The 115,343-nt window shown below is 49.4% G+C and carries 112 protein-coding genes, 1 other RNA gene and 1 pseudogene (2 of these 114 running past the window's edge); 62 read left to right on the plus strand and 52 right to left on the minus strand.

From position 1 onward, the window contains the following. Positions 1-9, plus strand: partial view of a SmdB family multidrug efflux ABC transporter permease/ATP-binding protein gene (locus L4174_RS04750; RefSeq protein ID WP_248143713.1) — the final stretch only. The gene continues 1,776 nt to the left of window position 1, outside the view; the window shows 9 of its 1,785 coding nt (coding positions 1,777-1,785); its start codon lies off the left edge, out of view; the stop codon is at positions 7-9. A 103-nt stretch (positions 10-112) separates the two neighbouring features. Here the strand turns inward: L4174_RS04750 and tesB are convergent, their stop codons facing one another. Then, on the minus strand, positions 113-982 hold the full coding sequence (gene tesB / locus L4174_RS04755; protein ID WP_248143715.1) for an acyl-CoA thioesterase II: 870 nt from the start codon (positions 980-982) through the stop codon (positions 113-115). 122 nt (positions 983-1,104) lie between these two features. On the opposite strand from tesB, the gene L4174_RS04760 reads away from it, so the two are divergent. Further along, positions 1,105-1,527 (plus strand): YbaY family lipoprotein, encoded by a 423-nt coding sequence (locus tag L4174_RS04760; RefSeq protein WP_248143717.1) that lies wholly within the window; start codon positions 1,105-1,107, stop codon positions 1,525-1,527. 80 nt (positions 1,528-1,607) lie between these two features. Here the strand turns inward: L4174_RS04760 and L4174_RS04765 are convergent, their stop codons facing one another. Continuing rightward, positions 1,608-1,922 (minus strand): MGMT family protein, encoded by a 315-nt coding sequence (locus tag L4174_RS04765; protein WP_248143719.1) that lies wholly within the window; start codon positions 1,920-1,922, stop codon positions 1,608-1,610. A 97-nt stretch (positions 1,923-2,019) separates the two neighbouring features. On the opposite strand from L4174_RS04765, the gene L4174_RS04770 reads away from it, so the two are divergent. The 3 genes from L4174_RS04770 to L4174_RS04780 all read left to right on the plus strand — a co-directional run bounded on the left by L4174_RS04770 (position 2,020) and on the right by L4174_RS04780 (position 3,450). Next, on the plus strand, positions 2,020-2,751 hold the full coding sequence (locus L4174_RS04770; RefSeq protein WP_248143721.1) for a hypothetical protein: 732 nt from the start codon (positions 2,020-2,022) through the stop codon (positions 2,749-2,751). Positions 2,752-2,901: 150 nt separating this feature from the next. Beyond that, an RNA gene (ffs, locus tag L4174_RS04775) (signal recognition particle sRNA small type) lies at positions 2,902-2,998 on the plus strand. A 134-nt stretch (positions 2,999-3,132) separates the two neighbouring features. Further along, the gene (locus L4174_RS04780) at positions 3,133-3,450 is read left to right on the plus strand and encodes a hypothetical protein (protein WP_248143722.1); all 318 of its coding nucleotides are present in this window, start codon (positions 3,133-3,135) and stop codon (positions 3,448-3,450) included. Between the two features lie 53 nt (positions 3,451-3,503). Here L4174_RS04780 and L4174_RS04785 read toward each other — a convergent pair whose 3' ends face one another. The 5 genes from L4174_RS04785 to L4174_RS04800 form a co-directional block, all read right to left on the minus strand. Further along, complete coding sequence (locus tag L4174_RS04785; RefSeq protein WP_248143723.1) at positions 3,504-4,379, minus strand: HlyD family secretion protein; 876 nt, start codon at positions 4,377-4,379, stop codon at positions 3,504-3,506. Continuing rightward, positions 4,376-4,606: a DUF1656 domain-containing protein gene (locus tag L4174_RS24110; protein ID WP_371929374.1), complete on the minus strand. Its 231-nt coding sequence runs from the start codon at positions 4,604-4,606 to the stop codon at positions 4,376-4,378. The genes L4174_RS04785 and L4174_RS24110 overlap by 4 nt, the downstream gene beginning before the upstream one ends. Next, the gene (locus L4174_RS04790; protein ID WP_248143724.1) at positions 4,599-6,539 is read right to left on the minus strand and encodes an FUSC family protein; all 1,941 of its coding nucleotides are present in this window, start codon (positions 6,537-6,539) and stop codon (positions 4,599-4,601) included. The genes L4174_RS24110 and L4174_RS04790 overlap by 8 nt, the downstream gene beginning before the upstream one ends. After that, a complete protein-coding gene (locus L4174_RS04795) occupies positions 6,536-7,000 on the minus strand; it encodes a MarR family winged helix-turn-helix transcriptional regulator (protein WP_248143725.1) in 465 nt (154 codons plus the stop codon). Before L4174_RS04795 ends, L4174_RS04790 begins: the two co-directional genes overlap by 4 nt. A 164-nt stretch (positions 7,001-7,164) precedes the next feature. Continuing rightward, the gene (locus L4174_RS04800) at positions 7,165-8,088 is read right to left on the minus strand and encodes a LysR family transcriptional regulator (protein WP_217393666.1); all 924 of its coding nucleotides are present in this window, start codon (positions 8,086-8,088) and stop codon (positions 7,165-7,167) included. 127 nt (positions 8,089-8,215) lie between these two features. On the opposite strand from L4174_RS04800, the gene L4174_RS04805 reads away from it, so the two are divergent. The 10 genes from L4174_RS04805 to L4174_RS04850 all read left to right on the plus strand — a co-directional run bounded on the left by L4174_RS04805 (position 8,216) and on the right by L4174_RS04850 (position 17,630). Further along, positions 8,216-9,133 (plus strand): alpha/beta hydrolase, encoded by a 918-nt coding sequence (locus L4174_RS04805; RefSeq protein ID WP_248143726.1) that lies wholly within the window; start codon positions 8,216-8,218, stop codon positions 9,131-9,133. Positions 9,134-9,260: 127 nt separating this feature from the next. Next, positions 9,261-9,548 carry a DUF1330 domain-containing protein gene (locus tag L4174_RS04810; protein ID WP_248143727.1) on the plus strand — a complete coding sequence of 96 codons (288 nt, stop codon included), beginning with the start codon at positions 9,261-9,263 and terminating at the stop codon, positions 9,546-9,548. Positions 9,549-9,603: 55 nt separating this feature from the next. Next, positions 9,604-10,242 (plus strand): SDR family oxidoreductase, encoded by a 639-nt coding sequence (locus L4174_RS04815; RefSeq protein WP_248143728.1) that lies wholly within the window; start codon positions 9,604-9,606, stop codon positions 10,240-10,242. Between the two features lie 179 nt (positions 10,243-10,421). Then, the gene (locus L4174_RS04820) at positions 10,422-11,252 is read left to right on the plus strand and encodes an SDR family oxidoreductase (RefSeq protein ID WP_248143730.1); all 831 of its coding nucleotides are present in this window, start codon (positions 10,422-10,424) and stop codon (positions 11,250-11,252) included. A gap of 90 nt (positions 11,253-11,342) precedes the next feature. Beyond that, positions 11,343-12,476, plus strand: coding sequence for an NADH-dependent flavin oxidoreductase (locus L4174_RS04825; RefSeq protein WP_248143731.1), 1,134 nt, complete (start codon positions 11,343-11,345; stop codon positions 12,474-12,476). A gap of 178 nt (positions 12,477-12,654) precedes the next feature. Further along, positions 12,655-13,782, plus strand: coding sequence for a low temperature requirement protein A (locus L4174_RS04830; protein WP_248143732.1), 1,128 nt, complete (start codon positions 12,655-12,657; stop codon positions 13,780-13,782). A 294-nt stretch (positions 13,783-14,076) separates the two neighbouring features. Next, positions 14,077-14,991: an alpha/beta hydrolase gene (locus tag L4174_RS04835; protein ID WP_248143733.1), complete on the plus strand. Its 915-nt coding sequence runs from the start codon at positions 14,077-14,079 to the stop codon at positions 14,989-14,991. A gap of 60 nt (positions 14,992-15,051) precedes the next feature. Beyond that, complete coding sequence (locus L4174_RS04840; protein ID WP_248143843.1) at positions 15,052-15,990, plus strand: alpha/beta hydrolase; 939 nt, start codon at positions 15,052-15,054, stop codon at positions 15,988-15,990. Positions 15,991-16,087: 97 nt separating this feature from the next. Then, positions 16,088-16,753 (plus strand): flavodoxin, encoded by a 666-nt coding sequence (locus tag L4174_RS04845; RefSeq protein WP_248143844.1) that lies wholly within the window; start codon positions 16,088-16,090, stop codon positions 16,751-16,753. Next, positions 16,740-17,630 (plus strand): AraC family transcriptional regulator, encoded by an 891-nt coding sequence (locus L4174_RS04850; protein WP_248143734.1) that lies wholly within the window; start codon positions 16,740-16,742, stop codon positions 17,628-17,630. Before L4174_RS04845 ends, L4174_RS04850 begins: the two co-directional genes overlap by 14 nt. Positions 17,631-18,081: 451 nt before the next feature. Here the strand turns inward: L4174_RS04850 and L4174_RS04855 are convergent, their stop codons facing one another. After that, positions 18,082-18,987, minus strand: a complete 906-nt coding sequence (locus tag L4174_RS04855) for a LysR family transcriptional regulator (RefSeq protein WP_248143735.1) — start codon at positions 18,985-18,987, stop codon at positions 18,082-18,084. A 265-nt stretch (positions 18,988-19,252) separates the two neighbouring features. Here L4174_RS04855 and L4174_RS04860 point away from each other — a divergent pair, with 265 nt between their 5' ends. The 6 genes from L4174_RS04860 to L4174_RS04875 all read left to right on the plus strand — a co-directional run bounded on the left by L4174_RS04860 (position 19,253) and on the right by L4174_RS04875 (position 22,978). Further along, positions 19,253-20,161 (plus strand): alpha/beta hydrolase, encoded by a 909-nt coding sequence (locus L4174_RS04860; RefSeq protein WP_248143845.1) that lies wholly within the window; start codon positions 19,253-19,255, stop codon positions 20,159-20,161. A 347-nt stretch (positions 20,162-20,508) separates the two neighbouring features. Continuing rightward, on the plus strand, positions 20,509-20,718 hold the full coding sequence (locus tag L4174_RS24115; protein WP_371929393.1) for an NAD(P)H-binding protein: 210 nt from the start codon (positions 20,509-20,511) through the stop codon (positions 20,716-20,718). Positions 20,719-20,768: 50 nt separating this feature from the next. Continuing rightward, positions 20,769-21,434, plus strand: coding sequence for an NAD-dependent epimerase/dehydratase family protein (locus L4174_RS04865; protein ID WP_248143736.1), 666 nt, complete (start codon positions 20,769-20,771; stop codon positions 21,432-21,434). Positions 21,435-21,444: 10 nt separating this feature from the next. Continuing rightward, the gene (locus tag L4174_RS24080) at positions 21,445-21,981 is read left to right on the plus strand and encodes an alcohol dehydrogenase catalytic domain-containing protein (protein ID WP_305885155.1); all 537 of its coding nucleotides are present in this window, start codon (positions 21,445-21,447) and stop codon (positions 21,979-21,981) included. A 20-nt stretch (positions 21,982-22,001) separates the two neighbouring features. Further along, positions 22,002-22,496, plus strand: coding sequence for a zinc-binding dehydrogenase (locus tag L4174_RS24085; RefSeq protein ID WP_305885156.1), 495 nt, complete (start codon positions 22,002-22,004; stop codon positions 22,494-22,496). A gap of 203 nt (positions 22,497-22,699) precedes the next feature. Next, positions 22,700-22,978 (plus strand): hypothetical protein, encoded by a 279-nt coding sequence (locus tag L4174_RS04875; RefSeq protein ID WP_248143737.1) that lies wholly within the window; start codon positions 22,700-22,702, stop codon positions 22,976-22,978. Between the two features lie 271 nt (positions 22,979-23,249). On the opposite strand, the gene L4174_RS04880 is transcribed toward L4174_RS04875, so the two are convergent. The 4 genes from L4174_RS04880 to L4174_RS04895 are packed head-to-tail and all read right to left on the minus strand — an operon-like array spanning position 23,250 to position 29,311. Then, positions 23,250-25,247, minus strand: a complete 1,998-nt coding sequence (locus tag L4174_RS04880) for a biotin carboxylase N-terminal domain-containing protein (protein WP_248143738.1) — start codon at positions 25,245-25,247, stop codon at positions 23,250-23,252. Between the two features lie 2 nt (positions 25,248-25,249). Next, positions 25,250-26,854, minus strand: coding sequence for a carboxyl transferase domain-containing protein (locus L4174_RS04885; RefSeq protein ID WP_248143740.1), 1,605 nt, complete (start codon positions 26,852-26,854; stop codon positions 25,250-25,252). Further along, positions 26,842-28,035: an MFS transporter gene (locus tag L4174_RS04890; protein ID WP_248143741.1), complete on the minus strand. Its 1,194-nt coding sequence runs from the start codon at positions 28,033-28,035 to the stop codon at positions 26,842-26,844. Before L4174_RS04890 ends, L4174_RS04885 begins: the two co-directional genes overlap by 13 nt. A gap of 1 nt (position 28,036) precedes the next feature. Then, positions 28,037-29,311, minus strand: a complete 1,275-nt coding sequence (locus L4174_RS04895) for an aminotransferase class I/II-fold pyridoxal phosphate-dependent enzyme (RefSeq protein WP_248143742.1) — start codon at positions 29,309-29,311, stop codon at positions 28,037-28,039. A gap of 102 nt (positions 29,312-29,413) precedes the next feature. Between L4174_RS04895 and L4174_RS04900 the strand changes: the two genes are divergently transcribed. Beyond that, positions 29,414-30,301 carry a LysR substrate-binding domain-containing protein gene (locus L4174_RS04900; RefSeq protein WP_248143743.1) on the plus strand — a complete coding sequence of 296 codons (888 nt, stop codon included), beginning with the start codon at positions 29,414-29,416 and terminating at the stop codon, positions 30,299-30,301. 80 nt (positions 30,302-30,381) lie between these two features. Here the strand turns inward: L4174_RS04900 and L4174_RS04905 are convergent, their stop codons facing one another. Further along, positions 30,382-31,524 carry an MFS transporter gene (locus tag L4174_RS04905; protein WP_248143744.1) on the minus strand — a complete coding sequence of 381 codons (1,143 nt, stop codon included), beginning with the start codon at positions 31,522-31,524 and terminating at the stop codon, positions 30,382-30,384. Positions 31,525-31,784: 260 nt separating this feature from the next. Here L4174_RS04905 and L4174_RS04910 point away from each other — a divergent pair, with 260 nt between their 5' ends. Together L4174_RS04910 and L4174_RS04915 are read left to right on the plus strand one after the other, a co-directional pair. Then, positions 31,785-32,585, plus strand: coding sequence for an XRE family transcriptional regulator (locus L4174_RS04910; RefSeq protein WP_248143745.1), 801 nt, complete (start codon positions 31,785-31,787; stop codon positions 32,583-32,585). A 229-nt stretch (positions 32,586-32,814) separates the two neighbouring features. Next, positions 32,815-33,234, plus strand: coding sequence for a hypothetical protein (locus L4174_RS04915; RefSeq protein WP_248143746.1), 420 nt, complete (start codon positions 32,815-32,817; stop codon positions 33,232-33,234). A gap of 224 nt (positions 33,235-33,458) precedes the next feature. Here L4174_RS04915 and L4174_RS04920 read toward each other — a convergent pair whose 3' ends face one another. Beyond that, positions 33,459-34,370, minus strand: a complete 912-nt coding sequence (locus L4174_RS04920) for a LysR family transcriptional regulator (protein ID WP_248143747.1) — start codon at positions 34,368-34,370, stop codon at positions 33,459-33,461. A 92-nt stretch (positions 34,371-34,462) separates the two neighbouring features. Here L4174_RS04920 and L4174_RS04925 point away from each other — a divergent pair, with 92 nt between their 5' ends. From L4174_RS04925 to L4174_RS04945, 5 genes are all read left to right on the plus strand, one after another. Next, a complete protein-coding gene (locus L4174_RS04925) occupies positions 34,463-34,687 on the plus strand; it encodes a hypothetical protein (RefSeq protein WP_248143748.1) in 225 nt (74 codons plus the stop codon). Positions 34,688-34,700: 13 nt separating this feature from the next. Next, positions 34,701-35,165, plus strand: coding sequence for a hypothetical protein (locus L4174_RS04930; RefSeq protein WP_248143749.1), 465 nt, complete (start codon positions 34,701-34,703; stop codon positions 35,163-35,165). A 233-nt stretch (positions 35,166-35,398) separates the two neighbouring features. Further along, positions 35,399-36,406: an HAD family phosphatase gene (locus L4174_RS04935; RefSeq protein WP_248143750.1), complete on the plus strand. Its 1,008-nt coding sequence runs from the start codon at positions 35,399-35,401 to the stop codon at positions 36,404-36,406. Between the two features lie 137 nt (positions 36,407-36,543). Then, on the plus strand, positions 36,544-37,899 hold the full coding sequence (locus tag L4174_RS04940) for an MBL fold metallo-hydrolase (RefSeq protein ID WP_248143751.1): 1,356 nt from the start codon (positions 36,544-36,546) through the stop codon (positions 37,897-37,899). 33 nt (positions 37,900-37,932) lie between these two features. Further along, positions 37,933-38,391 carry an ATPase gene (locus L4174_RS04945; RefSeq protein ID WP_248143752.1) on the plus strand — a complete coding sequence of 153 codons (459 nt, stop codon included), beginning with the start codon at positions 37,933-37,935 and terminating at the stop codon, positions 38,389-38,391. 208 nt (positions 38,392-38,599) lie between these two features. On the opposite strand, the gene ampC is transcribed toward L4174_RS04945, so the two are convergent. Next, a complete protein-coding gene (ampC, locus tag L4174_RS04950) occupies positions 38,600-39,793 on the minus strand; it encodes a class C beta-lactamase (protein WP_248143753.1) in 1,194 nt (397 codons plus the stop codon). Between the two features lie 173 nt (positions 39,794-39,966). Between ampC and L4174_RS04955 the strand changes: the two genes are divergently transcribed. Then, complete coding sequence (locus tag L4174_RS04955; RefSeq protein ID WP_248143754.1) at positions 39,967-40,860, plus strand: LysR family transcriptional regulator; 894 nt, start codon at positions 39,967-39,969, stop codon at positions 40,858-40,860. A gap of 52 nt (positions 40,861-40,912) precedes the next feature. Here the strand turns inward: L4174_RS04955 and L4174_RS04960 are convergent, their stop codons facing one another. Beyond that, the gene (locus tag L4174_RS04960; RefSeq protein WP_248143755.1) at positions 40,913-41,908 is read right to left on the minus strand and encodes a YafY family protein; all 996 of its coding nucleotides are present in this window, start codon (positions 41,906-41,908) and stop codon (positions 40,913-40,915) included. A 121-nt stretch (positions 41,909-42,029) separates the two neighbouring features. Between L4174_RS04960 and L4174_RS04965 the strand changes: the two genes are divergently transcribed. Then, a complete protein-coding gene (locus L4174_RS04965; protein ID WP_248143756.1) occupies positions 42,030-42,698 on the plus strand; it encodes a glutathione S-transferase family protein in 669 nt (222 codons plus the stop codon). Between the two features lie 210 nt (positions 42,699-42,908). Next, positions 42,909-43,424: a hypothetical protein gene (locus tag L4174_RS04970; protein WP_248143757.1), complete on the plus strand. Its 516-nt coding sequence runs from the start codon at positions 42,909-42,911 to the stop codon at positions 43,422-43,424. A gap of 74 nt (positions 43,425-43,498) precedes the next feature. Here the strand turns inward: L4174_RS04970 and L4174_RS04975 are convergent, their stop codons facing one another. From L4174_RS04975 to L4174_RS04985, 3 genes are all read right to left on the minus strand, one after another. Beyond that, on the minus strand, positions 43,499-45,469 hold the full coding sequence (locus L4174_RS04975) for a HEAT repeat domain-containing protein (RefSeq protein ID WP_248143758.1): 1,971 nt from the start codon (positions 45,467-45,469) through the stop codon (positions 43,499-43,501). Between the two features lie 70 nt (positions 45,470-45,539). Further along, a complete protein-coding gene (locus L4174_RS04980; RefSeq protein ID WP_248143759.1) occupies positions 45,540-46,406 on the minus strand; it encodes a hypothetical protein in 867 nt (288 codons plus the stop codon). Between the two features lie 1,061 nt (positions 46,407-47,467). After that, complete coding sequence (locus tag L4174_RS04985) at positions 47,468-48,634, minus strand: multidrug effflux MFS transporter (protein WP_248143760.1); 1,167 nt, start codon at positions 48,632-48,634, stop codon at positions 47,468-47,470. Between the two features lie 99 nt (positions 48,635-48,733). Here L4174_RS04985 and L4174_RS04990 point away from each other — a divergent pair, with 99 nt between their 5' ends. Both L4174_RS04990 and L4174_RS04995 read left to right on the plus strand, forming a co-directional pair. Further along, positions 48,734-49,540, plus strand: a complete 807-nt coding sequence (locus L4174_RS04990) for a helix-turn-helix domain-containing protein (RefSeq protein ID WP_248143761.1) — start codon at positions 48,734-48,736, stop codon at positions 49,538-49,540. Between the two features lie 54 nt (positions 49,541-49,594). After that, entirely contained in the window at positions 49,595-51,103 is a 1,509-nt protein-coding gene (locus tag L4174_RS04995) for a hypothetical protein (protein WP_248143762.1), read from the plus strand. Between the two features lie 92 nt (positions 51,104-51,195). Here L4174_RS04995 and L4174_RS05000 read toward each other — a convergent pair whose 3' ends face one another. Together L4174_RS05000 and L4174_RS05005 are read right to left on the minus strand one after the other, a co-directional pair. Next, positions 51,196-53,490 (minus strand): penicillin acylase family protein, encoded by a 2,295-nt coding sequence (locus tag L4174_RS05000; protein ID WP_248143763.1) that lies wholly within the window; start codon positions 53,488-53,490, stop codon positions 51,196-51,198. Positions 53,491-53,801: 311 nt separating this feature from the next. Next, a complete protein-coding gene (locus L4174_RS05005) occupies positions 53,802-54,749 on the minus strand; it encodes a Fe(3+) dicitrate ABC transporter substrate-binding protein (RefSeq protein WP_248143764.1) in 948 nt (315 codons plus the stop codon). Between the two features lie 329 nt (positions 54,750-55,078). On the opposite strand from L4174_RS05005, the gene L4174_RS05010 reads away from it, so the two are divergent. The 4 genes from L4174_RS05010 (at position 55,079) to rarD (ending at position 59,075) form a co-directional block, all read left to right on the plus strand. Next, positions 55,079-56,038: an HlyD family secretion protein gene (locus L4174_RS05010; protein WP_371929394.1), complete on the plus strand. Its 960-nt coding sequence runs from the start codon at positions 55,079-55,081 to the stop codon at positions 56,036-56,038. After that, complete coding sequence (locus L4174_RS05015) at positions 56,031-56,957, plus strand: ABC transporter ATP-binding protein (RefSeq protein ID WP_248143765.1); 927 nt, start codon at positions 56,031-56,033, stop codon at positions 56,955-56,957. The genes L4174_RS05010 and L4174_RS05015 overlap by 8 nt, the downstream gene beginning before the upstream one ends. Continuing rightward, positions 56,954-58,072, plus strand: coding sequence for an ABC transporter permease (locus L4174_RS05020; protein WP_248143766.1), 1,119 nt, complete (start codon positions 56,954-56,956; stop codon positions 58,070-58,072). The genes L4174_RS05015 and L4174_RS05020 overlap by 4 nt, the downstream gene beginning before the upstream one ends. A 97-nt stretch (positions 58,073-58,169) precedes the next feature. Further along, the gene (gene rarD, locus L4174_RS05025; RefSeq protein WP_248143767.1) at positions 58,170-59,075 is read left to right on the plus strand and encodes an EamA family transporter RarD; all 906 of its coding nucleotides are present in this window, start codon (positions 58,170-58,172) and stop codon (positions 59,073-59,075) included. A gap of 45 nt (positions 59,076-59,120) precedes the next feature. Here rarD and L4174_RS05030 read toward each other — a convergent pair whose 3' ends face one another. The 12 genes and pseudogenes from L4174_RS05030 to L4174_RS05085 form a co-directional block, all read right to left on the minus strand. Then, a complete protein-coding gene (locus L4174_RS05030) occupies positions 59,121-60,251 on the minus strand; it encodes an HlyD family secretion protein (protein WP_248143768.1) in 1,131 nt (376 codons plus the stop codon). Then, a complete protein-coding gene (locus L4174_RS05035) occupies positions 60,251-60,649 on the minus strand; it encodes a DUF3302 domain-containing protein (protein ID WP_248143769.1) in 399 nt (132 codons plus the stop codon). The genes L4174_RS05030 and L4174_RS05035 overlap by 1 nt, the downstream gene beginning before the upstream one ends. 160 nt (positions 60,650-60,809) lie before the next feature. Then, the gene (proX, locus tag L4174_RS05040) at positions 60,810-61,826 is read right to left on the minus strand and encodes a glycine betaine/L-proline ABC transporter substrate-binding protein ProX (protein WP_248143770.1); all 1,017 of its coding nucleotides are present in this window, start codon (positions 61,824-61,826) and stop codon (positions 60,810-60,812) included. Positions 61,827-61,836: 10 nt separating this feature from the next. Continuing rightward, positions 61,837-62,982: a glycine betaine/L-proline ABC transporter permease ProW gene (gene proW / locus L4174_RS05045; RefSeq protein ID WP_248143771.1), complete on the minus strand. Its 1,146-nt coding sequence runs from the start codon at positions 62,980-62,982 to the stop codon at positions 61,837-61,839. Position 62,983: 1 nt separating this feature from the next. Next, a complete protein-coding gene (gene proV / locus L4174_RS05050) occupies positions 62,984-64,174 on the minus strand; it encodes a glycine betaine/L-proline ABC transporter ATP-binding protein ProV (RefSeq protein WP_248143772.1) in 1,191 nt (396 codons plus the stop codon). A 230-nt stretch (positions 64,175-64,404) separates the two neighbouring features. Continuing rightward, positions 64,405-65,832, minus strand: coding sequence for an ATP-binding protein (locus L4174_RS05055; RefSeq protein ID WP_248143773.1), 1,428 nt, complete (start codon positions 65,830-65,832; stop codon positions 64,405-64,407). Between the two features lie 10 nt (positions 65,833-65,842). Further along, positions 65,843-66,502, minus strand: coding sequence for a response regulator (locus L4174_RS05060; protein ID WP_248143774.1), 660 nt, complete (start codon positions 66,500-66,502; stop codon positions 65,843-65,845). A 3-nt stretch (positions 66,503-66,505) separates the two neighbouring features. Continuing rightward, the gene (locus L4174_RS05065; RefSeq protein WP_371929375.1) at positions 66,506-67,153 is read right to left on the minus strand and encodes a tetratricopeptide repeat protein; all 648 of its coding nucleotides are present in this window, start codon (positions 67,151-67,153) and stop codon (positions 66,506-66,508) included. Between the two features lie 14 nt (positions 67,154-67,167). Continuing rightward, complete coding sequence (locus L4174_RS05070; RefSeq protein WP_248143775.1) at positions 67,168-67,977, minus strand: SDR family oxidoreductase; 810 nt, start codon at positions 67,975-67,977, stop codon at positions 67,168-67,170. A 31-nt stretch (positions 67,978-68,008) separates the two neighbouring features. Beyond that, the gene (locus tag L4174_RS05075) at positions 68,009-68,701 is read right to left on the minus strand and encodes a TenA family transcriptional regulator (protein WP_248143848.1); all 693 of its coding nucleotides are present in this window, start codon (positions 68,699-68,701) and stop codon (positions 68,009-68,011) included. Between the two features lie 585 nt (positions 68,702-69,286). Then, positions 69,287-70,282, minus strand: a pseudogene (locus L4174_RS05080) (AMP-binding protein); the annotation flags it as partial. Then, positions 70,279-70,899, minus strand: coding sequence for a thermostable hemolysin (locus L4174_RS05085; RefSeq protein ID WP_248143776.1), 621 nt, complete (start codon positions 70,897-70,899; stop codon positions 70,279-70,281). The gene L4174_RS05085 and the pseudogene L4174_RS05080, both read right to left, overlap by 4 nt. A 313-nt stretch (positions 70,900-71,212) precedes the next feature. Here L4174_RS05085 and L4174_RS05090 point away from each other — a divergent pair, with 313 nt between their 5' ends. Together L4174_RS05090 and L4174_RS05095 are read left to right on the plus strand one after the other, a co-directional pair. After that, positions 71,213-71,434 (plus strand): hypothetical protein, encoded by a 222-nt coding sequence (locus L4174_RS05090; protein WP_248143777.1) that lies wholly within the window; start codon positions 71,213-71,215, stop codon positions 71,432-71,434. A 278-nt stretch (positions 71,435-71,712) separates the two neighbouring features. Next, a complete protein-coding gene (locus L4174_RS05095) occupies positions 71,713-71,964 on the plus strand; it encodes a GlsB/YeaQ/YmgE family stress response membrane protein (RefSeq protein ID WP_248143778.1) in 252 nt (83 codons plus the stop codon). A gap of 73 nt (positions 71,965-72,037) precedes the next feature. Here L4174_RS05095 and rsmS read toward each other — a convergent pair whose 3' ends face one another. Genes rsmS through dinG form a run of 5 tightly spaced genes read right to left on the minus strand, consistent with a single transcriptional unit; the run spans position 72,038 to position 76,652 of the window. Then, positions 72,038-72,235, minus strand: coding sequence for a pleiotropic regulatory protein RsmS (gene rsmS, locus L4174_RS05100; RefSeq protein WP_248143779.1), 198 nt, complete (start codon positions 72,233-72,235; stop codon positions 72,038-72,040). Next, on the minus strand, positions 72,235-73,200 hold the full coding sequence (locus L4174_RS05105) for a histone deacetylase (RefSeq protein WP_248143780.1): 966 nt from the start codon (positions 73,198-73,200) through the stop codon (positions 72,235-72,237). The genes rsmS and L4174_RS05105 overlap by 1 nt, the downstream gene beginning before the upstream one ends. 3 nt (positions 73,201-73,203) lie before the next feature. Further along, a complete protein-coding gene (locus L4174_RS05110) occupies positions 73,204-73,758 on the minus strand; it encodes a primosomal replication protein (RefSeq protein WP_248143781.1) in 555 nt (184 codons plus the stop codon). A gap of 23 nt (positions 73,759-73,781) precedes the next feature. Next, positions 73,782-74,555 carry a TSUP family transporter gene (locus L4174_RS05115; RefSeq protein ID WP_248143782.1) on the minus strand — a complete coding sequence of 258 codons (774 nt, stop codon included), beginning with the start codon at positions 74,553-74,555 and terminating at the stop codon, positions 73,782-73,784. Between the two features lie 3 nt (positions 74,556-74,558). Then, positions 74,559-76,652: an ATP-dependent DNA helicase DinG gene (gene dinG, locus L4174_RS05120; protein ID WP_248143783.1), complete on the minus strand. Its 2,094-nt coding sequence runs from the start codon at positions 76,650-76,652 to the stop codon at positions 74,559-74,561. A 552-nt stretch (positions 76,653-77,204) separates the two neighbouring features. Here dinG and L4174_RS05125 point away from each other — a divergent pair. Beyond that, positions 77,205-78,155, plus strand: coding sequence for a porin (locus L4174_RS05125; protein ID WP_248143784.1), 951 nt, complete (start codon positions 77,205-77,207; stop codon positions 78,153-78,155). 154 nt (positions 78,156-78,309) lie between these two features. Further along, positions 78,310-78,939, plus strand: coding sequence for a DUF2057 domain-containing protein (locus L4174_RS05130; RefSeq protein WP_248143785.1), 630 nt, complete (start codon positions 78,310-78,312; stop codon positions 78,937-78,939). A 39-nt stretch (positions 78,940-78,978) separates the two neighbouring features. On the opposite strand, the gene L4174_RS05135 is transcribed toward L4174_RS05130, so the two are convergent. Continuing rightward, complete coding sequence (locus L4174_RS05135) at positions 78,979-79,326, minus strand: conjugal transfer protein TraR (protein ID WP_248143786.1); 348 nt, start codon at positions 79,324-79,326, stop codon at positions 78,979-78,981. Positions 79,327-79,699: 373 nt separating this feature from the next. On the opposite strand from L4174_RS05135, the gene L4174_RS05140 reads away from it, so the two are divergent. The 5 genes from L4174_RS05140 (at position 79,700) to recR (ending at position 84,088) form a co-directional block, all read left to right on the plus strand. Then, positions 79,700-80,092 carry a YbaN family protein gene (locus L4174_RS05140; protein ID WP_248143787.1) on the plus strand — a complete coding sequence of 131 codons (393 nt, stop codon included), beginning with the start codon at positions 79,700-79,702 and terminating at the stop codon, positions 80,090-80,092. Between the two features lie 182 nt (positions 80,093-80,274). Next, positions 80,275-80,835 (plus strand): adenine phosphoribosyltransferase, encoded by a 561-nt coding sequence (gene apt, locus L4174_RS05145; RefSeq protein WP_248143788.1) that lies wholly within the window; start codon positions 80,275-80,277, stop codon positions 80,833-80,835. 192 nt (positions 80,836-81,027) lie between these two features. Then, on the plus strand, positions 81,028-83,121 hold the full coding sequence (gene dnaX, locus L4174_RS05150; protein WP_248143789.1) for a DNA polymerase III subunit gamma/tau: 2,094 nt from the start codon (positions 81,028-81,030) through the stop codon (positions 83,119-83,121). A 31-nt stretch (positions 83,122-83,152) separates the two neighbouring features. Then, positions 83,153-83,482, plus strand: coding sequence for a YbaB/EbfC family nucleoid-associated protein (locus tag L4174_RS05155; RefSeq protein WP_248143790.1), 330 nt, complete (start codon positions 83,153-83,155; stop codon positions 83,480-83,482). A 3-nt stretch (positions 83,483-83,485) separates the two neighbouring features. Then, on the plus strand, positions 83,486-84,088 hold the full coding sequence (recR, locus tag L4174_RS05160) for a recombination mediator RecR (protein ID WP_248143791.1): 603 nt from the start codon (positions 83,486-83,488) through the stop codon (positions 84,086-84,088). A 55-nt stretch (positions 84,089-84,143) separates the two neighbouring features. On the opposite strand, the gene L4174_RS05165 is transcribed toward recR, so the two are convergent. Beyond that, positions 84,144-84,695, minus strand: a complete 552-nt coding sequence (locus L4174_RS05165) for a regulatory protein ToxS (RefSeq protein WP_248143792.1) — start codon at positions 84,693-84,695, stop codon at positions 84,144-84,146. Continuing rightward, positions 84,680-85,588, minus strand: coding sequence for a transcriptional regulator (locus L4174_RS05170; protein WP_248143793.1), 909 nt, complete (start codon positions 85,586-85,588; stop codon positions 84,680-84,682). Before L4174_RS05170 ends, L4174_RS05165 begins: the two co-directional genes overlap by 16 nt. Positions 85,589-85,752: 164 nt before the next feature. Here L4174_RS05170 and htpG point away from each other — a divergent pair, with 164 nt between their 5' ends. From htpG to gnd, 7 genes are all read left to right on the plus strand, one after another. Then, the gene (htpG, locus tag L4174_RS05175; protein ID WP_248143794.1) at positions 85,753-87,651 is read left to right on the plus strand and encodes a molecular chaperone HtpG; all 1,899 of its coding nucleotides are present in this window, start codon (positions 85,753-85,755) and stop codon (positions 87,649-87,651) included. Between the two features lie 166 nt (positions 87,652-87,817). Beyond that, complete coding sequence (adk, locus tag L4174_RS05180; protein WP_248143795.1) at positions 87,818-88,465, plus strand: adenylate kinase; 648 nt, start codon at positions 87,818-87,820, stop codon at positions 88,463-88,465. A 159-nt stretch (positions 88,466-88,624) separates the two neighbouring features. Then, the gene (hemH, locus tag L4174_RS05185) at positions 88,625-89,593 is read left to right on the plus strand and encodes a ferrochelatase (protein ID WP_248143796.1); all 969 of its coding nucleotides are present in this window, start codon (positions 88,625-88,627) and stop codon (positions 89,591-89,593) included. A 121-nt stretch (positions 89,594-89,714) separates the two neighbouring features. Beyond that, positions 89,715-91,016: an inosine/guanosine kinase gene (locus L4174_RS05190; protein WP_248143797.1), complete on the plus strand. Its 1,302-nt coding sequence runs from the start codon at positions 89,715-89,717 to the stop codon at positions 91,014-91,016. 635 nt (positions 91,017-91,651) lie between these two features. Then, the gene (gene zwf / locus L4174_RS05195; protein ID WP_248143798.1) at positions 91,652-93,151 is read left to right on the plus strand and encodes a glucose-6-phosphate dehydrogenase; all 1,500 of its coding nucleotides are present in this window, start codon (positions 91,652-91,654) and stop codon (positions 93,149-93,151) included. Positions 93,152-93,153: 2 nt separating this feature from the next. Continuing rightward, positions 93,154-93,879, plus strand: coding sequence for a 6-phosphogluconolactonase (pgl, locus tag L4174_RS05200; protein ID WP_248143799.1), 726 nt, complete (start codon positions 93,154-93,156; stop codon positions 93,877-93,879). Positions 93,880-93,883: 4 nt separating this feature from the next. Next, positions 93,884-95,332, plus strand: a complete 1,449-nt coding sequence (gnd, locus tag L4174_RS05205; RefSeq protein WP_248143800.1) for a decarboxylating NADP(+)-dependent phosphogluconate dehydrogenase — start codon at positions 93,884-93,886, stop codon at positions 95,330-95,332. Positions 95,333-95,524: 192 nt separating this feature from the next. Here the strand turns inward: gnd and asnB are convergent, their stop codons facing one another. From asnB to nagB, 5 genes are all read right to left on the minus strand, one after another. Beyond that, on the minus strand, positions 95,525-97,198 hold the full coding sequence (asnB, locus tag L4174_RS05210; protein WP_248143801.1) for an asparagine synthase B: 1,674 nt from the start codon (positions 97,196-97,198) through the stop codon (positions 95,525-95,527). 278 nt (positions 97,199-97,476) lie between these two features. Further along, the gene (locus L4174_RS05215; protein WP_248143802.1) at positions 97,477-99,063 is read right to left on the minus strand and encodes a cation:proton antiporter family protein; all 1,587 of its coding nucleotides are present in this window, start codon (positions 99,061-99,063) and stop codon (positions 97,477-97,479) included. 137 nt (positions 99,064-99,200) lie between these two features. Beyond that, on the minus strand, positions 99,201-100,418 hold the full coding sequence (locus tag L4174_RS05220; protein ID WP_248143803.1) for an ROK family protein: 1,218 nt from the start codon (positions 100,416-100,418) through the stop codon (positions 99,201-99,203). A 2-nt stretch (positions 100,419-100,420) separates the two neighbouring features. Then, on the minus strand, positions 100,421-101,557 hold the full coding sequence (gene nagA, locus L4174_RS05225) for an N-acetylglucosamine-6-phosphate deacetylase (RefSeq protein WP_248143804.1): 1,137 nt from the start codon (positions 101,555-101,557) through the stop codon (positions 100,421-100,423). Between the two features lie 16 nt (positions 101,558-101,573). Beyond that, complete coding sequence (nagB, locus tag L4174_RS05230; protein ID WP_248143805.1) at positions 101,574-102,374, minus strand: glucosamine-6-phosphate deaminase; 801 nt, start codon at positions 102,372-102,374, stop codon at positions 101,574-101,576. A gap of 255 nt (positions 102,375-102,629) precedes the next feature. On the opposite strand from nagB, the gene nagE reads away from it, so the two are divergent. Both nagE and glnS read left to right on the plus strand, forming a co-directional pair. Next, a complete protein-coding gene (nagE, locus tag L4174_RS05235; protein ID WP_248143806.1) occupies positions 102,630-104,120 on the plus strand; it encodes an N-acetylglucosamine-specific PTS transporter subunit IIBC in 1,491 nt (496 codons plus the stop codon). A 168-nt stretch (positions 104,121-104,288) separates the two neighbouring features. Then, positions 104,289-105,950 (plus strand): glutamine--tRNA ligase, encoded by a 1,662-nt coding sequence (glnS, locus tag L4174_RS05240; protein ID WP_248143807.1) that lies wholly within the window; start codon positions 104,289-104,291, stop codon positions 105,948-105,950. Between the two features lie 91 nt (positions 105,951-106,041). Here the strand turns inward: glnS and fur are convergent, their stop codons facing one another. After that, a complete protein-coding gene (fur, locus tag L4174_RS05245) occupies positions 106,042-106,491 on the minus strand; it encodes a ferric iron uptake transcriptional regulator (RefSeq protein ID WP_248143808.1) in 450 nt (149 codons plus the stop codon). Between the two features lie 202 nt (positions 106,492-106,693). Between fur and L4174_RS05250 the strand changes: the two genes are divergently transcribed. Then, positions 106,694-107,209: a DUF4442 domain-containing protein gene (locus L4174_RS05250; RefSeq protein WP_248143809.1), complete on the plus strand. Its 516-nt coding sequence runs from the start codon at positions 106,694-106,696 to the stop codon at positions 107,207-107,209. Between the two features lie 49 nt (positions 107,210-107,258). On the opposite strand, the gene fldA is transcribed toward L4174_RS05250, so the two are convergent. From fldA to L4174_RS05265, 3 genes are all read right to left on the minus strand, one after another. After that, entirely contained in the window at positions 107,259-107,786 is a 528-nt protein-coding gene (gene fldA, locus L4174_RS05255) for a flavodoxin FldA (protein ID WP_036748804.1), read from the minus strand. Positions 107,787-107,984: 198 nt separating this feature from the next. Next, positions 107,985-108,206 (minus strand): DUF2788 domain-containing protein, encoded by a 222-nt coding sequence (locus tag L4174_RS05260; RefSeq protein WP_248143810.1) that lies wholly within the window; start codon positions 108,204-108,206, stop codon positions 107,985-107,987. Between the two features lie 66 nt (positions 108,207-108,272). After that, positions 108,273-109,043 carry an alpha/beta fold hydrolase gene (locus tag L4174_RS05265; RefSeq protein ID WP_248143811.1) on the minus strand — a complete coding sequence of 257 codons (771 nt, stop codon included), beginning with the start codon at positions 109,041-109,043 and terminating at the stop codon, positions 108,273-108,275. A 101-nt stretch (positions 109,044-109,144) separates the two neighbouring features. Between L4174_RS05265 and seqA the strand changes: the two genes are divergently transcribed. Together seqA and pgm are read left to right on the plus strand one after the other, a co-directional pair. Then, positions 109,145-109,696 (plus strand): replication initiation negative regulator SeqA, encoded by a 552-nt coding sequence (gene seqA, locus L4174_RS05270; protein ID WP_248143812.1) that lies wholly within the window; start codon positions 109,145-109,147, stop codon positions 109,694-109,696. 42 nt (positions 109,697-109,738) lie between these two features. Next, complete coding sequence (gene pgm / locus L4174_RS05275) at positions 109,739-111,385, plus strand: phosphoglucomutase (alpha-D-glucose-1,6-bisphosphate-dependent) (protein ID WP_248143813.1); 1,647 nt, start codon at positions 109,739-109,741, stop codon at positions 111,383-111,385. Positions 111,386-111,434: 49 nt separating this feature from the next. On the opposite strand, the gene L4174_RS05280 is transcribed toward pgm, so the two are convergent. Then, positions 111,435-112,277: a DUF1853 family protein gene (locus L4174_RS05280; RefSeq protein WP_248143814.1), complete on the minus strand. Its 843-nt coding sequence runs from the start codon at positions 112,275-112,277 to the stop codon at positions 111,435-111,437. A 122-nt stretch (positions 112,278-112,399) separates the two neighbouring features. Between L4174_RS05280 and L4174_RS05285 the strand changes: the two genes are divergently transcribed. Then, the gene (locus L4174_RS05285; protein ID WP_371929376.1) at positions 112,400-112,609 is read left to right on the plus strand and encodes a DUF2517 family protein; all 210 of its coding nucleotides are present in this window, start codon (positions 112,400-112,402) and stop codon (positions 112,607-112,609) included. A 155-nt stretch (positions 112,610-112,764) separates the two neighbouring features. Continuing rightward, the gene (locus L4174_RS05290) at positions 112,765-113,523 is read left to right on the plus strand and encodes a Nif3-like dinuclear metal center hexameric protein (protein WP_248143816.1); all 759 of its coding nucleotides are present in this window, start codon (positions 112,765-112,767) and stop codon (positions 113,521-113,523) included. An 80-nt stretch (positions 113,524-113,603) separates the two neighbouring features. Here L4174_RS05290 and L4174_RS05295 read toward each other — a convergent pair whose 3' ends face one another. After that, a complete protein-coding gene (locus L4174_RS05295) occupies positions 113,604-114,893 on the minus strand; it encodes a citrate synthase (RefSeq protein ID WP_248143817.1) in 1,290 nt (429 codons plus the stop codon). A 417-nt stretch (positions 114,894-115,310) separates the two neighbouring features. Between L4174_RS05295 and sdhC the strand changes: the two genes are divergently transcribed. Next, a protein-coding gene (gene sdhC, locus L4174_RS05300; RefSeq protein ID WP_248143818.1) for a succinate dehydrogenase cytochrome b556 subunit crosses the window boundary here: on the plus strand, positions 115,311-115,343 show its beginning. It continues 348 nt past the right edge of the window; only the first 33 of its 381 coding nucleotides appear in the window; it begins with the start codon at positions 115,311-115,313; the stop codon falls past the right edge of the window.

A 115,343-nucleotide genomic window follows, 5' to 3' on the forward strand; every position in this document is an offset into this window, starting at 1 on the left:
AAATATTGACGGCAAGCTGACAAAAAAGTACCAGCCTTTCCCTATAAATGGCTCCCGGAATCATGATGACATATCAAAGATTTCGGGAGCTTTATTGTAAGTGGGCACTTATTTAGTGTGAGTGGCGCTGACGCATCAAACCTTCCTGAACAGCTGTTGCGACCAGTTCGCCCTGACGATTGTAAATCTCGCCCCGAACCAGACCCCGCGAGCCGCTGGCTGACGGACTGTCGATGGCATAGAGCAGCCAGTCGTCCATCCGGAACGGGCGGTGGAACCACATGGAGTGGTCAATGGTGGCAACCTGCATCTTTGGTGTCAGCAGTGTGACGCCGTGCGGTTGAAGGGCCGTCACCAGAAATCCCCAGTCGGAGGCATAAGCCAGTACATACTGGTGAATACGCGGATCATTCGGCATTTCACCATTTGCCTTTATCCAAAGGTACTGTCTGGCCGCCTGTGACTGAGGATGAAGTGGATTGATGACATGAACAGGGCGCACTTCAATCGGGCGATCACAGCCAAAGGTTTCGACAAATTTGCCCGGCAGCTGGTCAGCGATGGCTTTGACGTGTTCCTGTTCTGATTTGAGCGACTCAGGCGGCGGTATATCGGCAGGCATCTGGAACTGATGGTTAAAACCTTCTTCCAGCCCCTGATATGATGCCGTCAGGTAAAAGATCGGTCGGCCGTTCTGAATGGCCTGCACCCGGCGGGTACTGAAGCTTTTTCCGTCCCGGAGGTTTTCAACATCGTAAATGATGGGTTTTTGAGGATCACCCGGCAGCAGGAAGTAACTGTGGAACGAATGAACAAAGCGTTGTTCCGAAACCGTTTCTTTCGCTGCGGATAAAGACTGACCGATCACTTGGCCACCGTAAACCTGAGGCAGACCAAGATGCTGGCTCTGGCCACGGAACAAACCTTGTTCAAGTTGTTCCAAGTGTAGCAGATTGAGAAGTTCGTTCAGTTCTTTGCTCATTGACGCTCCAATTACAATGTTATCATTAATCAAATTTTTACAATCAGTTGATCAGAAACACAAGACGAAAGGTTCAGAAGCGTTAGAATCATCGACTTGCAGGAGGAATAAGAGGGGCAACTATGAAAAAGATGTTTGCGCTGTTAACGTTATTGATTACAGCAATGGTTATTTCGGCATGTACCAATTTGATCACCAAAGATGCAGGCGTCAGCAAAATTGAAGGCTCACTGGCTTACCGAGAGCGAATTGCGCTGCCAGATGATGCCCTGATCACTGTCACACTCTCTGATGTTTCTCTGATGGATGCCCCCGCAGAAGTGATCAGCAGTCAGTCTTATCTTGCCGGCGGAAAGCAGGTGCCGTTTTCATTCACCCTTCAGTATATGGAAGGTGAGGTCAAACCGGCTCACACTTATGCGGTCAGCGCACGGATTGAACTGAATGGCAAATTGCTGTTTATCACAGATACGGCTAACCACGTGATTACAGACCCGGCTAAAACCACCAAGCTGGATCTGATGCTGGTCAAAGTCAGTCAGTAAAACAGAACAAGTATTCAAGAGCCCGGCGAACATGCCGGGTTTTTTGTTTTGCTCAGGCGGAAAAAGTAACCGAACCTTGGTCAGTGCTCCGGAAAGCCATCCCAGCGGTAGCGTCTGAGTGATACCCGTCCCGTTGATGACACTTCAATGCCGTCAGCAATCAGACATTGACGCTGACGCAGGAAATCTTCTCCCTGCTGCGATATTTTTCCCTGACTGTTAATCACCCGGAACCAGGGCAGGGTTGAGCCTTCCGGTAATTGACCTAATAACCTGCCGACATGGCGCGCATAACCAGGGAAGCCTGCATAGCGGGCGATATCGCCATAGGTCGACACTTTACCCAAAGGGATTTGGGCGATCTGGCTGTAGATTTGGTTTTCAAAGTCGTCCATAGTTATTTCAGGGTCTTTTTCAGGATTAACGAATAACAGATACAACCTGCGAACGTTGCATGGCACCGTTGTAGCCCGTTTGCGCAAGGAGGTGCAAATGCTGAATGCCATTATACTCTCAATCATGAGCGTGGCACTGACTGTGATCGGGGTCAGTACCTTAGGGCTCTCTCAACATTACCTGACGGTGTTAGCCGTTGCTATTCCGGCGTTATGGCTGTTGCCGCAAGGCGGCTTGTCGTCGTTGCTGCTATTGTTCGGCATCGGATTGTATGGTGCTGCATTGCCGTATCAGCCGCTTGCATTGTCTGTCAGTCTTCTGGTGATGCTTCCTGTGTTTTCGGTCAGCTTTTCCTCAAAAGCGAACTGGCAGGTGGGCGCTTTATTATTTGCCATCGTGATTGCCATGGACGCCGGGATGCTGGCCTTACAAAGTGAAGGAAAACTGGGCGGTCAGATGTCTTTCACCTTACTGCAGATCATCGCGGTGGGGATGATCTGGTGTGCCGGGCGATTCTGGCGTCCGGTGAAAGGAAATTATGGCTGGCCTGTGCTGCTGGCTGTGCCTTTATGGCTGAGTGATCTGGCACCTGCTGCCTTGATTGTTCTCTGTGTGATCGGACTGATTCTGGCATTGCAGACACTGTACCTGAAACACCCACAGGGCTGGGTTGACAGGCTGAGCTGGGTGCTCCCGGCGCTTGCCTTTGCGACGGTGGCCATTGATCCTGAATTCGACGTCCCCAATCCGGTACTGGTGTCCTGGTTGATGGTACTCGGCAGCGCCATTTTGGGAGAATACCTACTGGCTGAAGTCGAAGACGCCTGAGCCGAATCGGACTGCGTTGGGTAATAATCCAGCAGTCAGTGACAGAGTCTTTGTCTTTACCTTGCAATGACTTCGGGGTTCATGGATAATCCATCCCGTTCTCACGACAAGCCAAGCCTTGCGCTGAGATAACAAATCTATGGAGGCCCCCATTGGTCCTCCCGCAACACTAACTCGTGAACCCGGTCAGGCCCGGAAGGGAGCAGCCGCAGCGAGCGACGTGTGTGCCGGGATGTGGCTGGTGGGGGTCTCCACCCATCTGACGTTTTTGTAGTTTGCACCATAAGCCTGCATAATTCCCCTAAAAGCGTACATAATTGGCACCATAAGCGTGCATAAGCTATTTTTGTTGTAGTTTAACAACAAAACGGGCTAGGCATTATGTATCGTCGTCAGCTCAAACACTCCCGTGTAAAGAACATTTTCAAGTTCGTCAGTGCCAAGATGAACCAAGTGATGACCGTTGAGTCGTATCTTGAGTTCGATACCTGCTTTCATCTCGAGTACTCTCCTCAAGTCACTTCCTTTATTGCTCAGCCTGAAGGCTTTTTCTATCGTTTTGACCTGATTGTAAACGCCGCTCTTGGTGTAGTATTGCCAGCCCTACTGAAGTTGTTGGTGGTATCAAGCCAAAGCTCCCGAAAAGTAGCAAGTCATATTAAACGTTCGAAGACCGAGAAGAAATCAGAGTTGCTTTAACAGTCAAATGTCATTGATAGCGATAGCATCTATGCTAACTCGCAGCCCTTCAACTATTTAAATTCTTCTAGCGAAACAGAAACGGTTCGTCCTGCAATTAACGTGAAGTCTTTTGGAATTGTATCTATTTTGATCCGAACTGGAATGCGCTGAGCAAGGCGTATCCAACTGAATGTCGGATTCACATTTGCCAGTAATGTTCCTGAAGCTGTTGTTCTTTCACTGTCGTTGATTCCCGCAGATAACCCTTCAACATGCCCATATATTGGTTTGGTTTCGCCCATCACGAAGATGGTGGCGAGTGCGCCATTCTGTATACGACTTAGTTTTGTCTCTTCAAAATATCCGGAGACATAAAAACTATTTTGATCAACAAGTGCCATGACTGGTACGCCAGCAGAGGCGAATGTACCTGGTCTGAGAGAGAAGTTCGTTATCACACCATTAACCGGCGAGTAGATGTCGGCTCTGCTCAGGTTAATTTCAGCCAGTTCTAGGTCTGCTAAAGATTTATCCACGCTGGCCTGAGCCAAAATTAGTGCATCGCGTTTATCGTCACGTTGCTGCGCCGAGACGGCGTTATTTAATCGCTGATAGCGTTTGTATTCCCGATCAGCTGCGTGAAGTGTGGCGTTGGCTTGTTTCACCATTGCTTTGGCTTGCGTAACTTCATTGTTCAGGCGCTTTTTATCCAAACTAAACAGTAGTGTGCCTTTGTGAACGACCTGATTATCGTGAACGTAGACGGCTTCTACATTTCCTGAAATATCGGTGGCAAGCGGAACGATATCGGCACGAATCTTTCCATCTCGAGTTTGCGGCGCATAGTGATAGTAACTGTATAAATTCCAAACGACGACGCCTGCTAGCAGCACTGAACCTGTCGTCATTAGAACTTTAAAGCTCGATATAACTTTGTTTTTTATCATGATAGTGAATGACCTGTTGGTGTTGTGATGATCGCAAACACGTGAAAGACCAAGCCGGTAAGAGAAATTAATAGGGCTGAGTCAAAAATGGGTCTTTGCGCGATGAGTCGATAGAAACCTGTCCTTAAAAATAAATAGGAGAGTAAGATTCTGAGGCAATAAGCGAGCACTATACATAACAGCAATGGTGAAACGTAAATCCCCAAAATATCGAGTTCGTTAAGCATAAGATGGTTTCCAGTGTGGTGCTGTTGGATAGAGGGCGATTCGCAATCCGGTTAATAGATGTAAAACGTCAGTTTGGTTTTCATGGTTCGCACGCTGAATGTTGAGATCGATTTGTCTGAGCAATTCGTCCGTCAATTGAGATTGACTGTCACGGTGCTGGCTGAGCGTTTGTAGCATCGGTTGCAACGTCGAGGACATTGAGTGTTCGCTGCTCATCAACTGTCTCAATTTGGCGGTTATGATGCTGGCTCTGAGCTGAGTCAGAAGGATGAGACTGTCTTTGCCGAGTGTTGCGCCTAGTCTTGATACCTGTAAAGCCATTCTGTCCAAGGAACGAACCACGTACTTTTCGACAGCGATGTCATCAAACTTGTGAGTCAGTGCCTGTTGATCTTTTTGCTCCCGCTTCAAAAGATGTTGTAGCACATGTTGCGCTCCCCAACGGCGGCATAAAGCGACGGCAACGAAAGCCACAAATATACCTGTCAACGTTGCTACAGAGCTTTCCAAAAAGAAGCCAATGTCGAACGGTGCGTAATGATTTTGGAAGTTGACGTTACTCAGACTCAATGCCAGAACCAACATTGCTAACGGGTTTCCTGACGCCCAAATTCCCATTGGCAACATAAAAGCAGCCATGATCACCAGAAAGCTGGTTTGGCTATTTACAAGTGGCAACAACAGGTATCCCAAAATAAACGCGGTAAAGGTGGAGATAAATGCAAAACGTCCAAAGTGAGTGATGGCGATACCGGGTTCATCGCTGGCGCCAAAAAAGCTAATCGCTACCACACCCAGCAAGACTAAGTTTGGGCCTTGAGTCCATCCTGTCAGATACCAGACGGCACTGAGCAACGAGTACGTCAGTAATATCCCGACGAACATGCGTGACATCAAGCCCGTGTCTGGCGGGAGCGGAAATGCTTTGGCTTTCATCGCCGCGTAGCGCATGAAACCGTGAATGGGTTTGCCTTCCATAAGACGTTGAAACGCAGTCACATATTCCCAGTCCTGAATGTGCTGGTTGAGTAATAACTGAATTCGATTGAGCACCAGTTTTTCCCATGGGGAAGATTGATGATAAACCTCGCCAGGTATCTTAATCGGTTGAACTTCCAATGCTCCGTTATTGGTTTTCAGGCTTTCCAAACTTGGTAACAGGCGTTCACGTGTTTCAGAAGATAAGTTGTGTATGGCCTGACCCAGTGCAGAAATCGTCGGAATCATTTTCATGATTTGACTTTGCAGTGCGATGACGGCTTGGCGTGTCTGTCGATCAACGGCGTGGTCACGCTTGATGGTTGAAACCAACTGAGACAGTGATGAAACGTCATTGAGAACTGCCAGCCTGTCTGAGTCTGTCGAATGATCGGCAATGCCTGCGAGGCAATCATTCCGCCATGTTTTAAGGTCACGAACCCAGTTATCCACTCGAGATTGAAGCAGTGGTTGAGTGGTTCCCGGAAAAAACAGTGTATCAACGAAGGTCACCGATAATATACCAATGCAAATTTCGACAACTCTCGTCACAACCATCGTAAACATATGTTCTGGCTGACCGATGTACGCAACCAGCACTAACAAAATGGTGACGCCAGCCAATTGCAGGCTGTAAGCTCTTGGTGTTCGGTCGGCAAAAGACAAAGCAAGGATCGTAGAGGCAACCAGACCTGTGACGATCATCAAAATGAAAGGTTCACTTGCTAACCAGGCTGAGAGCAGCAGTGAGAAGAGACCAGCAAATAATGTTCCTGCAAACCGGTATGTGGCTCGGGCTCGGACAGCGCCGGACAAAGGGTTACTTAACACACAGCACGTCACCATCGCCCAGTAAGGGTTCGTCAATCCAATCTCTACCGCGACGAAATAGGCGAGTATGGCCGATGCATAAATTTTGGCAGCGAATAGCCATTGTTGACGCGTGATGTTCATTTCTTTGACTTAGATTGCAGCACAAACTCGTTGGCCCGCTTTTCAAACAACCGCAATACTTGAGTTGCTTGTTCAATCGCTGCCAAATCAACGTCATTCATCAGTTCAAGGCGCAACGCGTCGGCAGCTCGCTCTATGCTTACCGCGATCTCGGTTCCCTTGGGCAAGATATGCAGAGTTTTGATTCGTCGATCGGCAGTGTCTTCACGGCGCTCTAGCAATTGTTCATTGCTAGCCTGATCCAATAGGCGAACTAAAGCGCCAGGATTGATGCCAATTTCTTCAGCTAATAATTTCTGATTTAAACCTTGTGGATTTCGATACACAAGAACAACAGCGCTTGCCAGAGACATCGAAATGCCGTAGTTCGCGATGACTTCAGATACCGCTCGTTTCCAGGCGCGTCTTACTGGTTGAAGACTATTCGTGAGTTCGTGAAGAAGTGCGATTTTTTCTTGCATAGTCATGCCTCATATCAAGCTTTCTGTATGCCGTTCGTGGTGGCGTGGAGCGGATGATAGGAAATTGTTATTGCTTTAGCAATCATTTTAAAAGCAATCTAGTTTCGTGTGGACAGGCAGGGTTGAGGATAAAAAAATAGCCCCAGTATTTTGGGGCTACATTTTTATGGCGTGAAAAGTTCCCGCTTTTCTATCAGAAAGTCCATGAGAACTCTGATTTTTTTCGGCATCTGTTCGCGTGAAGGAACATAGAGGTAAAAGCCAGGGAAAGGTTTGCACCATGGGGTAAGAACTCGCGTCAATCTTCCATCTTTTATGGGCTCTTGTACCCATAGATCAATGTGCTTAACTAATCCTACCCCCTGAATTGCGGCTTGGAGCATACTGTTGTCATCATTGAACACCGCATTGCCTTTAGGTTCAAAGACAACGGTATGACTGTCAGAGCCTGGCGCCGTCAACGACCAATGATCGAGTGTGCTACTGGAAGTAAATCGATAGGCGAGGCAGTTGTGCATCTCCAGATCTTTGGGGCTTTGCGGAATCCCATTTTTTTTCAGGTACTGAGGGGAGCCCACGATTGCCGTCGTCAAAGGGGGAGTGATGGGAACGGCGACCATATGTTCATCCAAACTTACCCCCAAGCGGATACCAGCGTCCAACCCATCTGCCACGATATTTGTGAATCCGTCGTCCATCATTAACTCCAACCGTATCTTTGGATAACGTGACAAAAACTCACCAATATGTGGCTCGATAAGAAGTCTGGCGGCAGTCCTGGATGAACTGATACGTATCAGTCCAGACGGTTCAATGTGGGAATCATTTAACTCGTTAACGACTTGCTCAATGCTTGTCAGAGAAGGATGCATAATATCCAGTAGACGTTGCCCCTCGTCTGTCAGTGACATATTACGAGTGGTGCGATTCAACAACCGCACTTGGAGTTGCTGTTCCAGCGCTTTGAGATGCTGCGACAATGCAGCACGCGTTACCCCCATTTCTGAGGCGGCTTTCGTAAAGCTTCGGTGGCGAGCAATGTGAGCAAACCACGTCAGTGAAGAGATAAGAGAAGGTTCAATAGGCATTTGTTTAGTTTAACTTAACACTCATGTGTGTGAAACGATATTTATCATATACAGTTCGTTCACTAAGATTGCTTCAAGTTTACGTCATCCTAAGACGAACGGTGAATCGCTACAGGAGCAATGAGATATGTCTAAAGTCACTTTCAAAAACCTAAATGGTCAAGGCGTCGAGATTTCTGCTGAGATCAACTTCCCACGCAATTTTGACGAAAGCAAACAGTATCCAGCCATCGTTGTTTCCCACCCTGGTGGTGGCGTGAAGGAGCAAACGGCGGGTCTGTATGCCCGAAAACTTGCAGAACACGGCCTCATTACCATTGCGTTTGACCGCTCGTATCAAGGTGAAAGCACTGGTGAACCGCGCCAATTGGAAAACCCTTACGTAAGCACTGAAGATGTCAGCGCTGTGGTGGATTACCTAACCGTACTGCCTTATGTCGACAGCGATAAGATTGGTGCAATGGGTATCTGTGCCGGCGCGGGTTACAGCGCAAATGCGGCAATAAATGATCGTCGTATTAAAGCTTTGGGCATGGTGAGTGCCGTGAATATTGGTCAAATGTTCCGCAATGGCTGGGACAATACTGTGGCAGATGCTGACGCAGTGGGTTATCTGGAGTTCGGTTCGAATGCACGTACGACAGATGCAAGTAGCGGTGAGTATGCGATCATTCCACTGGCTCCGATGCGTGAAGAAGATGCTCCCAATGCGGAGCTACGCGAAGCATGGGAATACTACCATACACCCCGTTGTGAACATCCAAACGCACCGGGTTTCGCACTGACACGTAACCTGAATCAGATCATCACCTATGACGCGTATCACAAGGCGGAAGCTTTCCTGACTCAACCAATTATTGCGATTGCAGGTAGCGAAGCTGGCAGCAAATGGATGAGTGATGACCTTATTGCTCGTGCAGCCAGCAAGAATAAAACGCTCTATGTTGTTGACGGTGCCAATCATATGTCTCTTTACGACGTACTACCGTATGTCGATGAAGCGGTAGCGCAGTTGGCTCCGTTCTTTGAAGAGACGCTGAAGTAATCGGTAACAGAGATCGGGCAGTGGCTCAATTATCGGAGCCACTGTCCACTCTTGGTCATGTAGCGGCACGCAAATTGGACTGATAAGCCGTTGATACCCAAGCTAAATGCATTTTGAGGAATATTAAATGTCAACGTTCATTGTTTTTACTCGGGAAAGCACGCAAGACCAAGAGGCGTTGGATACCTATATGGACTTGGTCGGCCCAACCCTTGAAGGGCATACAGTTAACGTGCTCTCGTCTTACGGAGCATTGGAAACATTAGAGGGTGAAGAACCTGAGGGTGTGGTCATTGTGGAATTTCCAACGAAAGCCGCAGCACGTGCTTGGTATGACAGCCCGGCCTACCAACAGGTTGTGCAATACCGCTTTAAAGGGGCTAAGTACCGAGCGCTTATGGTTGATGGAAACTAAGTTTTTCTATGAAAGCAGGGGATACATCTAAACGATTGTGATGAGGAAAAGTGATATGAGTAATGTTCTTGTACTTGGTGCCAGCGGGCAAATTGCGCAGTGGGTTGTGAAATCATTGAATGAGCAAACAACCGTAAATCAAACGTTACTGCTGCGTACCCCCAAAAAACTCGCCGATATTGCTTCAGAGAAGGCGAAAGTTGTTGTGGGAGATGTGTTAGACCGAGCACTGCTTAAATCCGCGATGGACGGGCAGGATATTGTTTATGCCAACTTAGCCGGTGATGATCTCGATGCCCAGACAGCCGCTGTGATCGACGCAATGCAGGAAACTGGCGTGAAGCGTCTGATCTTCGTGTTGTCTCTGGGGATCTACGATGAAATCCCAGGCAAATTTGGCGAATGGAACGATGCCATTATTGGTGAGCCGCTAAAGTACTATCGGCGAGCGGCTGATGCAATCGAAGCGTCGGGTTTGGATTACACCATTCTGCGTCCGGCTTGGCTGACTGATGAAGACGAAGTGGACTATGAAATCACAGCGAAGAATGAAGCATTCAAAGGTACGGTCGTGTCACGAAAAAGTGTCGGTGATCTGATTACGCAAGTCATTCTAAACCCAGCGACTTATGTGGGTGCAAACCTCGGTGTCAATAAACCGAATACCGACGGCGATAAGCCCTATTTCATGTAAGAGTAAGCACGCTCTGCGTTGACGAAATACCTTTCTGGTCAGCGCGTTCATTCTCACTGTTATTTATATGTGCACGTCTTTTGGGGCGTGTACTGGAGCGCTAATGTCTTCCGTTTTTGTTGACGAAGATATTCCTGAATGACGGTACGTTTTTACCCTTATTTTACTGAGGAGAAATTATGACTCGTATTTGGTTTGTCACGGGCACGACCCGAGGTATGGGAACAGCCATCGTTAAAGCCGCTTTGGATCAGGGTGATAAAGTCGTGGCGACTGGCCGCAATATAGCGCGTCTTCGGAAGCTCTTCGCTAACGTACCCACAGATCGCATCGAATTTTTAGAGTTGGATGTCACGAGTGAGCCACAGGCTCAGTCTGCAGTCAACGAAGCCGTAAAGCGTTTTGGTCGTATCGATGTGTTGGTCAACAATGCTGGTTATTGCTTATTGGGACGTTTTGAGGAAGCAACGGCACAGCAAATTGAAGCCCAGTTTGCGACCAATCTATTTGGCATGGCCAACGTATTACGTGCGGTGCTGCCAGTGATGAGGCGCCAGGCCAGTGGGCGGATTTTTAATACGTCTTCGATTGCTGGCGTCAAAGCGGTTGCCAATGCGACTTTCTATTCCGCTTCAAAATATGCCGTTGAAGGGATGACTCTGGCTTTAGCTGATGAGGTCGCACCGTTGGGCATTCAAGTGACGGCGATTGAGCCGGGCTTTTTCCGCACCGAGTTCCTCAATGATCAGTCGGCGAAGTACGGTCAAAACCACATTGACGATTACGAGCCTTATGGCAATGCACGCGACCTGCTTGCTGCAGCCGACGGCCAGCAGCAAGGTGACCCAGCCAAGTTGGCCCAAGTGATCGTTCAAGTCGCTAATTTAGAAAAGCAGCCACGGCAACTGTTGATAGGCAATGACGCAATTGATTTCGTGATGCCTTCGTTAGAGGCACGAATTGCAGAAACTCACGAGTTCGCAAGCCTTACGCAATCGACCGATTTCTAGCACACGTTAGTGGCGGCTGAGTGAAACTCAATCCCGTGATTATGAATGGGTTACACCAATAGATAGTGTTTTTAGAGGTTTTAGACAGAAATGAAAGATGCATTATTTCAACCCTTTAAGTTCGACAATGGCGTGACATTGCGCAACAGAGTCGTGATGGCGCCAATGACGACTTGGTCATCCAATCCGGACGAAACCATCTCCGATGAAGAACTCATGTACTACCGCGCTCGTGCCCAGGGCGTGGGTTTGATGCTAACCGGATGCAGTCATGTTCAACCCAGCGGGATTGGATTCACCGATGAATTTGCCGCGTATGACGATCGCTTTATTCCCAGCCTGAGCAAACTTGCGGATGCCGCCAAAAGTGGCGGTGCGGTCGTGGTGTTACAGCTGTTCCATGCGGGTAACAAAGCGGTTCCGGATCTTATTCCGAATGGCGAACTGGTCAGTGCCAGCGCGGTTGCTGCCCCGAAAGGGCCATTTAACGACGGTAAATTGGCAAGTCGTGAGTTAACAGAAGCAGAAATTCTGGAATTGATTCGTGATTTTGGCCAAGCCACGCGTCGAGCGATTGAAGCGGGTTTTGATGGGGTAGAGCTGCATGGTGCGCATGGATTTCTGATTCAGAACTTCTTGTCGCCACTCTTTAATCAACGCAATGACCAATGGGGCGGCTCTCTTGAAAACCGTATGCGTTTTCCTCTGGAAGTGGTGCGCGAAGTCCGTCGTGTGATCTCTGAACACGCTCGCCGCCCTTTCCTGTTAGGATATCGCATTTCACCAGAAGAACCAGGTGAAGGCGCATTGCGCATTGATGACGCGTTGGCCCTTGCGGAAACATTGGTCGAAGAAGGCAATATCGATTTTTTGCACACTTCGCTGTACAGCATCATTTCAGGTCAGTCTCAGGATGACGCCAGTGGTAAAACGACAGCTCAACGCTTTATCGAACGTGTAGCTGATCGGGTTCCATTGATGGCTGCAGGCGAGGTTCGCACTCCTGATGAGGCTCGCAGTGTGCTTGACATCGGGATGCCGCTCGTTGCGGTCGGGCGCAGTTTGGTGATGAACCCAACTTGGGTCGAAATGGCGCAAGATGGCCGTGATCAGGATATTCGCACGGCGTTAGATCTGGCTCACAACGCCGAAGAGCTGCAAGTACCAGCGAAGTTATGGGAAGTCATCAAATCGACGCCAGGGTGGTTTCCCGTTCAGTCCTAATGTCGAGTATTTATCATTGCCTTTTGTCCAATGGCCCTATTGATTAGGGCCTTTTTCGTTTGGTAAGTCCTTCGGTGACCGCCTATGATTTAACGTATTCAAACCAAGCGCTGTATGATGAAATTCGAAGTAAGGGTTCAGTGACTGAGGCCTTTTAAAAGTCCGTAGGAATTCCGCGATGCAAAAACGAGAAGACTATGAAATTGCGCCTTTGGAGCTGTTTTTTGATCTCATCTTTGTTTTTGCTCTAATACAACTATCGCATCATCTTGCTGAGCATCTAAGCTGGCGAGGCTTTGCAGAAACAGTGACCCTGCTCATTGCTGTACTTTCTGTTTGGTCTTATACCAGTTGGGCGGCCACAATGATTCCGGTGTCCAGAGCAACGTGTACCATGATGCTGTTATTGGTCACTATGCTTGGACTGATCATGAACGCTGCGATCGGTTTTGCCTTTAGTGATGCCCCCTGGAGTTTTGTTCTACCCATGTTATGCATTCAGATTGGCCGCACAATCTGGACGATTACCAATGCCCCAACCAAAGATTATAAACAGCACTTTAAGGCACTATTGATATGGCTTCTATTTGCCTCGCCGTTGTGGGTTATGGGGGCACAGGCTGATTCAGATACACGGCTTTTCTGGTGGGGCGCCGCGGTCTTCATTGACTTACTGGGTTCTTACCTCGCTCACCCAACGCCAGGACATCGTTTAAACTTTGAACAACTTCCTTTCGATGCGGAACATATGCTTGAGCGGTATAACCTTTTCATCATTATTGCGCTTGGTGAAACAATCTTGATGACGGGAGCATCCATAGCGAAAGCTCCTACAGACTTGATGACAATATTTACGGGCTCTTGTGCTTTATTGATTACCATTTCACTTTGGGCATTGGCATTTGGCTCGATTCAAAAGCATGCAGAAGCGCACGCGATCCTTACGATAAATCCCGTTCGAATTAGTCACTATGCTATGAATGTCATGACGATAATGGTAGCCAGCCTAATTGTGTTGGCGGTCGGGAACGAAAAAGTTGTCCATCATCCTGTCGGTCATGCAGCCTTATCCACTGGTTTAATGATTTCGCTTGGGCCTGGAGCCTTTCTGCTCATGCAAGGTCTATTTCTTAAAAGTATGCTAAACATCAAGTCGAATTTGCATTGGTTCGGAGGGATTCTGACGGGGTTATCGGGTTTATTGATTCTTATTCTTCCACCTTATTTTGTCATTTTTATCATAGGGTTTGTGCTTACCTGTTTTGCGATTTTGGACTGGCATAACCGGCATCAATCGATGGAGTGAACCCTGTGCCAACACTAAATTTTTGTTGAATTGCACAGAGGAGATAGTTTGAGCTTGAAATAATAACTCATACTTATCAATGCTTTATGATTTCTCTGTGCTGGGAGTTACTTAAGAAAGATTTCATGCTTCGTTATTTCAGGCATAAAAGGCAAATCAGGCAAATAGCTCGTCATTTTAGGCAAACATACCAACTGTCACCTACCTATACTAGTCCTATGTCAGGAGCTGACTTCAATCCCTGGTACATCAATTCCTCCTGATAATGACGAACGCTAGTTAGGAGCAATCCAAATGAACAAAGTCTACTTCCCAAACACAAACGGTCTGGATATTACGCTAGCCGGACTGATTAACTTCCCTGCAAACTTTGACGAAAAAAAACGCTACCCAGCGATTGTTGTTTCGCACCCTGGTGGCGGTGTCAAAGAACAAACAGCAGGTACGTATGCTAAAAAGCTGTCAGAACAAGGCTTTATAGCCATTGCGTATGATGCTTCTTATCAAGGTGAAAGTACGGGGAATCCTCGTCAACTGGAAAACCCTCATGTACGTACAGAAGACGTAAGTGCGGTTATTGATTACCTAACGACTCTGGATTACGTCGATAACGATCGCATTGGTGCGATGGGAATCTGTGCCGGTGCTGGTTATTCCGCCAACGCAGCGATTAATGATCGTCGTATTAAGGCTGTTGGTACCGTGAGCATGGTTAACATTGGCCAAATGTTCCGAAACGGTTGGGACAATAATGTCAAAGACAGCGACGCCATTCCTTATCTTGAAGCTGGTTCTGGTGCGAGAACCGCAGATGCGAGTGGTACCGAGCCTGCGACAATGCCAATGGCTCCAATGAAAGAAGAAGATGCACCCAATGAAGAACTACGTCAGGCCTGGGAGTATTACCATACCGACCGTGCGGCCTATTGTACTGCGCCTGGTTTCGCGACCGCTCGTAGTCTGACCCAAATCATTGCCTATGATGCGTTCTTTAAATCAGAAGCTTTTTTAACTCAGCCTCTGCTGACGGTTGTTGGTAGCAATGCAGGCAGTAAATGGATGAGTGATGACCTGATGGCTCGTGCCGCGAGCAATGATAAACAAATGTATATTGTTGACGGAGCGAACCACATGGATCTTTACGACGGAGAGTCTCCGATTGCTGAAGCAATCAGTGTGCTGGCACCATTCTTTCAGCGCACGCTGTAACCACAAGCCAATCAATTATGAAGGCTCAATGTCATGAGCCTTCATGTCAGGAGTTGAATGATGAACATCAAAAAAGTGACCTTCCGGAATGCTGATATGGCCTGGGATATGGCTGCGTTAGTACTGCTTCCGGACGGTTTCGATGAATCAAAACGTTATCCGACCATGATCAGTGTCCACCCATTTGGGAGCTGTAAAGAGCAAACATCCAGTGATGTATATGGCAAAGCTCTGGCGGAGTTGGGTTATGTCGTCATCGCCTTTGACGCCAGTTTCCAAGGAGAATCAGGTGGTTTGCCTCGTTACGTGGAAGACCCAACTCAGCGAGTTGAGGACATCAGCCGCGTGATCGATTACGCGGTGACATTACCTTATGTCGATGAAACCCGAATCGGTGGATTGGGGATCTGTGGCGGTGGTGGTTATATTCTAAACTCGGCACTGACAGAAAAACGTTTAAAAGCCGTGGTTGGTATTACGCCAGTTAACGTTGGACGTTTGTTCCGTGAAGGGTTTAGTTTGTATAACCCAATCGGCGCTCTTGAAGCCATGGCGGCGCAACGCACTGTAGAAGCCCGTGGCGCTGAGTTGCAAGTGAATGAACTTTTACCGCCAAGCCTTGAATTTGCCAAAGAAAATGGTTTGACTGAACGCGATGTTTTTGAAGCAACTGATTACTATAAAACACCGCGAGGCCAGGCTGAAGGTGGCGCAACACGTATGTTGTTCTCTCATGCACAAAAAACGTTAAGTTGGGATGCATTCGCTTTTGCGGAAACCTTGTTGACGCAACCAATGATGGCAGTGGTTGGGCAGAAAGTTGGGGCGTTCGGAGCATTTCGTGATGGGCAGGAGATCTATGGCAGAGCCGTAGCGTCGAAAGATCGCAAACTGGTCGATCTGGAGAACTGGTCACATTACGAACTGTATGACCACCCTGAAGCGGTGGGACAGGCGATGGATAAAGTGGCGCCGTTCCTGGCTGAATATCTCAAATAAATGACCCAAATGCGTTCTTCGAATGTTCGAGGAACGCATGATTTTCATTGGTCGCAATCAAACGATTGTTCTTTTTAATACTCATGGGATGGCAGCTATGGTTCGCTGGATAATGGTTCTCCTGTTTGCTCTGGCCATCTTGTTGTTTGTTGTGGCCTTTGTGGTTACGCGTATTGAGAATTCGCAATATGCTGAAAACAAGTCGTATAAGGATAAGTGGTCTGGGGCGGAACTACGAGAAACAACGACGGCGATCGTCGTATTTTCGCGCTCTGGGAATACCGGGGTACTGGCAGATCATATTGCGAATAAAACCGGTGGCGATGTCTATGAGATTCTGGCTGAAAAATACCAGCTTGGGATTCCTGGTTTAATCAGCGCATTAAATGACGCGAGGAGCGATGTTGCCGAAATTACACCGGCTCAGATCGATCTTACCCAATATGACATCGTGTATTTGGGCTCGCCTATCTGGTTGTACAGCCCGGCAACTCCCTTATGGCAATTCGTTAAAAATAATGATTTTACTAGCAAACATGTAGTTCTTTTCAATACGTTTAACAGTAAATTCGAGCAACATTTTATCGATGAATTTGAAGCGCTAGTGCGCTCAAAAGGGGCGATCAGTTTCACTCATCAATACGTAAAACGTGGACGAATGGGGGGACAGATTTCATCGCAGGAACTAACCCAACGGTTCGATGAAAAATACGATAATGAAAGTGTAAGCGAAATAGTGGGTGATAGTGATGAACAACAGTAAGGCAAGTCAGATTCTGGTGGAGCAAGTGCAAACGTATAGCAGTAATGAAGGTAGCTATACGACGGAAATACCGGGATTAGAAGTTCATATCCGAAATACCCCCACTGCGCCATTGCATTGTATTTATAGCCTCGGATTCTCGCTAATCCTGCAAGGCAGTAAGAAATTGGCGATTGATGACATGCAAGTGCCCGTGGAAGCTGGTCAATCGATGCTGACGACATTTGATACTCCAATTATCTCACATGTCACTGAGGCGACGCGGCAGCAGCCTTTCCTGGCGATCGTGTTAAAACTGGATTACGACCTGATCATGCAGACGTGTGCGGAGCTGAAACTCGAAAAGCCAGACTGTAACTTTGATTACCAACCTATTTCCATACAGAAAATGGACGATGGGATATACCGAACAATGAGCCGTCTTTTGGAGTTAGAGCAAGAACCGGAGTATCTTCACAGCTTAATTCCGTTGATTAAAAAGGAACTCATTATTAGGCTGTTGCATGGGCCAAATGGTGTGCAATTGCGTCATATTGCCTCAGTGGGTTCTCCCAGCAATCACATACTTAAAATTGTGACCTGGATGAAGAAAAACTTCACCCAGACAGTGGGGATGAATGAGTTGGCAGGTCAGGCACATATGAGCGCCTCTAGCTTTAGATTGCATTTCAAAGCATTAACCGGAAGCAGCCCGCTGCAATACATGAAAAACCTGAGGCTGCAGGAAGCGCGAGAACAGATGCTGTTAAATGGTCTGGATGCGAATCAGGCAAGCAAACTGGTTGGTTATGAAAGTGCATCCCAATTTAGCCGCGAATACAGCCGTTTGTTTGGTCTTCCACCCCAAAAAGACATACAGCGTCTGCGTCAAAATTAGAAGTTTGAAAAACGCCGAAAAGAACGAACATTAATATTTGTCTGTAGTTTCGACTCTTTCAATACGTGTTGAGAATATCCACAGAGATGAGAATTCTGACAGTCTGAAAGAAAAAATCTTACGCACGCTGGAACAGATGTTAAGCGAAGGGAAGGTTATGTCACCTTATGCTTCATATCTATGTCAGCTGATGGTGAAAGCAACAGCGTTTGTAGTTTGTACGATAAGCCGATAGATCTTCCTCCGTTCCCGACATCATTTGCAGTATAAGCTGACATAGTCACTTCATTACGTAAATCAATGACATTTCAGTCCTGAAGCGCACTTCTGCGTGTTGTTTGTCTCAGCTTAGATTTGCCCCATTCCGTGCTAGAAACATCTAACTATCATTTCCCATTATTATGTTTTGACTTACGTTTATTATGCAATGAAGTGTCTACCTGATGGTGTTTCACCAGAGATCTCTTTTCTCCTTTAGAAAATCAATAAGTATACGAGTTTTGGTTGGCATATTTTCACGTGATGGGACGTATAGGAAAAAACCAGTGAACGGCGAGCACCATTCATTTAGCACTCTGACTAATTTACCGCGCTCTATATGCTCTCGAACAGCAAAGTTTATATGCTGTATTAGCCCTATACCGTTTACCGCAGCTCTAATCATTCCTTCATCATCATTGGTAATAAGTTTGCCGTTAGGTTGAACCTCAAAATCTCCGCCATTCGGATCCGTAAATTCCCAGGAGTACAAAGAGTGGCTTGTTGAATTTCTAAAGCCTAAGCAGTTGTGATTAACGAGTTCAGATGGTTTGGTCGGGATGCCATATGTCTCAAAATACTGAGGTGAGCCTACTACCGCCATTTCCAACATCGGAGTAATAGGGATCGCTACGACATGCTCTGCCAGAGACTCCCCCAATCTTATGCCTGCATCGCACCCATCAGCGATTATATTGGCTAATCCGTCATCCATAATTAGCTCGATTTTTAACTTCGGATAACGGGTTAAAAATTCGGCTAGATGAGGCTCTAAAATGTACTTTGCTACGACTCTGGAAGTGTTGATCCTTAACAGTCCTGTAGGCTCGTCATTGATTTGACCTATGTTTCGCAGCGCATCCTCTATTGACCCAAGTGCTGGTTGCAGACTTTCATACAATAAACGCCCTTCTTCTGTAAGGGACATATCTCTGGTAGTTCTGTAGATCAACGTGACGCCTAATTTCTGTTCCAGAGTTTTTAGGTTTTGAGACAGGGCAGCCCTAGTAACCCTGAACTCTCTAGCCACTTTAGTAAAGCTTTGTAGCTGTGCAATGCGAACAAACCACAAAAGTGCTGGTAATAGTGATGGTTCCATATATTTCGCTCAATTGTTAAGTATTGCTTAATTCTGTGGTCATTATTATGCGCTTGTTGTATCCAAATAACAGAACTATATTTAACTCAGTTTCCGGTGACCTAAGCTTGACGAAAAGCTCCTAGAGTTGAAAAAGCCGTCTTATGAGATTCGTTTACGGAAATGAACCCAAAAGAGGTGATTTACAAAATAGTGGCAATAAATTTTGCCTGTGAATTTCCTTGTAAAACAGCTTTTTAATGAGGAATTTATTGTGAAAAGTGTAATGGTAAAAAACAAATACTGGGATATTGCTGCTGACATTTACTATCCGCCAGGCTTCCGTGAGGATATTAAGTATGCTGCAATCATCAGTGCTCATCCGATTGGTAGCTGTAAAGAGCAAACTTCGGGTGAAGTATACGGTGCGGCTTTGGCAGAAGCGGGATTTGTGGTCATCGCATTCGACGCAAGTTACCAAGGCGCAAGTGGCGGAGAGCCTCGCTATATCGAAGATCCAACACAACGAGTCGAAGACTTCAGAGTTGTTACTGATTACTTAGTGACACTGCCATATGTTGATGAAAACAGAATCGGTGTGTTGGGCATTTGTGGCGGCGGTGGTTACGCTATCAATGCTTCAATGACAGAGCGTCGTATTAAAGCAGTCGGTACCGTTACTGGTGCAAACTATGGCCGATTAATGAGAGAAGGTTTTAGCGGCTTTGACCCTATCAGTGCAATGGAAGCCATGTCAGCTCAACGTACCGCAGAGGTACGCGGTGAACAACTTCGAGTTGATGACTTATTGCCTCCATCTCCAGAAGAAGCAAAAAATCTAGGTCTCGTAGAAACGGATTTAATGGGCGCAACTGAATATTACCGTTCAGATCGTGGTCGCAAACCAAACGGCGTGAACCGTTCTCTGTTTTCTCATCAAGCTGCAGCGGTGGGCTGGGATGCATTCCACTTGGCTGAAGTCCTATTGACTCAACCTCTTATGGTTGTGGTCGGCGACAAAGTGGGTGCTTTTGGTGCATACCGTGACGGCTGTGAAATCATCGGTCGAGCGGCGTCAAAGAATAAAGAGTTAGTGGAACTACAAGGCTGGTCTCACTATGACCTTTATGACAAACCTGAGCCAGTACGTATGGCGCTAGAAAAGCTGATCCCGTTCTACAAAGAAAACCTATAGTTGAAAAGCAGCACTGTGTTATGAACACGCAGTGCTGCGAACAATAGTTTAGTCATCCATCCCTTTCTAAAAGGGGCTTCATTACCACCGCAGCGATTACTGGTGATTCGTTTCCAACTCAGAATCGATTTACAAATATCTTGTGTGCTGACTGTGGTTAACGTTGCATTAAAACACTGATGTTCAACAGTGACCATTGTCTTAATCCTCTCACTGGACAGCATGCCGTAGTTGATACAACTCACTCATAGATATCGCAGGTGTATGAAATGAAAAAAGTACTGATTTTGGGCGCTAACGGACAAATTGCAACTTGGGTTGTAAAAATGCTCGCGCAGCGATAAGACATTGAACAAACCCTCTTTGTTCGCGACCCAAGTAAGTTGAGCTTTACGCTTCCTGCAAATGCTCAATTAATTGTTGGAGATGCTTTAAACCCTAAAGGCTTGTATGAGGCGATAAAAGGCCATGACATTGTTTACGCTAACCTAAAACGTGGTCTCGCGAAAATATTGGCGTTAACAAGCCGAACACTGACGGTGATGTACCGGTATTAGATTGATTTTAATTGGTATTGTGTAATTAACGGTTTCTTTCTGGAGAAGATATGAAGCTAATAATATTTGGGGCTACTGGCATGGTGGGGCGAGCAACTCTCAGAGAATGCCTGAACGCACATGATGTGACAGAAGTTCTGGCAATTGGTCGAAGTAAATTAGAGGTTGAGCACCCTAAATTAGACAGTCTGATCCTCGACGATATGTTCAATTATGAAGGATTGACGAACAGACTTTCTCAATTTGATGCATGTTTATTCTGCTTAGGTACTTCAATTGGTAGCAGTACTGAAGAGAAGTATTTAAACCTGAATCAGACCTTGCCTTTGACAGTGGCTAAAGCGATGTCTGAGGCGAACCCTGATATGAGTTTTGTTTATATCTCCGGTAAGGGGACGGATTCAAGTGAAACGGGAAAAGTGGCTTGGGCACGCATAAAAGGAAAAACGGAAAACGACTTGCTGAAAATGCCCTTTAAAGCCGTTTACTTGCTTAGACCAGCGTTGATCATTCCGATGAACGGAGAAGAGTCTCAGGAAACCACATATCGACTACTGTATCGTTACACCGGCTGGTTAATGCGTTTAGTGCGAGGCGCTTTCCCATCGATGATCACCGACAGTGAAAAAGTAGGAACCGCTATTTTGAACTTACTGAGACGAGGGGAAAGTTCAGTGGTGGTTGAGAACCAAGATATAAATATCATCGCCAAATAGGTAGTAAACAATGAATTCAAAAGTTAAGGGATATGCCGCGCACTCACCTGAGTCAGATCTGGTACCGTACTCGTTTGAGCGTCGAGAGATTCGGGCTGATGATGTTGAAATTGACATTTTATACTGCGGTATCTGCCATACGGACATTCATCATGTGCGCAGTGATTGGGGAAAGGAAGAATACCCAATGGTACCCGGCCATGAAATTATCGGTCGGGCGAAACGAGTAGGTAAGAACGTCACAAAATTCAAAGTCGGGCAGGCTGTTGGTGTAGGTTGCTTGGTGGACTCTTGCCAAGCATGTTCATCGTGTTCACATCACCAAGAACAGTACTGTGATAACCTAGTCACCACTTATGGAGGGCGTGACCGTTTTGATGGCTCAATAACCTACGGCGGCTATTCTGAAAGAATTGTTGTCTCAGAAAACTTTGTACTGGATATCCCTGAAAACCTCAATTTAGCTGGCACTGCCCCTTTGCTTTGCGCGGGCATCACGGTTTATTCACCGTTACGACGTTGGAAGATTAGAGAGGGAAAAAAGTAGCAATCGTTGGACTGGGTGGATTGGGTCATATAGCGATCAAGCTGGCAAAAGCAATGGGTGCAGAAGTAACGTTGTTTAGCCGTTCAAAAGGTAAAGAAGAAGATGCTTATCGCCTTGGTGCAGATAACGTTGTTATCTCCATTGATGACGCTCAGATGCAAACTGTGAAAAGTACATTTGACCTGATTATTGACACCGTTCCTTACAATCACGATGTCAATCCATATATCAACACGCTAGCGCCAGACGGCGCATTGGTTCTGGTTGGTTATTTTGGTCCGTTAGAGCCAGCGGTTCAATCCGGTCCATTAATTGCCCGTGGAAAGAGTTTGACTGGTTCTCTTATTGGTGGCCTAGAAGAAACTCAACAAATGCTCGATTTTTGTGGGGAGCATAATATCGTTGCAGATATTGAGATGATTAACATCCAAGATATAAATGAAGCGTTTTCAAGACTATTAAAAGCAGACGTAAAATATAGGTTTGTAATTGATATGGATTCTTTGAATAGCTAGTCCCTTAATTGCTTAGGATTATTAGGCCTAGACTTGGTTCGACATAGAAAAGCCGTTGTTCATTGTTAACCTGAGAAGGGCGCAAGTAATCGGGCAGTAGGTTTGTTGAATCAATGGCTAACTCAATAGATAAATTCTGCGCTTAATCATAAATTTTATAGAAATGTTTAAGGTTTTAAGATACTTATTCTAATCTATCGTGCTTGTGTTTTGTTGCTGCGGCGATTGAAGCGCCTCAGGAAGAGGAAGGGGAGCAGGTTAAAGCAGCTGTATCACACGTGTTCAGTCACTGGCAGTCACTGATTGCGAATCACCTGATCGCTCACGGCCATTCAGCTTCATCGGCACAAACAAGTGCGTTGAGTATTATCGCGAGCATTGAAGGGGCCGTGGTGCTGTGCCGAGCACATCAAAGTATTTATCCGTTGGATGCTATTTTAGAATGCCTGCCTAAAATGGTGGAGTGTCGTTCGGCATCGTAATTGTGTATTGAAAAAATCGCATTGGGCAGCTGTGCTTTCCGGCTTCATTGGTTGTCTTGATAAGCACAAGATGAGATGTCCCCTGAAATTCAAACGTGCAAATGTTTAGAGCTGCATCTCCTTCTCATGCCTATTATGCGCAAAGTTAGTTTTGTTATTTTTCGAGCCAATTTGATTACCTTGCAGCGCTGTCGCTGGACCAATCAATAAAATCAACGAAACCATGGGGAAAATGGCTTGAACTGCCGTTCAAGCCATATGAGCTCAGAAATCACGCCTTGGATTCGGAGGGGATATCATTGATTTTCAGCAAGGTATCACCTTTGTTTACGATGTCTCCGGTGAGGGCGTTGAGGTGGGAAACCGTCCCTGATTTTTGCGCAAAAATGGTCGTTTCCATTTTCATCGCTTCGATAATGATCAGGGGCTGGCCAAACTTAACGTGTTGCTCATTTTCGACGAGAACCGCGACAATGACGCCTGATATATCTGACTTCGCGGTGTCGGTTTGGCTGGATTGAGAGCCAAACTGATTCGACGCAGGTGTGACTGTGAAAAAAGCCCCTTCAATTTGAATCAGGTAGCGTCCCGCTTCGATCATGGCTTGCCATACGATGGCGCCGACAGTGCCTGACAACAGGTGATCGTTGCGTGAATGCTCGTGGGAACAACGGACACTGAACTCTTCTTCCTCCACAGTAATCACAGACTTATTTGCACTGGCGGAGATCACACAGGGTTGATACGGCGTGTTTTCGACGTCAAAGTGCAGTTTGCCGACGTGTGCTTCACCCAGCTGACGTGGTAATGCAGCCCCGGCGCGGGCGACCCATGGCGTCTGGGTGATATGTTTCAGCGAGTTGCTGAGCTGGAGGCAGGAAGCAACCGCAACCGCAGAGCGGATCAGCATTCCATCGGCCTGACTGTCTAAAAATGCTGAGGTGAAACACCGGTCCGTTAAATCGGTACTGATGTCATTTTTCACAAAGTCCGGATGGGAAAGAATAAAACGCAAAAAGTCAGTATTCGATTTGACACCCAGAATGCTCGTGTGTGCGAGGGCAGCTAACAGCTTGCGTCTTGCTGCGTTTCGATTGGCGCCATAACTGATGATTTTGCCAAACATGGGGTCATAGTAGCTGGAAATCGTGCCCGTTTGAGAAAATGCATGGTCTACCCGCACCTGACCCGGCCATTGCACATTGAAAACCCTGCCTGGATCGGGCTTGAAATCCTGATAAGGATCTTCAGCATAGATCCTCGCCTGAATCGCGTGTCCATGGACACAGACATCTTCTTGTTTCAGCGCTAACGGCTGATTCGCGGCGATACTGATTTGCAGTTCGACCAAATCAATCCCCGTGATCTCTTCAGTGACCGTGTGTTCGACCTGAAGACGGGTGTTCATTTCCATGAAGTAGAATTGATCCTGATCGACGATAAACTCGACCGTCCCCACATTACTATAGCCGGCGTTCTTAACGGCATTGACTGCGGCATTGAGGTATTGATTGCGAACATGCTCACTCAAGTGGGTCACGGGTGCTTCTTCGATGATTTTCTGGTGGCGTCGCTGAATTGAGCATTCCCGGTCGAAGATATGAATGGCATTTCCAAAATGGTCACAGGCGACTTGGACTTCAATGTGCCGGGGTGACTCGACATATTTTTCAAGCAGTAAACGGTTATCACCAAACGCAGTCATCGCGACTCGAAGTGCTTCGTCAATGGCTTGATCAAGCGCGCCTGATTCATGCACGATGGTCATGCCTTTACCGCCGCCCCCCATCACCGGTTTGATGATCAGCGGATAACCGATACTCCGGGCGTCAGTGATCAATTGCGCTTTGTCAGACGTCCCCTGAAGAGAACCGGGCAACACAGGCAAACCCGCCCGAGCCATGATATCTTTCGCGATCGATTTATTGCCCATGAGGCCGATCATTTCGGAGGTCGGTCCGATCAGCGTGATGTTTTGATCTTCTATTGCCCGGGCAAATTCTGCATTTTCGGATAAAAAGCCATAGCCGGGGTGCACCGCATCGCATTCTGTGTCAATGGCGGCTTGGACGATTTTCTGTATATTCAGGTAGGTGTCCAGCGCCGCGCTGCCTTCCAGATGGACGCATTGCACGGCATGTTCCAGGTATTCACTTCCTTTGTCTTCATCGGAATACAGGCCGACATAAGCAATGCCCAGCTCCTGACAGGTTCGGGCAATTCTTTGTGCTATTTCACCCCTGTTTGCGATCAGAATTTTATTAAACATGGTTACATCCTAAATATACCAAAGTGAGTGTCTTCAACATCCTGTTGCTTACTCAGAGACAAACAGATTGCCAGCCATTCCCGGGTTTGTGCTGGTGAAATGACGGCATCAGCGTTCATTCTCGCACCGACATAGAGGGCCGAGCCTTGACGTTCGTACGTATCGATAATGGGTTGCATGAATCGCTGTTGTGCTGATTCATCCATCTCTTCACCCATGCGCTGGCGCTTTTCTTGTTCCATCATGAGCATCACTTTTGCAGCTTGAACCCCGCCGACAACCGAGGTCTTCGCGTTTGGCCACATGGCCATAAAATCAGGCTCCATGGTGCGCCCGCACATCGCTAAATTACCGGCACCATAACTGCCGCCGATCACCAGGCTGATTGTTGGCACCCGCAGGCAAGAAATAGCGTTGACCATTTTAGCACCGTGCTTGGCAATGCCGCCGGCCTCATATTCTTTGCCGACCATAAACCCATTGATATTGTGGATAAAAATAATGGGTAAATTGCGTTTGGCGCAGATGGCCATAAAGTTCGTGGCTTTGATGGCACTTTCAGAGAACAGCACACCGTCATTGATAATGATGCCGGCAGCATAGCCACCAATATGACCGGTGCCACAAATGATGCTTTTACCAAAATTGGCTTTGTATTCGATGAGCTCGCTGCCATCCAGTAGCCTTGCCAGAATTTCCCGGGCTAAAATCGGCTTTTTGGGATCCCGGCTGATGAGATAAGGGATTTCCTCGAGCGAATACGCGCTGTCACGGGGTTCAATGTCCGGGCCGCAATCCGGCTCATTGTGGTGGCATCTGCTGACGAGATCTCTGACCAGGTGGAGTGCGTGCGTTTCGTCTTCTGCAAAGTGATCCGCGACTCCGCTGACTTCAGTATGCAGATGCGCGCCGCCGAGGGATTGAGCATCGACTTCGACACCGGTTGCAGCTTTCACGAGCTGTGGACCACCGAGAAAGATCGTCCCGTTTTCTTTCGTGATAATGGTTTCATCGCACATGGCTGGGATGTAAGCCCCACCTGCGGTACAGGAACCCAGCACGGCAGAGATTTGAGCGATGCCCAGGCTAGACATCTCAGCAATGTTTTTGAAGATTTTGCCAAAGTGGTGTTCACCCGGGAACAAATCGTCCTGAAGCGGCAGGAAAACACCTCCCGAGTCAACCAGATAGATGCAGGGCAATTTATGCTTTCGGGCGATATGCTGCATTCTCAGGTGTTTTTTCAAGGTCACCGGATAGTAAGTACCGCCTTTCACCGCAGAGTCGTTGGCAAAAATTGCGCATTTACGACCGTTGATGACTCCGACGCCAGTGACAATCGCAGCGCTGGGAAGCGGTTGATCGTAAACCATGTATCCGGCGATTTGCCCCACTTCAAAAAACGTCGTACCGGCATCAATTAACTGGGCGATACGCTCACGGGGAGAGAGCTTTCCCCGGGATTTTTGCTTGGCGCGGCTGGGAATATCATAAGCGAGCGCTTCACTTTGGGCTTCGTAAAAACCCGCTAAAATGGCGTTGTAATTGTCAAAGTTGACGTTTGCTTCTTCAGACTTGAGGTCCAGTGTGGAAATTAGTTTAGACATGCTGTTTGCTCTTTTCTTGTGAACCCCAGGGTGAAAATGACAACCCCCATAATCGCGACCCAATACGTCCAGCTGTGGCTGTGACCTGCGCCAACCGCCAAGGCTGCGGCAACCCCTGCCATGGATTGCTGCAAGAAACCACACAGGGCAATACTGTGTGCGCCGCTGTGAGCAGAATTGCTTGCCGCCAGAGACATACTGTTCGGAAAAATCACAGCCTGGCCAAAGATAATCAGCAGATACAAAGCGATGTAGCTACCGACAAGGATCTGGCCTGGTATTGATTCACTGAACAGCCAGATCGTCAGCATGAGCAGGGCGCCTGTCAGAAGGATGTATGCCCCTCGATTCATCAGCTGTTGGCTGCCGACTTTGGTGACATAGCGTTTGACATACAGAGATCCCAGGAAGTAAGTCACGCCAATCGCGAGGCCAAAGAAGCCAAACAGTTGACCAGAGAGTTGCAGGTCATGATCGAAAATAAATGGGCTGACTTCCTGTAATGTCACAATCGTGGCAAAACCCAGTCCCCCCTGGGTACAAGGGATGAGGAAGCCCCGGTCCTTCACAATCTGCATGTAACTCGCACTGGATTTTGGCTTCTGCTGGTCACTTTGGGCTGGGCCTTGAAGTTGCAGCTGAGTGATGGCGAGCAAAGAAAAAGCAGCGATGGATGACAAGATTAAAAATCCGATGCGCCAGTCGCTGTATTGGGTGAGCAATGAGCCGATAAACTGGCCGATGCCCAATGCAGCGATAAATGCCATCGATAATAAAGACAGCTTTTGCGTGAGCGCATCGCCATGCCAGTAGTCTCTCACGATAATCCGGGCAATGATCGCAGCGCCGCCAGCCCCAGCCCCTTGTATCACCCTGGCAATCAGTAAGCTTTCGAGAGACTGGGTAAAATAAAGAACGAGACTGGCCGTAATGAATACGATCAGCGCCATTGAGAGAGAACGTTTCCGGCCGTATTTTTCTGCAGCATGCCCCCAGTAAATCACGGGCAGCGCTGCACCAATCACAAAGAGTGAAATGGACAACTCAGCGGAGTGACGGCTGATCGCCAGTTCACCAGCGACTTGGGGTAAGGCCGGTAAATACAGGGTGGTGGCCATCTGTGCCATTAAAACTAACGTACAAGAGAGCAGTATGACGATTCGGTTACTTTGACTAAGCATGTTATGCCCCATATTTTTGCTTGAGCTGATTCAGTACCAGTGAAAACGCACGGATCTCTTCATCCTGCATGTTCGAGCGCAGCATAATTCTCAAGCCAGCTTTTCCGCGTGCAATCACCGGGAAAAAGATCGCAGATGTATAGAAGCCTGAGTCGAGTAAGCCACGGGCAATGTCGATGGTGGCTTGTTCGTCACCCAGCGAGACAAATCGAATCGGCAGGCCATCGCCACGTGCTTGTGTCTCGACCAGTTCATCAAACAAATCGACTTTGGCGGCTAATGTGTTTTGTAACTGATTGATCGTGCCGTCTAAGTGAAGTTCTGTGGAGGCAATAATGGCGCCAAGACCCGCCGTGTTGATGCGCTGGGACCAGGTGATTGGACCGCCATATCTCGCCAGTAAGTTTCTCACTTTATTGTCTGGGTTCTTGCGGAAGAAAACGGCGCCGCCAGAGGCTCCGAATCCTTTATTCAGAGAGGCAATGAGTATCGTCTTCTCGTTCAGTTCACCCGTCTCACTCAATACCATGCCTACGCCATTGTGGCCTTTTGTAGACAGGCCGTGGGCTTCATCAATCAGCAGAAACAGACCGTATTTGTCCTGTAATTCGAGCAGTGCTTTGATTGGGGCAGCTCCGCCAGTGCTGTAGATCGAATCTGCGACAAATGCGACTTGACGGTGCTGTTTACAGATATCTTCCAGTGCCTCGATATCGTTGTGATTAATTGTGATGATTTCCGTTTCATCTGCACAAATCGGCTTCATGTAGTTCAGGCAGAAGTGAGCATGCTTATCAAAAACCATGACTGGCGGGACGTTGTTGGTGAGTGCGCCTGATGCGAGTAATGGAAGTGTTGCCGCCGCGGCCGCTGCACAGGAGGGCAAAGTGAACACATCTGAGTTTGTTAGCTCACCTAACCGGGATTCTGCTTGATTCAATATCTCGTATTGCACTCTGATTCTTGATGTTGAAGAGTTGAGTGCGCCCGTGGACTGAATCCCCTGGATGGCACCTTCGAGGATTTTCGGGTGGCTATCCAGTCCAAGATAGGAGTAAGACGACATGTTGATGAAACGCTGTTGGCCGGGAACAGTTTTGTGAGCGCCGTTACCTAAATTTTCACTGATGATATTAGCGAGCCCATTATTGTTGGTGACATCCCAAAATCCATTACTGATGTCGATTGACTTTTTTATATTTGTATATTTATTCATAACCATTCCTTGTTGCTTTATTGTCAGGTTGTTCAGGCTTTTAAAATCAAAAAAACTCAATTGACGTAATTGTCAATTGAGTGGTAGTGAGTTTTATATTTTTGTGAATTTGTGTTAGCCTGACAAGCAATCTTTTCTTACCGGTGGTTAAGGTGATCTTAATTGAAACGCCACAATCTTCCCTTACAAGGATTACTTTATTTTTATAAATCAGCCTCTTTAGGAAGCTTTAAATCTGCAGCGCAAGATTTATTTGTATCTCCCGCGGCGGTCAGTCAACAAATCAGGCAACTCGAAACCAGTCTTGATACTTGCTTGTTTTACCGGAACCATCGAGGAATAGAGCTGACGCCTTGCGGAGAGAACCTGTACAAAGAAGTTAAGTTAGGGTTCAGTCACCTGCAAGCTGGTGTTGATGATCTGATTGATGATGAACATCCAAACAAGCTTGCGATATCTACCCCAAGCTCTTTCGCTCACCATTGGCTTATCCCGAGATTACAAGGATTTAGAGAGCAGTTTCCCGACATCAGTATACTTATCGAACCCACAAATCGTCTCGCGCTGCCCAGTGATTTAAGTATCGATTTGTGTGTGAGATTCGGCCAGGGTCAGTATCAGGGGATGCACAGTGAATGGTTAATGAAAGACTTAATCTATCCTGTCTGCCATCCTTACTATCAAGAAAAGCACGGTATTTATAGTATCGATGATTTGCATAAAGGGGCATTAATTGAAGATATATGGACGGATATGAGCTGGGAATTTTGGTTAAAATACAATGAAAAGAAACCGGTTAAACCCTCACTTTTATTTGATGGTTCTCTATTTGTTGTAGAAAGTGCTTTGGCCATGCAAGGGATTGGATTAATCAAGCATAGTTTAGCTCACAGATATATTCAGAATGGCACACTGGTTCGAATTGGAGAGCAAGCCATTGAACCCGATTCTTCTTATTTTATTTGTTTGCCGGAAAAGAACCTAAAGCGACCTAAGGTCAAGCTGTTCATTCAGTGGCTGAAAGAACAGGCAAAAGTCTATTCGTCCTGATTGCGATATATTGCTTTATTATCAGCACAATCTGACAGAGTCATTTCATTCTGCCGGTTCATCACTGCCGAGCAGGGCGTTTAAGCCGTTTGCGGCTCTGATTTCTCAGGAATCAAGATAAACAGAGCGGAAGAAACAACAAGCATCACGCCACAAATTGTCCAGCTGACTGAAATGCCGTAATACTCTGAGAGAAAACCGAAAAACAGGGATGCGATCACACCACCACTGGTGACCATACATGAACGGATGGACAGCATGGTTGAACGGACATGCTCTTCTGTGTTTTCGTGCAGCATGACACTTTCTGAATTATTGCCTGCAGTGAACAGGAAGAAAAATAGCAGGTAACACAAGGCAAAGCTGAACAGGTGTGTGGTATTGGCCAGGGCAATCAACGCAAGGCCAGCTGACGCTCGGGTCGTGAACATCAGGAACTTGTGTGAGCCTTTTAAATATCTGAGTAATCGGATCGACAGCAGTGATGCGCCGGCAGACATCAGAAAGTAAAGGGCGGAGAGAATACCAAATACCGTGACACCATAAGCCGTCCCCTGAATGAGCTCTGCCAGGTAAGGCTGCCAAAAGTTCTCTATGCAACTCAACACCATGCCAAACACCAGTGTTGTCTGCATCAGCCGATTGAGTACATGATGGCGAATAGATGTTTTGATGGCTTGCAAACTAGCCTGCAGAAAATCCGCGTTATTCTTTTTGGTTTGTGTTGTTTTCGCTTGTGATGTTTCAACTTGAGATGTTTTGAGGTGAATCTCAGAAGGAATCAATACCAGAGTCATCAAAATCAGGACCAGGTTGGAGAGAGCAACAATGACGATGTTCAGGTCATAAATACGGGTTGAATTGAAGAATGAACTGGCACTGCTATCGGGAAGCCATCCACCAATGAGTGAGCCTGTTGCCAGGCCGATCGTGACGAACACATTGATTATCGCTAACGCTGAATGAAAAGATTGATTGCCCTGTGTGTGTCGGAAGCTATCGTAGAACCACGCATCGAGCGTGCCAGAATAGACCGCGTTGGATGCTCCCAGCAGCGCAGCAGCAAACAGAATGAGGGGCAGGCTATCAGCGATAAAAAGTACAATACCCCCCAGGATATTCATGAGCAAAGAGAACAGGTAAGTCTTTCTGCGCCCATAAGTATCTGCGATGCCCCCCAGAGGTATCTCGAGAATCGCGGTACTGCCAATCCAGACAGCCATGACGAAACCAATATCAAATAAGCTCAGTCCTCTGACTGAAAGAGCAGCGCTATCACTGGAATCATAATTCCAGCAATCGTCCAGTGTAAGCTCTGCTGAATCCCGAAACGGATGGTCAGTTCTTTTTGGCTCATGATGACAGTTTCCTTCCCGTTGAATATCAGAAAAGAATCTCATGTTGACTCATTGTTTCAATTCTTTATTTTAATGGGTCGTATTATGATGCTTTTGGTATCAGGCTGCGATGCAGAGAGAGCAAGATGGATGATCGATTGTCACAAGAAGTGTGTTCCATTCTCAAAAAGGAGCTGAAGAGATGTAATATCTCTTACCGAACTCTGGCGCATGAGCTGGAAATCTCTGAAGTGAGTGTGAAGCGATTACTGAATAATGTGCAGCCACTTTCGATGCAAAGATTGATCAGCATCGGCCGTTTGATTCACTTCCCCCTGTCAAAGCTGCTAGAAGAAGCTGAAAAGAATATCAATGCGGTCCCTATTTTTACCCGGGAGCAGGATCTGGCTTTCTTTGAATGCCCTGCGTTATTTACGTTCTGGTCCGAATTGACGGAGCACCGAACGGTCAATGAGATTGCAGAACGGTATGCACTCAATGATGCTTCAATTCATCTTTATCTGAGAAAATTAGAAATCCTCAGGTTAATTGAGTTACGGCCGGGTCATGTTTGCAAGCTGTTAGTTCCTTCACATACTTCATTTGAGAAAGGTTCCAGGTTCCCAATCTTCTTTACCCAGACGGTGCTGAACCGACTTCAAGCGCGGGTGATCGACTTACCAGCAGAGGATAACCAGGCATTTCTGATTACTTTAAAAGCAGAACTCACCCATGAGGAGTTTCTGGAAATCACGCATAAATTAGATGACTGGATGTTCAACAAGCTGCGAGAAAGTCAGGAGACAAGGGCGCGAGAAGGGCTGAACGTCGCACCCTACACATTTGGTTTTATGGCAGCAAAAGGGGCTTTTCACGATAAGCTTCCGGTAATACCAAATCTTACAGAGGATTTAAGAAATTCAGTCTTCAGCCCAACTCAAAAGTAGTCCTGAACTTCAGAATGGAATAAATGCTTGAGCAAAGGGTGTCCGGCAGTGACCTTATCGAAGAAGTGAGGAGCTTTTGAAAAGGTGATGTGGCATTTCCAGATGCGTTACTTTCATGTCAACTCGAGTCAAAATCTTCTGCAACACTCTCATTTATCGCCATAATTAGATGGAGCAATCATAGAAAACTGCATCAAAATTTTCGGACCGACTGGGTTAGGGAGACCAAATGAAGCATAAGGCATTGGCGATTTGTTTGACTGCGATTTTGACGATTCAGCTGTCAGGGTGCGGTGTCCTGCTGCATCCGGAAAGAAAAGGCCAAAAGGGCGGCAATCTTGATCCGGCCATTGCAGTATTGGATGCGGCTGGCTTGTTACTCTTCATTGTTCCCGGGCTGATCGCGTTCGGGGTTGATTTGTATTACGGCACGATTTACCTGCCGGGCACAGCAAAAGCTTTAAATCAAGAAGAGCTGAATAGGCTCAAGTCAACAGACGGGCAGATTCGGCCAGATATGTTAGCCAGGCTTATATCTGATGAAACCGGCCAGTCTGTCTCTGCAGAAGCGATGGTTTCCTATGAGGTCAGCTCAGTTGATGAGTTAAAGCGATTGTTAATTGAAACAAGTCAAAACTCATCCTCATAGATTGTATGGCAGCGGATCGCTTTTTGAAGGCTGGCTGTTGATGAAATCAATCAACCAGCCGTGAATGCGGTTAATTGAGGAAAGGGTTGTTGTGTGGCGAGGGTTTGAACAGCCACATTTGATACTTCAGGAAGCCGGTGGGTCATGTGTTTATATTTCTCACCGGTTGTTGCGACAGTGAAATCTTCTCAGGAAAGAATTTTTCAGCGCCGCTGATGGTAAGTTCAATCCAGTGAAGATGATTCAGCCGGTGCATTGGATTGGTTCAGGTTGTTTGAATATTCACCTTTGACGTGCTCAATAAATAGGTCGACAGATTTTGATGTTCTGCTTGTGTTCCACACCATATGAATATCCCAGCTTGTATCTTCCGGAAAGGGAATAAGCTCGATTGCGTCATAGATACCTAAAATTGATTTCTTCGGTAAAATGGCAACGCCTGTATTCGAGAGTATTAATGTAATAATAGTTTGTATGTCTGCCGAGATATTAGTGATGTTGTATACTCTGTTTTTCAACAAAGCCATGGTGTGAATATGCATCATCGATTTGCTGTGATTGCCCATCATCAGTAAATTAAACTTTTCTAAATAACCGTCAACGTTTTCATTTGTATATTGATCTTTTGAAACAGCCAGGACAAATTCATCACTTGAAACTTTAATACTGCTGAGTGTGTCGGATATAGGTTTTCTCATAAAACCTATATCTAAAGAGCCAGACAGCAATTGTTCTTCCTGTTCATGAGAACAGATATCTGAGAGTGAGATTGAGATGTTTTGATGCTTATTCTGAAATTTCCGGATGTAGTGTGGCAGAAAGTCATAACTCGACTTTCCAAACCCTATGGATAAAGATGTGAAATTGCTTCTGGAAATATTGTTCAGGTGATCGTCTACTTTTTGAATATGTCTGTTGAGGGCAATAATCTCGTCGATGACCTGTTTTCCTGTGCTTGATAATGTGACCCCCTGGTTATCTCTGATGAAGATTTCTATTTCATAGGCTTCCTCAACATTTTTGATCTGTTTAGAAAGTGCGGGTTGCGAGATACAAAGGATCTGGGCTGCAACTCTGAAGTTTTTTACTCTTGCAAGGGTTTCAATTGAATGCAGGTATTTAGGATTAATCTTCATAACTTTAAGTTATCGCCATTCAAAAAATTCACTATGCACTATAGCATAAAAGTAGATAATTCTGATATCAACTACTGAGGACCGGAGTTTATATGCAGTACTGTGTATTAGTAAAAGAAGATGTGCTCGTATTTGAAGCCGTCAATTCAGATGAATCTTTCAGTGTTATTTTTGGGTTGTTTAAACAGGGCTTTGTCTTGGCGCCTGTATTAGTGGAGGCGAATAATGCAGAAAATGCGCGTGTCTGTTTTCACCATCGTTTTCAATGGGAAGATTTGAAAAATGCCTTCGATACAAAAAAAGTATTACTCTGCTGAATGATGTCATGTCATGATCTCTTTTGATAGTTCTGATTTTAACAGATATTTCAATATGAGGTTTGGCTTGAAAATTTCATTATACAAATTCATGTTCATCTGTGTGTTGCAACTGTTATCAACCGGGATTGCTGTTGCTTCCACGGTGAATATCACCGGCGTTTATTCAAGTTTTGACCTTCATCAAGAATCGGGTGATGTGATTGGGATCGAAGTGATTATTTCTGAGTCATATTCTGGGAGGTATTTTGTGAGCTTTCAGGCCAGTGAAGGGGCGCCAAGAATACCTGTCGTTTCTGAATTGACTGTTCATGAAAACGAAATTAATTTCCAGGTCAAAGAAGAAAATGGGTATCAGGGTTTGTTTCAGGGAACTGTTTTTCAGAATGAATTAAAGGGAAGCTTCGTTGAAGGACAACTTTCACCCAGTGGTGATCAGATGATTGTTCTACCGAGAACGCATAGTTACTGGCAGTAGCGATTGGCAGTCGTGATTGGTCATCGTGTTTTTAAATGACCGTTCAGGCTGAATCTTTTCTCATGTCAGATAAAAACACATCAATATGATTGAAGTAACAATGATATTGATTTGTCTCTTAAAGTGAGAGGTTTATCTTGCTTGTTTTTGTGATATTAATCACGTGCGACCTTTGCGCTTGTGCTTAACTTAAAACGTTTTTCATAGCGAAAAGAGGCGAATCGAAGGTGACGATGCATGCGATTAGACCGACATTAGCACTGATGAGGTATGCGTTTCTTTTGCTGTTTGTCTTTCCTCTGGTCTCAGAGAGCAGCGAAGCTGATGCGTTGCCATCCTGGAACGATGGTCCAAGCAAACAGGCCATCATTCAGTTTGTTCAGGAGGTCACGCGTGAAAATTCTCCTCATTTTGTCCCCCCGGGAGAACGGATTGCGACTTTCGATAATGACGGGACATTGTGGGTTGAGCAACCCATGTATACCCAGCTGTTCTTTGTCATCGACAGAATTCAGGCTTTAGCACCGTCACATCCTGAATGGAAAACGCAGGAACCCTTCAAATCGGTGCTGCAGGGGGATGTCAAACAAGCCCTTGCCGGCGGGAATCATTCAATTCTCGAACTCATGATGGCAACCCATGCCGGAATGTCGGTGCTAGCTTTCTCAACACTCGTTGAGGAATGGATAGCCATCGCAAAACACCCGTCTACGGGGCGTCTTTTTACCGAGATGGTTTATCAGCCTATGCTGGAACTGATTGCCTACCTTCAGGAAAATCACTTTAAAACCTATATCGTTTCAGGTGGCGGTATTGAGTTCATGCGTCCCTGGACTGAAAAGGTGTATGGCATTCCTCCGGAGTGGGTGATTGGCAGCAGCTTTAAAACCGAATACAAACTGATTGATGGTGTTCCTCAGCTGCTGCGGATGCCGTCCGTTAATTTTATTGATGATAAAGAAGGAAAACCGGTTGGGATTCATCAGTTTATCGGGCGGCGCCCAATCGCTGCCTTCGGAAACTCAGACGGCGATTTTCAAATGCTTCAGTGGGTCACGGCTGGTGACGGGAAACGCTTAGGATTGCTTGTACACCATACGGATAAAGCGCGTGAATGGGCATACGATCGACATTCATCTGTCGGAAAACTGGATAAGGCACTGGATGCTGCGAAGGAAAATGGCTGGGTTGTTGTGGATATGAAAACGGACTGGCGAACCATCTACCCGTCTCCACATTAAGTTCTGTGTACAACTTTGTATCTGCCTTGAATAACCCGTTGAGCGTACCTAATCTAACCGATAGCCATTGCTGTTAGACGAAGCCGCGGCCGAGTGTTTTGCAGCGGTCAAACTGAGTGAAACCAGGGGGATGCCGGATGAAAATTACTTTTCTTGGCGGGACCGAAACGGTGACCGGCTCCAAGTTTCTGCTGGAAACCGAAAATACCAGCGTGCTGGTCGATTGTGGTTTGTTTCAGGGATATAAGTGGTTGCGGGAGCGCAACTGGCAGACATTGCCCATGGACATCGACAAGCTCGACGCCGTTCTGTTAACCCACGCCCACCTTGACCATTCCGGCTATCTCCCGGTGCTGTACAAGCATGGCTATCGCGGACCGGTATTTACCCATCACGCCACGAAGGATCTGTGCCAGATACTGCTCGCCGACAGCGGTCATATTCACGAGGAAGACGCCAAGTATTACAGCAAACACAAGCTGGGAAAACACGAACATCCGGAACCGCTTTATGACCGGGAAACCGCTGAGGACTGTATGGTGCTGTTCCAGCCGGTCGATTTTGACGAACCGGTCGAAGTCGGAGACATCCGGTTTCATCTGCAACCGGCGGGGCATATTCTCGGTGCCGCCAGTGTGATCGTGGAAGCTGAAGGAAAACGGATTGGTTTTTCAGGCGATGTGGGTCGTTTTGACGATGTCCTGATGAATCCGCCCCGGCCTTTACCGGCGCTTGATCTCCTGCTGATGGAATCGACTTACGGTAATCGTCTCCACGATACTCAGGATCCGTTTGAACAACTCGCAGAAGTCGTGAATCAGGTCGCGATGCAAGGTGGTGTTTTACTGATTCCTGCTTTTGCGGTGGGACGTGCACAGGCGTTGCAACATATGCTGGCAACTTTGATGGAAAAAGAAGAGATCCCCCGAATCCCCATTTATCTCGACAGCCCGATGGCGATTAAAGTGTCGGATATCTTCTTCCGGTACAGTGATCAGCACCGGTTAAATCAGGAACAATGTCACCGCATGTGCAAAGACATCACCTATATCCGCACTGTGGATGAATCCAAGGCGATAGAGAAGCAGGCCTTTCCCCATATCATTATTGCAGGCAGCGGGATGGCAACGGGCGGACGTATTCTGCATCACTTCAAACGCCTGCTTGGCAGTCCGAAAACCACGGTGCTGTTTACCGGCTATCAGGTCGGGGGAACCCGGGGCGATAAAATGCTCAACGGCGTCGAAACCGTGAAAATTCATGGCGAATGGATACCGGTGCGCGCCTCGGTGAAAATGCTTTCCAGTTTGTCTGGCCATGCGGATTACCTGGAACTGACCCGGTGGTTACAACAGTCGGCACTGGAAGAAAAAACGCGTATTCAGCTGATTCATGGCGATCCCGAAGCCCTGGAAGGGCTGCGGGTCCACTTGCAGGAGCAGACAAAATTTACGGTGAACGTGGCGGGCTACTGGAGTATTTTGCGCCTGTAGTCTCTGGTTGACTCAACCGATGAGGAAACGGCTATGCAAGTCGAAACCCTGAAAGATGTGCTGCACTGGACGAAAGAATTTCACCATCACCTCAGCCATTGTTTGTCCCGTGGCGTGAACAAGCATACGGATGAACGTGCCCGGATGGTCCTGAATTATCTTGCCGATCATGAGAAACGCCTGAGCCAGGTCGTGAGTGAATTTGAAACATCCGGCGATGCGCATGCTCTGAATACCTGGTGTTATGAGTATTTACAGAAAACCCCGATTGTCCGGCATCAGCACTGCGACGTGCCTTTTGCCAGACTTGATGCCGCACAGATCATGGATGTGATTGTTGATCAGCACCAGCAGGTGATCGAACTATATCGCTATCTGGCTTCCCGGGCTGATATTCCTGCTGCCCGGGAATTGCTGGAGACGCTCGAATCGCTGGAAGAACATGAGATTATGCGGATGGTTCATTCCACCCACCGGTTTGATGACTTATAGCGACCCCGCACCTGATGCCGCGAGTTGGTTGCAGGGAGGTAGTTACAGGGGGAGTTTCAGGGCGTTGGTCACCGAAAGTCGGGCGCAGCAAGTCTGGGCACAAAGTCTGGCGTCAGAATTCAGACGGATCAGCTGATGAACCCGGTGTTCCCCCTTCGGTTTGACTGAGTGAGGAACACACGGAGATTGGCTGTGAAATCCGGACAGATTACTGGTCGGCAGCCTTCAAAATCGCGTAAGCGGCTTTGATTCTGTCGGCATTGGGATAATTTTTGTTGGCTAGAATCACGATACCGGTCTTTTTCGCGGGGAGATAAGCCACGTATGCGCCGAATCCGCCAGTTGAGCCCGTTTTATTCACCCAGATGTGCTCTGGCAGGGGCTTGGGTTCAGGGATGATATCAATGGGCATCGGGTTGAGAATCGTCTCGTTCGAATTGCCTGTAAGCAGTGCATTCAGCGTCACCGGATACGCATACATTTCCCAGGCCAGCCCCTGTGTCAGGGTCGCGGACTGAAAATACCCCGTCTTCGTATTGGCCAGCGCTCGCTTCATTAACGGGCTGACCGGAGTTGTCCCGATATTTGCCTCGATATACCGTACCATATCTGCACTGGTCGATTTGATCCCGTAGGCTTCGGCATCCAGCACGCCGGGGGTGACCCTCACAGCGTCACCAGCCTTGTTATAGCCGAAAGCATAGTCGCGCATTTTCGCTTCCGGCACGTTCACAAAGGTGCTGGACATCCCGAGTTCCGGCAGGATGCGATTTTCCATCAGCGCCGGATATTCATTTCCCATACTCCGGGCGGCGAGATAGCCAAAGAGACCAATGCTCGGATTTGAATATTGCCTGCGGGTACCTGCCGGAAATGCGGGTTGCCATTGGCGGTAATAATCCAGCATCGTCGCGTGGTTCGTGACGTTTTCAGGGAACTGAAGCGGCAATCCGCCTGCGGTGTATGTGGCTAACCGGATGAGCGGCGTGTTTCCAATCGTGCTGCCTGTCAGTTCTGGCAGATACTTTGATACCGGATCGTTGAACGATAGTTTTCCTTGCTGTTGTGCATAGCTGGCCAGTGTTGCAGCAAAGGTTTTACTAACCGAACCCAGTTCAAAAATGGTGTTTTCAGACACGGGCTGATGTTGCTGAATATCTGCCAGTCCATAGTTGTAGTAATGTGCTTTGCCATTGACGGTGATGCCAAACGCCATGCCCGGAATCTTGTATACTTTCATCAGCTGCTCAGCCTGCTGATCCACAGCCTGTCTGAGAGGGGCATCATTCTCTGTGGTTTGGCTGTGAACCGGAGAAGCGGTTGATGCCAGGGGCACTGCGGCTGATGCCAGGCAGAGTGCGGAAATAAACAGTGTTCTTGTATTGCAGGCGATGCTTTTCATTGTGACTTCTTTATCAATGTAACGTGAATATGAGTGATATGAACCCATGGAGACAGGGCGGATATTAAAGTGAGTCATTTTGATGCACAATGTGCGAAATCTAATAAGAGCAATAAGAAAATCTAGGGTCATGGCCTGAGGGCATTGGATCATAGAGCCATAAGGTTATCGGCATGAATATTACCCATTTGCCGCTGAACGCAATTCGTGCGTTCCTCGTATCGGCGAAACATCTGAACTTTACCAAGGCTGCGGTTGAGTTGTGTGTCACTCAGGCTGCCGTCAGTCAGCAGGTGAAGGCGCTGGAAGCCCAACTGGGCGTGTCCTTGTTTATTCGTCAGTCCCGGGGGTTAAATTTAACGGAAGAAGGCATGATGCTGCTGCCGGTCGTGAATGGAGCCTTCGATCATTTGTCTGATGCGCTGGAGATGCTGGCGCAGGGGATCCACCGCGAAGTGGTATCCGTTGGTGTGGTCGGCACGTTCGCGGTGAACTGGCTGTTGCCTCGTCTGGCCGATTTTCAGGCGCTTTATCCCTTGATTGATCTGCGCATCTCAACGAACAACAACACGGCAGATCCGGTAGCCGAAGGTCTGGATTATCTGATTCGCTTTGGAAAAGGCAGCTGGCATGCAACGGAAGCGACGAAGCTGTTCCCCGCGCCGTTTACCGTGCTGTGTCAGCCATTGATAGGGCAGGCCATGTCCTCACCGAGAGATGTGCTGAACTACACCTTATTGCGCTCCTACCATCCCGATGAGTGGCAGCTATGGCTGGACGAAGCAAAAGTCGCGGTGCCGAAAGCAAAACTGAGTGCTATCGTCTTTGATTCATCTATCAGCATGATAGAAGCGGCGATTCAGGGCTACGGTGTGGCGCTGGCGCCGCCTGCAATGTTCGAAAGGCAGCTCGCGGAAGAAAAGCTGGTGCAGCCCTTTGAGATCTATTTGCACAAAGGCGCTTACTGGCTGACCAAACTGCACGGTCAGCAGGAAACTCAGGCGCAGCTTCAATTTAAAGCATGGTTGCTCGAGCAAACCGGTGAAGGGCGAGGCACCCTGGGATGAGGTGCTCATATTTTGATGAGACAGGCTTCAGTTCATGGCACTGATTGTGCCATCAGCGGATTGACGTTGGCTCATCATTCCCATCAGCATAATATCCACGCATCACTTCAATCACATTTCTCATGGCCTGCCGCAGCGCTTCTGGCTGGACGACCTGCACTTCCGGGCCGAATCTGAGCATTTCAATCAGCGCCTGTTCTGTATTGCCCGACGGTAAGGTCACGGTGGTCCAGCCGAAATCCTCGGTTTGTGTAATATGCGTATGCTGCCGGACATATGGGGGACTCAGGCCGGGTAACATTCTGAGTCCTTTTGCTGTCAGTTTGATTTCAGCAGTATTGGGATAGAGTTCTGCTTCCATCTGACGGGTACTTGCCTGCCAGTAATCGGACAGGTCAAAAGGCGTCTGCAACTCGAAATTTTGATTCAGTCTGTTCAGATTCTGGATGCGGGCAACCCGGTAGGTTCTGGCTTGATGACGATCCTGAGGCTGAGCCACCAGATACCAGTTCCCTGCCTTTAAAACCATCCCCAGTGGATTGACGATCCGATGGCTGCTGCCTCGCCAGCTTTGATAATCGAACTCAATCTGTCTTTTTTGCCATGCTGCGGTGAACAATTCCGGCAAATGGCTGACGGTTTCACTTTCGGTAAACCAGCCCGGGGAATCGAGCAAAAAGCAGGACTGGAAACGTTCCGCGTGACTGCGCAGTTCCGCCGGAATGGCCGCCATCAGTTTCAGTCTGGCTTCCGACATGGCAGGGGCGACTCCAAGCGCTTTCGCCGGACCGGATAAGCCAAGCATCAGCAGTGTTTCGACTTCCTGCTTCGAGAAGCCGTTGAGCTGGGTTTTATACCCGTCCAGCAACCGGTAACCACCATTGACACCTTGTTCGCTGTATACCGGAATGCCCAGCGCACTCAGACTGTCGATGTCCCGGTAGATACTCCGGACGGACACCTGACAGGCCCGGGCTAATTCAGGGGCACGGACCAGATCGCGGGATTGTAATGTCATCAAAATGGTGAGGAGTCGGCTGGCACGCATGTGTTTTGCTCAGATGATAAAAAAATACAGGTGAAGCATAAAATAAATCCCAAACCTGACAAAAACTGACAGGTTTCTTCACTATATTGGTCTGTAAAGGTCATCACAAGAGGAAAAAACCATGTCAGATTCACCTGCGCAACATGAACTTGTTCTGTTTCATTCGCCGCATTCACGTTCAGCCAGTGCCCTGATTTTGCTGAAAGAGTTAGGCGTTCCTTTTCACCTGCATCTGTTAAATATGAAAGCCGGGGAGAACCGGGAAGCAGAATATCTGGCTGTGAACCCGCTCGGGAAGGTACCGGCAGTGCTGCATCGGGGGGCGTTGATCACGGAGCAGGTTGCCATTTATTTATACCTGGCGGATACCTATGCCGCTGGTGAGTTTGCCCCTGCGCTGGATGATCCGTTGCGTGGCCCTTATTTACGCTGGATGCTGTTTTACGCCGCTTGTTACGAACCGGCCGTTTGTGACAGAGCCATGGGCCTGGTGCCTGAAAACCGGATTGTCAGCCCTTACAGTGATTATGAAACGGTGACTCAGACGCTGATCGATCAATTAAGCCAGGGCCCGTATCTGCTGGGAGAGCGCTTTACGGCTGCTGACCTGTTATGGGCAAACTCGCTCGATTACTGTATCGCTTTTGGCTTAGTGGAAGCGCACCCGGTGCTGACGGCCTATGTGCAGCGCGTGGTTCACCGTCCGAGTTTTGCTGAAGTGAAAGCGTTTGATGCAGAACTGGCCGCCGCTCATGAAGCACAGATTGCCCGGCAGGACGTTGAGTCATAGAAGATAGGCTTTACGAAGTCCTTTGCGGATATTGCCAGAGAATGACGGAAACGGTTTGCGGAATCTGATATTGAAGGGCGTGTCCCTCATCCTGACGCTAAAATCATGACTGTGGGTTCGACATTCACTGAGATGACCTTCAGGTTGCTTTTCCGAAGAGCGGCTGCGTCCGAACGCTCTTGCCGGCAACCTGAGGGTTAAGGAGACATCATGAATTTTAAATCGTGGAGTGTTTTCTGTCTGGCGTTGGGGCTGAGCGCCGGGGTTATGGCTGAAGAAGCAGAGCAGTCTATTTATAACGGCTCTCTGGAAAACCGGGTGAAAACGCTGAGTGCGATTCAGCCTGGTCTGGGCGTTGTGATGCATGAAATCGGGCGGCGGATGGTGAGTGCGCATCAGGCCGCCAACGGCGAGAACTGGGGATTAGCCCAGTATGAGCTGAAAGAGCTGCTGGAAGCTCAGGAAGTGGCTGAACTGACGCGCCCGAACCGGGCAGAAATGCTCAAAGCGTTTGAAAAAACGTATCTTGACCCGCTCGGCGAATCGATTGAGAAGAAAGACCTGAAGCAGTTCAATCAGCGTTTTTCTGATGCGGTGACGGGTTGCAATGCTTGTCATACGGCGCTGGGTCACAGTTTTATCAAGTTCCAGCTGCCAATGGGGCAGGGCCGTTCGATGTTGGATGTCAATGTGAAGACAGAGCCCAGTTATGAGGAAGGGGATTAGGACAAAAAACGCTGCGATCATTGTTTTCGAACTGAGCCTGCCGACATTACATCAGGCAGGCTCAGGGAGAGGATTTACGGAGTCACATCAGTTTGCGCTTGCGCGTACTTATCAACGATTCCCTGTAACCTGTCTTTAATTTGCTGATTCGATTCCTGCGCAATCTGCTGCTGAATCTGATCGAGCGTTTTGTTGTCGAGTGAACGGTAACTCAGAGAGTTGGCTGCAACTTCGCGGGTTGCGGAATTGGCGTCATCTCTGAGCGTTTGCATCAGATACTGAGTGGCGTCTGCGCCCGGTACAAACCGGAGCGCATGGGTCGCCCGCTGACGAATGTCGGCATTTGACTGCTCGGTATAGCTTTTCAGATCGGAGAATGTCAGATACTGCCCCATATTGCCCAGCACGGTTAAGTGGTGCAGGGTTTGTGAAGGTTCTGCCGATGCTTTCAGTTGCTGCAGTTGCTCCGAGACATAGCCGTTCGCGGTTGTCGTATCTTCCACACCCATGCGCTGAACCATGGCACTCTTCGCCAGATCGACATTGGCAGACAGATTGTCTGTCATCGCCCGGCTGTCCATCAGATTTGAGAAGCGCTCAAAGGTTTGGGTATTTCCCTGCGGTGACAGTGCCAGCGAAGCCATGATCGAGGTTGCCGCCTGCGTTTCACTCATCCGGGCGTTTAGTGTGGTCAGCATGGCGTCCTGCGCCGGACGGCTCGCGACTGTACTCAAAGCGCTCAGGTACAGGCTGAAACCCGGTTCACTGGTGCCAAACTTGGTCAGATCGTTCGTGAGCAAATCCAGATTGCCGGGGTAGGCGCGGGCAAAGTTTTGCAGCATGGCGCTCAGTTGGTTTTCTGCTTTCATTCGTTCCAGACCATCCAGTGCGAGCATGGCGTCGTAGAGGTCTTTGATTTCCTGATAGGCCGCTTCAGCGGTCGTGTTTACCCCCTGGGTCGCCTGATCCCGGGCGTCTTTTGCTTCGGCTTGTTGCTGCTGAGAGCCTGAAGCCTTGTTCGTCCCATTTCCTGTCGACAGGAAAACATCGCTGGCAGAAAGCTGAACCTGACGTCCGGCTTGAGTGTGCTTGATCAGCGCCAGCTCGACTGGACTGATATTGTCCGCCCAGGATGTCAGTTTCATGTCCAGCAGGTTTCGGCTGGTGGCCAGCGGCTGGCCGTTCATGTGGTGCTGCACGCTCTCGTCCACCGACAGCTGCGTGAGCATGCGGTTGGTTTGATCCCACAGGGCTTTGTGACTGAAAGTGTATTCTGCACTCAGCTTATTCTCTAAGCCGCGAGCCTGATCATACAGGGCTTTTTTCAGTTCACGGCGTTTAAATAATTGATAGATATTGTTCGCTGAAGTCGTACTGTCATCCAGTTTCAGGGTGTAGTTGGCGGAGAATTCGCCATTGTAATCCTGTTCTGTGCGTTGCCATTGATCCTGATCGTTTACTGTCTCAGGAACGATGTTTTGCATCAGGAAGGCGATGGTTTCCATCGTTTTCAGCGACGTATGCGGCTGTGACAGGTACACTTCCTGGATTTCCCCTTCAGGGGTGGTGACAAACTCAATGCCTTCCTGAACCTGCTGACGGATTGCATCCACAATTTCCGGGCTGGTCTCCTGGTTGACCACAGCAGTCACGGTCGGATCCGGCATTCGGATCAGATGATAAATCTGATCTTGACGCATTTGACGGTACTGGAACAAATTCCCGGAGAGGTCAAACCGGATGCTTTGTTCAACACTGGTGCCCGGCGCTGAGAAGGCGATATCGCCACCATACCGGACATCAAAAACCTGTTTGTTGTATTCGTAAGAGGCGCTATCAGCTGGTGATGAAGCAGGCTTGCTGCTTTGCTGAAAAGCAGGTGTTTCATTTGTTTCGTTGGACTTTGAGGTCTGTGTCTGGTTTGAAGCGGCCGCGGACTGAGGCTTCGATGCCTCGGCACCGGAAGAACCTGAAAATAGATACAGCGAGGCGCCTGCAACCACACAGCAGACCAGAGCCAGCATGATCAGTAACTTGTTTTTCATAGAATTTTGACTCTTGACACAGAAATGCTCCCCGTACCAGAGGTACGGGGAGAAGGATATCACCCAGAGATTATTTCACTGGAAGGAAGGCCTTACCTTCCGCCAGAGTATGCTCGAAGGTGTAGCCTGGCCACTCATAGATCGTCAGTTTGTACTTGTCGTTCACAGAGCCGTAGATGTTACCACCTGCCAGGTTTGCAGTGTTGGTGATGCCGTAGCCAAATCCGAAACCGTTCTGCTCAGCTTCCCAGCGACCATAGGCTTCAAAAGCCAGATCGTCTTTGACGACAGACATTTCGCCACCTAAAGAGATCTTGTTCAGCAAAATTCGTGCTGAGGCTTCCGCAAAACCTTTCACATCTGCACTCGGCACAGCTTTTGCCGTCAGAGCCAGGTTTTCATAGCCGGCTTCCAGACCTACATTCAGCTTGGTTCTGACGCCAACGCCAACATCCAGAATTACAGGACCCAGCGGGATACCGGCATACAGACCCAGGTCTGGGATCGGCAGGATTGGCATATCTTTTTTCAGGGCGCTGCCTTCTTCAGAAGACATGGTGTATTCCTGAGAAATGATATCCGTACCCATGATATTGACGTGGCCGTCAACACCGAACTGCGCATCCGTTGTGGCGGTTGCACCCGCTTTGACGGAGGCTACCTGGATATCGTTGTCCAGCAGGTGACCGTCAATTCCGGCGACGCCTTCAACACGCAGACAGCTCTGACGGCCCTGAACATACAGGAAGCCCTTGATGGTTGAGGATGCCAGATCCTTTGAAGAATCATCGACATCTTTGGTGTAGGAACCGCCAAACTTCGCATCAACAAGCGGGTCGCCAGAGGCAATACAGTCACCATAAAGCGAAGCTTGCGCAAAAGACGAGATTCCTAAAAGTGGTAATGCAGCAAGTGCTAATCGTTTCGTCTTAGTCATTTAAGATTTCCTTATATAATGGTTTGAAAAGGTAATCTTGAGTTCCCCTGAAAATATCCCTGATGGTTGAATACCAGTGAAATATACAAAGTGTCCGCTAATTTCCAACCATCTACACGATTACGCTTCATTTGGAAAACGAAGTGACAGGCAGAAATATTTCTGAACTCTTTTGTCAATGTGTCGGGAACGAGTAATGAGGAAGCAATAGACTTGTTCATCATTCGCCGATACGAAACAATCATTTTTTATTCTTGTTTCCTGACAATTTCAAAGCTATCAAAACAGTTGTTTAAAGTCTATTCAAATTTGTATTTTTTTAATCGAATCTTATTGATGTTATTTATTGATAAATATTGTTGTAAATAAATTTACAATCGAATTACATATGTCGGCTTGTTTTCATTATAAATCTATTTTTCGTATATTAGTGGAATATGTTTTCCTGGGAGTTCATTGATTTCAATTTCATGTCTTCCGCATAATTATTCCTGTGTTCTGAAATGTATGAATACAATAGTTTGCGTTATGATTTGTTTTTAACTCATTGTTTTTTTAGTGATTTTATTTGGTTTTGATGTGGGTTTTATTTAGGGATTTCTGTTTTAGCTCCTGCTGGTTGATGTTATGGAATACTCTGGGTTAGTCAGGTTTTGAACGATGTTCCAATAAATCTGTAATCTAGATAATAACCCGCCAGATGTTGGTTTTTTTACAACAGGAACACGATTTTGGTTAAGAATTATCCATGCCGGATAATTTCAATCTTCCTACTTTAGTATTTATGAATATTTTGGAACCAGATAAAAGTCATGATTTTTTTATGGTTTTTTAAGTCCCCAAATAATTATGGAAACTGGTTTTATGATTTGTATGTCATGAGACTGCTGATGTCAGACGGACTCACTGTATTTAGAATACCGAAAAACAGGTGTTTTATTCTAAGGCGAAATAAGTTGATCAGGACGTGTCCAGAAATTCTCATTTGATAGCACCTTGTCAAAATGCCCGTCTGAAAACAGACAGGCAATACGGGGCAGATATAAAGTGAGCGATGTGGCTTATTTGTTCTGAATATTCGAAGCACGTAAATCTGCTGTATGAGTGACCTGAATCCACAGCGTCACCAGCATCATGCACAAGGCAGTGAAAAGCAGTATCAAACCCAGATTGCGGACAAGTCCGCACAATGCCAGCGATAAACCAATCAGCAGATAATAAAGAAGTCCGAATAATGCACCTGCGCTTCCGGTGCAATGCTGGTAGCTGACCAGTGCCTGGCTGAGAATATTTGGAATCGCGACTCCGAAGCCCATCACAACCAGCAGCATTGGGGCTAAAAAAGCAATGCTGTCTTGCAGTGCCAAGACTCCCAGGCTTCCCATGCAGGCAAGCATTGCTGAAATCATCAGTAACCGGGCGTAGTTGAATCCGGTTTGAATGGCTTTCTGATTCAACAGACTCCCCAGCATCGTACCCAGTGCAAGTACCCCCCCACTGTATCCGAATTGCTGGCTATTCAACCCAAGCCGTTCAAACAGAAAGGGACCTTGCAGGTAATAGGAAAACAGCAGTACGTTGAATCCGGCGACCAACAAGGCGCTGCGCACAAGGTGCGGATCCCGCAACATGGAAACAGCCAGTGTCATCAGTGCTGGCCGGGCAGCCCGTTGTGTCTGTGTTTCAGGAATGAAAACGAGGCTCAGTCCCCACAACAGGGCGGCCATGGCACTGAGTGTGGCAAATACAGCCAGATAGCCGCCCCAGCTGACCATGATGCCTCCGAGCAGCATACCAATCACCGGGCTGATGGAAAGTGCAATGCCGACCCGGGCGAATGCTTTGCTTAAGGCATGACCCCGGAAACAATCGCGGAACATGGTCTGGACGACGACAGAGCCGACCGCTGCCCCAAATGCGCTGATGGCCCGAAGCACCAGCAAGGTCTGGAAGTTTTCTATCCAGAGCGCGCTCAGGGCGCTGACACCATAAATCATCAGCCCTGCTAAAAGGACAGGGCGACGTCCCCAGATATCACACAAGATTCCCCAGGTGACAACACCGGCTGCAAATGCTGCGAAATATACGGCGAGTGTCTGTCCGGCCAGTGCTTCAGAAACAGAAAAGTGAGCTGCAATATCCGGCAGGGCGGGGCTGTAGATCGTTTCTGCAATTTGCGGAAACATGATGAAGCAAATGAGCAATGCGACAGAAGGCGCTGCTTTCATGGGATTCTCCTGAGTGAATGAAAGTGGCGCTAGTCTAAGGTCCAGAGAAATGTTCCAATAACGAAGCTCAGACAGAAAACATCAAAATAGAGACATCTTATGTTGATCGATGCCAATGCAAGGTTTGACCCGGACGCCCTGCCTTCCCCGGTATTGGGGATTGCGTCACGCTTGGGCCAGCATGACTCCGGCCTGCACAAGCACGGTATGTTTCAGTTATTGCATGCCATGCAGGGCTGTATGTCGATTCAGCTGGACGGGATGAAGTGCGTCCTGCCGCCCAACCGGGCTGCCTGGATCCCGGCACACACGCTGCACTGTGCGACAATGCGCAATGTCGTCGAGTACAGATCGCTGTATTTCGACGCACAATGGGTGCAAGGCCTGCCCCGGGAACTGGCGGTGATTGAAGTCACACCGCTCTTACGGGAAATGATTGAGCGTATGTCATTCTGGGAATGGGATAAGCCCCTCGACAGCATGAAAAACACGCTGGCGCTATTTTTTGAAGAGCTGGCAGAGGCGAAAACGCAGTCCTTATTTTTGCCGTTGCCTCAGGACAAGCGGCTGAGTCGATGGCTTGAGCAACTGGAACGAAAAGAAGACATTGTGCCGTCGCTGAAGATCCTGAGTCAGCAAATTGGCGCCAGCGGGAAAACAATCAGCCGGATCCTGCAAAAGGAGACGGGTATGAGTTATCAGGCATGGCGCCAGCAATGGCGGCTGCTGAAAGCTATCGAATGGCTCTCGGAAGGGAAAGCCGTCAATGATGTTGCCTATGGGCTGGCGTTTTCCAGCGACAGCGCATTCATCAGTTTTTTTAAACAGCAAGTCGGGGAGACACCGCTGCGTTTTCAAAAGATTAATGACTGCAGATTTCTGTCTTCAGCGCAGAAAATAGAATAGCTTTATCCATTCAATTGCATGAGAATACCCCGCTTCAGCAACTGGGTGGGTATTATGGGACTCGACACAACATATGTGCCTGTGAAAGAAGAAGACATCGAAGCATACATTCTTGATGTGATCAGGCAGCCTAAACTTCAGGCACAAAAAATTTCTCAGTTATCACAGATTGAAGCGGATCAGAGCTTTCTGGCGGAAACCTTATACCCGGCACTGCTGGGCAGTCAGCCTTCAGATCCTTTCGACAGCCACTTTGGCCGGGTGGCCGGATCCATTCTTGCCCATTTGCATCCTTTTTATTATGAGCGCGGCCTGTCTCTGGCCGTGCTGAGCGGAAGTGAACCGCTGCATACACTGGGTTTGGCCGGGCTGTTTCAGGATTTCAGAACATGTTTTCCAGACGTGATCTCCGGCAATGACAGCGGCGATCTGAACTATCGCTCCGGCATGTTTGTTCCTGCCCGGCACGTTGATACCCTGCTGAACCTGATGCGTCAGCCGGAAGTGCTGCAATGCTTTGACGGTGAGGAACCCAAAGGGCTGATTGCGGCGCTGCAGTATGCCGGCAGGCACGGAACCGGGGTGCTGGAAACGTTTGATATGGTCGAACCGGGCTGCGGCGAATTTTATACTACGCCTTATCAGCTGCGGGCCGGCTATCTGGGAAACCTTGATGATGAACGCAATGCGCTGCAGGGCGCAGTCGGAACCCTGCATCTCGGATTCCCCATGCCAGGCGGCCACTGGGATATGGATGAGGTCGGGCGTCTGACTTTAACATGGGCGCAGCAGGAAAATTTGTTGCCAGCCATCGGGGAAATGGACAGCCGACAGCGTGCGGTGAAAGGTTCGGTCCGTCTGACCCTGATCAATCAGCAGCATATTCCAGTTATTCTGATTCATTCCGAAGAGGAGATTTATGTCCCTGATGTTGACGCTTACCTCGCGGCACTGAAAACATCGGTGTCGGATTTCTTGGTGCAGCACGGGATGGATACCCGTTATTTTGTCTCGCTGACCAAAGCGCAGGAGGTTCCCGAGGCGTTCAGGATCCAGTCAACCTGTCAGGTCGCGCACTCATTCAAACCAAGATTCTGCATGATGAATCAGAAAGCCGCATTTAAAGTGGATGATCTGCTCGTGCATCTTGAATTGACGGCGTTTGGCAAGTGTACGATCCGGGTGAATGATGTCGTGGTCGAGACGCTGAAAATTAAAGCGCGACGTAAAAGACATGTGCTGTTTTTTGGCAATGGCGACTGGTATGGCCTGACGCTTGAAGAAGAAAGCGCGTTCACGGGCACGCTGAATATCGGTATTTTCAAAAACATTTATCAGGTGGCGTCTTACAGGTTGATCCGGGGCAGCGAGCGCTTTTCGAGAAAAACGAATTTTGCGATGTCAGCAATGGAGTACTTGTTTTTGTTTACGCTGGTGCTGTCTGTCATGATGCCGCGTCCGGCGGTAATGATCCCATGCATGATTGTGTTTTCACTGATGCGGCGGCTGAATAAGCGTCATCATATTTTTCTGGAACCGCTGGAAATTGGGGAGCGCGACTGAGCTTCTCAGCGCATGCGGGAAGTTGTTGTGATCACTTCCCGCATGGTACATAAACCTGTGTTTCATGACGCCGCGTTTCATGAAGCCGTGTTTCATTGGGGGATGAGCGTCAGCCGGTATTGAATATCTCCCGGTAATAAAGGTGTTTTCCGATGGAAGGCATAATCATCAAAACCGGCACGGTAGAAGGGTGACAACGGATTGGCCGATTGCCCGCCGGGGATCGTTAAGATGCCGTCGTCTTCCCGTCCGGGCTGAACCACAAAGCGTTCAGAAGCGCCAAATGCCCGGGTCTGCACCGCCGGTTCATATCGCCCGCCAAACCCCTGAATTTCAGGCATATTCAGCAGCCAGCCCAGTTGCGGCATCGTTTTCGCAAACGGGTGCTGAATTGCGAGTGTGTTGACCCTTCCCCAGTTGAGTTCAGCCAGCTTCTGGTCCGGACTGTATCGTTTGAAGAGTGCCTCTTTTGCATCGGTATAAACATTGATGAGCAGGGTCGCCCAGTCTTTTTCTCCGGCTGGCAGCCAGGATGCTGGTTCTTCCTTCAGCAGTTGCCAGATAGCTGGCTCAAGGTTGTCTTTAATAGGTTTCAGGCTCAGTCCCTCGGCAGAGAGCAGATGCTGGAGCGGGGCAAAAACGGTATCAAGCAAACGGTCCCTGAAGGCACGGGTGAGGGTATAGCCGACGGACTCAGCACAGGCGCATCTCTGCCATTGTTTTAAATACCGGATATCGTCCTGAAAGTGCTGCGGATGTAATGCCAGCTGAGATAACAACAGGGCCTGCCAGCGAGCCATAAATTGTGCTTCATTATCAAGCTGCATCTGGAAAAAATCTGATTCATTAAATTGCTGTCTGGCCATCAGCTTGTCACGGATCTGAACCGCACGGCTGGCAATGGCATACCCGCCATCGCCAAACCGGGCATCGTCACCGGCGCTGACCACCCGGCTGTTGGCACTCCACAGCCGCTGATGTGCCGGGTTTTCGACAACCGGCACCTGTTCTGCGCGCTCCTCCCATAAGGTTGCCGGATAGGCTGATGCTGTCACCGGGTTTTGTTGCGGAGCGGCTCTGGCCGGAATGGCCCCGGTTAAACGCCATGCCGCATTGCCCTGACTGTCTGTGATCAGCATGTTCTGTACCGGAATCCCCGTGGACCGGGTTGTGGCTAACCCGTCTGCGACACTGGATGCCGTTTCGAGCGCCATGAGATCAAGATTGACCGCGTAGGGCTGATGCGCCACCCATGACAGGGCATAACGTGCAGAGCCAATGCGGGTAACCGGGCCATCGGCCGAGAGTTCGACCGGGTATTCCACCGCGTTTCCCGGGGTTTTCAGCGTCTCCGTGACCTGAACGGTTTCTGTGTTGTCATCGAGCAGAACCCAGTCCGCGGTATCGATATAGCCATTGGTAAAGCCCCAGGCGATCTTGCCATTGGCGCCAACCACAATGGTCGGGGTTCCCGGCAGGCTGACACCGGTGACCTGGATATTTTGCCCGTGATCCGGATAGTTCAGCTGGGCGCGGTACCAAATGACAGGCACATTTAACCCCAGGTGCATGTCATTGGAAATCATGGCATGCCCTGACGAGGTCAGTTGTCCGGTCACCGCCCAGTTATTACTGCCGTATACCTTTGGTTCACCGATGGGCTGGTGGGCCGCGAGCGAGACGGCCGGGACGTCCAGAGGCGGAATCTCAATCTGTGTCAGTGGCAGATGGGAATTATCTAAAGCGGCCTGTAGCGGATCGGTTTGCGTGACAAAGGCTGTCATCTGCGGTCCGAAGGCCTGTCTCAGACGCTCCAGAACTTGTTCGCGCTCAACGGTACCGTTCTGCAGATCCAGATACATGGAATAGATCACCAGAAAACTGTCTTCAGGTTGCCAGGGGGCCGGTGATGTGCCGCTCAGCAGATATTCAAAACTCCTAACTTGTTGGGCATCCAGCGCTGCATTGACGCCCCGGGCATATTGTCCGAGCAGCGTGCGTTGCTTATCGGTGAGCTGCGCCAAAGCGAGTCGGGCTCGTTTTCGGAACTGATGAAAGCGGTGTTTTTTATCGATCGCCAGCGCATCCTCACCAAAAAGTTCAGCCAGTTCACCGGCGGCATTTCGCCGCAGTAAATCCATCTGGAAAAAGCGATCCTGGCCATGGGCGTACCCCAGTGCAAATGCAGCATCCGTCCGGCTGGATGCACGAATCACGGCGGTTCCAAAACTGTCCCGGTCGAGATGAGCGGGCTGTTCCGGCCCCTGGATGACAACGTTGCCATCCAGTTGAGGTAGGTTGGCCCATAAGAGTCCGTAGCCGGCACCGACGGAGAGAGCCAGTATGCCGGCGATCATGATCAGAGCTTTTGTGATCTTTGAGGTCATGCGCAGTCCTTTGCTGATGTGATTTACGTCATACCGCAGGTTTCACCCAGGCCTTTGTTTATCCCGTGTGTTTCAGAAGCAATGGCTTAAAGGAAGGATAGTGATATTTGGTCTGACTTGCAGATTTGATGCGGTAAAGCGGTTGCCGGATCGCGAAGCAGGGGTTGGGAAGAGAAAAAGACAGCCGCAGCTTGGTGGAATCTCAAAACTGCCGGACTGTCTGTGTTCAACAGTCTTTACTTGAATGTGTTGAGTCCAAGCAGAGTTTAAATCTGGCCGGGATGCTGGTGTAAGCGGGCACCGGCCAGGTCTCAGTTGAGGGTGGTGGTCTGGATATCTGTCGCTTCAAGCGTGAATTGAGGCAGGGTTTTGCGTAACGCATCGGCCATGGCCTCTGAGGCGAGTATGCCCCGGCAATGGGCCCAATACCGGCCATCCACCTGATAAAACTGTTCACTTTTCACCGCTTGCAGAGTTGGCCAGACCGGTTGCTGCTGCCATTGCAGCAGGGCGTTGTCCGGTACGATGGTGCCTGAAAGCAGAATATCCGGGTTGATGGTGCTGATTTCTTCCAGCGTCACCAGACGAAGTGCCCGGTCATCGAGACCAATCTGTTCCGGCACTCTGAGGCCGATGGCTTTCAGGACACCACCGGGATAGGCTGAGCCGGAATAGGCATAAACCCCGTTTTCCAGAGCCACGGCAAACAGGGCTTGCTGGCCGTGAACCGGACTGAGCTGCTTTTCAATGTGACGCATGTAGATGTCGTGTTCTTGCAAACGGGCAGTCATCAGGGCTTCCTGGTCGACCAGCTTGCCGATTTTTTCAGCCACTTCCAGGTTTTCTGCGTAGGTCTCGCCGCGCGATGCCAGCAGTGCCGTTGGAGCAATAGCACTCAGTGCCGGGTAAATCGCCTGATGGCGGTTGACGTCCGCAATGATTAAATCGGGCTTCAGGGCTGCAATCTGGCTCAGATCCGGGCTGGAGCGGTCACCGACAGAGACCCAACCGCTGATGCGCGAAATAACGGCCGGATGCAGGTTCAGCGGGTCATTGTCATCTGCGATCCCCACAGGACTGATCCCGATGGCTGCAAGTGCATCCGCAAAAGCATACTCCAGCGTCACAATACGTTGCGGCGGTGTGTCCAGAGTCATACTTTTTCCAAGGCTGTCTGTCATGGTTGCAGTGAAGGCGGCAGTGCTGGAGAAAAGAAACAGAGAAAAGGCGATCCAGCGCAGATATCCCAACAGAGGCATGGTACTCCCTTGATTAACAGAGAAAAATATTATGGATTGTGGAGCTGTTGCTGCTTCATTCTAATGGCTTTCGAACGCAGTACAAGGGAAGTCTCCGGATAAAGAGAGGACTTCGGCCAGTTCTGGATCGGGATCGGTTTCCGGTTGCGGTTCCCTAATGCTTTTCCGCAGCTGAGGCCCTATCCTTGCTTTAAAGGCAGATTCAGCTGCGGAGATTTTTATCGAAGGCAAAGGCGACAAAAAAATACACAATCCTTGCGCAAGTGCATTGAATTTACGCCATTTCTGATTAGGATTTCAGCAACCATTCGTCATGGAGTGACATATTGATGAAACTTGTCGGGAACTGGGGCATAGCTGTCATGATTGCCCTGCTGCTTACCGGATGTAACCGCGCCTCAACCTCACAGGCGCTGGGGACGCTGGAGCGCGACCGGATTACGCTGACTGCCACCGCAACTGAAATTATCCGGGTGATGCCTGTGGAAGAAGGGCAGCCCGTGAAAGCCGGCGAAGTGCTGGTGAGGCTCGATACAACACGTCAGGCTGCGGTGCTGGCGCAGGCAAAAGCACAGCAGGTAAAGGCCGAAGCTTATCTTCTGAGGCTGACCAACGGGGAGCGGGTCGAAGATATTGCGGCCGCCAAAGCGGGACTGGATCAGGCGGAAGCCCGTCTGGTGGATGCTGAAAAAACCTATGAGCGCCGGGAACGTCTGGTCAGACAAAAACTGATCAGCGTGGCAGAACGGGATAATGCCCGGGCGGAACGGGATGCGGCACGTGCCGAAGTGACAGCAGCTCGTGAGAATCTGACCAAGCTGACCCGGGGCGAACGAACCGAAGATATCCAGCAGGCGCAGGCTGAACTGGAAGCGGCGCAGGCGAATGTGGCGTTGCAGCAACGTATTTTGGATGACTTAACAGTGGTTGCAACCCGGGACGGGATTGTCGACAGTCTGCCCTATAACCTGGGGGAGCGTGTGCCGGTGAATGCAGTGGTTGCCGTGCTTCAGGCCAACAGCCGTCCTTATGCCAGAGTCTATGTGCCGGAGCCTTATCGTGTGGCAATGCAACCCGGCAAACAGGCAGCCGTCTATGTTGACGGTGTCTCACAACCTTATGAAGGCAAATTGCGCTGGATTGCGACAGAGCCGGCATTTACCCCGTATTACGCACTGAATGAAGATGACAGGGCCCGGCTGGTCTATCTGGCGGAGTTTGATTTGCCGGATGAAGCCCGATCCCTGCCTTCCGGGGTGCCTGTTCAGGTGGAGATGTCCGTTGAGTGAACTTGCAATCAATGCCGTCGGACTGACGCGGCGGTTCGGTGATTTCACCGCGGTGAATCAGCTGAATCTTCATGTGCCGAAAGGCAGTATCTACGGTTTTCTGGGACCCAACGGATGCGGAAAGTCGACTACGCTGCGGATGCTGACCGGACTGCTCAGTCCGAGTGAAGGGGAAATTAATGTGCTGGGTCTGCGGATTCCGGAACAGGCTGAAGCGCTTCGGATGAAAATCGGCTATATGACGCAGAAGTTTTCGTTGTACGAAGACTTGTCCGTCTCAGAAAACCTGCAATTTATCGGGCAGATATACGGCCTCTCTTCCCGTGAACTCAAACCCAGGGTGGCAGAACTTGCGGACACTTATCAGCTGAGCCGGCTGATGAAGCAACGGGTCGGCAGTATGAGCGGCGGTCAGAAACAGCGTCTGGCTCTGGCGGCTGCGGTAATGCATCAACCGGATTTACTATTTCTGGATGAGCCGACATCGGCTGTCGATCCTCAGTCGAGGCGTGATTTCTGGGAGCAGTTGTTTGATTTGTCTGATCAGGGCACCACGATTCTGGTCACCACCCACTATATGGATGAAGCTGAACGTTGCCACGGACTGGCGATTATGGAGTCAGGTGAGATCAAAGCGGATGGCCCGCCCAGCGAGCTGATGGAACAGATGGGCGTGAGTGTGGTGGAAATTGAGGCGCCGGGTTTGCGGCAGATGAAAGAGCGTCTGCTCTTGCTGCCCGAAGTGGTGTCGGCTGCTCAGCTGGGGATCCGGCTTCGTGTGCTGGTTCGGGCGGCTGAAACCGATCCGGTGGCCTGGCTGAAGCATCAGATGCCGTCGCTGCAGCAGGCAGAACTGACGGTTGTCCGGCCCAGTCTGGAAGATGTGTTTGTTACCAGCACAGGGAAGCCACGCCAATGAATCTTGTGTCCAGCCTGATCCGGATGAAGGCGATTCTGGTCAAGGAGTTCCGTCAGCTTTCACGCGACCGGATCACCTTCGGGATGGTGGTAATGATCCCGCTGATTCAGCTGTTGCTGTTTGGGTTTGCAATCAATACCGATGTGCGCAACATTCCGGTCGCCGTGGTCGATCAAAGTCAGTCTCAGTACGGGCGGATCATCACTGAGGCGGTCAAGGCCACGCAGGTGGTGACCGTGGTGGATGTTTACGCTACGCCTCATGATGGCGAGCAGGCCATTACTGCCGGTAAAGTCCGCGGCGTTCTGGTACTGCCCCGGGATCTGGACCAGCGGCTGGCACAGCACCGGGAAGCGGGTCAGTGGCTGGTGGACGGGTCCGATACCATGGTCAGCTCGGCACTGCTGCAGCTTCAGAATATGCCGGTGCAGAATCTGGTGGGAGACTATAAAGCGCAGCAGTCCAGCGTCATGACACCGACCTTTGAAGTCGCATTGTATTTCAACCCGGAACGCCGGACGGCGGTGAACATTGTGCCCGGCTTACTGGGGGTGATTCTGACAATGACGATGATTCTCTTTACCTCGGCTGCCATTGTCCGAGAACGGGAGCGGGGGAACCTGGAGCTGCTGATCACAACCCCGGTGCACTCGCTGGAACTGATGCTGGCGAAAATTGCCCCTTATATTGTCATTGGCCTGATTCAGGTGGTGATTATTCTTGGACTGGGTCATTTTATTTTTGATGTACCAATCAACGGCCCACTGAGCCAGATCTTGTTCGGCACCTTATTGTTTATCTCTGCCAGCCTGACGTTAGGACTGGTGATATCCACCATTGCGCAGACACAGCTTCAGGCCATGCAGATGACGGTCTTTATTCTGCTGCCTTCCATCCTGTTGTCCGGCTTTATGTTTCCTTATGAGGGGATGCCGGTTGTCGCGCAGTGGATTGCGGAGGTGCTGCCTGCAACACACTTTATGCGGATGATCCGCGGCATTGTGCTGAGAGGCGCGGATTTGGCTGTGCTTTGGAAAGATGCCTTGTGGTTAGCCGGTTTTACCTTGCTGGGGCTGCTGGTCGCGTCCTGGCGCTTTAAGAAAACGCTGGACTGACTGAACCCGGTTTCTGAGATCGCAAACTGAGGCAACATACTGATATGATGCCGTTCAGTGGCCGCAGGGCCGTGGGTTGCGATGTGCAGGAGTGGATGTGGGGAAAGGTGTTTTTTTATCTGTGTTGTCATCTTGCCTGTTCGGTGGGATGTATTTCTATGCAACGTTACTTCACCCGCTGGATGGAGAAGCGATTTTCAGCTGGCGGTTATTGCTGACACTTCCTTTTCTGACGCTCTTTTTGCTCAGCAGTCATGCCTGGGGGCAGGTGACAGAGATTGCCTTGCAGATCCGTCAGCGTCCGCTGCTCTGGTTGGGAGTTCCCCTGTCGGCCGGTTTGCTGGGGTTACAGTTCTGGCTCTTCTTATGGGCGCCAGTCAATGGTCGGGCCCTGCCTGTATCTCTGGGCTATTTTATGATGCCGCTGGTAATGGTGGTGTTGGGCAGACTGGTTTACAAAGACAGACTGAGCGGATTGCAGAAAGTCGCTGTGCTTTTTGCCGGGGTAGGGGTTGCCAATAAGCTCTGGCTGTCGGGCGGTTTGTACTGGGAAACCCTTGTGGTCGCGATGGGTTATCCGGCCTATTTTATGTTGCGGCGGAAAATGGGCACGGACAGCCTGGGTGGTCTGTGGTTTGATATGGCGATGATGTTCCCCCCGGTCATCTGGTGGCTGTTTATTCAGACCGAAAGCCTGAGTGTGTTGATGCAGCATTCACAGCTGATTGCACTGGTTCTCGGACTGGGTGTGCTCAGTGCGCTGGCGGTGGGCAGTTATATTGTAGCCAGTCGCCTGCTGAGTTTCAGCCTGTTCGGACTGCTGAGTTATGTTGAACCGGTATTACTGGTGATCGTATCACTGTTGCTGGGGGAACGTATCGAGGGCGGAGAGTGGCTCACTTACCTTGCCATCTGGGTTGCCGTGGCGTTTCTGATACTGGATTGTGTGCGCCAGATCCTGACTCAACGGCAAGTCCGGCTGGCCGCCGGAATGAGTGACTGATCCGGTCATGCCCGCGGATTTCAGCGGGCATGGTTCAGTGAGGGTTTAATGGTCCAGGTACAGGTAGTTTTGCCAGCTCTTCATCCGAATCAGTACTTTACGCATCACTGCCAGATGGTGCGCATGATCGGAGTAGACCGCAATTTCCATATTCGCCCCTAAAGGCAGCTTGTAAGCACTGATGTCATCAATCATTTTGAGTCTGACCAGCGGCCGCCCCTGACGCATCAGGATCTCGGTTCCGTATAGCACGCCTTGTGCCTGTGCCTGACCTTCTCCGATGGCTGGCAGTACTTCCACGATTTCTGCTTTGAACGTTTTTCCCGGAATGGCGCGGAAAATCACATCGGCTTCATAACCGGGTTTGAGGCGTAACAGGGAGTTCTGACGAAAGGCACCGATAATGAATTCATCATCGGTATTGATAAAGGTCATGACCGGACGCAGCGGGAGCGGAACAGCCATCATGCCCGGCCGGAGCAGAACCTGAGTGACAAATCCGCGGGTCGGCGCCCGGACAATGGTGGAGTCCAGATCAAACCGGGCTTTGACCAGCAGGGCTTCAATCTGGGCAATGCTGGTGTTCTGCCCGTTGATATTGGACTCGAACGCCAGTTTGGCTCGCCGTTCTTCCGCATGCGCAGCGTCGAGCGATGCTTCGGCGCTCCGGTAGAACTGTTCGCGGTTGTCCACATCTGCTTTGGTGAATGCACCGCGTTTGTAGCCGGTCGCATAGCGCTGGTATTGCTGGTAGGTTCGATCGCGTTCGGCCTGAGCTTTGACTCTCGTTGACATCGCAGCTTTGTAGGCGGCTTCCAGTCCCAGCACATTTTGTCTGGTTTCTTCCAGCTGTGCTTCCAGTCTGTCAACCTCAGCCTGAAAAGGCGTCGGGTCTATTTTAAAAAGCACATCGCCCTGTTTCAGGGGGGTGTTTGGCCTGACCGGCACTTCGGTGACTTTGCCACGGACATTCGGCATGATGGGCGTCGAAACATAGTATTCTCCCCCCAGACTGGTGTGCGGATGGTTGTAGTTCATCAGCAGTACCAGTGCACCTACCAGGACAATGCCTCCCAGAACGGCAGTCGGAACCGTCCATTTATTCAGAGGGATCCGGAAGATCTTAAAAATAAAAATACAGATTGCAGCGTATGAGAGAACCAGCAGGGTTTCCATTATTGATGGCCCTCGTCATTGTCATTGCTTTTCTGCTGACTGGCGGGATTGACCGGCGGGCAGGGAGCGTGTCTGAGTGCGGTCAGTTCGGTTTGCAGCAGCTGAATTTGTGCTTCCATTTTGGAAATCTGGGATTGCAGCAGAACCTGCTCATTCTGAATTTGCTGAAAGCCCCACCCCCGTTCTTTTCTCCACAAGGTGGCCCAGATCCATAAAAATGGCCACAGCGCGTGCAAAGTGAATAAACTGACCCATCCGGCATAATGGATAGCGTCCTGATGGGGATGCTCCCTTTCCTTGGCAATCTCATAGGGAATGTCGTGAATTGCGATGATGCCATAAAACATCACCAGGGCGACGAAGATAAGCAGCCCTAATGCAAAATAATCTAAAAACATAGAGTTACCCTAAAATCCGGACCATGATCTCAAGAGTATAGCGAAAAAATAAGCTTAGCCGATGTAAGGTTTTTGACTTTAAGGCGTCGTTCAGATCAAGCAGGCCGGCGAAATGCCGGCCTGTCGGAGAGAAAGTCTTGTGTGGTGTGTCACCGGAGGACTAAGACGCATCCTCTGCAGCTTGTCTTGCTTGTGCAATCCAGCTGTTAAACAGTTTCTGGTGCGATTTGATCCAGCCATTGGCGTGGTTCTCAATGTCCTGCTGGGAGTTCTGGCCCTGACTCATCCGCATATTCTGGGCACTGACGTCATTGATATCCAGCTGCATGACTTCAAACAGTTTGGCGGCCGCTGGATTGTCTTCGGCAAATTTTTTGTTTGCCACAATCCGCATGCTGTTCATCTGAAATCCATAGTTTTTGCCGTTCGGTAAAGTAGTGTCCACTTTTTTACGCTCGCCCGGCAGTGCGGAGAAAGGAACTTCCAGCCAAACCACGTCTCTTCCCGGAACCAGCACGCCGCTGACCCAGTAAGGCGTCCATGTGTAGTACAGAATCGGAGAACCGTTCCGGTAGCGGGAAATTGTGTCGGCGATAATGGCGGCGTAGTTACCCTGATTATGGGTGACTGTGTTGCGCAGCCCGTATACATCCAGCTGATGCTCAATCACACTTTCACAGCCCCAGCCCGGGTTGCAGCCGGTGAGATCGGCTTTGCCGTCACCGTTGGCGTCAAAGAGTTTGGCCAGTTTCGGATCTTTCAGCTGGCTGATATTGGTGATGCCGTATTTTTCAGCGGTTTTCTTATCAATCAGATAGCCCTGGGCTGCACCGGTAATGTATTCCCCTTTCCGGTAAAACTTATTGTCTCCGCCGGATTTGATAAATTTGTCTTTATGCAGGGGAGACCAGTTCACCGCGAGGAAAGTAGCATCCCCATTGGCAATCGAGGTATAGCCGACGTTGTAATCGACCTCTTTGGTCGGCAGAACCTTGTATCCCAGCGCTTCCAGAGCTTTATTGACAATCAGGGTCTGAAAGGTTTCTTCCGCCACCGTACTCTGTACGGGCTGAACGGAAATTCCCTGACCGGGTTCTTCGGCCGCGGTGGCGGTCCATGTTGCGACACCGGCAAGCAGTGCCGCTGAGAGTGAAAGTGACTTCCAGCGTGTTGTCATGGTGTTCTCCTTAAGATTGTGAATGGGTCGTCAGTTGCGGGGTCTCATCTTTTTTGAACCGGCGATAAATGAAGCCAATCGGGCCGTGTTCATACCAGTGACGGTATGCTTTGCCGCGATCAGATGCCCCCATGGCCTGGGTCAGACGGTCCAGCAGAATAGCCAGAATGACAATGCCCAGACCCCCAATGGCGGCCAGTCCCATATCCAGACGACCAATGCCGCGCAGGACCATTTGTCCCAGACCGCCTACGGCGATCATTGAGGCAATGACGACCATAGACAGGGCCAGCATCAGTGTCTGATTCACGCCAGCCATGATGGTTGGCATGGCCAGCGGCAGCTGAACCTTGTAAAGCATTTGTTTTGGATTCGCGCCAAAGGAATGTGCGGCTTCAATCAGTTCTTCCGGTACCTGCCTGATCCCCAGAATCGTCAGCCGGATGATGGGGGGGAGGGCAAAGATGATGGTGACGACCACACCGGGGACGTTCCCGATACCGAAGAGCATGACAATCGGCACCAGATACACAAAGGCCGGGGTTGTCTGCATTGCATCGAGAACCGGCCGGATGATTTTGGCGGCTTTTTCACTGCGTGCCAGCCAGATCCCGGTGGGCAACCCGATCAGCAGGCAGAAAAAGACCGACGTCAGAACCAGTGCCAGCGTGACCATCGCCTGATCCCAGGCACCGATGGCGCCAATCAGTAAGAGCGAGAGCACGGATGCGATCCCCATCCGGGCGCCCGCAATCTGCCAGGCCAGAATCATGATCAGGAAAATCATCAGCAGTGCCGGCGTCGACTGAAGTAAGGCCTGAAAAGCCGTGAGAATGTAATCAATCGGGACACTGATGGCCTGAAACGCGGGCCGGAAATTAGCGACCAGCCAGTTGATTCCGTCTTCCACCCAGCGATCAAAGGGGATCAGCGCATCCTGAAACGGGTGCATCCAGTCGATACTGGGATCGGCCGGGGCTGATGCCGCTTCGTTCAGCCAGTCAGACCCTGAATTGGGCGTTGAACCGGCGGCATTCCCCCAAGGGTCGGTATTGGCAGCATCTGTCGTTGCAGACCAGGGATCCTGCACAGGTGGTTGTTCCGGCACCGTTTCTGTTCCCGGAGCGGATGATACGGTTTGTGTTTCCTGGCTCATGTCAGGCCTCCCGGTCTAGTGTCTGTAGCAGGCGAGCTTTGGTGATAATGCCATGGTAGCGCTGCTGCTCATCAACGACGGGCACACCGTAAGGCAGGCTGGCAACATGACCAATCAGTTCACCTACCGGGGTATTGGGTAAGAACGTCACCGTGTCATTCAGCAACGCTTGTGTCAGCGGGTGGTTGGCTTTCGTGGCACTTTGTAAGGATTCGGTGGAGACAATCCCGACGTACTGATTGCGGCGATCGACCACGATGCCAAATTCGCGATCCTGGTCGTTGAGTAGCTGCAGGGCGGCGCGCGGGCCGTCGGTTTCGCCTTTTTTGATGACCGTGACCTGCTGTTTGCGGGCAATATCTTTCGCTGTGAAAACATTGGTGACATCCACGCCTTTGAAGAAGGAACGGACATAGTCATTGGCCGGGTGGTGGAGGATCTCATCCGGGGTCCCGATCTGGACCACTTCACCATTCTGCATAATGGCGATGCGATCCCCGATGCGCATGGCTTCATCCAGATCGTGGGAGATGAAAACGACGGTTCGTTTGTCATCACTTTGCAGCCGAATCAGCTCGTCCTGCATTTCGGTCCGGATCAGCGGATCCAGCGCGGAAAATGCTTCGTCCATCAGCAGAATGTCCGGGTCATTCGCCAGCGCTCTGGCCAGACCCACCCGCTGCTTCATCCCGCCGGACAGCTCGTCCGGATAGGAGGCTGCGTAGGCATCCAGGCCGACACGCGCCAGCGCTTTCAGTGCCGTCTCGTAGCGGGTATCTTTATCGACACCGGCCAGTTCCAGTCCGAAGGCGGTGTTGTCGATCACGGTCATATGCGGCATCAGTGCAAATGACTGAAACACCATACTGATGTTGTTTCTTCTGACGGTCCGCAATTCCTCTTCAGAAATCTTGGCAATGTCTTTTCCGTCAAGCAGCACCTGGCCATGTGTGGGTTCTATCAGTCGGTTGAGCAGCCTGACCAGTGTTGATTTTCCTGAACCTGAAAGGCCCATGATGACGAAAATTTCACCTTCCCGGATGGTCAGGCTGGCATCTTTGACCCCGACGGTGAGGCCGGTTTCTTCAAAGATGGCATCCTTATTCAACCCTTTTTCCAGCAGTGGGAACGCCCTTTCCGGAGCGCTGCCAAACACCTTGTAAAGGTTTTTTACTTCAAGTTTGACAGTCATAAATTGTACTAGTCCTTCAAAATGAATCTTCCTCTGCAAAGAAATTATTACAGATGAAACATTTGTACTCTAAACAATTATGGCATGTCTTTCAAAGTGATAAGGGGTTTATTTGAATATTTATCAGGTTTTAGGGTGCGGTTGTGAATCATAAACTGCCTATTTGTCTTATAAATAGACAATTTCTGGGGGTGTCTGACAAAAACAGGAATCAGGTGAAGGTTAGATGACTACTGATTGAGGGCGCGGTGAACGGGCAGTGTGACCAGAAAACAGTTCCCGGATGCCGTCTGGTTACCCTCAAGGACGATATCTCCGCCATGGAGCAGAGCAATATCGCTGATAATCGACATGCCGAGTCCGGCGCCATCGCCCCGTTCTGTATTGGCGCGGAAAAACTTTTCAAAGATCCGTTCCCGAATCATGTCCGGGATGGGCTGGCCGGAATCGCAGACACGGATCGCCACCCAGTCCTCTGACTGCAGGGTGACGGAGATATTGATGTCGGCATTCTTTCCGGCATAACGGATGGCATTATCAATTAGGTTGCTGAATAAACTGGTCAGCAGGACACCATTGGCGTCCATCATGAGGGTATCCGGGCCATCCAGCGACAGATTCTGGTCCTGTTTTAATGCCAGGGGCACCAGAGAGCCGATCACATCGCGCAGGCAGGCCATCAGATCGGTCTCGTTGAATGGAAAAGCATTCCCGCCTTCGACCCGGGCGAGCATCAGCAGCTGCTGAATTAGGCGGTCGGTCCGTTCAATGCCTTTGAGAATATGGGTCAAGTCGTTTTGCAGATCTGTCGGGTTATCACTGGCCAGTGCATTCTCAGCATTCAGACGCAGCACTGCTAATGGCGTTTTCAGCTCATGGGCTGCGGTGTGTGTGAAACGTTTTTCTCTGACCCAGGCTTTATCCAGTTCTGACAGCAGATAATTGAGCTGATCAATCAGAGGCTTGAGCTCGATGGTGGGCTGAGAAACCTGAATTGCATGCAGTTTGTTGATGGTGCGCCGAGACAGGGCCTGCTGAAGTTCCCCGACAGGCTGCATGATGTAGTTGACCAGCAGAATAATAGCAAGCGCCAGACAGGGGATTAGTAAGAGCTGTGGGATCCCGGTTGAGAAGGCGATATCGTCGATCAGTTCATCCCGGATTGCCTGTTTTTCTGCCACGATCAGAAAGGCTGCTTCCTGGTCCGGTGCTGTCGAAGGCAGGCGAATCTGGAAGCTGCGCCAGAGCTGACTGTCAAATGAGATCGGGTGGTAGCCAATTTTATCCGGGACAGAGAGCGGGGTCGGCGGGGCCGCAGGTGAGCGGAGCAGCACACCTTCGCTGGCACTGAACAGCTGAAACATCAGTTTCTGTTCATAGGGGTGTCCGTAAGGGGTCGGGTCATCATCATCGAGTCCGGCATGATTGCTGATGCCCTGATACCATTGCTCATAAAACAATTCGAGCTGTTCGGGCGGCATCATCAGTAACTGGGGGGCGCTTAGGGCAAGCAGTTTTGCGGATTGCCCCAGCCGGGCATCAAAAATTTCGTCAATCTCATGTTTGGATTCAGCGAAGATCAGGCTCCAGGAGATGGCAATCAGCACAGTGGCGGCCGTCACCGTCATCGTGATCAGCCGCTTTTTTATCGACAGCATGGGACGGATTTCAGCGATTATCAATGATATACCCTACGCCACGGATATTTTTGATCAGCGTGCTGCCCAGTTTTTTCCGCAAATTATGAATATGGACTTCAATGGCATTGTCACTGGCGGTGTCATCCCAGCCGTGCAGGGCTTGCTGAAGTCTGTCCTTACTCAGTACCCGTCCTGCCTGTGCCACTAATGTACTGAGAATTTTGAACTCATTTCGGGTCAGTTTGACGGGTTTTCCCTGAAAACTCACACTATTGTTGTCCAGAGACAGGGTTAAATCCCCGAGCTGGATTTCAGTCTCCGTACTCCCGGACAGACGCCGGATCATGACCCGCAGCCGGGCCAGTAATTCTTCCAGCGCGAAAGGCTTGACCAGATAATCATCGGCGCCACCGTCGAGTCCTTTGACCCGGTCGTCGATGCCATCCCGGGCGGTCAGGATCATCACCGGAACCTGATGGCCGGCACGGCGGATATGACGCAATACCTGCAGGCCATCAATATCCGGCAGCGTCAGATCGAGAATCACAGCCAGAAAATCTTCAGTTTTCAGTGCGTGTTCAACCCCCTGGCCGCGCTGCAGCCAGTCAACGGTATAGCCACGACGGCTGAGCGAGGCCACCATAGACTCGCCCAGCATCACGTCATCTTCGATCAGTAAGATCCGCATTGACTATTGCAGCTCCTTCAGTTTTTCCTGGATTTCACGCTGGCGACCCGCGTCGGCCAGTTTACGGCCCGGACGTGGTTTGGCATGGCTGGCACGAGTGAGGTAAACAATGGCATCATCTCGCCGTCCGTCCTGCGCCAGAAAATCCCCGTAAAAGTAATTTGGATCAATCCCATCCGGATTAATTGCCAGAGCTTTTTGCAGCATGGCTTCGGCTTTGTCGTCATCACCAAATGCAATTGGCCATCCGGGCACCTGGTAGTATAACGTGCCCAGGCTGGTATAGGCAGATCCGTCCAGGACTTTCGGGTCGGTCCTGATCACGTCTTCAAGCAAAGCCTTCGCTTCTTTGACCAGCGGCAGCGCGCCCAGGCCACCTTTGGCACCGGCCAGGCTGCTTTTGTTTATGGCCAGCCAGACTTTCAGGTCAGCGCGGTCTGGTGATTGCTGCAAGGCTTTTTTTGTCTCGGTGATGACGTTTCTCAGGCATTGCACTTTGTTGTCTTTATTAAAGGTGTCGTACTGGCATTTTGCCCACTGTTGCTGAATATCACTGAGCTCATCGGCATACGCAAGGCTACTGAGCGAAGCGCCGGTCACACAAGCCATGACCAGCAGGGGTTTGATGAGATTAAAAGATGGCTTTTTCATATGACCTCCAGAAGTTAATGCACTTCAGCTTTGGTAAGAAATTGGCGAATCGTGGCACTTTGTTTACGTATTGAACCTGCAACCGCTGCAGGCAGAATCTGGTTGACTCTGACCCAGAGTTTTTCCGGCCAGCCCAGCCAGCGGACAGTCGTTTCCTGTTGCAGGCTGAGCAAGAGCTGTTCTGCGACCCACTTTGGATGGTCTACCTGATTGCCCAGATGCTGGTTCAGCTCGTTCACGTGGGTTGAGTTCAGCGCGGTATCGGTCGCGCGGGGGGCCAGATAAAGCACGCGGATCCCTGTGCCATCCAGTTCGCGGTCGAGCGCTTCGCTGAATCGGTGAAGACCAGCTTTTCCGGCACAGTAGGTGGTATAGCCCGGGTAGCCGATGGCAGAGAAGGTTGAGCCGACGTTCAGAATCAGACCCGGATGTGCCAGCCACTGAATGGCCTGCTGACTCAGAAGAATCGGCACTGTCAGATTCAGCTGAATTTCTTCGCTGATACTGCCGGCATCTCGTTGAGAGAGGCTGGAAAACTGGTTACTTCCCGCGTTATTGATCAGACCATGAATGGCTAAACCTTCGGATTTCCATTGCTGGCAGCTGTCGTGGACTGCATTAACGCCGGCCGTCGTATTCAGATCGGCAACCAGTGTTTTGTGTGCCGTTTCCCGGGGCAGAGACAGTTGCAAGGCTTTGAGCTTGCTCAGATTGCGGCCAACCAGAATCAGGTTGGCTCCGGCATGGGCCAGCACACTGGCAATCTCTGAACCAATTCCCCCGCAGGCGCCGGTTAAGACCAGATATTTATCGTTGATATCCATCACATATTCCTTTTTAAATCAGCGCAATCAATCAGTGTGTTTGTGGGGATGACGGTTCCGGCAGCGGCAGGGAAGCCAGCATCTGGCCGTAGAGGTCATAGACCATGTTGGCGCTCTCAATAATGGCCCGCTGATCGGCCGGATCCGTGATTTGGTTCATCAGCTGCTCGAACGTTTTGATGTGCTCCTGATCCAGTTCACTGTGTGACTTCAGGTAGGTTATGGCCTGATCCGGCAGATCCAGAACCTGCTGTACCTGTTGTGCAATCTGGCCGCCGATGCTGACGCTGGTGCCTTCCAGTACCCAGACCATGCCGAAAAATCCGATCGGGTTCCGGCGGTCAATCTGGTGATAGAGATAAGCGACCATCAGTTCGATGGGGGCACAGACCCGGCCCTGGTCCCGATTGTCGCGCACGGCTTCCGCATCTCCGCCGCAGGCTTTGATGTCATTGAGGATCCAGACCTGATGGCCCATTTCCTCTTCAATGTAATGCCCGATAGCCTGACGCAGCCATTCGTAACTTTCGTCTAGTTTGCCGCCGCAGGCCATGAGCAGCGGGATGGTGTGCTTGACGTGGTGATAAGCCTGAGTCAGGAAAGCAGTGTAGCCGGTAAGATCGATAGCACCCTGCTGACAGGCAGCAAAAATCGGGGCATCAGCCATCCGGTTCCGGGCAGCTTCTGTTTCGGCGATCAGTGTATGAAAAAAACCAGAACCCATTGTTGTGTCCTCTTGAAGATGAATCGGGGTCAGTGTCAGACGTTCGGCGGTGTGCGCAGCCATCAGCACTCGGGTTGATGTCGCCTGATGGTTGGTGTCGTCAGAGTGATCCAGGAGTGCAGCCAGTGCAGGCACAATCAATTGCTGAATGGCGTCACGTTTAGGACGCCCGTTTGCAGTCATCAGTCCCGGAATCGCTGAAAGCGGCTTATCCAGCACAATCAGATTGCCGATTCGGGCATAATCCGGGAGTCGCTGATTCAGTGCGCTGATGGCATCTGACAGGTGAGCCGGTGACGGGGTAAACAGCACGCCGGTCAGCTGGGTCTGAGCATCACCGATCACCACCATGCCCATGAGTGCCGGGAAAGCCTGCGCTTCAGACTCAACCCATTCCGGAGAAACATTGCGGCCAAAAGCCGTAATCAGCAGATTCTTTTGCCGACCGGTAATATGCAGGAAGCCGTCGTTGTCCAGGTGCCCCAGATCTCCGGTATCAATCTCCTGTCCGGGGGTATGCTGACCGAGGTATCCCAGCATGGTACTGCCGCTGACGCGGACAACGCCGGATTCAGAAATGCTGACCTGACAATGGGGAAGCGGTCTGCCGCTGCTGCCCGGTTTGTCGTCACCGGGCAGATTGAGACTGACCACGGAGCCGCATTCTGAGAGTCCGTAACCTTCATAGGCCGGGATGCCCAATGCTCTGGCCTGAGTCAGCAGAGCGGGAGAGACCCTGGCGCCGCCAACCGCCACAAATTTCAGCGGACTGACCAGTTCAGGCTGCTGGATTGCGACCTGGCAAAGTGCCATCAACAGTGCCGGAGTCAGAACCAGACTTTCAGGACAGTGGCAGGCCAGGGCATGTGCGAATCGTGCCGGGTCAAACTGACTGGAACCGGACAGCCCGACTTGTTCGCCGGGTAAAATAACCGTGGTTGCGCCCATCAGAATCGGGATGTAAAGGCCGGTAATATTTTCCAGCAGGGTTACCAGAGGCAACAGAACCAGGTGTTTTTGAGGCCGGACGTATGATGACAGGCGCTCGGCCAGCACCTGGCTGGTCGTATGCAGGTGTTCCTGGCTCAGACAGACCCCTTTGGGCTGACCGGTTGAACCTGAGGTAAAGGTAATTTTTCCGGTCAGTGGTGGTACGGGGCGACCTTGTGTGGCCGTAGCATTCAAAGAAGCACACCTATATACAGGCAGATCTGCAATCGTTGTCTGGAAGGAATCCTCATACGCCGGCCAGTTACCCCAAAGCGTATCCACACTGGCTTCCGACAGCATATGCTGAACCTGTTGCTCTGAGAAAAAAGCAGGTACCGGAATCAGCACTTTGTCTGCCGCCATCGCCGCCAAATCCGCAATGGCCCACTGGATGCCATTGTCGGCTCTCAGCGCAATGTGCTGAGCTCCGAGCTGGTTCAACTGAGTGGCAGCCAGCATCACTTCTTCAGCCAGCTGGCCGCAACTGACGGTAAATGACTGGCCTGTTTCTGAATCGAATCCGTGCAGGGCATCTTTCCCGGGCATCTGTTCTGCGAACCGGAACAGGTGTTTGATGATCTGGCTTCTCATGCCTGACCTCCGAAAGCTTGCAGGACAGGGAAGCGACGCTGGTTCAGCACCTCTAATCCTGAAGCCAGGCTCCCGCCGGAAATTCTGGGCTGCTGCTGATAATAAGTTCCCCAGATAGCATCGGCATTGGGAATGCGTTCAGCGGTGGCTTCGGCCAGTACTGTCGGATTCAGCCCCAGTCGCCGCATCATGGCCTGAAGTGGGCCGGTCGCAGTGAAAATACACCAGTTGTAGCCACAGCGGACCAGATGCTCGGCAATCAGGGTGAAATGCAGGTAAGACATCCCTTTCGAAAATGCCGCCAGCTGCCCGAATTCAATCAGTTCAGAACGGACAATCGCCTGACCGAACCGCTCGGACATCAACTGTTCTGCTGGTTGATCCAGGTATTGTTCAAGATAAAGGTTGCCGGTATGGGCGGCCTGATAACCGCAGACAGACAACAGTTGCTCATTGTTATCCACCAATGCCAGGAAAGCCGGCATGAAGGAATGAATTCGGGCCTGAAATGCGGAGGCATAGCGAGAAGCAACATAACGTTCTGTTTTTTCACGGAAAGGATGATCTTTATCAATATGCACCAAGGTTAAATTGTTAGAATTATTGTTATTGTCCATCGCATATTCCCTCAGAAGGTGTGTATTAACACCTTAGAAAGGGAAACTTAAGAAAGTCTTAAGGCATAAAAATTTCAGTCGGAATGTCATAAGTGCAAAGTTGTTGTGCGTCTAATTTAAATGTTTTTGTGATGTTTTATTGATCTGGTATTTGTGAGGCAGGTCTGCTTACTCAGCTGGTAGGGCCAGTTTATTGAGGGCTATGTCAATTTTTGACATGGATTTAACGTTTAACATAAATGTCACATCGAGATTTTTTATTGTCATATTCTGTTGCGATGATGGCGGCCAGGGAAAGGAGTACAAGACCGCAATGAACATGAAAATTCGCCCTAATCATCTTGAGCCCATGGGATTCGAAGAGTTTTCCAGGTTGATCGATTTGATACCTGCTACTCGCAGCCCAATGAAAGTGGAACCTTTGCTTGGGATTGTGGCTTCCAGGACTGAAGTTGGCCGTGAAGGAAAAATCATCAATCTGTCCTCCGACTCACAAGTCCGTCCAAACCGGTTGCGTCTGGTGAATGGCTATTGAACCCTGCGGGTGAACTGCACTCAGCAACCCGCATCTATCCGTGAGATAACCTCCCTGTTTGCATCGGCCTGAATCTAGGCTGTTTCTGCGACTTCAGATTTTCAGTGACTGTTTCCGGTCATCGCTTCGATGCCTCTTTTTTCATGCAATACATCAGATTGCAATCCACTGTGATGGTTCTGACGAATCTTTCCTTCGCATTATTTTCGATACATCAGGTTGCGTAGAGTCAGCTAAGCTTCTTCTGAGATGGGTCATGACCTTATGAGGAGCGAAACATGGGCATTATTTCCTGGATTATTCTGGGTCTCATCGCTGGGGCTCTCGCCAAATGGCTGATGCCGGGTAAAGATGGTGGCGGTTTAATCGTGACAATGGCTCTGGGGATTGTCGGGGCTTTTGTGGGCGGCTGGGTTGGCAGTTTAATTGGATTCGGTCCGGTCACCGGTGTGAATATCGGCAGTATCTTCACCGCAACCGTTGGGGCATTTATCGTCTTATTTGTTTATAACAAGTTCATCCGTTCTTAATGTGCCCGGTTGTGATTTCTGTCTGAACAGATAGCCGCTCGTACAGAGCGGCCTGGGCAGATGAGGTGTCCTGCTATTGATGTTGTTTCATTTTCGTCAGCAGGTCATTTTTCACAATTTCAAGGGCAGACAGTGCCACTTCGGGGTCAATCTCATTGGTTTCCAGTAAATAAATCAGATCTACAGCCAACTGAACATCTTTCGGTGCATCAGCAAGGGCTGGGTGCCCGGATGCTGGTGTGTTCGCTGGTTTCTCATGTTTTTTCGTCATCAGATATCCTGAAAATCGTTCGTTGTGCCGGGTTGAGTCGGCTGGTGATGTGGCTGATGCACAGCCAGCGCAGCCAGGAAGAGCTGCGCATGGATGTTGACCAGTTGCTGGTGGTCATCACGATAGCCGCCGCCGACCACTGCGGCCAGCGGGATACCGGCATCGTGGCAATGGCTGATCACCAGATGATCCCGCCGGAATATGCCTTCTGTGGTGACCTGAAAGTAACCCAGCGCGTCATCCTGATGGATATCCACACCCGCATCGTATATCACCAGATCAGGCTGATACTGGGCCAGAGCCAGCGTCAGAACGGCACTGAATGCAGATAAATAGTCTTCTGTATTTGTTTCGCGGGGCAGCGCCAGATCGATGTCGGAATCGGGTTTTCGGGCCGGAAAGTTTTTATCGCAATGCACTGAAAATGTAATGATATTGCTGTCATCTGCCAGTAACGTTGCCGTTCCGTCGCCCTGATGGACATCACAGTCAATAATCATCACTTTATCGATACCGGGTAGTGTCAGCGCATGCTTTGCTGCAAAGGCCAAGTCATTGACCAGACAAAAACCGCTGCCAAAGTCGTGGTGAGCATGATGATACCCCCCGCTCAGGTGCAGGCTGATCCCGTGCTGATGTGCCAGCTCGACTGTCAGCCGGGTACCAGCGGTCGACGTCAGTGTCCGTTCAATCAGCTGCGGGCTCCAAGGGAACCCGATACGACGCATTTTAGCCGCTGGCAGTGTGTTGTTTACAAGGTTGTCGATATAGTTGGCCTGATGCAGGGTTTTCAGTTCTGCAGCCGTCACCGGTTCCGGCTGAAAAAAACAGACGTCGGCCCATTGCTCAATGTGCATCTCCTGAGTGAGATGCATGAATAACCTGTGGTACTTGGTGATGGGATACCGGTGTTTCGGCGGCAGAACCAGTTCTGAGTACACGGGATGATAGACCAGTGGCAGCATGGTTTATCCCTGACGTTCCCGGCGGACGATCGCCTGTTCTATACCGGCCATCGCCTGCTGACAACGGTTCAGCCGTCCTTCCAGAGCGATGAGTTGTTGTTGCAGCGGTTGCCGCTGGCTGACTTCTGTTGCCTGTTCGAGCTCAAAGGTTTTGTCTTTGACCATGGCAGACAGTCGTCTTTCCCAGTCCTGATGCTGAGCCAGATCGTCATACAACTGATGCAGACTCTTCCGTTGTTTCACCACGTATTTCGGTTCTGCCTCACGAATTTGTTTGGTGGCCATCTCTCGCTGAATTGCCTGGATCTGAGTCAGAATTTTTTCGCAGACGTAGCTGGCTCTGGCGATTTGCAGGTTCCCCGCGGCCTGTTCTTTCATCAAAGCGACAATTTCCTGCTGGATTTCGCGAATACAGGGCAGCAACAGGCGCGCCCGGCAGTGAAACAGCTGATTATCGAAAAGGGGCTTGTCGCTTTCTCCACGCTGATGATCCAGTGCGGAGGCCTGCGGGATCAGCTGTTCAACCAGGCCAGAAAGACGGCTGAGATCGGTCGCCACGATATTCTCCTTATCGTTTGGTGTTACAGCCAGGCCTGCCATGCCAGCCGGGCGGCCAGAATGACAACAACGGTGACAAAAACCGGGCGGATAAACCGGCTGCCGAAACGGATCGCAGAGTGCGCGCCAATATAGGCACCCAGCATCAGGCAGACGCCCATCGTTAAACCTAACGCAACATTGATATGGCCAAGTATGGCAAATGTGACGAGTGAGGTCAGGTTGCTGGTGAAGTTCATGGCTTTTGCCAGCCCGGACGCCAGCAGGATGTCCAGGCGATACAGCGCCATATTGGAAACAGTCCAGAAAGCACCGGTACCGGGTCCGGCAAGGCCATCATAAAATCCCAGACCGGTTCCCTGTATCCATTGCTTTCGTTTAAAGCGCGGGCATGGCGTGGGCAGTTTACGGCTGTCACCTTTGGGATGGGGATGCCAGATGGTGTACACCGCTGCGGCCAGGATGATTAGCGGCAAGACTTTTTCCAGCCAGGCTGTGCTGATGATATCGACGACCAGCGTCCCCGCAATGGCGCCGATCAGCGTTGCCAGAAAAGACGTTTTCCAGAAAGCCGGAGAAAACAGCTGCTTCCGGTAATAGGTCAGCGCAGCGGTGGAAGACGCGAAGGTTGCTGCCAGCTTATTGGTTCCTAAAGCAATGTGCGGCGGCAGCCCTAATGACAGCAATGCCGGAACAGTCAGCATTCCGCCACCGCCAGCAACAGCGTCTATAAAACCAGCGGTCAGAGCAACCAGACCGAGGATGAGCATCATGCCCGGATCAATCATTTCAATCATGCATTATCGTTTTCGTTCGATGGCGTGTTCAATTACGCGTTTAAATGGGGGCAATGAATCGAGCAGTGCTTTACCGTATCGCCGTGTAATCACCCGACGGTCGAGCAGGACAACTCTACCAAAGTCCTGCTCTTTACGCAGCAATCTCCCGACGGATTGAATCAGCTTTTTACTGGCTTCCGGAACAGCAATTTGTAAAAAGGGATTACCGCCACGGCTTTCAATGTATTCGGCATGGGCTTCCTCGACAGGTGAGGTTGGTACCGCGAACGGAATCTTGGTAATGATTAAATTTCTCAGCAAGTGGCCCGGTAAGTCGAGGCCTTCGGAAAAACTGCCGGTGCCGAATAACACGCTGACTTTGCCCTGTTCACAGTGGCTCTTGTGCTTTTCCAGCAGGGAAGTCCGGGATTCTTCTCCCTGAACCAGCAATGCCCAGCCATTTTTTTCACACTGGGGCCGGATGGCCTCTGCGACTTTGTTCATTTGCCAGTATGAGGCAAACAGCACCAGGCTGGCGGTTTCGCCTTCCAGATATTCCGGAAGGGTTTCAATCAGTAAATCCGTGAACTGATCCGCCTGAGGTTCATACTTCATTTGCGGAATGACTAAGCGTCCGTTGTTCTGATAATCGAACGGCGAAGCCAGAGCCAGAAAGCGTGCGCCCTCATTTTCCTGAATTCCGGCCTGACGGCAGAAGTAACTGAACTGATTGAGCGCACGCAGGGTTGCTGACACCAGAATTGCCCCCGCGGCACGGCTCCAGAGCAGCTGATCTAACCGGTAGCCAATCTCCAGGGGCGAAACCTGCACAATATAATCACCTTCCTGTTCCGGGCTTTTTTCAAGCCAGCGGGCTAAAGGGGCGCCTTTATCTTTGTCCGGCTGGGCCATCAGGGTCCAGACTTTTTCCAGATTTTCCAGACGTTGCAGGTAAAAGCCTGATTCGGAGAGTGCCGGTTCAGCAGATCGTGCCGTTACTTCGTCATCTTTGAGGCGTTCGGTGATCATCTCGTGAATTTTCGCCAGTGACTGCCGCGCTTTCTTGCTGGCATCCCGGCATCCCTGAGCTTCTTCTGCCAGCCATGCAGGCAGCTCTCCATGGGGAAAACGGTAACTGCCATCTTTGCTGAAAACAGCTGGGTCGACCTGGCTGGACAGTTGTCTCAGTGTGGGAACAAGATGCTGGATAGACTCTTGCAGCGTGGTCTGGAAGCGTCCGGACTTTTGCAGGTCGGCGAGTTCCGCCAGTTTACTGACCGACTGATTGAGTTTTTCAAGCCAGTTGCTGGCACCCTTCAGGCTGGCGGCGGCAGCAGAAAAGTCTCTGGCGACCTGCGGTAGATGGTGTGCCTCATCGATGGCATAAATCGTCTGCTCGGGTTCTGGCAGAATGATGCCGCCACCCAGCTCCAGATCAGCCATCAATAACGCATGGTTGGCGATCACAACATCGGCTTTATCCAGGTGCTCCCGCGCCTTTGCAAAAGGACAGTGGCGGTGTTTGGCCATGCCTGAATGGCAACTGTGTTTATCGGACACAATTTGCTGCCAGACACGGTCAGGAATGACCGTCGGCCAGCTGTCCCGGTCACCATCCCATTTATTTTGCTGCCAGGCTGTCAGCATTCGCTTCAGCAGGCTGAGGTCCGATTTTTTGGGTTTTTCCTGCCATAGCGCCAGCTGACCGTCATCTTGTCCTGAGCAACTGGCTTCCAGCTTGTGGCTGCAGCAGTAACGTTGACGTCCCTTTGCCAGGATAAAACTAAATTCTTTGGGAAAAATTTGCGCAAAGAGCGGCAGATCCTTATGAATCAATTGCTCCTGAAGCGCGACTGTTGCTGTGGCGATGAGTACCTTCTTATTGTTAAAGAGTGCGTAAGGAATACATCCAAGCAAATAAGACAGAGATTTCCCGATGCCGGTTCCGGCTTCAGCAACCAGCATTCTGTTTTTGGCGTGATACTCACCTGCCAGTGTTTTGGCAATTTCAGCGACCAGATAATTCTGTGCACGACGGGGAATAAAGTGATCCAATTGTGCACTCAGGTTGGCATAGCACTGTTTAATATCAGTTTTGATCTGGTTGTGTAACATGACTGAAACTTAATGTTGGCAGGGGCGGGCATTATAACATGAAGCTCTGCTGTAGGGATGTCTGGTTGTTTGTAGGGGATTTTTGATATGAAATGAGATTTCCCTCACGAAATAAGATTGAACCCCAGTTTAACCACGGGTGACTTATAGGTGAATTGATTGATTTGACTATAATTTGCAGCTTTTAATGGTTTTATATTCTGATTTATCTTGTTAATTCTGGCTTTTGTGGGATTAAAATGCTGTTTTTTATTGCTATTAAGAAACATGCAAATAGCGGGAGATACTTGATTCTTTGTTAAGTTTTTGCCCTAAAACCATGTTAAGTTGTTGAAAATAAATGGAGTATAAGAAATTTGTTGTTACAGTGTGAGAATTTGACATCGCGATTCATTCTCTGTCAGGATGAGTTCCGCAAGTTACGCCATCTTGGCATGGTCAGTTTTGCTCTGATTTACTGAGCTTTGTGTGACCTGCCGGGAAGGGAAATAAGAAAAGCAATAGGGATTCTGGAAATAGGAATTCCATCCATAAGAAAAGGCAGTGGATATCATGAAAAAAACGCTTATTGCACTATCTGTACTAGTAGCTGCAGGCTCAGCAAATGCTTCTATCAACCTGCTTGACAAAGACGGCGTTATTGTCGACTTGTCAGGTTCTGCGGAAGTTCAGCTGTTCCAAGACATCGTACCAAAAAATGGTGATGAAGACCCTACCATTCGTCTGGATGATGGTGACATCTCGCTGAATACCACTATTCCAGTCAACAACAACCTGAATGTGGTTGCAGGTTTTAACCTGGATCTGCATAACTCAGATAATAATGGTAAGCCTGGAGATTTCTTCAATGATGAGCTGTACGTTGGTTTCCAAGGTAAAGACTTTGGTACGCTGACGTTTGGTCGTCAATACCTGATCTCTGATGATGCAGGTATCAGTAAAGACTACGAGCTGGGTACTCAAGCTCTGGGCTTTGATGCTACTCGTGGCAGCGAAGTTGTGAAGTATGTTTACGACAACGGTATGTTCTACGCTGGCGCTTCTCACGACATCAATGCAGACGACAACGGCGGCATCACTGACGCACGTCTGGGTGCACGTTTTGCCGGTCTGGACGTTCGTGGTTACTACTACACGTCAGAAGACGTTAATGCTCCTGGTGAAGACATTACCGGTTATAACTTAGAAGCTGAGTACGTTATTCAGGCTATCTCTCTTGCTGCTTCATACGGCCATGGAGAAGTTGAGAACTCTGCAGGTGTAACGACTCTGGATGTCGATTTTATTTCACTGGCGGGTTCTTACACTATGGGTAAGAATACTTTCGCTCTGGGTTACAACCTGAGCGATATTGATGGTGGCGAAGCGACTGACAACGTTTATGCAAACGTAACTCACCAGCTGCACAGCAACGTAAAACTGTATGCTGAGCTGGGTTGGGCTGACGGTGACAACACTGAATACGACCTGGGTTATGTAGCTGGTATGGAAGTTCTGTTCTAAGAACGGTTCTTACCGCACAGATATTGCAAAAGCCGCCATTTAGGCGGCTTTTTTGTATTGTGATTAATCAGATGAGTTAGAGTCACGTCTGGGTTAATTTCCGGCAAGAGACTCATTTGGTTTTGTAAGTCATACAACGAAAAGAAGATTGGCGATGAAAAAATTAGCGTTTCTGGCAGCTCTGCTGGTTGCCAATGTACAGGCGGCAACGCTCTCTGTGGGAGACGGGATTGAACTTTTGGTGGTTGATGGTAAAGAAGTGAACCAGTCCCTCTGGTCCAGGACGACTGAAGTCGATTTACCTGCCGGAAAGCATCAGGTCGTGCTTCGTTATGACCGGGAACTGAAAAACGGCAGCCGGAACAGCATTTATACAACCCGCCCGTATCTGTTTGAGATGGTGATGCCAGAACAGGATGTACGTATTGAGTTGCCTGCGTTGGTAGCTTACAGCCAGGCACAGGCTTATTTCCAAAAAGGTCCGGAATGGACCATGACGCAGGCAGACGGCAGCCAAAAAATACTACCTTTCGTTGAGATGAAAGGCGATGGTATTGCAGCGTTCAGTGATATGGAAAAGCTGGTGGGAGAGTATAACCGCCAGCATGGGATAACGTTCGAGCAAGGCTATGCGGTTGATCTGGAACAGGCCGTTGTTGAGGTGAATCAAGACGGAAAAGTTGAAATATCCGGTGATGCTTTAGCACAGCTTAAGCTGTGGTATAGCAAAGCAAAACCAGAAGAAAAAGCCGCCTTTAAAGCCTGGATGGCAAAACAGCCTTAAAAGCGATTGTAGGGTACCACGCCATCACCAGACTGGCACTCAGCGCTGGTGATGGTACTTATTATGAGACTGGCACTGCTGACAGCGTGGCTGTGCAGGGTCATTATCGAGAATGATTTTTTCTATTGGCTCTTCGCAATCAGCACAGACTCCGTAGAGGTCCAGACGAATCGCACAGAGAGCGGCATCGATTGCTTCCAGACGATTAGCTTTATGACGCAGCGAAGGATTGATGCTTTGCGCTGCTAAAGTCAAAAGCTCATTTGCTGTTTTTTCTGCTGTTGTCACAAGACTGGCAGCGTCTAATTCAGCATAAAGTTTTGCTGAAAGGGCCTCATATTCCTGCTCCAGCCGGATTGTTTGTTGCTTCAGATACTCACTATTCATAGTGGCACTCCATTGTAGACTGGATCACAGTCTATGCTGAATTTCTGTTCTGATACTGATATAAGTCAAACCAGATGCAAAATAACCCTTCTTTTTGTCGGTTTTTGTAATCTATCGAATGCTTTATAGTGCTGAACGGTTTTTAGGTGGCTGAATTGCTGCTTTTTATTACATTTCAGTGTCTTAAGACGAGAAGAAAGGAAGATAGAATGGAACATAACTTTAAAGAACCCTATAATCTGAAATACTTTATTGGTTTTCTGGTGGCGATGCTGTTGCCGACATTACCAGCAAGCCTGACCTGGTTGGGTATACTGAGCCATTGATCTGTCTGTAACACAGGCGGCTCAGGCAAATGTAAAAGAGAGGGAATGTGAGACAACTGTTCTGGCGAACGCTATTGCTGGTTTCAGGCTGGTGTTTCGTGATTTTAGGTGTGTTGGGCATTTTCCTTCCTCTTTTACCCACCACCGTTTTTCTGCTTCTCGCCAGTGCCTGCTTTATGCGGGGCTCTCCAAAGCTGCACAAATGGCTGCACAGCCACCCCCATTTCGGACCTGTTTTAGAAAACTGGTATCAGCATCGGGCTATCAGCGCAAAGGTCAAGCGACGGGCGAATCTGATGATAGTTCTCAGTTTTACGCTTTCCATCTTTATTGTTCCTGTGAATTGGGTCAAAGTCCTGCTGATTGTTATTGCAGTGATTTTACTGATTTGGTTTAACCGTCTTCCGGTTCGGGAGCTGGATGGTCTGTCATCTCGGTGACTGTTGATGTATCAAAGGATTCATCCTCTGCTTTCTCAATCAGAGCAGTACGATAGTTGCCCATTCCAGTAAAAATCACTACTATTTGCGCTTAATTCGCTCGTCGTACCAATTTGCATGGGTATGCGCGACCAAATATTCTTAATAACCTGCTGTGTGCAGTACAGCAGATGGAAGAGACTATGAGCCAAGTAAAAACTGTTCAAGACGACTTCAGCCTGATTAAAAACAGTATTAAGACGATTCCGGATTACCCAAAACCAGGCATTCTGTTTCGGGATGTGACCAGTTTAATGGAAGATCCTGATGCTTATCAGGCAACCCTACAGATCTTTCATCAGCAGTTCTGCGATAAAGGGATTACCAAAGTTGTTGGCACAGAGGCTCGTGGTTTTCTGTTTGGTGCGCCATTAGCTTTGGCGCTGGGTGTAGGCTTTGTTCCTGTACGTAAACCGGGTAAATTGCCGCGTAACGTCATCAGTGAAAGCTATGAACTGGAATATGGCCAGGATACGCTGGAAATTCATACTGATGCCATTGTGGAAGGGGATAAGGTGCTGCTCGTCGATGATCTGCTGGCAACCGGCGGTACGATTGAAGCAACCACCAAGCTGGTTCGCCGTCTGGGCGGTATCGTAGAAGACGCAGCGTTTGTGATTAATCTGCCTGACATCGGCGGCCAGCAGCGACTGCGTGGCCTGGGTCTGAATGTCTTCAGCATTTGTGATTTCGACGGCCACTAATCAGCCTGAATCAATGCCATCAAGCAGGGGGATGTTATCTTTGTGGTCAAAACGATAGCAGTAATGACTTGAAAGGATAAACTCCTCCTGTGTTCTCTCGCGCCGTGAATCTCCCTGTGCTAGCATAACCGACTGGATTCAGTCAGGCTTTCTGATGCCGCTGAATGATCGTGTTCTGTAGGATTTATCACCATGAGTTATCAGGTTCTGGCACGCAAATGGCGGCCGCATCGATTTGAAGATGTGGTGGGCCAATCCCATGTCCTGACAGCGCTCACCAATGCGCTGACACATAACCGACTTCATCATGCCTATCTGTTCAGCGGAACCCGGGGCGTCGGTAAAACGACGATTGCCCGGCTGTTTGCCAAAGGGCTGAACTGCGATCAGGGGATTACGGCTTCTCCTTGCGGGCAGTGCCATACCTGTCTGGAAATTGACCAGGGACGCTTTGTCGATCTACTGGAAATTGATGCTGCTTCCAGAACCAAAGTTGAAGATACTCGTGAACTGCTGGATAACGTTCAGTATCAGCCTGCGCGCGGACGGTTTAAGGTTTATCTGATTGACGAAGTGCACATGTTGTCTCGTCACAGTTTCAATGCCTTACTGAAAACGCTTGAAGAGCCGCCAGAGCATGTGAAATTTATTCTGGCGACCACAGATCCGCAGAAATTGCCGGTCACGATCCTGTCGCGCTGTCTGCAGTTTCATTTAAAGCATCTGGATAATGTCCAAATTCAGCAGCAACTTGATCATGTCCTGACGGAAGAAGGGATCAGCTTCGAGACCAAAGCACTCAGCTTGCTGGCCCGGGCTGCTGAAGGCAGTATGCGTGATGCCCTCAGCCTGACCGATCAGGCTATTGCACTGGGTAATGGTCAGGTTCAGGCTGATACCGTAGCGGGGATGTTGGGCACACTCAACACGGAGCAGGCGCTCTATCTACTGGAGGCTATGGCGCAAGGGCAGGCGGAACCGGCGATGGCATGTCTCGCGGAACTGGCTGCGGTTGGTGTGGCGTGGGATAGTCTGCTCAGTGAAATGGCAGCCCAGTTACACCGAGTCGCTATGTATCAGGTCTTGCCTGCTTCGCTGGATACTTCTTTACCGGATGCGGACCGAATTGTTCAATTGAGTCAGGTGATGCCGCCTCAGGATGTCCAGCTGCATTATCAGATTGCACTTCAGGGCCGGCAGGACTTACCACTGGCTCCGGATGGTCGAACCGGGCTGGAAATGGTGATGCTGCGCATGCTTGCATTTCGGCCGGTTGCGGCCGGGACGCTGATGCCGCAGTCGATCCCGGTGCCTGCCGCTGCACCTGAGCCCAGAGCTTCGGCTCCGCAAGTGAATCAGCCGGATGTCAGAGCTGCCGCACCAGCGCTGCAACGACCTCAGCAAACGGTACAGTCACAGGCAGCTACTCCTCAGGTGGCACCGGTTGCTGAGCCGGTGCAAGAGTCATCATCTGTACCGGTCTCAACGCAAGCACAAATGCCAGCACCAGCACCGCAGCCAGAACCGGCGCCGACGCAGCCGCCGTCATCACCGGCTTCCGGTTTGCTGGCTGCCAGAAATAAGCTGCGCAGTAAAACAAAGCGTGGACAGGAGTCTTCCGAGCCAAAAAAGGCTGAACCGGCGTCAGTCAGAAAACCTGCTGTCAGTGTGCTTGACCGGATTTCGAGTCAGCATGCAGGCCGTCGACCTCAGCAGGCTGGACAACCCATGGCGCCGGGGAACGCATCGCAACCTTCAGAGCCGAAACCGGCTGAAGAATATCAGTGGCAGCCGCTTAGTCAGCCTGAAGTTGATCATGAGCCTGAAGTGGTGGTTGCACCCACAGCACTGAAGCAAGCGCTGGAGCACGAAAAAACGCCTGAAATGGCAAAACAGCTTGTCAGTGAAGCGGCAAATCAGGATAGTTGGTCCGACATGGTGACGAAGCTGAATGTTGACCGTCTTGTTCAGCAATTAGCATTGAATTCTGCAATGTCGCTGGAAGAGCAGCAGCTTACTCTGCAATTGCGCCCGTCTCAGCAACATTTGGATACGCCGAAAGCCAGAGCGCAATTGAGCGCGGCACTGGCTGAGATGCTGGGACAAGAGATAGAATTACAGATAGAACTCAGTGATAAAGGACGATCGCCGTTGGAGTGGCGGGAGTTCATTTATCAGCAAAAACTGGATCAGGCTAAAGTCAGTCTGCAGCAGGATCCGAACGTTTCCTTCATCTGTCAGCGATTCAGTGCTGTACTGGATGAAGAAAGCGTAAGACCCGTCTAATAAATTAACCAGACCCATAGAGAGAGAAGATATGTTTGGTAAAGGTGGTATGGCGAACATGATGAAGCAGGCGCAGCAGATGCAAGAGCGCATGCAGAAGATGCAAGAAGAAATCGCCAACATGGAAGTGATTGGTGAAGCTGGTGCCGGCCTGGTGAAGGTGACACTGACTGGCAGCCATAGCGTGCGTCGTGTTGAGCTGGATGACAGCCTGATGGAAGACGACAAAGATATGCTGGAAGATCTGATTGCAGCTGCATTCAATGATGCTGCACGCCGCATCGAAGAAGCCCAGAAAGAAAAAATGGCCAGCGTGACAGGTGGTATGAACCTGCCAGCCGGCTTTAAGATGCCATTCTAATCAATGCGCACCAGTCCGTTACTTGAGCAGTTGATGGACGCGCTGCGCTGCTTGCCCGGCGTCGGGCCGAAGTCTGCACAGCGTATGGCTTTCAGCCTGCTGCAACGAAACCGTCAGGGAGGCTTGCAGCTGGCTGATATGCTGGGTAAAGCCATGACTGAGATTGGCCATTGCCGCGATTGCCGCACTTTTACAGAAGAAGATGTGTGCGCAATTTGTGAGAATCCGCGCCGCCAGGAAAGTGGGCAGATCTGTGTGGTGGAAAGCCCGGCAGATATCATGGCCGTTGAAGCAACCGGTCAGTTTTCTGGCCGTTATTTTGTGCTGATGGGGCATCTGTCTCCACTGGACGGAATCGGTCCGAGTGATATCGGGCTAGATATGCTGGAATACCGATTGCAGAACGAGCAGATTGCCGAACTGATTCTGGCAACCAACCCGACGGTTGAAGGAGAGGCTACCGCGCACTATATCGCTGAGTTGTGTCAGGCCTATCAGGTGCCTGCCAGCCGAATCGCACATGGTGTCCCGGTCGGTGGTGAGCTGGAGCTGGTTGATGGGACAACTCTGTCACATTCAATTGCTGGCCGGCAGAAGCTGTATTAAATCTTTTGAGTCAGTCATACATTGAAAAGCCGACGTATATCGTCGGCTTTTTTCGTTAAGGAGCCGCATTCAGGACTTGTGAGCGGGTATTTAATCCGGTGAGCAGAACTGAATACTCGGTCAAAATATCAACCCGGTTACTCTGTTCAGCATTTGCCTGAAAATATTGATAAACAGACATGATTTGTTCATTGCTGAAAGCGTTCTCATCCCCGGTCTTCAACTTGTTGAATTGTTTCGGACGAACCTGCAGATAACCGCCGCTGACTTCCCAATAGCCGGACTCTGTGATTGTCAGATGCAATTGAATACGACTTTGATTGGTCATGCTCATGCGGGTGACTCGTGAATAGCTGTGATTCGGCAAAAACAGAACCTGGCTTTTTTCGGTAATTTTTTTCAAGCGTCCCAGACCGGGCGCTTCCGTTGAAGCCACGTTGGTGACGGTGTAGGACTCCCAGTCATGGGATGCCAGAAAACGGTTTATCCGGTGATCGCTTTTGAAATAGTAATAGAGGCTGCCGAGGAACATCAGTGTGATAAAAGCCAGCAACAGCAGCGGAACATATGCTCGCTTCAAATTTGAACGGGTTACTGAACGCGACATGGCTGCTCCCTTTCCTTGTCCAGTGTCACAATGGTGAGTGTCATGTTGTTCCGGTAGTCCGCGGTTCCATATATCAGGTTTATCCAAAGCTGATTATGTCTTCCGCCAGTGACAATGACCCGGGCTGGCGTGGATGTTTTGCCGTGCGTTTGGATATGGGCTGCAATACATTGTCTGATCAGCGGATACCAGGCGTCTGTCATGACCGTTTCACTGGGGATGAGCACCGGTATCCCCTGATAACTGAACGCCGGATAGAAAGCACTTGAGGTTGGCGGCGGACTAAAATAAGCCCAGAGTGGCAGCACGACACAGAGTAGCAGGGCAGTCACCAGAGTGAGTTGGTAACGATGCTGCTTGTGTCCGGATATTTTGTGTTCGGGCATAGTCGCGGCGGTTGAAATCACAGGATTAACCTGAACGGCGTCAGTGTCTGCTATCTGCTTGTCTGTTGGCGCAGTTGTGGCAGCGAGAATGATGTGCGAGTTGAGAATCGCCTCCGGTTCCGGATCATTTTGCTGTATTTCACCGGATTCGGCCGGGCGGTCGTCAATGCGATCGACACTGGCAATCATCTGGTAGCCGCGTTTCGGAATCGTTTTGATAAAGGCAGGAGAGCGGGTTGAATCCTGCAGATATCGCCGCAGGGTTGAAATGGCCTGGGTCAGGCTGGAATCATCCACTTCGAATCCCTGATCCCGCCAGATATAGTCATGCATTTCCTGCCGGGAAATAATGGTGCCTGGCTCAGTCAGCATCCGGTGTAAGGCCCGGCTTTCATTGATGCCTAAATGGATGGTGTCTTCAGACTGAGTATTGTCAACCAGACTGTTGTGGTTCGGTGAAAATATAAATCGTTGGCCAATCAGAAATTTACAATGCGCTTGTTCCATTCCCAACCTATTCATTCAGTGTGATTTGTTTTTCCGGAACTCTGTGATCAGTATGAGCCGTTCAGGGACGATCGGACAGAAAATTAGCCGACAGGTCTTGAAAATGAGTGGCGAGCCCATATCTAGTTTTCAGTAATGACGTAAACATGGATTACGGAGTTCAAATGAGCGAGCAAACCCTGGAAAAGAATAAAGAGACACGTGGCTTTCAATCTGAAGTGAAGCAATTACTTCATTTAATGATTCATTCACTGTACTCAAATAAAGAGATTTTTTTACGGGAGCTGATTTCCAATGCTTCCGATGCGGCGGATAAATTGCGTTTCCGTGCGCTTTCTGCCCCTGAGCTGTATGAAAATGATGGCGAGCTGGCTGTTCGTCTGTCATTTGATGAAAAAAACGGGACAGTCACGATCAGCGACAATGGTATCGGGATGACCCGTGATGAGGTGATTGAACACCTGGGTACCATTGCCAAATCAGGGACGAAAGACTTTTTCGCCAAGTTGAGTGAAGAGCAGAGTAAAGACTCGCAACTGATTGGTCAGTTTGGTGTGGGTTTCTATTCTTCCTTTATTGTTGCTGATGCTGTGACGGTCAATACCCGTGCAGCAGGTGCGTCAGCTGAGCAGGCCGTTTGCTGGCATTCGACCGGTGAAGGCGATTACACCGTTGAGGATATCGAGAAATCGACCCGCGGAACCGAAATTATTCTGCATCTGCGTGAAGATGAAAAAGAATTCCTGAGTGAATACCGTTTGCGCAATATCATCAGCAAGTATTCGGATCACATTGGCATTCCGGTGCTGATGGAAACGGCTGAACGCGATGAGGAAGGCAACGAAACGGGTAAGCAATGGGAGCAGGTCAACAAGGCTCAGGCGCTGTGGACCCGCAGTAAATCTGAAATTTCTGATGAAGAATATCAGGAATTCTATAAGCACGTCTCTCATGATTATGCTGAACCACTGAGCTGGAGCCACAACCGTGTGGAAGGTCAGCAGGATTACACCAGCTTGCTGTATATTCCGTCAAAAGCCCCTTTTGACTTATATAACCGTGACAGCAAGCACGGCCTGAAACTGTATGTACAGCGCGTCTTTATCATGGATGACGCGGAACAGTTCATGCCGATGTATCTGCGCTTTATGCGCGGCCTGATTGATTCAAATGACCTGCCGCTGAACGTTTCCCGCGAGATCCTGCAGGATAACAAAGTGACTCAGGCACTGCGTAAAGCCTGCACTAAGCGTGCACTGTCGATGCTGGAAAAACTGGCGAAGAAAGAAGACGAATATCAGCGTTTCTGGAAAGAGTTCGGCCAGGTACTAAAAGAAGGTGCGGCAGAAGACTTCGCGAATCGTGAAAAAATTGCCGGTCTGCTGCGTTTCAGTACGACTCACAACGATACCGCTGAACAAACGGTGTCTCTGGCCGATTACGTCAGCCGGATGAAAGAAGGTCAGGACAAGATTTACTACATCACGGCAGACAGCTTCAATGCCGCGAAGAACAGCCCTCATCTGGAGCAGTTCCGCACGAAGGGTCTGGAAGTGGTGCTGATGCATGACCGGATCGACGAGTGGCTGATGGGTTACCTGCCTGAGTTCGACGGGAAACAGTTCCAGTCCATCACCAAAGCCGGTCTGGATCTGTCCAGCTTTGATGGTGAGGAAGAAAAAGAAGCACAGAAGCAAACGGAAGAAGCCTTTGCGTCCGTTGTTGAGCGCACCAAAGCTTATCTGGGTGAGCGTGTGCAGGACGTTCGTACCACTTTCAAGCTGCAGGATACGCCTGCTGTAGTGGTCACAGACGAAAATGAGATGGGAACACAGATGGCGAAACTGCTGGCGGCTGCCGGCCATGAGGCGCCTGAAGTGAAATACATCTTTGAGCTGAATCCAAATCATCCGGTGGTGAACCGGATGGCAGATGAAGCCGATGAAGAAGCTTTCGGCCGCTGGGTTGAAATGCTGCTTGGTCAGGCGATGCTGGCGGAGCGTGGGTCGATGGAAGACCCGTCGCAGTTCCTGTCGGCAGTGAATAAGCTGCTGGCTCAGTAATGAAAACCAAACGGGCGCAGTTTAGCGCCCGTTTTGCTTCAAAGAGTATGCTGATAAAGAATGTAAACTCAGGGCTGTTTCGGCAGCGGACTTGCGAGTATGGTCTAATCAGTGTATTTTTCTGACTTTCCAAAACTCCGGCTAATTTCTAGAAAAGGGGATCAAGATGCGCATCATTCTTCTGGGCGCTCCAGGTGCAGGTAAAGGCACACAGGCACAATTCATTATGGAGAAGTTTGGTATTCCTCAAATTTCGACTGGTGATATGCTGCGTGCGGCAATCAAAGCGGGTACTGAGCTGGGTAAGCAAGCGAAAGCCGTGATTGACGCAGGTCAGCTGGTGTCTGACGATATTATTCTGGGTCTGGTCAAAGAGCGTATTGCTGAAGACGACTGTGCACAAGGCTTCCTGCTGGACGGTTTCCCACGCACGATTCCTCAGGCTGATGGCCTGAAAGAAATCGGTGTAGACGTGGATTATGTGATTGAATTCGATGTTCCGGACAGCGTGATTGTTGAGCGTATGGCTGGTCGTCGTGTTCACCTGGCATCAGGCCGTACTTACCACGCGGTTTACAATCCGCCAAAAGTGGAAGGTCAAGATGACGTGACTGGCGAAGAGCTTGTGATTCGTGAAGATGACAAAGAAGAAACAGTTCGCGCGCGCCTGGGTGTTTACCACAATCAAACTGCACCACTAATCAGCTACTACAGCAAAGAAGCGGAAGCAGGCCACACGACTTACATCAAGATTGACGGCACTCAGCCAGTTGCGGATGTAAGCGCAGAGCTGTCAGCAGCACTGTCGAAGTAATGTGATATCACGCCCTGCAGTATTGTGACCGCAGGCAGACAGCACAGTGAAAAGCGGGGGGTGAATCACCCCTCGCTTTTTTTTGTCCGATAATGCAAATCAATCGCGGAATGGTACACTGTTCAGGCGAAAGAAGATGAGTATGACCTGTAGGTGAAGATGGAAAATCAAGGTATTGGTGTACTTTTAGTGAATCTGGGTACGCCGGATGAAGCAACACCTGCTGCCGTGAAACGGTTTCTGGCAGAGTTTCTGAGTGATCCTCGTGTCGTTGATCTGTCCCCCTGGATCTGGCGTCCGGTTCTGTTTGGTGCGATCCTGCCCATTCGTTCTCCGAAAGTAGCAAAACTGTACCAGTCCGTATGGATGGAAGAAGGTTCACCGCTGATGGTGTATTCCCAGCGTCAGCGGGATGCGCTGGAAGCGAGACTGGGTATTCCTGTGGCTCTGGGAATGACCTATGGTAATCCCGGGATTCAGTCTGCGCTGGCAAAACTCAGTGATCAGGGCTGCCGTAAAATTGTGGTTCTGCCTTTGTATCCGCAGTATTCACGCACGACTACTGCCGCTGTGTTCGACAAAATTGCAGCCAGTCTGAAGCAGACCGCTTATCTGCCGGAACTGAGGTTCATCAATCATTATCAGGATCATCCGGCATATATTCAGGCTTTAGCAGAATCTGTTTCTGATTTCTGGGCCAAGCAGGGAGAGCCCGATTATTTGCTTTGTTCCTATCACGGCATCCCCAAACGATACGCGGATCTGGGTGACCCTTACCCGGTTCACTGCAATGAAACTACAGCATTGCTTGCCGAATCTCTGGAAATGCCTCGTGAGAAAATGAGCATGAGTTATCAGTCGATTTTTGGCCGGGAAGAATGGCTCAAGCCTTATACAGAGCCGACAATCATTGAGCTGGCCCAAAAAGGGGTACAACGGCTGGATGTGGTTTGTCCGGCATTTTCGGTGGATTGCCTGGAAACCATTGAAGAAATTGCAGAAGGATGCAAAGAAGCTTTCCTGAAAGCAGGCGGTAAGGAATTCAATCTTATCCCGTGTCTGAACGACAGCTCGGCGCACATCGGAATGATGGAAGCTTTGGTCCAGCAGCAAATTCAAAACTGGTAACCTTTTTTTAACTTTTACAAATACTATGATTCGGCTCGCACTAATTGTGCGAGCCATTTCTTCATTGGACTATATTTTGTGATATCATCCGCAAGTTTTTTCTATCCGGCAGCGCGATATCATGAAATTTCCTGGTCAACGTAAATCAAAACACTATTTTCCTGTTCATGCCCGAGATCCCCTTCTGACTCAGGCCAGCTCGCGACCTCTTGCCCGTACGCATGTCGTCGGTATTGATCAGACCCTGGTGGATATTGAAGCCTGTGTGGATGATGAATTCCTGAGTCGTTACTCGCTCAGCAAAGGCCATTCTCTGGTGATTGCTGAAGATGCAGCCGAAGCACTGTACCGTGAACTGAAAGAGAATGATCTGATTCGTCATGAGTTTGCCGGCGGTACCATTGGTAATACGCTCCATAATTACTCTGTGCTGGCTGATGACAAGTCGGTTCTTCTTGGGGTGATGAGCCAGGATATTCAGATTGGCAGTTATGCCTACCGGTATCTGGTAAATACCTCCAGCCGTATGGATTTGAACCATCTTCAGCCTGTGGATGGCCCGATCGGACGTTGTTTTGCGTTGATCACTCCCGATGGCGAGCGCACATTTGCCATTAACGAAGGACGAATGAACCAGCTGGAGCCAGACAACATTTCTGAATCCATTTTTGAGCGTGCTTCAGCGCTGGTTCTGACGGCGTATCTGGTTCGCTGTAAAGAAGGCGATCCGATGCCGGAAGCGACAATGCGTGCTATCGAATATGCGAAAAAATACGATGTGCCTGTTGTCCTCACGCTGGGAACCAAGTTTGTAATTGCGGATGATCCTCAGTGGTGGCGTGATTTTCTGAAGGAGCATGTCACCGTTGTCGCGATGAACGAAGACGAAGCGGAAGCCCTGACCGGGTATTCTGATCCGCTGCAGGCCGCCGACAAAGCGCTGGATTGGGTTGATTTTGTTTTATGTACGGCTGGACCGGTCGGTTTGTATACGGCGGGTTATACAGAAGAGAGCACCAAGCGTAAAACCAGCCTGCCGTTGCTGCCGGGTGAAATTCCTGAGTTCAATCGCTATGAATTCAGTCGTCCAATGATGAAAGCGGGCTGTGAGACGCCGATCCGGGTGTATTCGCACATTGCGCCTTATATGGGTGGACCTGAGCGCATCAAGAACACCAATGGTGCAGGGGACGGTGCTTTGTCTGCGCTGCTGCACGATATGGCTGCCAATCGTTATCACAAAGAAAATGTGCCGAAATCCAGTAAGCACAGTTACGATTTCCTGACTTATTCGTCATTTTCCCAGATTTGCCTGTACTCGAACCGGGTCAGTTATGAAGTACTGGCGCAGCACTCACCTCGTCTGTCGCGTGGTTTGCCTGAGCGGGAAGACAGTCTGGAAGAGGCATACTGGGAACGTTAATCCGGTCTGAAAATCTGCTTGTAAAAAACCGTCATTTTGACGGTTTTTTGCTATCTGGTGATGAAAGAAATGACAAATTCGTACGTTGAATCTCACTGAAAAATGCAAGCAAACGATTTCGTCATGATAGGTTTTGTTAATTACTTTCAGAAAATCTCCGGATAAGCGCCAGCAGCACGTCATGATGAAAAAGAGCGGAACAGGGTGATTTTTGACTGGACCTCACAGTGTCCGCATCAGAGGAAAATGGGTTTCAGGGCAGATTTTTTTGGGCGGGTGAAAAAATCGGCCTGGCTTGTTTTTATCATTTTAAGTGCATTTTTCTTGTTTTTCAGGTGATTTCGGATCAGCTCTGTTCATCGTGCAGAGGATGGGTTCTGACTGTAAACGTGCAGTGAGATATTTTATCAGGCCTTGATGTTTCAGTTTTTACGTCAATTGATAGAATTAGCGGGATGTAACTTTGTGACAAATGCAGCTATAGTGTGCTTCACCCTGGGTAACCCCCCATTTTGATAGGCTTTGGCTATTAAATTGAGAGGCCAGGACATCGGCATACTGTCGTTCTGAATGTTATGCTTTGCCGGACTTTCAACCCGTCAAACCTGTACACCTGTTAGGGAAAGAAAAAGAACATGGTCATACCTGAAAACAGCGATATCGTTATTTTTGGCGCCTCAGGCGATCTGACATATCGTAAGCTTATCCCAGCGCTGTATCATCTGTATGTCAATCAGATGTTACCTTCTGATTTCTCTATCCTTGGCGTCAGCCGTACCGCTCACAGCGATGAAGAATACAGAGAAAAAGTTCGGGCCTCTCTGCTGAAAACCGAGAAGACCGATCCTGAGAAGCTGGCCGAGTTTTGTCAGCATGTTGGTTATCAGGCCATCAACACGCTTGATTGTGATGACTATGGTAAGTTGCAACAACGACTGCAAGAAAAAGCCGCTCAATCAGATGCACCCCGTAATAGCCTCTTCTATCTCGCCACGCCACCAAGTCTGTACGATGTGATTCCAGCCAGTCTCGCGGCCCATGGCCTGAACGATGAAAGTACCGGCTGGAAACGCCTGATCATTGAAAAGCCTTTTGGATATGATCTGGAAACGGCTCAGGAACTGGATAAGAAGCTGCATAAGCACTTCAAGGAAAGTCAGATTTTCCGGATTGACCACTACCTTGGGAAAGAAACGGTACAGAACCTGCTGGTTTTCCGCTTTGCGAACGGTATGTTCGAGCCGTTGTGGAACCGTAATTTCATTGATTATGTGGAAATTACAGCCGCAGAATTTCTCGGAGTAGAAGAACGTGGCGGTTATTACGATAACGCCGGTGCTGTACGTGACATGCTTCAGAACCACCTGCTTCAGGTGCTGGCGATGGTTGCGATGGAACCCCCTTCAGCAATCAACGGTAACGCGATGCGTGATGAAGTGGCCAAAGTGCTGAACAGCCTGCAGCCGTTGTCTGATGAAGACCTGCGTCAGAATCTGGTGCTGGGGCAGTACACAGCCTCTGAGCTGCGTGGTAAAGAGTTGCCGGGTTACCGCGAAGAAACGGGTGTGTCTGAAGAATCCCGTACCGAAACTTACGTGGGCCTGAAAGCTTTCATCAACAACTGGCGCTGGAATGGTGTGCCATTCTACATCCGTACCGGCAAACGCCTGCCGACCCGTGTCACTGAAGTTGTCATTCACTTTAAGAAAACACCTCACCCGGTATTCGGCAAAGACGCTCCGGATAATAAGCTGGTGCTTCGCATTCAGCCGGATGAAGGCATTCTGATGAACTTCGCCCTGAAACGTCCGGGCGCAGGATTCAAAACCCAGGAAGTTGCGATGGACTTCCGTTACGACGAACTGGTGGACAGCAACGTTCTGACTGCCTATGAGCGTCTGTTGCTGGATGCAATGGGTGGCGATTCGACCCTGTTCGCCCGTAGCGATGCGGTTGAAGCCTGCTGGCGTTATGTACAGCCTATCCTGTCGTTTAATCAGGACCCGCATGCGCTGTTTGGCTATGCTTGCGGAACCTGGGGACCGAAGGAAGCGGATGAGCTGCTGGCCCGTGACAATCGTGCCTGGCGTTTTCCGTGTTCAAACCTGACCAACACTGAATATTGCGAGCTTTAATCATGACTGAGCTGAAAATTCATGACAATGCGGAAGCGGTTGTTCAAAGTCTGGCTGATGAGATGAAGGCCATCAGCCAGCAGAATACGCCGGTTCATATTTCGCTTTCGGGTGGCAGCACTCCGAAGCAATTGTTTTCGGCATTGGCACAAGCCCCGTATGCCGAAGGTGTGAACTGGAAAAATCTGCATTTCTGGTGGGGTGACGAGCGTTGCGTTGCACCGGATGATGCAGAAAGCAACTATGGTTGTGCACAGGCACTGCTGTTTGATCACGTCGCAATTCCTGCAGAAAATATTCACCGCATTCGGGGTGAGGATGAACCTCAGGCTGAAGCCAAGCGCTTTGCTGAAGAAATGGCAGCAGTTATCCCGTCTGAAAACGGTGTGCCGGTATTTGATTGGATTCTGCTGGGCGTTGGTGATGACGGTCATACGGCTTCTCTGTTCCCGGGGCAGACAAATTACGATGAGCCTGCACTGAGCTTAGTGGCACCTCATCCGCAAAGCGGTCAGCTGCGTGTGAGTAAGTCTGCGCGTGTGCTGGAAGCTGCAAAACGTATTTCTTATCTGGTTATCGGTGCAGGAAAAACTGAGATTGTGGAAGAAATCCACACGCAACCTGCCGAGACCCTGCCTTACCCGGCCGCAAAAATTCAGGCCCGTAACGGTAAAACAGAATGGTATTTGGATGCAGTAGCAGCCAGTAAGTTAGCGATTGGAGAATAAAAGAATGAAAGGTGATATTGGTGTAATCGGCCTTGCCGTGATGGGCCAGAACCTGATCCTGAACATGGATGACCATGGTTTTAAGGTCGTTGCGCATAACCGTACAGCTGCCAAAGTCGACGAATTTCTGAACGGCCCTGCAAAAGGCACCAACATTGAAGGTGCTTACAGCCTGCAGGAGCTGGTGGACAAACTGGAAGCGCCGCGCAAAATCATGCTGATGGTGCGTGCCGGTGATGTGGTTGACAGCTTTATTGAGCAACTGATCCCGTTGCTGGACAAAGGCGACATCATTATTGATGGCGGTAATTCAAACTACCCGGATTCGATCCGTCGTGTTGATTACCTGAAAGAAAAAGGCCTGCGTTTCATCGGTGCCGGTGTTTCCGGTGGCGAAGAAGGTGCGCGTTTCGGACCTTCTATCATGCCGGGTGGCGATGCTGAAGCATGGCCGTTCGTGAAGCCAATTTTCCAGGCGATTGCAGCTAAAACTGAACAGGGTGAGCCTTGCTGTGACTGGGTTGGTGAATCCGGTGCCGGTCACTTTGTGAAAATGGTACACAACGGAATTGAATACGGTGACATGCAGCTGATCAGCGAAGCATATCACTTCATGAAGACCGGTCTGGGCATGACACATGATGAAATGGAACAGGCTTTCCGTGACTGGAATGAAACGGAACTGAACAGCTACCTGATTGAAATTACAGCCGATATTCTGGCCTACCGTGATGAAGATGGTGAGCCACTGGTTGAGAAAATCATGGACTCAGCCGGTCAGAAAGGTACGGGTAAATGGACAGGCATTAATGCACTGGACATGGGCATCCCGCTGACGCTGATCACTGAGTCTGTGTTCGCGCGCTGCCTGTCTTCCCTGAAAGACCAGCGTGAAGAAGCCGAGAAGCTGTTCAACAAGACTGTTGGTACGGTGGAAGGTGACAAGGCCGAGTGGCTGGAAGCAGTTCGTCAGGCACTGCTGGCATCGAAGATTATCTCTTACGCACAAGGCTTCATGCTGATGCGTCAGGCTTCTGATGAGAACAACTGGAACCTGAACTACGGTAATGTTGCCCTGATGTGGCGTGGTGGCTGTATCATTCGTTCTGCATTCCTGGGCAATATCCGTGATGCTTTCGAAAATGCACCGTCTCTGGCATTCCTGGGCTCAGATCCGTACTTCAAAGCGATTCTGGACAACAGCATGAAGTCATGGCGTAAAGTTGCAGCGAAATCTCTGGAAATTGGCCTGCCAATGCCATGTCTGACATCAGCACTGACTTTCCTGGATGGTTATACAACTGCACGTTTGCCGGCAAACATGCTGCAGGCACAGCGTGACTACTTCGGTGCGCATACATATGAGCGTATCGACCAGCCTCGTGGCCAGTATTTCCACACCAACTGGACCGGTACAGGTGGTGACACTGCATCCACAACTTACGACGTGTAAGTTCAACGATCAGTGACGACAGAAGGAGCCAGCGATGGCTCCTTTTTTGTCACTCTTATTTGGGGCTTCTGAGAACTTTCTGGGATTTCAGAAAGGGGAAAGGGGCCTCCCTGGCCCCTTTGAGATAGCCTTCGCAAGCGGAGATAAGGCAAGCAAAGGCGGACGCGCTCTTGGATGGAGTAACGCTCGGTCTTAAGCCTTCTGATAGGCTTCGTTGTGTACGGCTGCAACTGCCCGGCCGGATGGGTCTGCGCTGTTTTTAAAGCTCTCATCCCACTCAATCGCTTTGGCTGAAGAACAGGCAATTGAAGGGCCTCCTGGTACACATTTGGCTGCGTCTTCCAGCGGGAACAATTCCTCAAAGATCTCACGGTACACATACGCTTCTTTGGTGGTCGGCGTGTTGTACGGGAAACGGAAGCGGGCAGTTTCCAGTTGCTGATCCGTTACTTTCGCTGCAGCAACTTCTTTCAGGGTGTCGATCCAGCTGTAGCCAACACCGTCGGAGAACTGCTCTTTCTGACGCCATGCCACGGACTCTGGTAACAGGTCACCAAAACACTCGCGGATGATGTGTTTTTCCATCTTGCCGTTGCCGCACATTTTGTCCTGCGGGTTGATGCTCATGGCGACTTCCAGGAATTCTTTATCCAGGAAGGGAACACGTGCTTCGATACCCCAGGCTGCCATAGATTTATTTGCACGGGCACAGTCGAACATGTTCAGAGCCAGCAGCTTACGAACGGTTTCTTCATGAAATTCCTGAGCGTCAGGCGCTTTGTGGAAATACAGATAGCCACCGAAGACTTCGTCAGCTCCTTCACCGGACAGAACCATCTTAATCCCCATGGCACGGATTTTACGGGACATCAGGTACATTGGTGTGGATGCACGGATCGTTGTGACGTCGTAGGTTTCGATGTGGTAAATCACATCCCGGATCGCGTCCAGACCTTCCTGAATGGTGTAAGTCAGCTCGTGGTGGACAGTACCGATATGATCGGCCACTTTTCTCGCGGCTTTCAGATCCGGTGCGCCTTCCAGGCCAATTGCGAATGAGTGCAGGGTCGGCCACCAGGCATCAGACTGTTCGTTGTCTTCAATACGGCGTGATGCAAACTGCTTGGTGATTGCAGAAATCACGGAAGAATCCAGACCGCCTGACAGCAATACACCGTAAGGGACATCGGTCATCAGCTGGCGTTTCACGGCACTTTCCAGTGCAGATTTCAGTCTCGCTTTGTCAGTAGCTGCGTCGGCGACCGTGCCATATTCCATCCAGTCACGTTTGTAGTAACGGACAGGCTCGCTTTTTTTGCTCCACAGGAAATGACCCGGAGGAAATTCACTGATGGTTTTACACACCGGAACCAGCGCTTTCATCTCAGAGGCAACGTAGTAGTTCCCATGTTCATCATGACCATGATACAGCGGAATGATACCGATATGGTCCCGGCCAATCAGGTAAGCATCTTCTTCTGCATCGTACAGAATGAAACCAAAAATACCGTTCAGGTAGTCCAGCAGCTCAGGGCCTTTCTCTTTGTAAAGAGCCAGGATGATTTCGCAGTCAGATTCGGTTTGAAATGGGTAGTCTGCAGCCAGCTCAGCCTGTAAATCTTTATGGTTGTAGATTTCACCGTTGACGGCCAGAATATGAGTACGGTCAGTGTTATACAGAGGCTGTTCACCGCTGTTCAGGTCGACAATAGCCAGACGCTCATGTGCAAGGATGGCTTTATCTGATGAATAAATACCAGACCAGTCTGGTCCGCGGTGACGCATTTTTTTCGACATTGACAGCGCGGTTTCGCGCAGGACCGTTGGGTCACTTTTAATATCTAGAATCCCGAATACTGAGCACATACTGACTACTCCAACACATAGTTAAATAGGGGGAAACAAAGCCTGAATGAAGCAAGGGTATTGTTATTGTCCCTCAGCTTTTGTTCCGTTCTGATTGTTAAAATTGCGTATTCAACAAACAAAAGCAACCCAAAACCATCAATCAATGTAAAAAAGACATCTTTGGTGAATAATATTTAATAAAATTAGGTTTAGGTGAATTTTTTTTAAAATCGGCTGGTTTTTTGGGCGGGAATCCGAACGGCCACCTTGGTGGCCGCTCGGAAAATTCAGAGGAATTAAAAGGATTTGATATCTGCGGTGATTGATTCACAGACATGCCGGGCGAAACCGTTACCGGCTTCCCGGTAGATGTTGAAGGCCGCGTCAACACCCTGTTCGAGGAGTGCTGCTTCTTCATCTTCATACCGGGCAATCGCTGCGATTTTTCCCTTGTAGCCAAGCTGGCGGATTTGCTCAAGAGCAACAGTATTTGCCTGACTGTGAGGCATTGCCAACAGGATCAGGCGGGTTTGGTGACGCGAAATCACCCGTGCCCAGAAATCCGGATCGGTTGCATCCCCAAGGATGACGTGACGGCCTTCCTGAACATGGCTTTCTACGGCCTCTTCGCGGTTTTCGATACCGACGACCTGGGGACCGAAGCGGCGAACCATTTCTTCATAAGCCCCGGTGCCGATTCTACCCATCCCAAGGATAAGGACTTGTTTCTTTCCTAAGTCGATGAGCCGGTCATTCGGATTCAGTTTTTCCGGCTCAAATTCCTTCAGCCATCGGGTGCTTTCCAGATAGATTCGGTGGCTCAGGCTGTTCAGCGGGGCAGACAACAAGAAGGACAGTGACACGGCAATTGCAATGGCGACCAAAAAGTCGCCCGGCAGCCAGCCAAGCTGATAGGCAAGCCCGGCCACAATCAGACCAAACTCACTGTAGTTGAACAGCGTCAGTGTGCCGAGTAATGAAGTCCGGACCCTGAAATGGAACTTATGGAATACCAGATAGTAAAGTAATCCCTTCAGCGGCAGCAGCAACAAGAGCAGCAGTGCTAACAGGAACCCTTCCCAGGTGGGCGATTCTGCAAGTCCGATGTTCAGGAAAAAGAAAACCAGTAACAGTTCTTTCAGATTAAAGAGTGACTTCGACAGTTCGGACGATTTGGGATGAGCTGCCAGCAGCATTCCCAGTACCAGAGCCCCCAAATCTGCCTTCATGCCGACCAGACTGAAGAGCCCGGCTCCGGCAACCAGAGCCAGAAAAATGCCATAGAGAACCAGCATTTCTCCATGTCCGGCTTTATCCAGAATCTTGAACAGAGAGGGACGGAGTAAGGGTAAGGCAAACAGTGCCAGTGCAGTGATTTCGGGTAATTTGCCAGTTGAGGCGGTCAGGAAAATGACCGCGAAAATATCCTGCATAACCAGCACGCCAATGGCAAGGGTACCATAGGTCGCATTCAGTTCACCTTTCTCTTGTAAGGCTTTGATTGCAAAGACAGTGCTGGAAAAAGAAAGCGCGAAGCCGAGTAAAGCAAGTTGCGCGATTTCCAGGTCTTCAAGGATACCCAGCCCTAAGGTTTTGAGGGCGAAGAGGGTAAAGGTAAAGATAGCTGTCGTGAGAATGTTGTGTATCGTCGCTCCGGCCCAGACTTCTTTTTGCAGCAGGGTTTTAATGTCCAGCTTCAGACCGATGCAAAACAAAAGGATGGTGACCCCGAGATCAGCAATGGCACTAATCACGGGAGTGGTTGAATAGCCGAAAGAGTTCAGTACAAATCCTGCGACCAGGAATCCGACTAACGGAGGGAGTTTGCTTCTAAGCGCTAAATAACCTGCCAGAAAAGCAGCAATGATATAAATCAGATCCATAAGAAAGCTTCGTATCCAGAGCAATAAGAAATGATATCATTTCAATTGGTTGCATTTGTTGGGCCGAATATAACACAGGGTATGCCTTAAAAAAGACATACCCTGTCAACATAATAGTTTTCTAATTGTAACTGTTTTTAATCTTCAAGCAGGCGTTGCAACAGAACTCCGTTGAGCATCGCACGTTTGATCATCGAAAATGCTCCGATTGTGGGTTGCGTATAGAGCTGGGACTCCACAATTGGCAGTGACTGGTGGAAGGTAGACAGTGATTGTGTTTCGATACAACGTCTGATTGCCGGGAAAACAATATCTTTTGCGAGTGTAATGTTGCCTGCAACAACAATCTTTTGCGGATTGAACAGGTTGATTGTCATCGCCAGCGCTTTGCCTAGCTGGTTCCCCACTTTCACCAGCGCTTGTGTTGCAAGCTCATCACCTTGATTCGCCGCTTCACATATCGCCGGCATGGTCACGTCTTCCAGTTTCTGCAGGCTGCTTGGATAGCCCTGATCAAGCAATGCCTGAACGTGGCGGATAATTGCTGGATCGGCTGCAACAGTTTCAAGGCAACCGAAATTGCCACATTGGCACTTATCGCCGAGTGGATCGATTTGGATATGACCAATTTCACCTACATTTCGGTTATAACCCAGGAAAACCTGACCATTGACGATGATTCCGGCCCCTGTACCACGATGGACACTGACAAGAATCGAATCTCTGCAGTCCTGACTTGCGCCAAAGTAGTGTTCGGCTAAAGCCAGTCCTCGGATGTCATTCCCGACGAAACAAGACACCCCATATTTATCCGTAATGATATCGGCAAGTGCCAGAGGAGACTCAATCGTAATATTTGGCATGTACTCTACAATCCCTTTTTCAGGGTCGATGAGTCCGGGGAGAGTGATGCCGAATGCAATGAGTTCTTTCAGGATGGATTGATTCGCACTGATAAACTGGCGGATATGCTCCGAGAGTCCGTCGAGCAGTTCCTGCTGATTTGAGTAAGGAAAATGATGAGCCGTTCCTGCCAGGCTCTTACCGCTCAAATCGTAAAGCGTCATTTCGATATAATCGCGACCCAGCCGGATAGCAATCGAGTGGAAAGGCGCTGACTCTGTTGTGAGAGAGATTGCGCGACGGCCACCTGTCGAAGCTTGTTGTGCGACCTCTTTGATGAGGCCGCGTTCAAGCAATTGGCGGGTAATCTTGGTCACACTGGCTGGCGCTAATTGACTGACGTCTGCCACTTGAATTCGAGAAATAGGGCCTTGCAAGTCAATGAGCCGGTAAACAGCTGCACTATTCAGCTGTTTCACCAGGTCGACATTACCGATTTGTCCGCCAGTCATAGTTAAGTTTGCTCGTATTTTCCGTTAACCACTGTCGCCCTGACACGGAAATCACGATCAAAAACAGCCAGGTTAGCCACCATGCCTTTTTTGACAGCCCCCAGTTTCTTATCCACACCAATGGCGCGGGCAGGGTACAGGGTAGCCATACGAATCGCTTCGTCCAGGGCGATACCTACATGTTCAACACTGTTCTGAACGGCTTCAATCATCGTCAGTGCAGAACCGCCAAGTGTGCCGTTTTCATCAACACACTTACCATCACGGTAATATACTTTCTTACCAACAAAAATAAAGTGATCTATGTCTGCTCCTGCTGGTGCTGTCGCATCCGTCACAAGAATCAGTTTTTCCCTTTTAATTCTGTGAGCTATACGAATATTGGCATAGTCAACGTGAAAGCCGTCAGCAATGATGCCAGTGTATACTTCTGGCGTATCGTAAATGGCTCCGACCATTCCCGGTTCGCGTCCGGCAATTGGAGTCATCGCATTGAACAGATGTGTACTGAAAGTGATACCTGCAGCAAAGCCTCTGCGAGCTTCAGCGTATGTTGCGTTCGTATGGCCAGCAGAAACTACAATGCCGGCCTGGGCCAGTTTCTCGATATGTTTGGCGGGAGTCTGCTCCGGAGCAAGGGTCACTTTGGTGATGATATCAGCGTTTTCACACAAAAAATCAATCATTTCATCGTCTGAACGACGGATGTGATCCACACTGTGGATCCCTTTTTTCATCACATTCAGGTAGGGCCCTTCAAGGTGAAGACCTAATGAATGGTTTTGGTAATTTTCTTCATACTCACGGGCAGCGAAAACGGCAGCTTTCATGTCGTTATCTGACGAGGTGATCAGGGTCGGAAGAAAGCTGGTGCAACCTGACTTGAGGTTGGCTTTGTGCATGGTGTGAATTGTGTCAGCTGTGATTTCATCGTTGAACATCACGCCACCACAACCATTCAACTGAAGGTCAATAAAGCCTGGAGACAGGTTCGCCCCATCCAGATTCTGGATAGGAAGATCAGCAGGTAGCTCTGCCTCAGGGCATACAGCGCGAATGTTCACTCCGTCAATAATAACAGCGTGGTTATCCAGCACATCGCTACCGGTAAAAATGCGGCAGTTGGTCAGCGCGTACATGAACATATCCTATTGATTAAAGGTGTTTGATGTTTTCTGCTTCCAGTTCCTCAAAATAACGAACTGTTTTCACTTTCAGCTCCTGCGTTGCAGGTTCATCACAGACGATCAGAGATTTCGGATGCAGCTGCAGGGCAGAAACCGTCCAGAGGTGGTTTACACAGCCCTCAACAGCGGCTTCAAGTGCCAGAGCCTTGTTATGGCCTGTTACCAGAATCATGACTTCTTCCGCATCCAGCAGAGTACCGACGCCGATAGTCAGTGCATACTTGGGTACTTGTTTCATATCACCATCGAAGAAACGAGAATTAGCAATACGTGTGTCTTCGGTCAGGGTTTTAATCCGGGTACGTGATGCCAGGGAAGACGCTGGTTCATTGAATGCGATATGGCCATCGTTGCCAACACCGCCCATGAACAGATGGATTTTTCCGTAAGATTTAATCTTCTCTTCGTAACGCTTGCACTCTGCTGAGTGGTCATCGGTATTTCCGTTCAGCAGGTTTATGTTTTCTTCTTGAATATCAATATGATTGAAGAAGTTGTTATACATGAAACTGCGGTAGGATTCCGGATGGTCAGAAGGCAGGCCAACGTACTCATCCATGTTAAATGTGACCACATGCTTAAAACTTACTTCACCAGCATTATAAAGCTCAATCAGACGCTTGTAGGTTGCCAGAGGCGTACCGCCGGTAGGCAGGCCAAGTACGAAAGGACGATCAGTAGTTGGCTTAAATTTATTAATACGATCAACGATATAACGTGCTGACCACAAACCAACTTCGCGTGCGTTGTTCAGTGGGATAAGTCTCACGGTAACACCTCATTGCTATAAAAGAATACTCGAGAATTTTAGCTTTATATCTGATTTCTTTCGAATGATAAAATAAGTTTTATGACCGGGCTAGCAAAATCGCGTAAACAGCGCAGGTGCTGGTGATTGGGATCACAAATGATAACGTTTTAATTTGCGGGGCGAAATTAAAGGCATAAACTGCAACTAACTTAATCGGGTAACTAAAATAAGTTATCTAAACCGCATCTAAGAAAACCATAGGGGGAACTAAGGGTGAATATTCTTGGATACTTTCAAAAAGTAGGTAAGGCGTTGATGGTGCCAGTCGCCACGCTGCCTGCCGCCGCAATACTCATGGGTATAGGTTACTGGATTGATCCGAACGGCTGGGGTGCCAACAGCGCACTGGCAGCTTTCCTGATCAAAGCAGGCGGCGCGATTATCGAAAACATGTCTGTCCTGTTTGCTGTCGGTGTCGCGTACGGTATGTCAAAAGATAAAGATGGTGCAGCAGCACTTTCTGGCTTCGTTGGCTATCTTGTTGTCACCACTCTTTGTTCTCCAGCGGCCGTTGCTCAGATTCAGGGTATCGACCTAAGTGCTGTTCCTGCGGCATTCGGTAAGATTGAAAACCAGTTCGTCGGTATTCTGGTCGGTATCGTTTCGGCTGAGCTGTATAACCGTTATTCGACGGTTGAACTGCACAAAGCATTGGCTTTCTTTAGCGGTAAGCGTCTGGTTCCTATCCTGACTTCTGTTGCAGGTATTTTCCTGGCATTCGTTCTGATGTACGTCTGGCCACACGTCTATGGCGGTCTGGTTCACTTTGGTGAAGGAATTCAAGGGCTGGGTGATGTTGGTGCGGGTCTGTATGCATTCTTCAACCGTCTGCTGATCCCTGTTGGTCTGCACCACGCACTGAACTCAGTATTCTGGTTCGATGTTGCAGGTATTAATGACCTGCCTAACTTCCTGGGTGGCGCGAAGTCTATTGCTGACGGTGTGGCGGTTCCTGGTCAAACCGGTATTTACATGGGTGGTTTCTTCCCAATTATGATGTTCGGTCTGCCTGGTGCTGCACTGGCGATGTACCATACAGCGAAGCCGGAAAACAAAGAGAAAGTTGCTTCTATCATGATTGCAGCTGCTTTTGCTTCATTCTTTACTGGTGTGACTGAGCCGCTGGAATTTGCCTTCATGTTCCTGGCCCCTGCGCTGTACGTTGTGCACGCAGTTCTGACGGGTATCTCCGTTTATATCGCAGCAAGCATGCAGTGGATTTCCGGTTTTGGTTTCTCTGCAGGTATGGTCGATATGGTTCTGCAATCTAAAAACCCGCTGGCGACACAGTGGTATATGCTGATTGTCCAGGGTCTGGTCTTCTTTGCGATTTACTATGCAGTCTTCCGTTTTGCAATCGTGAAGTTCAATCTGAAGACTCCTGGTCGTGAAGATGCAGATGCCGACGAAGCTATTGGCGCAGGTTCTCAGGAAACCGGTGAACTGGCGAAACAGTACCTGAAAGCACTGGGTGGTCATGGCAACCTGGAAAACATTGATGCTTGTATTACTCGTCTGCGTCTGACACTGAAAGACAGCAGTCTGGCTGACGAGAAAACACTGAAAGCACTGGGTGCCATGGGTGTTGTGAAACTGGGTTCAAACAACCTGCAGGTAATTCTTGGCCCACTGGCCGAAATCGTTGCGGGTGAGATGAAGAAGATCCCGGCATCAGAAGACCTGTCTGCGGTAAAACTGCCGTAACTGACAGCTCATCTGAGCTAAAAATCGAGTGAAAAGTGAGGCCGGCCCAAATGGGCCGGTTTTTTTTCGCTCTGATCATGAATCAATGCATACTAATTGTTGAGTCATGGCCTGTATTTGTGGATCATTACAGGTTTGAAGATCCTGTTAGCACACGAGGTGTTATTGATGAGTGAATCTGAAGCTCGTCCAAGCAATTTTATCCGCCAAATTATCGATGCGGATTTAGCCAGTGGTAAGCACACCAGCGTCCACACACGTTTTCCGCCTGAACCGAATGGCTATTTGCATATTGGTCACGCAAAGTCTATCTGTCTGAACTTTGGTATTGCTCAGGATTACCAGGGACAATGTAATCTGCGTTTTGATGACACGAACCCGGAAAAAGAAGACATTGAATACGTAGAGTCAATCAAGAAGGACGTAAACTGGCTGGGCTTTGAGTGGAGCGGTGAGATTTGTTACTCATCTAACTACTTTGATCAGCTTTATGCATATGCTCTTGAGCTGATTCAGAAAGGGTTGGCTTACGTCGATGAGCTGACGCCAGAGCAGATGCGTGAATATCGCGGTACTCTGACTGAGCCGGGTAAGGAAAGCCCATACCGCGATCGCCCGGTTGAAGAAAACCTGGCTCTGTTTGAGAAAATGAAAAACGGCGAAGTTGAAGAAGGAAAAATGTCGCTTCGTGCCAAGATTGATATGGCTTCACCGTTTATGGTGATGCGTGATCCTGTGCTGTACCGTGTTCGTTTTGCAACGCACCATCAGACCGGTGACAAATGGTGCATCTATCCGATGTACGATTTCACGCACTGTATCTCTGATGCGCTGGAAAACATTACACATTCACTGTGTACGCTGGAATTTCAGGATAACCGTCGTCTGTATGACTGGGTGCTGGATAACATCACAATCGATAGTCGTCCACGTCAGTACGAATTCAGCCGTCTGAATCTTGAATATACAGTGATGTCCAAGCGTAAGCTGAACCAGCTGGTGACAGAGAATCTGGTTTCGGGTTGGGATGACCCGCGTATGCCAACAATCTCTGGCTTACGTCGCCGTGGTTTCACGTCAGCTTCGATTCGTGAGTTCTGTAAGCGCATTGGTGTGACCAAGCAGGAAAACACCATTGAAATGAGCTCTCTGGAATCCTGTATTCGTGATGATCTGAACGAGAATGCACCGCGTGCGATGGCTGTTCTGGATCCAGTGAAACTGGTGATTGAAAACTTCGGTGACACTGAAACCCTGAAAATTGGTAATCACCCGAATAAACCAGAAATGGGCGAGCGCGATGTACCATTCAGTCGTGAATTGTATATCGAACGTGAAGACTTCCGCGAAGAAGCCAACAAGAAGTATAAGCGCCTGGTGCTGGGTAAAGAGGTGCGTCTGCGTGGCGCTTATGTGATTAAAGCTGAGCGTGTTGAAAAAGACGCTGAAGGTAATATCACCACAATCTTCTGTAGCTACGACCCTGAGACTCTGGGTAAGAATCCGGAAGATGGCCGTAAAGTGAAAGGCGTCATCCACTGGGTCTCGGCTGAGCAGGCAGTACCGGCTGAGATTCGTCTGTATGATCGTCTGTTCAATGTGCCAAATCCTGGTGCTGCAGATGATTTCGCATCGACAATTAATCCAGAGTCACTGCTTGTGATGAAGGGCTTTGTTGAGCCAAGTCTGGCAGAGGCCAAACCTGAGTATGCTTTCCAGTTTGAGCGTATGGGCTATTTCTGTGCGGATAACAAAGATTCGTCTTCGGCGCATCTGGTGTTTAACCGTACAGTGGGTCTGCGTGATTCCTGGGCGAAGATTGCTGAATGATGATCTCTAGGCTGGCTTCTATGTCAGCCTGAATCTGAGCGAAACAAAAAACCAGCCGAAGGGCTGGTTTTTTTATGAGGTTGAAAGATGGTTATTTTTTCTCGTCGTGCAGACTTTCATCTTTGTTGCAATCACCTGCAGTACAATGGCCGTACAGATATAAACTGTGGTTTGTCAGGCGGATGTTGTAGCTTTCAGCAATCTGCTTTTGTCGTTCTTCAATCAGATCATCTGAAAATTCAATGACTTTTCCGCAATCAAGACACACAAGGTGATCGTGGTGATGCTGGGTAGAAAGTTCAAAAACTGACTTTCCGCCTTCAAAATGGTGTCGAGTGACAATGCCTGCATCGTCAAACTGGTTCAGAACACGGTAAACAGTGGCCAGGCCAATCTCTTCACCAATATCGATCAACTTTTTGTACAAATCTTCAGCACTGATGTGTTGACACTCAGGATCCTGAAGTACTTCCAAAATTTTCAGGCGCGGAAGTGTGACTTTTAGACCTGCTTGTTTAAGTGCTTGGTTGTTATCTGACATTCGAGTTTCCTTTGGCTAGCCGTAACAATGAAAATGGAGGTTACGGTAGTCTTTCGCATATCTGTTCATTATAAGTGACGACAGCACAACAATAAACCTTAATGCTGAATGGGTCTAGGAAAGTTGTGACTTTAATTCGCCTGATATAAATGTTAAAAAAACGTACTATACTCATCGTACCAGATCATAGGGAAGTGAAGGCGTGTACAAGTTTTATAAGCCTGGCATTGTAAAATTTGCCTTGAATATCTGGCCGCCATTTTGGGGGGCCGGCATTCGGATTCGACGGATCAGTGAGGATTTTCGCCATGTAGAAATCTGCCTGAAGTTAAGATGGTGGAATAAGAATGCAAACCGGACGCAATATGGCGGCAGTATTTTTTCGCTGACGGATCCAGTCTATGCGCTGATGCTGATGGGAATTCTCGGGAAAGAATACTTTGTCTGGGATAAACAGGCAGAAGTGAATTTTCTGAAGCCGGGTCAGACCGATTTAACGGCTGTTTTTACGATTTCAGACCAGTATGTTGATGAAATCAGACGTTCGACAGCATCGGGTGATAAGTTTTTTCCTGAATTTATTGTGCATGTCATGGATGCAAAAGGAGAGGTTGTTGCTCAGGTGAAACGCGTGCTTTATGTGAGAAAAAAACCGCAGTACCGGGAAACTGATTCTGATGAGCAGCAAAATCAAAGCGAAGCTTTGGTAAATGAATGAAAAAAAACGCGCGAAAGCGCGTTTTTTTAAAGTTGTAGAGGGATGTCGCTTAGTCAGCTAGTTCAGCCAGACACATTTCTTCGTAGATTTGTTTCACCCACTTTTCAACACGCTCATCCGTCAGTTCTGGTTGACGATCTTCATCAATGCACAGACCGACAAAGTGGCTGTCGTCTACCAGCGCTTTTGAGGCTTCAAATTCGTAGCCTTCAGTCGGGAAATGACCCACGATCACGGCACCACGTCCTTCAACGATATCACGGACTGTACCCATGGCATCACAGAAGTACTCGGCGTAATCTTCCTGATCACCACAGCCAAAAATTGCGACCAGTTTGTTCTCGAAATCGATGCCTTCCAGTTCAGGGAAGAAGTCATCCCAGTCACATTGAGCTTCACCGTAGTACCAGGTCGGGATGCCCAGCAGCAGCAGGTCGAAGTTTTCAATATCTTCTTTGCTGCTCTTAGCAATGTCTTTGACTTCAACCAGATTTTTACCCAGTTGCTTTTGGATCATTTTAGCGACGGCTTCTGTGTTACCTGTGTCGCTACCAAAGAAGAGTCCTACACTCGCCATAGTAGAGATTACCCGTGTTTAAGTTGTTGGCCGCCAGCTATGGCTAACGGCATCAGAAAATGAACAGGCTGTCGGTCACTCTGGTGCTGATACGCGCCTGAAAGTATTCGTTGCAGCGATCGTGGTGTCGGCTGTTGTGAAAACCTTAAGATTGCCCTTTGGGTTTGCTTGAGCTGAAAAAAGCCGAAACCTCAGGTTTTAACCGATGCCAACGCCTTCCATTGTGAATTGAATCACGCCTTTAGATATGAATCCGAAGCACCCTAAGAACAAGACCAGCCAGACGATTTTACGACCAAACGGAGGCACATTGCCTTGCTTAAGGACATCTTTGATTGCCATACCAATGAAAAAGAAGATAGTAGCGAACAAGAAATCCAGTCCAACTGATTCCAGCAGGTCCATGTGCTCGTATAACATCTGTTTCTCCTTCGCAAGTTTCATCCTTGCATCCGGCGCGCACTATAGCATAGTGTGCCGGATGTGTTAATTCTTAAGGCCTTGTAAAAAGTTCAGAATGATACGGTTCACGGTTTCTGGTTTTTCTGCATGCAGCCAGTGGCCTGTATTCGTAACCATGTGAGCTTTGGCATTCGGGAACTGACCCATAATGGCTTCTCTGTGTTCAGGCTGAATGTATTCGGAGTTCTGTCCTTTGATAAACAGCGTCGGACCCGTGAATGGTGAAATCGTTTCCCAGCCCATGATTGTACTGTAATTGGCAATCAGAGCCTCAACATGGAAGCGCCAGCGGAAGCCCTCATCAGCTTTATAAAGTGATTTCAGCAAAAACTGCCGGACACCAGCTTCTTCAACATGCAATGCAAGGTAGTGTTCAGCATCTTTGCGGCTGGTCACGGTCTGATTGTTCACGGCTTGCAAACCGGCGAAGACGTTTTCATGACGGTGTACATGATAAGCGACAGGTGCCATATCCAGTACAATCAGACTTTTGATGCGTTCCGCAGCCAGCGCTGCCATTGTCATTGCGACTTTTCCGCCCATGGAATGGCCGATGACAGTGAAATTTTCAATATCCAGTTGATTCAGTACGTCAAGAACATCCTGTGCCATCTCCTGGTAAGTAAAGTGCTCACTATGAGGGGAGCGCCCATGATTACGAAGGTCAACACTGATGACCTGGCAGGTATCTTTCAGTGAACGGGCCAGAATGCCAAGATTATCTGCGCTGCCAAAAAGGCCATGGATGAGCACGACAGTCTGGCCTTGCCCCTGAATTTGATAATGAAGATTCACAGACTATTTCTCTTGTAGTTAACGCTTTGGCGTAGAGTATACCTTCGCTTCACGTTATAATCTCCCGGTGATTTTTTAACGGAACGATAATGAACACTACGATGAAAACTATTGAGGTTGACGAAGAGCTATATCGTTATATTGCCAGCCAGACCCGGCACATCGGTGAAAGTGCGTCAGATATTCTGCGTCGGTTACTGAAGGTGGATGAAGCACAGCATCATCATCAACCGGTCATGCCAGTCCGTCCAAAGGCAGCACAAGCGATTGTTGTCAGCAAAGATGCAGGCAATCTGCCGCAGTCTGAAGACAGAGTGAAAGCGATGCGCTCTTTGCTGATTTCAGACGAATTTGCCGGCCAGGAAAAAGCGATTGGTCGTTTCATGCTGGTGCTTTCGACACTCTATCGTCTCGATTCTCAGGCTTTCACCGACGCCACAGAAATCAAAGGCCGTACTCGCGTTTATTTCGCTGACAGTGAAGAAAAACTATTGAACAGCGGTAAAACGACCAAACCGAAAGCCATACCTGACACACCATTCTGGGTAATCACCAATACGAATACTGATCGTAAACGTCAGATGATTGAGCAGCTGATGCAAAAAATGCAGTTTACTCAGGACATCATCGACAAAGTTTGCGGTGAAATTTAACCGCTGCTGATACAGCAAAAAACTCGTACAAGGGATATGTTCATGGCGATTCATCCTCGTGCCGGGCAGCGCGCCCGGCAAGAAGACATGCATAACATTCCGGCCCTGGTGGCCAATTATTTTTTGATTGAACCGGATGCATCTGAACCGTCTCAGCGGGTTGCATTTGGAACTTCAGGCCATCGCGGCAGTGCTGACAAAGGTACATTTAACCAGTTTCACATTTGGGCGATTGCTCAGGCTGTGGCTGATGTACGCCGGGAGCAGGGGATCACGGGTCCGCTGTTTTTGGGGAAAGATACGCATGCTTTATCTGAGCCCGCATTTCTTTCTGCTTTGGAAGTACTGGTTGCCAATGATGTCAAAGTCATTGTCCAGATGAAACAAGGCTATACGCCAACTCCAGGGATATCGCATGCCATTCTGACTTATAACCGCGAACATGCGGATAAAGCGGATGGGATTGTGATCACACCTTCGCACAACCCACCACAGGATGGCGGGATTAAGTACAATCCTCCTCATGGCGGTCCTGCCGAAGGTGCGCTTACGACTGCGATTGAAAATCGCGCAAATCAGCTGATTGCTGATGGCCTGGTTGGCGTGAAACGCATTCCTGTTTCTGAAGCCCTGTCGAGTGAATTCGTCTCTGAGCAGGATCTGGTAGCACCTTATGTGGCTGATCTCATCCATGTCATTGATATGGCTGCCATTCAACAGGCGAACCTGAAACTTGCTGTGGACCCGCTCGGAGGTTCCGGAATTGAGTATTGGCGTGCCATTGGTAGCCACTACAATCTGGACCTGACGCTGGTGGATGAATCGATTGATCCGGCGTTCCGGTTTATGAGCCTGGATAAAGACGGTGTCGTTCGCATGGACTGCTCGTCTCCTTATGCGATGGCGGGTCTGCTTGCCCATAAGGACGATTATGATCTGGCATTCGGAAACGATCCTGATTTTGACCGCCACGGCATCGTGACACCGGCAGGACTGATGAATCCGAACCATTTCCTGGCTGTGTGTATCGATTATCTTTATCGCCACCGTCCGGAATGGAAAGCAACGGTTGCTGTTGGTAAAACACTGGTTTCCAGTGCCATCATTGATCGGGTCGTCGCTGATTTAGGCCGTGAATTGTGTGAGGTCCCTGTAGGCTTCAAATGGTTTGTTGATGGCTTGTACAGCGGTGAGCTGGGCTTTGGTGGTGAAGAAAGTGCAGGAGCTTCTTTCCTGCGCAAGGATGGAACACCTTGGTCAACGGATAAAGACGGCATTCTGCTTTGTTTGCTGGCGGTTGAGATCACCGCGGTGACAGGCATGAATCCGCAGCAATATTACCAGGCCTTAACCGAGAAACATGGTGAATGTTGCTACAGCCGCTTGCAGGCAGTTGCAAACGGCGAACAGAAAGCTGTGTTGAGTAAACTGTCGCCGGAAATGGTGAAAGCAGAAATGCTGGCAGGTGATGAGATTATTTCTCGCCTGACGCATGCGCCTGGAAATGGTGCTGCGATTGGCGGACTGAAAATTACCACCAAGAACGGTTGGTTTACGGCGCGTCCGTCGGGAACAGAAGAAATCTATAAGATTTATTGCGAAAGTTTCAAAGGTGAGGCGCATTTGCGCCAGATTGAAGCGGAAGCGCAGGAAATTGTCAGTATAGTTTTTGCTGACGCTGGTCTGTAGTGTTCCAGTGAAGTGTGTCCATGAAACCCGCAGATGACTGCGGGTTTTTTTATGGTTTTCTGACAGGATTTAAAGCTGCGCTGCGGTGTTTATCCCGGTTATGTAGTGGCCAGTGGTCGGGCACAATGAACCAGACGCGATGGCACGCATCGATACCCTGAGTGGGAACGGTGATCGTACTTACATCCATTTCAAGCGTTGTTGGAACATAGGCCGGCGGCGTCAGCCATTCGCGTTTGGACAGTGTTCTCAAGGAGAGCGTGTCTGCCTGTGATTGGAAACACCATAAGCCTTTATTAACGCAGGGGTTAATGGATAATCCGGAACCTGACTCTTCATACCGAAAGTGGTCAAAGAGCCTTCCCTGCACAATCAGACGCTGGCAAACCGGCTGTCCCAGCGTTTCTGCATATTGGGTCTGATAGGCTTGATGACTTGTCATAGCCAGTTGATGATCAACCATTCGGTTGATTTTTCGGTCCAGGTTGTCTGCTGAGTTTGGCCCTAACCAGCGATTTTGGTGAGCCAGATAAAATTTGATGGCCACTTCCCAGTGTTCCAGTTGATTCATGGACTTGTTGAAAACCAGAAAATCAATTGCGCCAAGTGTACGCTTGTCTTCATGAAGCTGCAGTTCTTCAGCGACCAGTTCGAAATCAGGATGGTGGATGATCAACTGTTGCCAAAGCCACTGATAATAAAAGCCAAGCCGCTGGTTCCCCTCATAGCTCACATGTGTCGGAATGACTGCCCGTTTTCTGAAATGAGAGAGCCAGGCATCATCAACCTGATGGCTGATGTCCTGGGTCAGGACAGGAATGGTCAGGACACTCTGAAAATCTCTGTCGTGAACATTACGTTCTTTTCTTTCACCTTTTATGAAATTTGTCATCAATATTTGTCTGAATTCGATTATTTACCAGTTTTTAACAAGAATAAAACAAAATAAAAGTAGTAAAATTTCAAAAACGCGCTACAGTGTAGAGGTATGACCAGTTAGCAAATCAGGAGGCAATGATGTTTACACCTTTATCAACTCAACAAATTATCCTGCGCCGGACTTTTGTTGTGATCGCGGGCGTGCTGAGCTTTCCGATTTTGATGCTGATGCCGACCTCTATCAAGTCACGTGTTTACAGTTATCTGCATAAGGTCTGGCTGAAAACCAGCACAAAACCTGTCTGGCTGAAGCAGTCAGAGCATGGTGTTCAGGAACTTTACTAAGCATACCAGCATACTGGTGTTGCTGTTGAAATGCTGCCATCGGCAGCATTTTTTATGACAAATGGGCAATAAGACCCAGTCCCGAGCTCGTTCTGACTGGTTCTCTCCTTGCTGAGTTGGTTAAAATAAATGTATCAGCTCTGAAGGAAGCACGCATGAACAACCTTAAACTCGAATCAATTCTGAATACTTTACTAAGCCCGCATTTGATCAGGGATTACTGTCCCAATGGTTTACAGGTTGAAGGGAAAAGTGAAGTTCAAACCATTGTCAGTGGTGTGACAGCTTGTCAGGCTTTAATTGATCGCGCTATCGAGATGAAAGCGGATGCATTGTTGGTTCACCACGGATACTTCTGGAAAAATGAACCGGCAGAAATTCGTGGCATGAAATACCGTCGCATCAAAGCGTTGATTGAAAATGGGATTAACCTGTATGCCTACCACTTGCCTCTGGATGTCCATCAGGAGTTAGGGAATAACGCCCAGCTGGCTGAGCTGCTTGGGATCAAGCATTTAGGTGGCATGGAGCCGGGTAATCCCCATCCTGTAGCTGTTTATGGGGAGTTTCCGACACCGCTTACCGGTGAACAGCTGGCGACCCGGATTGAGAAAGCATTACACAGGAAACCGCTTCATATCGGAGAAGGTGGGGCCGCCGAGATTAAGACGGTTGGCTGGTGCACCGGTGGGGGCCAGGACTTCATTGATCAGGCGGTTTCATTAGGGCTGGATGCTTATATTACCGGCGAAGTTTCTGAACGGACTGTCCATACAGCCCGGGAGCAGGGTATTCATTTCTACAGTGCCGGCCACCACGCCACTGAACGTTATGGCGTTGAAGCTTTGGGCGAGTGGTTAGCTGACGAACATCACCTGGATGTCACATTTATTGATATCGATAATCCGGTGTAAGTTCGCAGGCTGAGGTTGAAGAAATAAAAAAGGTTGAGCAGAAGCTCAACCTTTTCTTTTCACAGCGTATATTTACTGTATTACTCACGCTCATGCAGCGGTTGGAAATCTCGCTGCTGATGACCTGTGTACAGCTGACGCGGACGACCGATACGGTTGTTCGGATCACTGTGCATTTCGTTCCAGTGTGCAATCCAGCCAATGGTACGGGACATTGCAAAGATCACTGTGAACATAGAGATAGGAATCCCAATGGCTTTCAGAATGATGCCAGAGTAGAAGTCTACGTTCGGATACAGTTTCTTATCAATGAAGTACTCATCAGACAGTGCAATACGCTCAAGCTCCATCGCGACATCCAGCAGTGGATCATCGATCTTCAGCTCTTGCAGTACTTCATGACATGCTTCACGCATGACGGTTGCACGCGGGTCATAGTTCTTGTAGACACGGTGACCGAAGCCCATCAGACGGAATGGGTCGTCTTTATCCTTCGCACGTTCGATATACTCTGGGATATTTTCAACACTGCCGATCTCTTCCAGCATCCGCAGACATGCTTCATTTGCACCACCATGCGCCGGGCCCCACAGAGAAGCGATACCAGCAGCAATACATGCAAACGGGTTTGCACCCGAAGAACCTGCCAGACGAACGGTTGACGTTGAGGCATTTTGCTCGTGGTCAGCATGCAGAGTGAAGATCTTGTCCATCGCTTTCGCTACAACCGGGCTGACTTCATATTCTTCACATGGTGTTGCGAACATCATGTGTAAGAAGTTTTCCGCGTAGTCCAGATCGTTGCGAGGGTAGATGAACGGCTGACCAATTGAGTACTTGTAACACATGGACGCCAGAGTTGGCATTTTAGACAGCAGGCGGAATGCAGTAATTTCGCGGTGCTCGTCGTTATTAATGTCCAGTGAATCGTGGTAGAAAGCTGCAAGTGCACCAACAACACCACACATCACGGCCATTGGGTGAGCATCACGGCGGAAGCCATGGAAGAAGCTTGCAATTTGCTCATGAACCATCGTGTGGCGGGTCACGGTTTTACGGAATTGCTCGTATTCGGCGCGGGTAGGAACTTCGCCGTACAGCAAGATGTAACAGACTTCTAAATAATCAGCGTTATTAGCCAATTGGTCGATCGGATAGCCACGGTGAAGCAGCACACCTTTCGCACCGTCAATGTACGTAATTTGAGATTCACATGATGCAGTAGCTAAGAAACCAGGGTCGAAGGTAAAGTAGCCAGATGCACCGAGTTTACGCACATCCAGTACTTCCGGACCTAGTGAGCCCCCGAGAATCGGCAGTTCGACCGGTGCTTTCCCTTCAATATGAAGAGTAGCTTTCTTGTCTGCCATAACAATCTCCTTTGTTATTTTATAATCCTCATCCGAAATCGGATGTGCCGTCTTTGTACAGCTCGGATATGTTGTTGTCAATTCCTCTTCATGGGAGTGTGCGCTTGTTAATAACTTTAAGTAAAAGCGGGCGTATATCTCAAACCGTGTTAGAGGTCATGTAACAGGGTTTGTAATTGATTGTTGCGAGGCGTATACTCGGCGGCAGGTCTCTGGTTCTGCCATCGCCAGAAACAATGATAAAGTTATTAGTAATATTAGCGACTTAAGCTGAAACGACTTTTGCTTTGCTGTACATAGACTTGTGCTAATTAAGTGTAGCGCAGTTGTTGTGCCTTTGTTGCGCTGTTTTGGCGTACGCATGCCGGAGGTTTTATAAAAATAAAACGCTTCTATGGAGCTGAGTGGGCAAAGACCGTGAAAGTTAATAAGACAAGACCTGTCAACCTC

Origin of the sequence: Photobacterium sp. CCB-ST2H9, from assembly GCF_023151555.2 — a bacterium.
Lineage (GTDB): Bacteria > Pseudomonadota > Gammaproteobacteria > Enterobacterales > Vibrionaceae > Photobacterium.

Bases quoted from the DNA above. Each gene is read 5' to 3' on its own strand.
- tesB (WP_248143715.1), bottom strand. From the start codon at position 982: ATGAGCAAAGAACTGAACGAACTTCTCAATCTGCTACACTTGGAACAA.
- L4174_RS04760 (WP_248143717.1), top strand. From the start codon at position 1,105: ATGAAAAAGATGTTTGCGCTGTTAACGTTATTGATTACAGCAATGGTT.
- L4174_RS04765 (WP_248143719.1), bottom strand. From the start codon at position 1,922: ATGGACGACTTTGAAAACCAAATCTACAGCCAGATCGCCCAAATCCCT.
- L4174_RS04770 (WP_248143721.1), top strand. From the start codon at position 2,020: ATGCTGAATGCCATTATACTCTCAATCATGAGCGTGGCACTGACTGTG.
- L4174_RS04780 (WP_248143722.1), top strand. From the start codon at position 3,133: ATGTATCGTCGTCAGCTCAAACACTCCCGTGTAAAGAACATTTTCAAG.
- L4174_RS04785 (WP_248143723.1), bottom strand. From the start codon at position 4,379: ATGATAAAAAACAAAGTTATATCGAGCTTTAAAGTTCTAATGACGACA.
- L4174_RS24110 (WP_371929374.1), bottom strand. From the start codon at position 4,606: ATGCTTAACGAACTCGATATTTTGGGGATTTACGTTTCACCATTGCTG.
- L4174_RS04790 (WP_248143724.1), bottom strand. From the start codon at position 6,539: ATGAACATCACGCGTCAACAATGGCTATTCGCTGCCAAAATTTATGCA.
- L4174_RS04795 (WP_248143725.1), bottom strand. From the start codon at position 7,000: ATGCAAGAAAAAATCGCACTTCTTCACGAACTCACGAATAGTCTTCAA.
- L4174_RS04800 (WP_217393666.1), bottom strand. From the start codon at position 8,088: ATGCCTATTGAACCTTCTCTTATCTCTTCACTGACGTGGTTTGCTCAC.
- L4174_RS04805 (WP_248143726.1), top strand. From the start codon at position 8,216: ATGTCTAAAGTCACTTTCAAAAACCTAAATGGTCAAGGCGTCGAGATT.
- L4174_RS04810 (WP_248143727.1), top strand. From the start codon at position 9,261: ATGTCAACGTTCATTGTTTTTACTCGGGAAAGCACGCAAGACCAAGAG.
- L4174_RS04815 (WP_248143728.1), top strand. From the start codon at position 9,604: ATGAGTAATGTTCTTGTACTTGGTGCCAGCGGGCAAATTGCGCAGTGG.
- L4174_RS04820 (WP_248143730.1), top strand. From the start codon at position 10,422: ATGACTCGTATTTGGTTTGTCACGGGCACGACCCGAGGTATGGGAACA.
- L4174_RS04825 (WP_248143731.1), top strand. From the start codon at position 11,343: ATGAAAGATGCATTATTTCAACCCTTTAAGTTCGACAATGGCGTGACA.
- L4174_RS04830 (WP_248143732.1), top strand. From the start codon at position 12,655: ATGCAAAAACGAGAAGACTATGAAATTGCGCCTTTGGAGCTGTTTTTT.
- L4174_RS04835 (WP_248143733.1), top strand. From the start codon at position 14,077: ATGAACAAAGTCTACTTCCCAAACACAAACGGTCTGGATATTACGCTA.
- L4174_RS04840 (WP_248143843.1), top strand. From the start codon at position 15,052: ATGAACATCAAAAAAGTGACCTTCCGGAATGCTGATATGGCCTGGGAT.
- L4174_RS04845 (WP_248143844.1), top strand. From the start codon at position 16,088: ATGGTTCGCTGGATAATGGTTCTCCTGTTTGCTCTGGCCATCTTGTTG.
- L4174_RS04850 (WP_248143734.1), top strand. From the start codon at position 16,740: ATGAACAACAGTAAGGCAAGTCAGATTCTGGTGGAGCAAGTGCAAACG.
- L4174_RS04855 (WP_248143735.1), bottom strand. From the start codon at position 18,987: ATGGAACCATCACTATTACCAGCACTTTTGTGGTTTGTTCGCATTGCA.
- L4174_RS04860 (WP_248143845.1), top strand. From the start codon at position 19,253: ATGGTAAAAAACAAATACTGGGATATTGCTGCTGACATTTACTATCCG.
- L4174_RS04865 (WP_248143736.1), top strand. From the start codon at position 20,769: ATGAAGCTAATAATATTTGGGGCTACTGGCATGGTGGGGCGAGCAACT.
- L4174_RS24080 (WP_305885155.1), top strand. From the start codon at position 21,445: ATGAATTCAAAAGTTAAGGGATATGCCGCGCACTCACCTGAGTCAGAT.
- L4174_RS04880 (WP_248143738.1), bottom strand. From the start codon at position 25,247: ATGTTTAATAAAATTCTGATCGCAAACAGGGGTGAAATAGCACAAAGA.
- L4174_RS04885 (WP_248143740.1), bottom strand. From the start codon at position 26,854: ATGTCTAAACTAATTTCCACACTGGACCTCAAGTCTGAAGAAGCAAAC.
- L4174_RS04890 (WP_248143741.1), bottom strand. From the start codon at position 28,035: ATGCTTAGTCAAAGTAACCGAATCGTCATACTGCTCTCTTGTACGTTA.
- L4174_RS04905 (WP_248143744.1), bottom strand. From the start codon at position 31,524: ATGGCTGTCTGGATTGGCAGTACCGCGATTCTCGAGATACCTCTGGGG.
- L4174_RS04910 (WP_248143745.1), top strand. From the start codon at position 31,785: ATGGATGATCGATTGTCACAAGAAGTGTGTTCCATTCTCAAAAAGGAG.
- L4174_RS04915 (WP_248143746.1), top strand. From the start codon at position 32,815: ATGAAGCATAAGGCATTGGCGATTTGTTTGACTGCGATTTTGACGATT.
- L4174_RS04920 (WP_248143747.1), bottom strand. From the start codon at position 34,370: ATGAAGATTAATCCTAAATACCTGCATTCAATTGAAACCCTTGCAAGA.
- L4174_RS04925 (WP_248143748.1), top strand. From the start codon at position 34,463: ATGCAGTACTGTGTATTAGTAAAAGAAGATGTGCTCGTATTTGAAGCC.
- L4174_RS04930 (WP_248143749.1), top strand. From the start codon at position 34,701: ATGATCTCTTTTGATAGTTCTGATTTTAACAGATATTTCAATATGAGG.
- L4174_RS04935 (WP_248143750.1), top strand. From the start codon at position 35,399: ATGCATGCGATTAGACCGACATTAGCACTGATGAGGTATGCGTTTCTT.
- L4174_RS04940 (WP_248143751.1), top strand. From the start codon at position 36,544: ATGAAAATTACTTTTCTTGGCGGGACCGAAACGGTGACCGGCTCCAAG.
- L4174_RS04945 (WP_248143752.1), top strand. From the start codon at position 37,933: ATGCAAGTCGAAACCCTGAAAGATGTGCTGCACTGGACGAAAGAATTT.
- ampC (WP_248143753.1), bottom strand. From the start codon at position 39,793: ATGAAAAGCATCGCCTGCAATACAAGAACACTGTTTATTTCCGCACTC.
- L4174_RS04955 (WP_248143754.1), top strand. From the start codon at position 39,967: ATGAATATTACCCATTTGCCGCTGAACGCAATTCGTGCGTTCCTCGTA.
- L4174_RS04960 (WP_248143755.1), bottom strand. From the start codon at position 41,908: ATGCGTGCCAGCCGACTCCTCACCATTTTGATGACATTACAATCCCGC.
- L4174_RS04965 (WP_248143756.1), top strand. From the start codon at position 42,030: ATGTCAGATTCACCTGCGCAACATGAACTTGTTCTGTTTCATTCGCCG.
- L4174_RS04970 (WP_248143757.1), top strand. From the start codon at position 42,909: ATGAATTTTAAATCGTGGAGTGTTTTCTGTCTGGCGTTGGGGCTGAGC.
- L4174_RS04975 (WP_248143758.1), bottom strand. From the start codon at position 45,469: ATGAAAAACAAGTTACTGATCATGCTGGCTCTGGTCTGCTGTGTGGTT.
- L4174_RS04980 (WP_248143759.1), bottom strand. From the start codon at position 46,406: ATGACTAAGACGAAACGATTAGCACTTGCTGCATTACCACTTTTAGGA.
- L4174_RS04985 (WP_248143760.1), bottom strand. From the start codon at position 48,634: ATGAAAGCAGCGCCTTCTGTCGCATTGCTCATTTGCTTCATCATGTTT.
- L4174_RS04990 (WP_248143761.1), top strand. From the start codon at position 48,734: ATGTTGATCGATGCCAATGCAAGGTTTGACCCGGACGCCCTGCCTTCC.
- L4174_RS04995 (WP_248143762.1), top strand. From the start codon at position 49,595: ATGGGACTCGACACAACATATGTGCCTGTGAAAGAAGAAGACATCGAA.
- L4174_RS05000 (WP_248143763.1), bottom strand. From the start codon at position 53,490: ATGACCTCAAAGATCACAAAAGCTCTGATCATGATCGCCGGCATACTG.
- L4174_RS05005 (WP_248143764.1), bottom strand. From the start codon at position 54,749: ATGCCTCTGTTGGGATATCTGCGCTGGATCGCCTTTTCTCTGTTTCTT.
- L4174_RS05010 (WP_371929394.1), top strand. From the start codon at position 55,079: ATGAAACTTGTCGGGAACTGGGGCATAGCTGTCATGATTGCCCTGCTG.
- L4174_RS05020 (WP_248143766.1), top strand. From the start codon at position 56,954: ATGAATCTTGTGTCCAGCCTGATCCGGATGAAGGCGATTCTGGTCAAG.
- L4174_RS05030 (WP_248143768.1), bottom strand. From the start codon at position 60,251: ATGGAAACCCTGCTGGTTCTCTCATACGCTGCAATCTGTATTTTTATT.
- L4174_RS05035 (WP_248143769.1), bottom strand. From the start codon at position 60,649: ATGTTTTTAGATTATTTTGCATTAGGGCTGCTTATCTTCGTCGCCCTG.
- proX (WP_248143770.1), bottom strand. From the start codon at position 61,826: ATGACAACACGCTGGAAGTCACTTTCACTCTCAGCGGCACTGCTTGCC.
- proW (WP_248143771.1), bottom strand. From the start codon at position 62,982: ATGAGCCAGGAAACACAAACCGTATCATCCGCTCCGGGAACAGAAACG.
- proV (WP_248143772.1), bottom strand. From the start codon at position 64,174: ATGACTGTCAAACTTGAAGTAAAAAACCTTTACAAGGTGTTTGGCAGC.
- L4174_RS05055 (WP_248143773.1), bottom strand. From the start codon at position 65,832: ATGCTGTCGATAAAAAAGCGGCTGATCACGATGACGGTGACGGCCGCC.
- L4174_RS05060 (WP_248143774.1), bottom strand. From the start codon at position 66,502: ATGCGGATCTTACTGATCGAAGATGACGTGATGCTGGGCGAGTCTATG.
- L4174_RS05065 (WP_371929375.1), bottom strand. From the start codon at position 67,153: ATGAAAAAGCCATCTTTTAATCTCATCAAACCCCTGCTGGTCATGGCT.
- L4174_RS05070 (WP_248143775.1), bottom strand. From the start codon at position 67,977: ATGGATATCAACGATAAATATCTGGTCTTAACCGGCGCCTGCGGGGGA.
- L4174_RS05075 (WP_248143848.1), bottom strand. From the start codon at position 68,701: ATGGGTTCTGGTTTTTTTCATACACTGATCGCCGAAACAGAAGCTGCC.
- L4174_RS05085 (WP_248143776.1), bottom strand. From the start codon at position 70,899: ATGGACAATAACAATAATTCTAACAATTTAACCTTGGTGCATATTGAT.
- L4174_RS05090 (WP_248143777.1), top strand. From the start codon at position 71,213: ATGAACATGAAAATTCGCCCTAATCATCTTGAGCCCATGGGATTCGAA.
- L4174_RS05095 (WP_248143778.1), top strand. From the start codon at position 71,713: ATGGGCATTATTTCCTGGATTATTCTGGGTCTCATCGCTGGGGCTCTC.
- rsmS (WP_248143779.1), bottom strand. From the start codon at position 72,235: ATGACGAAAAAACATGAGAAACCAGCGAACACACCAGCATCCGGGCAC.
- L4174_RS05105 (WP_248143780.1), bottom strand. From the start codon at position 73,200: ATGCTGCCACTGGTCTATCATCCCGTGTACTCAGAACTGGTTCTGCCG.
- L4174_RS05115 (WP_248143782.1), bottom strand. From the start codon at position 74,555: ATGATTGAAATGATTGATCCGGGCATGATGCTCATCCTCGGTCTGGTT.
- dinG (WP_248143783.1), bottom strand. From the start codon at position 76,652: ATGTTACACAACCAGATCAAAACTGATATTAAACAGTGCTATGCCAAC.
- L4174_RS05125 (WP_248143784.1), top strand. From the start codon at position 77,205: ATGAAAAAAACGCTTATTGCACTATCTGTACTAGTAGCTGCAGGCTCA.
- L4174_RS05130 (WP_248143785.1), top strand. From the start codon at position 78,310: ATGAAAAAATTAGCGTTTCTGGCAGCTCTGCTGGTTGCCAATGTACAG.
- L4174_RS05135 (WP_248143786.1), bottom strand. From the start codon at position 79,326: ATGAATAGTGAGTATCTGAAGCAACAAACAATCCGGCTGGAGCAGGAA.
- apt (WP_248143788.1), top strand. From the start codon at position 80,275: ATGAGCCAAGTAAAAACTGTTCAAGACGACTTCAGCCTGATTAAAAAC.
- dnaX (WP_248143789.1), top strand. From the start codon at position 81,028: ATGAGTTATCAGGTTCTGGCACGCAAATGGCGGCCGCATCGATTTGAA.
- L4174_RS05155 (WP_248143790.1), top strand. From the start codon at position 83,153: ATGTTTGGTAAAGGTGGTATGGCGAACATGATGAAGCAGGCGCAGCAG.
- recR (WP_248143791.1), top strand. From the start codon at position 83,486: ATGCGCACCAGTCCGTTACTTGAGCAGTTGATGGACGCGCTGCGCTGC.
- L4174_RS05165 (WP_248143792.1), bottom strand. From the start codon at position 84,695: ATGTCGCGTTCAGTAACCCGTTCAAATTTGAAGCGAGCATATGTTCCG.
- L4174_RS05170 (WP_248143793.1), bottom strand. From the start codon at position 85,588: ATGGAACAAGCGCATTGTAAATTTCTGATTGGCCAACGATTTATATTT.
- htpG (WP_248143794.1), top strand. From the start codon at position 85,753: ATGAGCGAGCAAACCCTGGAAAAGAATAAAGAGACACGTGGCTTTCAA.
- adk (WP_248143795.1), top strand. From the start codon at position 87,818: ATGCGCATCATTCTTCTGGGCGCTCCAGGTGCAGGTAAAGGCACACAG.
- hemH (WP_248143796.1), top strand. From the start codon at position 88,625: ATGGAAAATCAAGGTATTGGTGTACTTTTAGTGAATCTGGGTACGCCG.
- L4174_RS05190 (WP_248143797.1), top strand. From the start codon at position 89,715: ATGAAATTTCCTGGTCAACGTAAATCAAAACACTATTTTCCTGTTCAT.
- zwf (WP_248143798.1), top strand. From the start codon at position 91,652: ATGGTCATACCTGAAAACAGCGATATCGTTATTTTTGGCGCCTCAGGC.
- pgl (WP_248143799.1), top strand. From the start codon at position 93,154: ATGACTGAGCTGAAAATTCATGACAATGCGGAAGCGGTTGTTCAAAGT.
- gnd (WP_248143800.1), top strand. From the start codon at position 93,884: ATGAAAGGTGATATTGGTGTAATCGGCCTTGCCGTGATGGGCCAGAAC.
- asnB (WP_248143801.1), bottom strand. From the start codon at position 97,198: ATGTGCTCAGTATTCGGGATTCTAGATATTAAAAGTGACCCAACGGTC.
- L4174_RS05215 (WP_248143802.1), bottom strand. From the start codon at position 99,063: ATGGATCTGATTTATATCATTGCTGCTTTTCTGGCAGGTTATTTAGCG.
- L4174_RS05220 (WP_248143803.1), bottom strand. From the start codon at position 100,418: ATGACTGGCGGACAAATCGGTAATGTCGACCTGGTGAAACAGCTGAAT.
- nagA (WP_248143804.1), bottom strand. From the start codon at position 101,557: ATGTACGCGCTGACCAACTGCCGCATTTTTACCGGTAGCGATGTGCTG.
- glnS (WP_248143807.1), top strand. From the start codon at position 104,289: ATGAGTGAATCTGAAGCTCGTCCAAGCAATTTTATCCGCCAAATTATC.
- fur (WP_248143808.1), bottom strand. From the start codon at position 106,491: ATGTCAGATAACAACCAAGCACTTAAACAAGCAGGTCTAAAAGTCACA.
- fldA (WP_036748804.1), bottom strand. From the start codon at position 107,786: ATGGCGAGTGTAGGACTCTTCTTTGGTAGCGACACAGGTAACACAGAA.
- L4174_RS05260 (WP_248143810.1), bottom strand. From the start codon at position 108,206: ATGTTATACGAGCACATGGACCTGCTGGAATCAGTTGGACTGGATTTC.
- seqA (WP_248143812.1), top strand. From the start codon at position 109,145: ATGAAAACTATTGAGGTTGACGAAGAGCTATATCGTTATATTGCCAGC.
- pgm (WP_248143813.1), top strand. From the start codon at position 109,739: ATGGCGATTCATCCTCGTGCCGGGCAGCGCGCCCGGCAAGAAGACATG.
- L4174_RS05280 (WP_248143814.1), bottom strand. From the start codon at position 112,277: ATGACAAATTTCATAAAAGGTGAAAGAAAAGAACGTAATGTTCACGAC.
- L4174_RS05285 (WP_371929376.1), top strand. From the start codon at position 112,400: ATGATGTTTACACCTTTATCAACTCAACAAATTATCCTGCGCCGGACT.
- L4174_RS05290 (WP_248143816.1), top strand. From the start codon at position 112,765: ATGAACAACCTTAAACTCGAATCAATTCTGAATACTTTACTAAGCCCG.
- L4174_RS05295 (WP_248143817.1), bottom strand. From the start codon at position 114,893: ATGGCAGACAAGAAAGCTACTCTTCATATTGAAGGGAAAGCACCGGTC.